Raw genomic sequence first — 96,842 nt, 5'->3', positions numbered from 1 at the left:
TGGCCGCCGGAGAACTCGTGCGGGAACCGGTTGTAGTGCTCCGGGTTCAGGCCGACGATCTCCAGGAGTTCCCGGACCCGCTTCTCCCGGCCGCCCTCGGGGTTGATGCCGTTGATCTCCATCGGCCCGGAGATGATCTTCCCGACCGTCTGCCGCGGGTTCAGCGACGAATACGGGTCCTGGAAGATCATCTGGATCTCGGAACGGACGGGGGCGAGCTGCTTGCGCGTGGCGTGGCTGATGTCCCGGCCGCGGTAGGTGATCGTGCCGCGGGTGGGCTCCAGCAGCCGGGTGATCAGCCGGCCGGTGGTCGACTTGCCGCAGCCGGACTCGCCGACCAGTCCGAAGCTCTCCCCCGCGTGCACGGTCAGGTCCAGCCCGTCGACGGCCTGGACGGCGCCGACGGTCCGCTTGATAGGGAAGCCGCCCCTGACCGGGAAGTGCTTGACCAGCCCCGAGACCTCCAGCAGGGGCTCCGGCGGCGCGTCGGCGCCGGCCTCGCGGGCGGCGGGGAGGACCAGGTCCTCTTTCATGTCGGTTGTCCTCCTAGCCCAGTCGGGGCCTGATTTCTTCCGCGAAGATGGTGTGTTTCTGCTCGGCGCTCAGGTGGCACGCCGACGAACGGCCCGGAGCCAGTGCGGGGCGCTCGGTGACGCAGCGGTCCCCGCCGACCCGGTCCAGGAAGGCGCAGCGGGGGTGGAAACGGCAGCCGGACGGCGGGGTGAGCAGGCTCGGCGGCGTCCCGGGAATGGGCGACAGCTCGGCGGCCAGGTCGGAGTCCAGCCGGGGCATGGAGTTCAGCAGGCCCCAGGTGTACGGGTGCCGGGGCGAGCGGAGCACCTCGTCGACGGTGCCGCGCTCCACCGCCCGGCCCGCGTACATGACCATGATGTCGTCGGCGATGTCGGCGATGACCCCGAGGTCGTGGGTGATGAAGACGATCGCGGTGCCGAACTCCCGCTGGAGGTCCTTGAGCAGGTCCAGGATCTGGGCCTGCACGGTCACGTCGAGGGCCGTGGTCGGCTCGTCCGCGATCAGGAGGTCCGGGTCGCACACCAGCGCCATGGCGATCATCGCGCGCTGGCGCATACCGCCGGAGAACTGGTGCGGATAGTCCCGGGCGCGCTCCTTCGGGTTCGGGATGCCGACCTTGCCGAGCATCTCCACGGCGCGCGCCCAGGCGGCCTTCTTCGAGGCGCCGGTGTGCTTCATGAAGGGCTCGGCGATCTGCCGGCCGATGGTGTAGAAGGGCGACAGCGCGGTGAGCGGGTCCTGGAAGATCATCGCCACCCGGTTGCCGCGCAGCTTCTCCAGTTCCTTCTCGGTGGCGGTGATCAGCTCCTTGCCGTCCAGGAGGATCTCCCCGTCGACCGTCGTGAACAGGGGGTCGTGCAGCCCGAGGACGGTCAGGTTGGTGACCGACTTACCCGAGCCGGACTCGCCCACGATGCCGAGGGTCCTGCCGCGGTCGACGTCGAAGGAGAGCCCGTCGACGGCCTTCACCGGGCCGTCCTCGGTGGAGAACGTCACCTGGAGATCGCGCACCGAGAGGAATCCGCCCGGCCCGGCCGGGGCCGGGGCTCCCTCGGCCTTGGTCACTGTGGTCACGATGGCTGGTCTTCCTAGGAGAGCCGGATGCGGGGGTCGATCCACGCGTACGTGATGTCGGTGAGGATGTTGATGAGCAGGATGAAGAAGGCGCCGAACAGCATCACTCCCATCGTCAGCGGCAGGTCCTTGTTGACCGCGCCGTCCACGGCGAGCCGGCCGATGCCCTGGAGGGAGAAGGTCAGTTCGGTGACGACGGCACCGCCCAGCATGGTGCTGACGTCGATGGCGAGGATGGTGACGATGGGGATGAGCGAGCCGCGCCAGGCGTAGCGCAGGAAGACGTACCCGCGGGGCATGCCCTTGGCGCGGGCGGTGCGCACATGGTCCTCGGCGAGCTGCTCGATCATCGACGAGCGCGCCATACGGGTGTACTGCGCGGTGAAGATCGTGGCCAGCACACAGACCGGGATCACCATGCCGGCGAACCAGCCGACCGGGTCCCGGGTGAGGGGCACGTACTTGGGGTCCTCCAGCCAGCCGGTGCTGTAGACGAGGACGGTCAGCACGACCGGGCCGAGGAAGTAGATCTGGAAGGAACTGAGCACCATGGAGGTGCCGGTGGCGACCTTGTCGACCAGGGTGCCGCGCCGGTACGCGGCGATCATGCCGGCGCCGATCCCGACGAGGAGGAAGACCACGGAGGCGCCGGCGGCCAGGGTGAGGGTCAGCGGGAACCGGTCCATGATGGTGCTCCAGACCATGTCCCCGGAGTAGAACGACACCCCGAGGCAGGGGGCCGGGCAGTGACCGGTCGGGAAGTCCCGGCCCGTCACGATGCCGGACATGAACTCCCAGAACTGCCGGGCCAGGGGCAGATCGAGGCCGAGGGCCTCCCTGATGTCCGCCAGCCGCTGGGGCGAGCAGTCCTTGCCGCAGGCCAGGGAGGCGTAGTCGGAGGGGGCGGCCACGAAGAGGAAGAACGTCGCCGCCCCGATGAGGACGAGCGTGACGAAGGCGCCGACCGTGCGCCGGATGATGAACTGGACCATGGCGGGCTGGCTGCTCCTGCGGAGACGGTGGATGGGCCGGGGCGGCCGGGGACGCGGGGGCGCCCGTTTCGCCGCGCGCCCCCGTCACCGGCCGTGGATCACGACTTCAGGTACAGCCGGGTGATGTCGATGAGGCTGGACTCCGTGCTGTAGCGGACGCCGCCCACGTTCGAACCGGCGAGCTGGAACTGCTTCGTGTACCACAGCGGGGCCGCCGGGAGGACGTTCTCCAGCAGGTAGTGGTGGGCTTCCTTCCAGGTCTTGGCCGCCTCGGCGGGCGCCTGGGTGAGCGCCTTCTCGATGAGGGCGTCGACCTTCGGGTCCTTCACGTGCGAGTAGTTCGCGGAGCCGTCGAAGACCTGCGAGCCGTCGTAGATCGGGGTGACGACCGTGCCCGGGGACGGCCAGTCCTGGCCCCACCCGGAGATGTACATGTCGTAGGGGTTGTCGAGCTTGCCGATCTGCTCGTAGTAGCTGGCCGAGTCGATCTCCTTGGCGACGACGTCGAAGCCGGCCTTGGTCAGCGCGTCCTCGATGGCGACCTTGCGCCGCTGGCCCTGCTCGCTGTTGGCGTAGGCGAAGACGAGCTTCTTCTCGGCGGCCGGGACGTCCTTGAGGATCTCCTTGGCCTTGGCGACGTTGCCCTGCGGGGTCTTCAGCCGGCCGTAGGGGTCGTAGGCGGGCTCGTAGCCGGGCAGCGTCGGCGCGAACAGGTTGGGCGCGACGTCACCCCCGTAGGCGCCGCCCTCGCCGGCGATGAGGGACTTGGAGTTGACCGCGTAGGCGGCGGCCTCGCGGACCTTCTTGTTCTTGACCCGGTCGAGGTTGAAGGTCAGCGACATGACGTACGGCTGGTAGCCCTTGACCGTGCGCTTGTTGGCGTCCGGGTTCTTGATGACGTCCTGGATCTGGGTGGCGTCGACGCCGCCGGTGAGCTGGATGGCGTTCTTGTTGTCGCCCTCGTCGGCGATCAGCCGCTTGGTCTGGGTGGACTCGGTGACGCCGAACTGGAAGGTGAAACCGTCGGCGTACTGGTGGCGCACGGAGTCGGTCTTCGGGTCCCAGTGGGTGTTGCGCACCAGCTTCAGGGTCTTGCCGACCTTGTTCTCGGCGATCTTGTACGGTCCGGTGGCCACCGGCTTCTTCTCGTACCGCTCCTTGGTGTCGCCCTTGGCGGGGACGACGGCGTAGCCGGCCATGGCGAGCGTCTGCGGCAGATCCGGGCGCGGCTGGTCGAAGTGGAAGACCACCGTCTTGTCGTCGGGGGTGTCCAGCACCGAGGCCGGCAGGTGCTTGCCGTCGAAGCCGCCGCCGGGCAGCGCCTTGCGGTAGTCGGCGCCGCTCAGCCAGGTCTGCACGTAGGTCGGGCCGTCGAAGATGAACTTCGCGTACTGCCGCTCGATGGTGTGCCGGATGTCGGCCGAGGTGAGCCGGTTGCCGCACTCGTCCTTGAGGCCGTCCTTCAGGGTGAAGGTCCAGGTCCTGCCGCCGTCGGAGGACTTGCCGGAGTCGGTGGCGAGGTCGCCGACCACCGAGACGTTGCCCCGGTCGTCCTCCTGGAACTGGGTCAGGCGGCGGAAGAGCAGATAGGCGACCTGGCGGGAGTCGGAGACGTAGATCTGGCCGGGGTCCAGGTGGGACAGGCCGGACTCCTGGTAGACGGTGATCGTGCCGCCGGACCTGGCGCCGGGCAGGTCCTTGGCGGGGCCGGTGGAGGCCGCGGCGTCGGCGTACACGACCGGCTGGGACTGGACCGCCGCCTCCTTCTGGTCCTTCTCGGAGTCCGTGCCGGATTTACCGCCCTCGTTCTTCGAGCAGGCCGTGAGGGCTAACGAGCCGGCCGCGAGGGCGATCACGACGGCACGCGCTGCGCGGGCACGCTGGGACATCATGGGGCCATCCACCTACCTGTCGGGTCTGTTGTCCGTGAGATCTGCCGGGCGCCGACCCTTCGGGCCGGCCGGGGCGGCAGCCACCCCCCACCCAACGGACGTGCTAACGCCCGGACTTGGGGTCGAACGCGTCCCGTACGGAGTCCCCGAGGAGGTTGAAGCACAGGACGAAGATCACCAGCGCCACCCCGGGGAAGAACATGAACGCCGGGTCCTGCTCGGCGTACCGGGCGCCGGCGGCGAAGAGGCGTCCCCAGTCGGGCGTCGGCTCCACGAACCCGACCCCGGCGAAGGACAGGAAGGCGATGCTGAGGATGGTGCTGGGCAGCTGGTACGTGAACTGCACCAGGATCGGGGTGACGACGTTGGGCAGGATCTCCTTGCGCACGATCCGCCAGGGCGAGGCGCCCGAGACCCGGGCCGCCTCCACGAACTCCCGCTCGCGCAGGGAGAGTACGGTGGAGCGCACCAGCCGGGCCATGCCCATCCAGCCCAGCAGCCACAGCACGATCAGCATGGCCACGGCGCGGAAGTAGGTCGGCGTCTCCTCGCGCGGGTCCACGAAGAACGACGTCACGACGGGCATGAACGCGATGAAGAACAACTGCTGGGGAAAAGAGAGGAAGAAATCGGTGCCGCGGCCGATCCAGTAGTCCGTACGGCCGCCGAAGTACCCGCCGATCAGGCCGATCACGACCCCGGTGAACATGATGAGCACGGTGATGCCGAGCGCCATGTACAGGGAGGTGCGCATGCCGTACAGCAGCATGGCGAACAGATCACGGCCGTACTGCGGCTCGACGCCGAACCAGTGCTCGCCCGACACTCCGCCCAAGTAGCCGAGCGGAAGCCCGAATTCGTCGAGCACGGGCCGGTCGGCGTAGGTGGGATCCTGGCCGTAGAGGGTGTACGGATCGGTGCCGGGCAGCTTCGCCAGCAGCGGCGCGAGCAGCGCGACGGCGAAGTACCCGAGCACCACCACGGCACAGACCACGCCCGTGCGGTCGCGCCGGAAGCGCAGCCACATCAGCCGGCCGGGCGACCGGCCCGCGAGTTCGACGGCCTGGACCCTTGGCTCCGGCGCTGACACGCCGGAGACGACGGCCGACGCCCCGCCGCCCTCTGTATCGGTAGGACTTGTCACGGTTCGTCCGTTTCACAGGTATAAGGAAGAGAGATACCCGGATACTCCGAGGACGCGCGCGACCGCGGTCAAACGCGCGTGACGGGATTCCCTCCTCATGACTTCACGTGTCCACCAACAGGAGGGGGTTTCCGTCTTCCTTCCGACACCCCTGACGAAAGGAAGGACACCCCCCGGTGCTCGTGAGTCGGGCGCTGTCCCCACAGCGCGAGACCCATTGACCCGAGCGTTACGCCGCTAACTATCTGCCATGGGTCGACTACCGACCACCGCCCGTAGATCTCAATTCAGTCACAGCTCGCGCGTAGACCTTCCAAAATCTGGACAAACTGTTCGCCGGAAGAAGGCGCGAAACGGACGTGTTACATGGCTATCGGGCGCGGTGCACCGCATGCCGGACATCCGGATCCCGAAAAAGGGTTGCGAAAAGCCCGGGTGCCCCCATGACGGGGACACCCGGGCTCAGGTGCGGGAGGCTCAGCCGTGCTTGGCGCGGCTGGCGGCGCGGGCCCGCTCACGCTGGTCGAGCACGACCTTGCGGATGCGAACGGCCTCCGGGGTCACCTCGACGCACTCGTCGTCGCGGCAGAACTCGAGCGACTGCTCCAGCGACAGCTTGCGCGGCGGCACGATCGACTCGGTCACATCGGCCGTCGAGGACCGCATGTTGGTGAGCTTCTTCTCCTTGGTGATGTTGACGTCCATGTCGTCGGAGCGGGAGTTCTCACCGACGATCATGCCCTCGTACACCTCGGTGCCCGGCTCCACGAAGAGCACGCCGCGCTCCTGGAGATTCGTCATCGCGAACGCGGTGACGGCACCGGAGCGGTCGGCGACCAGGGAGCCGTTGTTCCGGGTCTGCAGCGTGCCGAACCAGGGCTCGTGGCCCTCGTGGATGGAGTGGGCGATGCCGGTGCCGCGGGTCTGGGTCAGGAACTCGGTGCGGAAGCCGATCAGGCCACGGGACGGCACGACGAACTCCATGCGGACCCAGCCGGAGCCGTGGTTGGACATGTTGTCCATGCGGCCCTTGCGGACACCCATGAGCTGCGTGACCGCGCCCATGTGCTCCTCGGGCACGTCGATCGTCATGCGCTCGACCGGCTCGTAGACCTTGCCGTCGACCTCCTTGGTGACGACCTGCGGCTTGCCGACGGTCAGCTCGTAACCCTCCCGGCGCATGGTCTCGACCAGGATGGCGAGGGCCAGCTCACCACGGCCCTGCACCTCCCAGGCGTCCGGGCGCTCGGTGTCCAGGACCCGGAGGCTGACGTTGCCGATCAGCTCGCGGTCCAGGCGGTCCTTGACCTGGCGGGCGGTGACCTTGCGGTCCTTGACGGCCGCCTTGTTGTCGGCGCCCTTGCCGGTGGCACCGCGGCCGACCAGCGGCGAGGTGTTCGTACCGATCACCATGGAGATGGCCGGCTCGTCCACCGTGATCAGCGGCAGCGGAACCGGGTTCTCCGGGTCGGCCAGCGTCTCGCCGATCATGATGTCCGGGATGCCCGCGACCGCGCAGATGTCACCCGGGCCGGCCTTCTCGGCGGGCTTGCGGGTGAGCGCCTCGGTCATCATCAGCTCGGAGATCCGCACGTTCTGCACGGAGCCGTCGCGCTTGATCCAGGCCACGGTCTGGCCCTTGCGCAGCTCGCCCTGCTCGACCCGGAGCAGCGCGATGCGGCCGAGGAAGTTGTCGGCGTCGAGGTTGGTGACGTGGGCCTGGAGCGGCGCGCCCTCCTCGTAGGTGGGGGCCGGGATGTGCTCCAGGATCGTGGAGAAGAACGGCTCCAGGCTGGTGGAGTCGCCCGGGACCGTGCCGTTGTCCGGCTTGGTCAGCGAGGCGATGCCGTCACGGCCGCAGGCGTAGACGATCGGGAACTCGATCTGCTCCTCGTCCGCGTCCAGGTCGAGGAAGAGGTCGTAGGTCTCGTTGACGACCTCGTCGATCCGGGCGTCCGGACGGTCCGTCTTGTTGATGCACAGGATGACGGGCAGCCGCGCCTGGAGCGCCTTGCGCAGCACGAAGCGGGTCTGCGGCAGCGGGCCCTCGGAGGCGTCGACGAGCAGGACGACGCCGTCGACCATCGACAGACCGCGCTCGACCTCGCCGCCGAAGTCGGCGTGGCCGGGGGTGTCGATGATGTTGATCGTGATCGGGTCCCCGCCATCCTTCGGGTGGTACTTGACCGCCGTGTTCTTGGCGAGGATCGTGATGCCCTTCTCACGCTCCAGGTCGTTCGAGTCCATCACCCGGTCGTCGACCTGGTCGAGCTGGTGGGCGGCGAAGGCGCCGGCCTGCTTCAGCATGCCGTCGACGATGGTGGTCTTGCCGTGGTCGACGTGGGCGACGATGGCGACGTTGCGGATGTCGTGACGCGTAGAAAACGCAGTCATATTGTGGCGTACTCCCGGAGTGTGCGGACTGCCCTGCGCGTACGTCCGTGCCGCGCGGGCCCTGCCGGGCTGGACACGCCACGGCCTCACCCCATGGTACGTGGCCCCCGCCGAAGCGGCTTCCCCGGGCCGTCCTACCCCTTGCTCGGACCGGGCGAGACCTTCGCTCCCTTCTTGAGGAAGCCCATGTCCTCGTAGACCGGCGTCCGGAACCCGAAGGCCCCCGCGTTGACGAGGTTCTTGCGCACGCCGACCAGTTCCGGGCGCTGGTAGAGCGGGATGGAGCCCGCCGCCGCCCAGATCCGGGAGTCGGCCTTCTTGATCAGGTCGCGCGCCTCGTCCTCGTCCAGCGTGGCGGCGGCCTGGTCGAAAAGCTGGTCGACCTGGTCGGTGCCCACCCGGGTGTAGTTCTGCTCGACGTTCACCGAGCCGTCCGCCGCCGGCAGCGGCTTGGCGTAGACGGGCCGGGCGTCGGTCGCCGGGAAGGCGGAGGCGGGCCAGGAGTACAGGGCCAGGTCGTAGTCGCCGGCGGCGATGTGGTCCTTGAAGTAGCTCTCGTCGGAGACCTTGGTGATCGTCGCGCGGATGCCGATCTGCTCCAGCATCGTGGTGATCCGCTCGGCGACGGCGTTCAGGGTGTCCGAGCCCGGGCCGGAGGGCAGCACGAAGCGCAGTGCGAGCGGCTTGCCGTCCTTGGCGAGCGGCCCGGCCGGCGCGGCGGCCGGGGCGGCCGTGCCCTTGGGGGCGTAGGCGCCGGGCGCGCCGCCGCGCCGGCCCTCCTGGGCGAGGTGCGGGTCGCCGTGTCCGCGCTGTCCGCCGACGGTCTCGTGGTGGTTGCCCTTGTCGTCCTCGCCGACGACGTACGCGCCGTCCTCGCCGCCCTCCGACACGTCCTCGCCGTGGCGCCCGGGGCCCGCCGCCTTCGGGGCCTTGTACTGCTCCTTGAGCGGGCCGCCGCGCACCCAGCCGGCGTCGGCGAGCAGCGCCTGGGCCTCCTTGGCGTCCTGGGCGCCGAGCGCGCCGCTGCTGTCGGCGTAGGCGGCCTGCCCGGACAGGGCGAGGTGGCTGCCGACGGGTACGGCGGGCAGCCCCAGCGGGGTGAGCACCAGCCGGGCCAGCTCCCGGCGGTCCAGGGCGCGGGCGACGGCCCGGCGGACCCGTTCGTCGGCGAGGGGGCCGTCGGCGCCGTTGAGCGCGAGCTGGGTGTACACGGGCTCCAGCGACTTGCGGACCTCCACGTCCCCCAGCGCCTGCTGCTGCTCCAGGTAGCGGCCGATGGCCTTGCCGAGCTGCTTGCGCCCGGTGTCCTCGCCGGTGTCGAGACCGTGGGCGAGGGCCCAGTCGCGCAGCTTCTTCACGGAGGTCCGGCCGCCGCCCTGGAGCGGGGTGCCGGTGCCCTTCGCCCGGTGCGCGAGCCCGATCCGCCGGGCGTCGGCGGAGTCGATCTCGGCCAGGTCCACGCTGCCGTCGGCGAGCGCGGCGGCCCGCTGGTCGCGGGGGACGGCGTGCAGCACGATCTGGTTCAGCTTGGCCGGTCTGCCCCACCAGCGGGGGTTGCGGGTGAGCACCACGTCCTTGTTCGCGGTGTCGACCTTCTCCACCCTGAAGGGGCCCGCGGTGATCTTCAGCTTGCGCCGGGCGCCGTCGTTGAAGGCGTCCGGGGTGCCCATGACGTCCTTCGGGTACAGCGGGGAGAACAGGGACTTCCAGTCGGCGTAGGGGCGGGCGAAGGTGACCCGGACCTGGAGGTCGCTGTCGCCGCGCTCGATCTTGGCGATGCGCTCGTAGCCGGCGTTGCGGGCGGTCCAGTACGCGCTGTCGCGGCCGGACAGCGCGCGCCACTGGGCGACGAAGTCGGCGGCGCCGATCTCCCGGCCGTCGCTCCACACGGCCTGCTGGTTCAGCTTGTACAGCACCACCTGGCGCGGTTCGGTCTCGATGACCTCGGCCGACTCCAGATAGGCCGGGTTGGCCACCGGGCGGCCGTTCTCGTCGAGCCGGAACATCGAGGGCAGCACGGCCTGGGCGACCCGGGTGGTACCGGCGTCGGCGTCGGCCTGGAAGGTGTTCAGCGTCTCCGGCAGGGCGTCCACGGCCCACTTCAGGGTGGAACCGTCGGCGACCAGGTCCCGGCCGGCCGGGGCGATGTCCTGCCCGGCCAGCGGGGCGGGGGGCTTCTCGTCCTCACCGCAGCCGGCGAGCAGCGGCACGGCGAGGGCGCCGGCGGCGAGGAGGACGGCCGACCGCAGGGCGCTGTGCCGCGCGGGCCGGGGCGCGGTGCGGTGCGGGCGGGTCGTGGCCGGCCGCGCGCCTGTGGGGCGCTGCCCCGCCGCGACCGCGTGGGGGGCGTCGCCGTCGTAGGACATCTCTGCTACCTCCGGGGAGCCACGGGCCTTATGCTCGCATTTGGCGGTATATGGAGCTGATCAGATCTACGCCGCCACTGAAGAGGAAAGGATCCGGCAACGGCGGGCGACACGGCGGCGACAGCCGGTAAGCCCACCCATGCGGCGCACACCGCCCGGACGATGCACCCGTACGCCCCGGCCAATCGCCGCACATCCCTTCACACCGGCAGGCCGAGGCGCGACACTCCAAGGCGCATGAACGTTGCCGCCCATGGCCCGCAGGTCCCGTGGAAGCGAGGGCAAGTCATGTCCGTGCACGACGACATCACCGCCGTCCAGCGCTGTCTGGACGACCTCAACCGGTCGCTGAGCCGCCTGGAGCACCAGCTGGGCCGCGGCGGACTGGAGATACGGCGGGTCCGGCTGGACGCCGAGCACCTGCGCGAGAGCGTGGCCCTGCTGCGGGAGACCGCCACCGCCCCGGCCGCGTCCCACCGGCCCGACCTCGTCACCATCTCCGACACGCCCTACGACATCAGCCTGTGGACGGACTCGGACGACGAGGGCCTGGGCGCCCGCGACCGCCGCGCCCCCTGAACCCGCTACCGACCGGAGTCCCGACTTGGCCACTGGTACGGAATCCCCCCAGCAGCGCGGTGGCGTGCGCACCGGTACGCGCGCCGCGATCCTTGCCCCGCACCTGCGGACCGACCGCTGGTGGCTGGCGCCCGCCTGCACCGCGGCCGGTCTGCTCGCCTTCGTCGTCTACTCGACGTGGCGGGCCTTCGCGAACGCCCACTACTACGCGGCGCCGTACGTCTCGCCGTTCTACTCGCCGTGCCTGGCGGAGAACTGCCGGACCATGCGCGCCGGGCCCAACGCCGAGCTGTTCGGCGGCTGGTGGGGCATCTCGCCCGCGATCATCATCCTGATCTTCCCGCTCGGCTTCCGCCTGACCTGCTACTACTACCGCAAGGCGTACTACCGCGCCTTCTGGGCGTCGCCGCCGGCCTGCGCGGTGGCCGAGCCGCACCGCTCCTACACCGGCGAGAGCCGCTTCCCGCTGATCCTGCAGAACGTCCACCGGTACTTCTTCTACGCCGCCCTGCTGGTGGCCGGGGTGCTCAGCTACGACACCGTGCTGGCCTTCCGGGACGCGCACTACCGGTGGGGGCACATGGGCCTGGGCACCCTGGTGTTCCTGGCCAACATCGTGCTGATCTGGGCGTACACCCTCTCCTGCCACTCCTGCCGGCACATCGTCGGCGGCAAGCTCAAGCACTTCTCGAAACACCCGGTGCGCTACCGGGCCTGGCAGTTCGTCGGCCGGCTCAACGCCCGTCACATGCAGCTGGCCTGGGCCTCGCTGCTGAGCGTGGCGTTCGCCGACTTCTACGTGTACCTGGTCGCGTCCGGCGTCTTCGACGATCCGAGGTTCTTCTGATGACAGCGGTGGAACGGCAGCAGTGGGACGTCGTGGTCGTCGGGGCCGGCGGCGCCGGGCTGCGGGCCGCGATCGAGGCCCGCGAGCGGGGCGCCCGTACGGCCGTGATCTGCAAGTCGCTGTTCGGCAAGGCGCACACGGTGATGGCCGAGGGCGGCATCGCGGCGGCGATGGCCAACGCCAACGAGAACGATTCCTGGCAGGTCCACTTCCGCGACACCCTGCGCGGCGGCAAGTTCCTGAACCAGTGGCGGATGGCCGAGCTGCACGCCCGGGAGGCCCCGGACCGGGTGTGGGAGCTGGAGACCTGGGGGGCGCTGTTCGACCGGACGAAGGACGGCCGGATCTCCCAGCGCAACTTCGGCGGCCACGAGTACCCGCGGCTCGCGCACGTCGGCGACCGCACCGGGCTGGAGCTGATCCGCACTCTCCAGCAGAAGATCGTCGCGCTCCAGCAGGAGGACCACCGGGAGACCGGCGACTACGAGTCCCGGCTGAAGGTCTTCCAGGAGTGCACGGTCACGAGGGTGCTCAAGGACGGCGAACGCGTCTCGGGGGTCTTCGGCTACGAGCGCGAGTCGGGCCGCTTCCTGGTGCTTCAGGCCCCGGCCGTGGTCCTCGCGACCGGCGGCATCGGCAAGTCCTTCAAGGTCACGTCGAACTCCTGGGAGTACACCGGCGACGGCCACGCGCTGGCGCTGCTGGCGGGCGCCCCCCTGGTCAACATGGAGTTCGTGCAGTTTCACCCGACGGGCATGGTCTGGCCGCCGTCGGTGAAGGGCATCCTGGTCACCGAGTCGGTGCGCGGGGACGGCGGGGTGCTGCGCAACTCCGACGGCGAGCGGTTCATGTTCGACTACGTCCCGGACGTCTTCAAGGACAAGTACGCCGAGTCGGAGGAGGAGGCCGACCGGTGGTACGAGGACCCGGACCACCACCGCCGCCCGCCGGAACTGCTCCCCCGCGACGAGGTGGCCCGCGCGATCAACGCCGAGGTCAAGGCGGGCCGGGGCTCCCCGCACGGCGGGGTGTTCCTCGACGTGTCCACCCGGATGCCCGCCGAGGTGGTGCGGCGCCGGCTGCCGTCGATGTACCACCAGTTCAAGGAGCTGGCGGACGTCGACATCACCGCGGAGCCGATGGAGGTCGGGCCGACCTGCCACTATGTGATGGGCGGGGTCGCGGTCGACTCCGACACGGCGGCGGCGCGCGGGGTGCCGGGGCTGTACGCCGCCGGTGAGGTGGCGGGCGGCATGCACGGCTCCAACCGGCTCGGCGGCAACTCGCTGTCCGACCTGCTGGTGTTCGGCCGCCGCGCGGGGTGGCACGCGGCCGAGTACGCGCGCGGGCTGCCGGACGGGCGCCCGCCGCTGGACGAGGCCCAGGTGAACGCGGCGGCGGCGGAGGCCCTGCGGCCGTTCTCCGCCGAGGCCGCGGGCGCCTCCGCCGCCGGGGCCGGGGAGTCCGCCGGGGCCCAGGGGGAGGCGGGGCCGCCGGAGAATCCGTACACCCTGCACCAGGAGCTCCAGCAGACCATGAACGACCTGGTCGGCATCATCCGCCGGGCGGGCGAGATGGAGCAGGCCCTGCGCAAGCTGGCCGAGCTGCGGGTACGGGCCCGGCGGGCCGGGGTGGAGGGCCACCGCCAGTTCAACCCCGGCTGGCACCTCGCGCTCGACCTCAGGAACATGCTGCTGGTCAGCGAGTGCGTGGCCCGGGCCGCGCTGGAGCGGACCGAGTCGCGCGGCGGCCACACCCGCGAGGACCACCCGGCGATGGACCGCGCCTGGCGCAATGTGAACCTGCTGTGCGCCCTCGCCGACCCCGCCGGCAACCTCGCGGCGGCCGACCCGTCCCAGGACCGGATCCGGCTCACCCGCGAGAGAACCGACCCCATCCGCCCGGACCTGCTCGCCCTCTTCGAGAAGGAGGAGCTGGTCAAGTACCTCGCCGAAGAGGAGCTGTACGAGTGAGCAGCTACGAGGCCCGCTTCAAGGTGTGGCGGGGCGACCAGGGGGGCGGCGGTCTGGAGGACTTCACCGTCGAGGTGAACGACGGCGAGGTGGTGCTGGACATCGTCCACCGCCTCCAGGCCACCCAGGCGCCCGACCTGGCCGTGCGCTGGAACTGCAAGGCGGGCAAGTGCGGTTCCTGCTCGGCCGAGATCAACGGCCGCCCGCGGCTGATGTGCATGACCCGGATGTCGGTCTTCGACCGGGCCGAGACGATCACGGTCACCCCGCTGCGCGCCTTCCCGGTGATCCGCGACCTGGTGACGGATGTCGGCTTCAACTACGCCAAGGCGCGGGAGGTCCCGGCCTTCGTGCCGCCGGCCGGACTGGGGCCGGGCGAGTACCGCATGTTCCAGGAGGACGTGGACCGCTCGCAGGAGTTCCGCAAGTGCATCGAGTGCTTCCTCTGCCAGGACACCTGCCACGTGGTGCGCGACCACGAGGAGAACAAGCGGGCGTTCGCCGGTCCGCGGTTCCTGATGCGCGTCGCCGAACTCGACATGCACCCGCTGGACTCGGCCGCCGCGACCGGCCTGGACCGCTCGCGCGCCGCGCAGGACGACCACGGTCTGGGCTACTGCAACATCACCAAGTGCTGCACGGAGGTGTGCCCCGAGGGCATCAAGATCACGGACAACGCCCTGATCCCGCTGAAGGAACGGGCCGTGGACCGCAAGTACGACCCGCTGGTGTGGCTGGGTTCGAAGATCAGGAGGCGTCCGGGGGCGTAGCGGCCCAGCCGTCCCGGTACGCCCGCCAGTCCGCCTCGGTGGCCGCGAAGTCGACGTACAGGGCGACGCCGAAGCGGGCGCGGCCGGCGTCGGTGCGGCTCAGGCCGAGCCGGACCCCGCGCACGGCGGCCGGGACGGTCTCGGCGTGCGCCCAGTGGCCGAACCGGTTCTCGTGGTAGAAGGGCAGGCCCATCAGCAGGTCGGTGCCCGGCGGGGTGACCTCCAGGGCGAGGCTGGTCTGCTGGGCGACGTAGCCGCCGTACAGGCCCTGCGACGGCTGCATGGTGTCGTACGACATGACGGCGATCTGGTCCACCCGGCGCGCCACCTGCCCGAAGTACGCCTGCGACCACCACTTGGGGTGGCCGGTCGTCGTGCCCCAGAAGGAGTGGAAGCCGGGCAGCGGGTCGATCTGGTGGGCGGCGACGGACAGCACCGCGCCCCGGGCGTGGGTGAGCTCGCGCAGGCCGTCGAGGAGGGCGAGGTAGTGCTCGTCGCCGGAGTGCAGGGGTTCCAGGTCGAAGTGCGCGCCCTGGAAGCCGGCGGCGAGGACCGCGCGGGTGGAGCCGAGGATCGCGGTCCGGGTGGCCGCCCGTTCCAGGCGCAGCCCGTCGGGGGTCTCGGTGGCCAGCACGTCACCGAGCCAGGCCTGTACCCGGACGCCGGGGAGTTCCCGGTGCACGGCCCCGATGAACCAGCGGGCCTTCGCGTACGCCGGCGCGGGCAGGGTGCCGTCGTGCTCCAGGGGGCCCGCGTGGACGTACAGATCCCGGATGCCGGTGTCGCGCAGCCGCCCGGCGAGGGCCTTCACGTCCCGGTCGGTCTTCCGCCCGTCCACCCAGGCATGCCCCAGCCAGAGGGCGTCCCGGTGCCGGGTGCGGGTGCCGGGGGCCGGGTCGCCGGTGTAGTTGATCCGCAGCGCGGTCTCGGCGGTGAGCAGCGGGAGCAGGAGAAGGGCGAGCAGGGCGGCGGCGATCCGGAGCACCCGTCGCCTGCGGGGGCGGGAGGGGGTGGCGGGCCTGGGGCCGGGGACTGGGTCCGGGGCGGATGCGGGGTCCGGGTCCTTGGCGGGCTCGGGGGTCCGGTCCGGTATGTCCGCGCCGCCGTGGTCCGCGTGGCCGTCGTCGTTCCGTGTCCCGTCCATCCGGTCACCGCCCATTCCGCCCCCTCGTGTGGCTGGTCCCCCAGCCGTATCCGCCCCGCTCGCGGAGCCGTCCACCCGCCCCTACGCTCCGAAACGTGACGTCCTTCCTGATCCGGGGCCGGCCCCGGCGTGCCACGGCGCACATACGGGCCCGGGTGGCGCATGCCCTGCTGGGCGTCCTGACGGGAACCGTGTGGCTGCTGTTGCCGCTGATGACGTCCGAAGCCCGTGAGGCGGTTCCCACGGTGCCCACGGCCCGCGGCGGTGCGGCGGCACGCTCCGCCGCACCACGGGCGGAGGGAACGCCGACCGCCGACCTCGTGCCGCCGCTCGTCACCGGGGTCGCGGCCGTGGCCCTGGCCGGGTACGGCCGGCTGCGACGCGCCCGGCGGCTGCGCACCCGGACGACCCCGGGAACCGTCCGGACGCGTCCGTCCGACCCCGACCCGGCCGACGCCGGCGGCGTGTCGCTGTCCCCGCCCTCGGCGGCCCGCCCGCCGTCCGGCCGGCTGAGCGGCCGGGCGGAGGAACCGTCAGAAGAGGCTCAGCAGGGCCTCCGCCGGGTCCGTCAGGCCGCCCTCCTCGCCGGGCAGCGGCAGCTCGAACCACACCGTCTTGCCGCGGGGCGTCCGCCGCGACCCCCACGCCGCGCTGAGCAGCCCGACCAGTTGCAAGCCCCGTCCGCCCTCGTCGGTGTCCCGGGCGCGCCGCCGGCGGGGCTGGACCAGTCCGGAGTCCCAGACCTCGCAGACCAGCGTGCGGTCCAGCAGCAGCCGCAGCCGGATCTCCCCCTCGCCGTACCGCAGCGCGTTCGTCACCAGCTCGCTGACCAGCAGCTCCGTGGTGTCGATCAACGGCTCGAGGCCCCAGGACTGCAACCGGTTCCGGGCGTACTCGCGGGCCCGGCCCACGCTGCGCGGCTCCCGGGGCAGCGTCCAGTCCCCGACGGAGTCCGCGGACAGGCCCTGCACCCGGGCCATCAGCAGGGCGATGTCGTCCTCGCCGTGGTGGGTGTCGAGGGTGCTGAGGACGTGGTCGCAGACGTCCTCCAGCGGCCGGCAGGGATCCGTCAGCGCCCCGATGAACGCCTGGAGGCCCTCGTCCAGCGGATGGTCACGGGACTCGACCAAGCCGTCGGTGTACAGCGCGAGCAGCGCGCCCTCCGGCAGCTCGACCTCGACCTCCTCGAACGGCTCGCCGCCCACCCCGAGCGGCATGCCCGGCGGCACGTCCAGCATCAGCGCGGGCTCTCCCGGCTCGACCAGTACCGGCGGCAGGTGGCCCGCGTTGGCGAACGTACATCGTCTGGTGACGGAGTCGTAGACGGCGTAGACGCAGGTCGCGAGATACACCTCGGACAGGTCGGCGTCCCTGGGCTGACGGGCCGTACGGGTGGCCTGCTGGACCCCGCCGGGCGTGCCGAGGCCGCGCGCGATCTCGTCCAGCGCGGACAGCACTTCCGCCGGTTCCAGGTCCAGCAGCGCCAGGGTCCGTACGGCGGTGCGCAGTTCGCCCATCGCGACGGCCGCGCGCAGGCCCCGGCCCATCACGTCGCCGACGACGAGTGCCGTGCGGTGGCCGGGCAGTTCGATGACGTCGAACCAGTCGCCGCCCACCTCGGTCGCCGCGTTGCCGGGCAGATAGCGGCAGGCGATGTCCAGGCCGGACGCCTCGGGGTCGCCGGGCGGGAGCAGGGATCGTTGCAGTATCAGCGCCCGTTCGTGTTCCCGGCGGTACAGGCGCGCGTTGTCGATGCAGACGGCGGCGCGCGCGGCCAGTTCGACGGCGAGGTCCCGGTCCCGTTCGCCGAAGGGCTCGCTGCCCTTGGTGCGGGCGAACTGGGCGAGTCCCACCACCGTGTCGTGGGCGACCATCGGCACGGCCAGCGTGGACTGCACGAGGCCGCCCTCCTCGGCGGGCACGCGCTGCGGGCGGGCGGTGCGCAGGGCCTCCGCACAGGGTGAGTGGAACGGGAAGTGATGGACCGCGCCGACGTCGACGGGCCGTCCCGCGCTGCTGAAGGGGGCGCCGGAGACCGCGCTGGCGAAGGCGACGCGGCGCAGTTCGGCGCTGCCATCGGCGTGGCCGGGCGGGGTCTCGTCGCCGGCCAGCAGGCCCTGGTAGAGGTCGACGGTGGCCAGGTCGCAGAAGCCGGGGACGACCACGTCGAGGAGTTCGCGGGCGGTGGTCTCCAGGTCGAGGGAGTTGCCGATGCGGGCGCCCGCCTCGTTGAGCAGCGCGAGGTTGCGGCGGGCGGCGGCGGCCTCCCGGGCGGCGGCCCGGCGGGCGGTGATGTCCGTGCCGAGCCAGGCGACCCCGATGGGCCGGCCGCTGCCGCTGTGCACGCGGTAGAGGTTGATGGACCAGTGCCGGCGTTCCTCGGAGCCGGGGAGGTACCCGGTGACGTGCATGTCGGTGATGGACTCGCCGGTCTCCAGCACCCGCCGCAGGGTGGCCGAGACCCGCTCGGCCTCGGGGCGCGGCAGGTAGTCGTGCACGCCCTTGCCGCGGTGGTCGTCGGGGGTGCCGCCGAAGATGGAGGCGAAGCGCTCGTTGGCGCGGCGGACCCGCAGGTCGGTGTCGATCAGCAGGAAGCCGAAGGGCGACTGGCCGAAAATCGCCTGCGAGGCGGCGAGGTCGGTCTCGATGCTGCGCAGGGTGCGTACGTCCACGACGATGCAGACGGCGGCCTTCTCGCCCTCGGCGGTGCGCGTCGGCATGACGTACACCTCGGCCAGGCCCTCCTCGCCGCGGGTGCCGTCGGGCCGGTCCGGCATCCGGAACGGCACCACTCCGGTCCACTCGCGTCCGTCGAGGATTTCGGCCATCTTGCGCTGGCCGTGCTCGCGCAGGTCGGGATCGACGAAGGCCTCTATGGGATCCGTGCCGACGGCACGGCCGGCGGGGATGCCGAACAGCTGCTCGGCGCGCAGACTCCACTGGTCGATGAGGCCGCCGGGGCTGATGGAGAAGGACGCGACCCGGATGTAGTCGTAGATGGAACCGGGCGGACTGCTCTGCCACATGGCGTCGTTGGGTGCCGCCTCTGCCTGTGCGGCCTGACTCCTCGCGCCGTCCGACGGGTCCTCGGACTCCGTGGCCTTCGCTGGTATCTCGCTCACGCGAACCGTCCCCTCCAGCTCACCGCGTCCGGCACCGGTCACCGGGGGCGGCTGCCCGCAGTATCCAGCACTACGGCGCCACAGGACACGGTGTTCACGATCACAGGTCGGTCCAGATGTTTTTCGGACCGGTCCGTGACAACACTCCCACTCTTCTAACCAGGGAACACACCGCCGAACCACCCGCCGTAGAACCGTGTGCGCCCCCGGCGCGCACGCCGGACGGCACGTCGACGGCCGTACACCCCCGTGCCCCGTGGGTGCCCCCGGCTCAGCCGGGCACCGCCAGCTCGAACCAGACGGTCTTGCCGTTCGCCCCGGGCCGGGTGCCCCAGCGGCGGGAGGAGCCGGCGACCAGCTGGAGGCCGCGTCCGCTCTCGTCCTCGGGGTGCGCGGCGCGTTCCCGCGGGGGGTCGGGGAGCGGGTCGGAGACCTCCACCCGCAGGGTGTCGCCGAGTCCGGCGGGGCGCAGCAGCCGTACGCCGATGGGGCCAGTGGCGTGCCGCAGCGAGTTGGTGACCAGCTCGCTGACGAGCAGCGCGGCGAGGTCGGCCAGGCAGTCCAGGTCCCAGCCGTGCAACTGCCCCCGGACCACCGCGCGGGCGGAGCGCACGGCGCCCGGCTCCGCGGGAAAGGTCCACTCGGCGCAGCCGCCATCGGTGTCGATCACGCCGATCACTTCCCAGGCCAGCGGAGCCCACCATGTCCGGTTTCGTGGGGTTAATGGGGACATACCCGATATTCGGCGGGCGGTACCGCGCAGGACGGCGCACTGTGGCACGAACGGCGTACGGGCTGCTCCACGGGGGGTCGCCGACCCCAGTGGAGCAGGCCGCGGCGGGTCCGCGGACACCCGAGACCCAGGCCGCCGAGGACCTCGGACGCCCGAGAGCCAGAGTCCGCAGGGCGCCGGCGCCCGGGGGCCCAGGGCGCGCAGGGCCGCCGGCACCCGGGGAACCAGGCCACGCGGACCTGCCGACCCGCAGGGAACCAGGCCACGCGGACCTGCCGACCCGCGGGGGAACAGGCCCCGGGCCCGCCGACGGCCGGGAGCCCGGATCGGCGTGCGGCCGGGGGGCTGCGTCAGGTCCGGGCGCGGCCCGCGCTCCAGCGGGCGGTCACCTCACGCACCGCCGGGACGTCCTGGTCGAGCCAGTCAACCTCCCAGACGCGGTCCGGGGTGAGCCAGCGCAGCTCGTCGTGGTCCTGGAGCGGCCGGGGAGCGGGCGAGCCGGGGCGCAGGCGGACGGTCCACACCATCAGGACGTACGGCGTGCGCAGCGGCCACTGCCCCGGCACCCGTTCGACCGCTTCGGCGTCGACGCCCAGTTCCTCGCGCAGTTCGCGCAGCAGGGCGTCCTCGGGCCGCTCTCCGGGCTCGACCTTGCCACCGGGCAGCTCCCAGCGCCCGGCCAGCTCGGCGGGCGCGCTCCGGCGCGCGGCGAGCAGCCGGCCGCCGTCGAGCAGGGCGGCTCCCACCACCACGATCGGTTCCGCCTCGGCAGTCGTGCGCGTCATGGAGGGGAGCCTACGGGAGCGCGCGCCCGGTCAGTTGCGCGCGCCGTCCCCGTTCTGGCCGATGCGCTCGACCCAGTACAGCTGTTCGCGGCCCTGGCCGCCGAGGCTGTCGGCGATCTTCTGCGCCTCCGCCCGGGTCGCGTACTGACCGACCCGGTAGCGACTGCCGTTGTCGTCCCGCCGTATCACGATCCAGGGCAGGGAGACCGTGCCCTCACTCGTCGCCCCCACCGCCCGTGCCCCTTCTCGCACCGTCCCACCCGCCTTCCGCGGACAAGGAAACCGCAATCCGCATATGCCCGAGCGTACGCCCTACCTTCACGCTGCGCATACGACTTTTCACAAAGAGGTACGCAACCAGCCAGAACGTCGGGGGCGCACCCGGCCGAACGCGCCCTCACAGACGTTATCGCCCCGGATGGCGGACATGCCGGGACCATCGACAGCCCACCTGGGAAGACGGCCGAATACCGAGGGGCCGGGGGCGGTCCCCGACGGCCGCTGAGCACCATCGGCCGGGCGGAGGGGGCGCGGGGGTGTGCGCTAGCTCACGCGAAGCGGACCGTCGAATTCCGTCCGGCCGGCCCCGCGGCCGGCCCCGCGGCCCAACCGGCCGGGGTCATTTGACGGGCAGGTGGTAGGCGACCCGGTAGCGGTCGGCCGGGATGACCACGTCGGCGGTCTCGACCGGGCGCCCGGAGGCGAAGTAGGTGCGCTGGACGACCAGCACCACATGGCCGGGGACCCCGCCGAGCAGGTGCAGTTCCTCGGCGAGGCCGGGGCGGGCGCCGACCTCCTCGGTGACGTTGTCCACGATGACGTCGATGGCCCGCATCCGCTCGACCACGCCCATTCCGCCGAGCGGGCCCTCCTCGGGCAGCATCACGGGCGTGCGGCCGGTGACCGCGAGGGGCTCCCAGGAGGTGGAGAGCATCATCGGCTCGCCGGCCTCCCGGAAGACGTACCGGGTGCGCATGACCCGGTCGCCGGCCTGGATCGCGAGCCGCTCGGCGACGGCCGCGCCGGCCTCGGTCTGCTCGGTGCTGGACTCCCAGGTGCCGCGCACGGAGGGGTCGGCCTGCTCCTGCCGGAACGGCGTGGCGCCGCCGGCCGGGCGGTATCCGGAGCGGGCCACCCGCCGGGGGACGGGCCGTTCACGCACGTACGTGCCCGAACCGGACCGGCCCTCCACCAGCCCCTCGGCCATCAGCACCTTGCGGGCCTCCAGCGCGACCGTGTCCGAGACGCCGTACTCCTCGCGGATGCGGGCTTGCGAGGGCAGCCGGGTGTGGGGCGGCAGCAAGCCGTCGACGATCTTCTTGCGGAGATCACCCGCGACACGCAGATACGCCGGCTGCTCACCGAAAGCCACTGGCCACTCCCCTCAGGTTGTACAGACAGCAACAGCCTGGCAACCGTGGGTTGAGCGGTGCAAGCAAAGGCCAGAGAATCACTCGATGTGATGACTTGGCGGTGGGCAGGCCTTTACGCAGGCACTTTTCCTCCCGTATAGGTGCCCCCGGCTCCCACCGGCTCACACCTGCATGCCGGTGCCGCTTCCCCCGTCGCGCTCGTCGTCCCGCGCCATGGGCGGGGTGGTGGCCAGCTCCAGGACCGCCCGCAGGGGGACCGCGCGAACCGGATCGATCAGGTCGAGGCCGTTCTCGTAGTGGGCGGAGAAGGCGTCCGCGTCCCCGGCCACGGCCGCCTTCGCCCACTCGGCGCGCGCCTTGTCCAGGTCGGCGCCGAGCGCGCTGACCAGCCCGGCGGTCCCGGCCGGCCAGGAGTGCGCGCGCAGCATCCGGGCCTGCTCGCCGAGCGCGGCCGACACCCGGCCCGCCCACGCCTTGTGCCCCGGCAGGTCGTCCTCCGGGTACGGCTCGTCCGGGGCGGTCTCCAGCGCCGCGTTGAGCACGTGCGCGGCCTTCAGATAGGCGACCTGGTCGGCGTCCAGGACGGTCTCGTCCTCGCGCAGCGACCCGGTCAGCCGGCCGTCCTCGTCGGAGTTGCCGAACACGCAGGTGACCTCGTGGTCCCCGGCGGCCCAGCTCTCCTCGGTCGGCGTCAGGAAGTACACCTCGACGTACTCCGGGAGGGCCCAGCCGTCCATCGCGTAGCCGTCCCGCAGGCGCCGGCAGCGCTCGTCGGCGGTGTCGGTGACCGCGTCGTCCCCCGGGTACGGACCGCCGCCGGGCAGCCGGAAGGACGCGAAGGCCTCCCCGTCGTGCGCGCCGCTGCACGGCACGGTGTCCACGTCGTACGTCACACCGGACAGCGCACCGCCCGGCGCGTTGAAGCACTCGCCCTCCGTCAGCGAGACGGTGGCGCCGTCGCGTGCGCCCTCTTTGATCCCGTGCCACACGGCCGAGGCGCCGCCCGTGGCGAACAGCAGTGCCCAGATCAGGAGTCCCACCCCGGACAGCACCGCGCCGCCCATCGCCAGCCCGGTGCCGCGCTCGCCCCGCCGGCGGATCTGCCGCAGCCCGGTCAGCCCGAGCACCAGCCCCGCACCGGGCAGGAAGCAGAGCACACCGAGCACCAGGGAGGCGATGGCGAGGCCGTTGACCGGCGCCGGGACGTTGTAGGGGCGGTAGCCCTGGGTCCACGGCTGATAACCCGGCAGCCCCTGGGCGGCGCCCGGCGGTTGGGGGTACGGGGGCGGACCGCAGGGCTCCCGGGGCGGCGGAACGGGCCCTTCTGGCTGGTGGGGGCCGGAGGGCGGGGATATGGACACCGGTACCGTGCTCCTGGGTCGGGCGGCGGCAGCACAGGGCCGGCGGCCGGCGACTGGACTGACGTACGACTGGCCGCATGGTAAGCGGGCCCGGACGGGGGCGGAACACGGCACCGTCCGGGGGCGGGACGAACGGGGCCGGACGGGAAACGAGCGGGACAGGCCGGGAGGGGCACGGGTGAGCGGGGTGACCGAGGAGACGGTCCGGCGGGTCAACGGGATGACGGCCCGCTGGGCGCAGGCCCTGACCGAGGGCACGGTGTTCTCGGCGCCGGGTGTCTGGCCCCTGCTGGCCTTCCTGGCCGACGGCGCGGCGGGTCCGGCGCGCGCGGAGCTGTCCGGTGCCCTCGGGGTGCCGGCCGGTCAGGCGGCCGGGGCGGCACGGGAGTTGTTGTCGGCGCTGGCGTCGGTGTCCGGTCTGGACGCGGCACTCGGCCTGTGGACGCACCAGGAGCTGGACCTGCGTGAGGAATGGCGCGCCGGGTTGCCCGCCGGCACGCACGGCCGGTTCGGGGACGACCTGGTCACCGCACGGGAACGGCTGGACGCGTGGGCGGCCGAGCGGACCGGCGGACTGGTCGAACGGATGCCGGTGAGGCTGACCCGCCGGACGCGCATGGTGCTGGCCAGTGCGCTGGCGCTGCGGACCCGGTGGCGCCAGCCCTTCACCGAGCTGCCGTTGCGGCCGGAGTCCGGCCCCTGGCGGGACCGTGCCCTGCGCGGTCTGCACCGGCGCAGTGTGCGGCCGGACCGGGTGGGGGTGACGGACACCTCGGGCGGCTTCGTCACCGCGCTGACGGTCCCCGGGGACAACGGCGTCGACGTCCACCTCGTCCTCGGCGAGGAGCGGATGACACCGGGCCAGGTGCTGGCGGCCGGGGTGGGCATCGTGGAGCGCGGCCTGCCGCTGACCGCGGGCGGCGCCCTGCCGCACGGCCATGTCGGCCCCGGCCTGCACGTGGAGCAGCAGCCGGCCGTCACCCCGGAGCCGAGGACGCTGGACGTGCGGACGGTGGCGTACGAGGTCCGGGCCGACCACGACCTGCTCGCCCTGGCCGGCCTGTTCGGGCTCACCACGGCGATGGACACCCGGGTCGGGCACTTCCCGGGGATGAGCGCGCTTCCGCTGGCCGTCGGCGAGGCCCGGCAGTCGGCGGTGGCCCAGTTCGGCGCGCTGGGCTTCCGGGCGGCGGCGGTGACGGCGATCCCGATGGCGGCGGCCGGGCTGCCGGACTTCCGCTACGAGACGACGGTCGTCCGGGTCGTCTTCGACCGCCCCTTCGGCTTCCTCGCCGCCGACCGTGCCTCCCGCCTGGTCCTGGCCGCGGGCTGGGTCACGGACCCGGCACCGTACCCGGCCGCGGGGTGGGGAGCGGGTGTGGCGCCGACGTTCTGAGCGTCGGCGCGGGTGCCGGGGGCCGGCGGCCTGAAACCGGTTCGCTGCGGCTCGGCGGCGGGCCGGTGCGCTGACGTCTGACTGACGGCACCCGGTGCTTCGGGGTTCGGGGGACCACGGCCGGCCGCCCCGGCGGAGTGGCTGCGAGCTGCCCCGTTCCGCTCCCTGGGACAGACGGAAGGGGACGCTCCGCCTGCCCGGCCCCTGGGAAACCGGCGGCCGGGCCACGCCAACCCCTAAGGGCTCTGCCCGGGGCCGCTGGGGGATGGTCCCGATAGTCCGGCCGCCCCCCGAACCGCGACCGTATGAACATGACTTCGACGCCCTCCGTCCCCCGGCTCCTCTGCTTCCTCATCCCCCTCCTCATGCTGGCGTACGGCGTGTTCCGCCTGATCGACGGCATGGACGGCGACCACGGCCCGGGGCTGGCCTGGAACCTGGGCCACGCCTGCTTCCTCGCCGCGTTCCTCCTCCTGGGCGCCTTGCTCAGAAAGCTGCACAGCCTGGTCCCCGCGACCACCGCCCGGATGAGAACCGCGGCAGGCGCCGCCACGGTCGCGGGGCTGGCAGGCGCGGCCTGCTTCGTGTGGGTCATCCTGGGCGACCTCTTCCCCGCCCTGTCCGACAGCGCCCCTCTCCCCGCCCCGCTCGAAATGGCCGGACCCCTGGCTTTCGAACTCGGTCTGCTCACGCTGCTGGTCATGCTGGTGACCACCCGGCCCAGGCAGCTCCCGGTGTGGAGCCCGGTACTGGCGCTGGTGTTCTTCCTGCTGATCACGCTCAACCTCGACCTGATCCCCGTGGCGGCCGTGGTCCTCATGGCCTCCCTCATCCCCCTGACCCGCAACCGCGCACTCCTCCCGGCCTCGTGAAGTCCGTCCCCACACAGGCGGAAAGGGCCGGGTCCCGAGCCCCGGCCCTTTCCGCCTGCCCGAACCACGCACTCGGCGGCGTGCCGTACTGCGGGCGCGGAGGGAAGTACGCCCCGGCCATCCCGGCCGCTGAGCCAAGAGCGTCAGCTCCAGGGTCGACGTCGCCCGCGCGGCCGCACGTTCCGCCGGGGGCGACGGGACCACGCGGCCGGGGAAGGTGTGCGAGGCCGAAGACGAAGGGCACTCGACGGCGTAGACAGCGCCCGGCTCTCCGTCCGGAGCAGGGGATCGCCACTCGGCTCACAGGCGCGGGCTCCGGACGGCCACCGGCGGCCGAGAGGATCAGCGGCCGTGGAGAGGGCTCAGGGTCGGCAGTGACCGTGTCCCGCCCGCCGTCCTCGGCGACACGGGAGCACCACTTGCATTACCCCGCGTCTGCAACTATCGTCGTCAACAACAAACCGCGTCTGCAATTACCTGGGGCGTGCGTCCGGCGTCGCAGCGCGCGGCCGTGCGCCGAGTGCCGCGGCCCCGCCGGCAGCGCCGGCAGTCCGGGAGGCGCCTGCCCCAGGGCGACGCCTCACCCGGCCCGCGCCACGGAAACCCCCCGGCGCGGAGAAATTGATCGACAACTGACCAGACTGATCGCGAAGGCACCACCATGGCACTGAAGCACCTCCTTCCCGGCCGCCTCGGCTTCGGCACCGCCCCGCTGGGCAACATGTTCCGCGCGATCCCCGACGACGAGGCCCGCGCCACCGTCGAGGCCGCCTGGGACCAGGGCATCCGCTACTACGACACCGCCCCCTTCTACGGCGCCGGCCTCGCCGAGGAACGCCTCAGCCAGGTCCTCGCCGCCCAGCCCCGCGACTCCTACGTGCTGTCGACCAAGGTCGGCCGCGTCATCCTCGACGAGATCGAGACCGACGTCCCCGACTTCGGCGAGAAGGGCGGGCTCTTCGAGCACGGCAACCCCAACAAGGTGCTCCACGAGTGGACGGCCGAGGCCACCGAGCGCTCCATCGAAGGCAGCCTCAAGCGCCTCGGTGTCGACCGGCTCGACATCGTCTGGGTGCACGACATCGCCCAGGACTTCCACGGCGACGCCTGGATCCAGAAGTTCGAAGAGGCCCGCACCGGCGCCTTCCGCGTCCTGTCCCGCCTGCGCGACGAGGGCGTCATCAAGGCGTGGGGCCTGGGCGTCAACAAGACCGAGCCCATCGAGCTGACCCTCGCCCTGGACGAGCCGCAGCCCGACGGCTTCCTCCTCGCCGGCCGCTACACCCTCCTCGACCACGAGCACGCCCTGCAGCGGCTGCTGCCCATGGCCCAGGAGCAGGGCGTCGACATGGTCGTCGGCGGCCCCTACAGCTCCGGCATCCTCGCCGGCGGCAGCCACTTCGAGTACCAGCAGGCCCCGCCGGAGATCATCGAGAAGGTCTCCCGCCTGAAGACCCTCGCCGAGAAGCACGGCATCAGCATCAAGGCCGCCGCCCTGCAGTTCTCCCTCGCCCACCCCGTGACCGCCGCGGTCATCCCGGGCGCCACCCGCCCGAGCCGGATCGCCGAGGACCTCTCCGCCCTGGACGAGCGGATCCCGGCCGCGTTCTGGCACGACGTGCGCGCCGCCGGCCTGGTCAGCCCCGCCGCCCCGCTGCCCGACGCCGCCTGACCCACCCGGCACCCCCCAGCATCCCCCACCCCCCACACAGCAAGACCCAGGAGCAAGACCATGGCCTCGACTTCCGTCAGCCGCACAGTCCCCGCCTCCCCCGAGAAGGTCTGGAGCCTCATAGGCGGCTTCGACGCCCTGCCCGACTGGCTCCCCTACATCACCGAGAGCACCGCGCTCGAAGGCGGCCGGGTGCGCCGGCTGAAGAACCCCGAGGGCGAGGTCATCATCGAACGCCTCGTGGACTTCAACGAGACCGAGCGCCACTACAGCTACGCCATCCTCCAGGCACCGTTCCCGGTCGGCGGTTACCTCTCCACCCTCCGGGTCCACACCGTCCCCGGCCGGGAGAACGCCGCCGAGGTCCAGTGGTCCGGCCGCTTCGACCCGGACGGCGCCACCGAGGAGGAGGCCGTCGACCTCTTCACCCAGATCTACCGCGACGGCCTCGACGCCCTCCACAAGACCCTCGCCGCCTGACCGCAGGGCCGTCATGGAGCCCGTCACGCAGCCCGGACACGCCCCCGTGCCCGGGCTGCGGCCCGTCGGCACACCGCGCCGAGTTGACGGACGGCAGAGGCACTTGAGCCGCGCCGGGAAAAGCCAGGGGCCCGACTCTCCGAAGAGTCGGGCCCCTTCTGACCTGCATGTTTTGTCAGATCAGTGAAGCAGTGGCAGGTCAGCCGCTACACGTTGAAGCGGAACTCCACCACGTCCCCGTCCTGCATCACATAGTCCTTGCCCTCCATGCGGGCCTTGCCCTTGGCTCGGGCCTCGGTGACGGAGCCGGTTTCCACCAGGTCGTCGAAGGAGATGACCTCGGCCTTGATGAAGCCCTTCTGGAAGTCGGTGTGGATGACACCGGCCGCCTCGGGGGCCGTGGCGCCCTTCTTGATGGTCCAGGCGCGGGACTCCTTGGGGCCGGCCGTCAGGTACGTCTGCAGGCCGAGGGTGTCGAAGCCGACGCGGGCCAGGGTGGCGAGGCCCGGCTCGTCCTGGCCGACGGACTGGAGGAGTTCCAGGGCCTCCTCCTCGTCCAGCTCGGCGAGGTCCGCCTCCAGCTTGGCGTTGAGGAAGATCGCCTCGGCGGGGGCCACCAGGGCGCGCTGCTCGTTCTTGAAATCCTCGTCCACCAGCTCGTCCTCGTCGACGTTGAAGACGTAGAGGAAGGGCTTGGTGGTCAGCAGGTGCAGGTCGTGGAGCAGCTCCGCGCGCTCGGTGCCCTGGACGATGCCCTGGGAGAACAGCGTGTCGCCCTTCTCCAGGATCTCCTTGGCCTCCTCGACGGCCTTGACCTTGGGCGCGATGTCCTTCTTGATCCGCGATTCCTTCTGGAGGCGGGGCAGGACCTTCTCGATGGTCTGGAGGTCGGCGAGGATCAGCTCGGTGTTGATCGTCTCGATGTCGTCCTTCGGCGAGACCTTGCCGTCGACGTGGACGACGTTCTCGTCCTTGAAGGCACGGATGACCTGGCAGATCGCGTCGGACTCGCGGATGTTCGCGAGGAACTTGTTGCCCAGGCCCTCGCCCTCGGACGCACCGCGCACGATGCCGGCGATGTCGACGAAGTCGACCGTGGCCGGAAGGATGCGCTCCGACTTGAAGATCGAGGCCAGCTTCGCCAGGCGGCCGTCGGGCACGCCGACCACGCCCACGTTCGGCTCGATCGTGGCGAACGGGTAGTTGGCCGCCAGCACGTCGTTCTTGGTCAGGGCGTTGAACAGGGTCGACTTGCCGACATTGGGCAGGCCGACGATTCCGATCGTGAGCGACACGTTGCGACTTCCCGTAGTTGAGTGGGCCAGGGGCTGCCAGGGGCCAGAGACCGACACTGGCCGATCCACCAGTTTACGGCGTCCGGCGCGTCCCCCTCACGAGAGCGTCGGACGCCCGGCCAAGCTCCCCCGCCCGGCGTGTCTGGGGGCTGATTCAGCACATAAACAGACCTAGGTTGGTCCCTGTGGAGCAACACAGGCAGCGACCCCCGAACGACGGACCGCGACGCGGCATGCCGTCCCGGCGCCATGAGGGACCGCGGCAGCCCCCGCCGTCGCAGAGCCCTACGGCGGCGCCGCGACCCAAGGCCTCGCAGGGGCCTGGGGTGTCGCGGAGACCTGTCCCGTCGTCGGACCCCAGGTCCTCCGAGGCTCCCCTGGCCTCGCCCGCCCCGATGCCCTCCCGGGGGCTACGGCGCCCGGGTGGCGCCCGTGAGCGCGGTGGTGGCAGCGGGGAGCGGGCGGGGGCCGGCCGCTCCGCCCGGCGGGCTCCGGCGGCGTCCGCGGCCCCGGGCTTCCGGCTGCCGAACCCCCGGCTGACGGGGCTCGGCAGCGGTCTGTTCTGTGCCGTGGCGATGTTTCTGCTCGGCTGCCTGGACCAGTTGCTGTTCGGGGCGTCCCCGACGGTCTACGGCGTGCTGTTCCTCCCCGTGTGCCTGCTGACCGCGCTGTGGGTGCGCGGCGGCGACGTACTGAGCGCTCCCGTGGTCCTGCCGATCGCGTTCGCGGTGGGGCTGCTGCCGGTCGCGGAGGGCGGCGGGGGGATGCCCGGCCGGCTGATGGGGCTGGTCACCGGGCTCGCCACCCAGGCCGGATGGCTGTACCTCGGCACGCTCCTGGCCGGGCTGGTCGTGCTCGTCCGCCGGGTGCGGTGGATACGGGGGCGACGGCGTCGGCACGGCGGCTGACGGCCCCCATGAACCCCCATCAGCCGCCATCGGCCCAGGGCGCCCAGGGCACCCGCCGGAACCGGGAAATGCCAGGGTCCGGCCGGAGCTGGACGCCCCCCGCCCCCGGCCGCCCTGGCCCCGGCACGCGCGCGGAAGCGGAGACGCGGTCAGGCCGGCTGGGCCGCTCTCATCGCCGCTCCCACGATTCCCGCGTTGTTCTGGAGCCGCGCCGGGACGATCTCCGCCCTGACGTCCTCGATGAGGTGCAGGAACTTGTCGGACTTACGGCTGACCCCGCCGCCGATGATGAACAGCTCCGGTGAGAACAGCATCTCCACGTGCTGGAGGTACCGCTGGACGCGGCGTGCCCAGCGCTCCCAGGTGAGGTCGTGGTCCTCCTTGGCCTTGCTGGAGGCGCGCTTCTCGGCCTCGTGGCCGTTCAGCTCCAGGTGGCCCAGCTCGGTGTTGGGGAGCAGGACGCCGTCCACGAAGACCGCGCTGCCGATGCCGGTGCCGAAGGTGAGCAGGATGACCGTGCCCCGGCGGCCCCGGCCGGCGCCGAACTCCATCTCGGCGACGCCCGCCGCGTCCGCGTCGTTCACCACGGTCACCGGCAGGCCGCCGAGGCGGCCGCTGAGCAACGCGCGCGCGTCCGTGTCGATCCAGGCCGGGTCCACGTTCGCGGCCGTACGCACCGTGGCGCCGCCGGTGACCACTCCGGGGAAGGTCAGGCCGACCGGCCCGGTCCACCCGAAGTGGTCCACCACCTGCTTGACCCCGTCGGCGACGGCGTCGGGTGTCGCCGGGTGCGGGGTGAGCACCTTGTGGCGCTCCTGCGCCAGATCGCCCCGCTCAAGATCTACCGGGGCGCCCTTGATGCCGGATCCGCCGATGTCCACGCCGAAGATCTGCATGGCACCACGTTACGACGGACCACTGACCGTCACGCCACGGGCGTACCGCTTCCGCCGCGCTCGGCCACCAGCGCCGCCGCCTCCTCGCGCAGATCGCGGCGCAGCTCCTTGGGCAGCGAGAAGGTGATGGACTCCTCGGCCGCCCTGACCAGCTCCACGTCGCCGTAGCCGCGCTCGGCGAGCCACTGGAGGACTTCCTCCACCAGGACGTCGGGCACGGAGGCCCCGGAGGTGACGCCGACGGTCGTCACGCCCCCCAGCCAGGACTCGTCGATCTCGCTCGCGAAGTCGACCAGGTGGGCGTCGCGGGCGCCGGCCAGCTTGGCGACCTCGACCAGGCGCTTGGAGTTGGAGGAGTTGCGCGAGCCGACGACGATGACCAGCTCGGCCTCGGCACCCATCTGCTTCACCGCGAGCTGGCGGTTCTGGGTGGCGTAGCAGATGTCGTCGCTGGGCGGCGAGACGAGGCCCGGGAACTTGGTCTTCAGGGCGTCGACGGTCTCCATGGTCTCGTCGACGGAGAGGGTGGTCTGGGAGAGCCAGACGACCTTGGACGGGTCGCGGACCTCGACCTTGTCGACATCCTCGGGGCCGTCGACCAGCTGGATGTGGTCGGGTGCCTCGCCGGAGGTGCCGATGACCTCCTCGTGGCCCTCGTGTCCGATCAGGAGGATGTCGTAGTCCTCGTTCGCGTACCGGACGGCCTCCTTGTGGACCTTGGTGACCAGGGGGCAGGTGGCGTCGATGGTGGCGAGCCGGCCCTGGCGGGCCTCCTCGTGCACCACGGGCGCGACGCCGTGCGCCGAGAACATGACGATGTTGCCGGGCGGCACTTCCTCCGTGCGCTCCACGAAGATGGCGCCCTTCTTCTCCAGGGTCTGCACCACGTACTTGTTGTGGACGATCTCGTGCCGGACGTAGATCGGGGCCCCGTACTGCTCCAGGGCTTTCTCGACGGCGATCACGGCGCGGTCCACGCCGGCGCAGTAGCCCCGGGGGGCGGCGAGCAGGACACGGCGGCCAGACGAAGCGGTCATGCGTCCCATCGTAAGGCCGCGTTCGGAAGCGCAGAGATCGCTTCCCCCCACTCGGCGGGGAAGACTTGTGTGTATGTCCCACACCGGAACGACGGCCTCCGGGGCCGCCGCGGACCATCGCCTCCGACGCAGTCTGGGCCTGCGGGACCTCGTGGTCTACGGGCTGCTGTTCATCGCCCCGATGGCGCCGGTCGGCGTGTTCGGGGCGCTGGACGCCAGGTCGCACGGCGCGGTGGCGCTGGTGTACGCGGTGGCGACGGTCGCCATGGGCTTCACGGCGTTCAGCTACGCGCAGATGGTGCGGGTCGTCCCGCAGGCGGGGTCGGTGTACGCCTACGCGCGCGTGGGGCTCGGCGAGGGGGCCGGGTTCGTCGCCGGCTGGATGGCGGCGCTGGACTACGTGCTGATCCCCGCGGTGGCCTATCTCTTCTCCGGGATCGCGATGAACGCGCTGGTCCCGGAGGTGTCCCGGTGGGTGTGGACGGCGCTGGCCGTGGTGCTCACGACCCTGCTGAACCTGTGGGGCGTACGGGCCGCCGCGCGGGTGGGCTTCGCCGTGCTGGCCCTGGAGATCGCGGTGCTGCTGGTGTTCGTGGTCTCGGCGGCCGTGGTGCTGGCGCGGGAGGGGGCGGCGCGGGGGCTGCTGTCGCCGCTGACGGGGGACGGTACGCAGGGCTCCTTCGCGCCGGCCGCGGTGCTCGGCGCGGTGTCCGTGGCGGTCCTGTCCTATCTGGGCTTCGACGCGATCGCGACCTTCGCCGAGGAGGTCACCGGGGGCTCGGAGCGGGTGGTGCGGGCGCTGCTGTTCTGTCTGGCACTGGCCGGGGTGCTGTTCGTGGCGCAGACGTATCTGGTGGCGCTGCTGGAGCCGGTGTCGTCGGCGGGGCTCGCGCGCGATCCGGGGCGGCAGGGGCCGGCCTTCTACGACGCGGTGGACGCCTCGGTCGGCACGTGGCTGCACGATCTGGTGGCCGCGAGCAAGGCGGTCGGGGCGGCGTTCGCGGCGCTGGCGGGGCAGGCGGCGGCCGGGCGGCTGCTGTTCGCGATGGGCCGCGACCGGCGGCTGCCGCGCGCGCTGGCCCGGACGGACGGGGGCGTGCCGCGGGTCGCGCTGCTGTGCGCGGCGGTGGTCACGCTGGTCGCGGCGGGGTGGGCGGCGCGCCGGGACGACGGGCTGGACAAGCTGGTCTCGGTGGTCGACATCGGCGCGCTGTCCGCGTTCACGCTGCTGCACGCGAGCGTGGTGGGGTATTTCGTACGGCGCCGGGGGGAGCCGGTCCGGTGGTGGCGGGTGCTGGTGCCGGTGGTCGGGGCCGGGATCACGGTGGCGGTCGTCGTGGCGGCGTCCGGGGCGGCCCAGGCGGTGGGGGCGGTGTGGCTGGTGATCGGTTTGCTGGTGCTGGCGGGGCAGCGGGGACGGGTTCCCGCATAGCCGGCCCTGTGCGACCCCGCCTCCAGGGCGCACAGTCGCACGGCCACCCCGCTGTCAGTACCGGCCGTTACTCTCGACCGCATGGCTGTGAACACGTCCCCGGAGTCCCCCCTGCCCGTAGGCGAGGTGTCGCGGCTGATCGGGGGGTGGATCGACCGGCTCGGCGCGGTGTGGGTGGAAGGGCAGATCACGCAGTTGTCGCGCCGCCCCGGCGCGGGGGTCGTGTTCCTCACCCTGCGCGATCCGTCGCACGACATCTCCGTCAGCGTGACCTGTTACCGCCAGGTTTTCGACGCGGTCGCGGACGTCGTCGGCGAGGGCGCCCGGGTCGTCGTACTGGCGAAGCCGGAGTGGTACGCGCCGCGGGGCCAGTTGTCCCTGCGCGCGGCCGAGATAAGGCCGGTCGGGGTCGGTGAGCTGCTGGCCCGGCTGGAGCAGCTGAAGAAGTCGCTCGCGGCGGAGGGACTCTTCGCGCCCGAGCGGAAGACGGCGTTGCCGTTCCTGCCGCAGCTGATCGGGCTGGTGTGCGGGCGGGCCTCCGCCGCGGAGCGGGACGTGCTGGAGAACGCCCGGCACCGCTGGCCCGCCGTCCGTTTCGAGGTGCGCAACGTCCCCGTGCAGGGGGTGCACGCGGTGCCGCAGGTCGTGCAGGCGGTCAAGGAGCTCGACGCGATGGACGAGGTCGATGTGATCATCGTCGCGCGCGGCGGCGGCAGCGTGGAGGATCTGCTGCCCTTCTCCGACGAGCGGCTGGTGCGGGCGGTGGCCGGGTGCCGTACGCCCGTGGTGTCGGCGATCGGGCACGAGCCGGACAACCCGCTGCTGGACCACGTCGCGGACCTGCGCGCCTCCACGCCGACGGACGCGGCCAAGAAGGTCGTGCCCGACGTGGGCGAGGAGCTGGAGCGGGTGCGGATGCTGCGGGACCGGGCGCGGCGCTGCGCGGCGGCGTTCGTGGAGCGGGAGGAGCGCGGGCTGGCGCACGCCCTGGCCCGGCCGGCGATACAGGATCCGCACCGGATGCTCGACGAGCGCGCCGACCATGTGCTGTCCCTGCTGGAGCGCGGCCGGCGGACCCTGGGGCATCTGCTGGACCGCGCGGACTCGGAGCTGACGCACACGCACGCGCGCGTGGTGGCGCTCTCCCCCGCGGCGACGCTGCGGCGGGGCTACGCGGTGCTGCAGCGGGCGGACGGGCACGTGGTGCGCGATCCGGCCGAGGTGACGGCGGGCGAGGCGCTGCGGGCCCGCGTCGCCGACGGTGAACTCACAGTGAAGGTGGACGGATGACGAGCAAGGTGGACGAGGCGCTCTCCTACGAGCAGGCCCGGGACGAGCTGATCGAGGTCGTACGGCGGCTGGAGGCGGGCGGTACGTCGCTGGAGGAGTCCCTGGCGCTGTGGGAGCGCGGCGAGGAGCTGGCCAAGGTGTGCCGGCGCTGGCTGGAGGGGGCCCGGGCCCGGCTGGACGCGGCCCTGGCCGAGGAGGAGGGCGCAGGGGAGGACGACGCGTAGGCACCACGGGCCGGCAGGGCTGTGAGGCGGATCACCCCGCCCTCCGTCTTAGTTGAACGTTAAACCTCACTGGCGTAGGGTCGGGTGCGTCAGCCGGTCCGGCGTTCCGTCGGACCGGACGCGCACCCCAGGAAGTACACGCATGTCTCTCGTTCTTGACCCCGCCGCCCAGGACCTGCTGTTCCGCGAGGCCCGTACCGCCAACACCTTCACCGACGAGCCGGTGACCGAGGAGCAGGTGCAGGCGATCTACGACCTGGTCAAGTACGGCCCCACGGCCTTCAACCAGAGCCCGCTGCGCATCACCCTGGTCCGCTCCCCCGAGGCCCGCGAGCGCCTGGTCGGGCTCATGGCCGAGGGCAACCAGGCCAAGACCGCCGCCGCCCCGCTGGTCGCGATCCTCTCCGCGGACAACGAGTTCCACGAGGAGCTGCCGGCCCTCTTCCCGCACTTCCCGCAGGCCAAGGAAGTGTTCTTCGGCGAGCGCCAGGCCCGGGAGAGCGCCGCCGCGATGAACGCCACCCTCCAGGCCGCGTACTTCATCATCGGCGTCCGCGCCGCGGGCCTGGCCGCCGGTCCGATGACCGGCCTCGACTTCGAGGGCGTCCGCAAGGAGTTCCTGGACGACGACCACACCCCGCTGATGGTCGTCAACATCGGCAAGCCGGGCCCGGACGCCTGGTTCCCGCGCTCCCCGCGCCTGGCCTTCGAGGACGTCGTCACCACCGTCTGACGGCCGCACGCACACGGAGAGGCCCCCGGCAGTGCCGGGGGCCTCTCCGCGTGTACGCGGGTCACTCCATCTTCAGCGCCGCCGCCAGGGTCGTCAGGTCCTTGAAGGAGGCGGTGCCGGCCACCACCGTCGTGGAGCCGGGGGTGTCCTCCAGCACCAGGGCGTCGTACCGGCCGCCGGTGTAGCGGGTCCAGGTGCGGCCGTCGATGCGTTCGGTCCGCCGGGTGGCCGCGGCGCCCTGGGTCGCGCCGTCGATGACGTCGGCACGCTTGGCCGTGGACTGCTCGACCTGCGCGTACTGGCCGTCCGGCGTCCGGAAGCCGAGGTGCCAGCGGCCCGCGTCCTTGCCCTGGGAGCGTACGGAGGTCGGTTTCCAGGTACTCGGCAGGCCCTCCGGCGCGGCCACCGGATAGCTCGCCGCCCGGCGGGCCGTGATCAGCTCGACCCGGTAGTCGACCCGCTGGATCTCGGGAGCGTGGTCATCGTGCGGGATGGCGAAGAAGTACACGACGAGCGACGCGACGACGATCAGGGCCAGGGAGAGGACCATGTCCCGGGCCGTCTTCTGCTTGCGGTTCGTACCTGCCACGCCCCCTATCGTCGCAGGTGTCCCGAGCGCTCATCCGTGGGGTCCCCTGCTCATTTTGTATGCCTAACGATAGAGTCGGGTCCAAGACCCTCATCCGGCCGTCGTCGTATCAGAAAGGTGCGCTCCGATGACCGAACACCATCACCTGCCGTCCGAGCTCGATGTTCCCTCGGAGGCTCCCGACCGCAACCTCGCCCTGGAGCTGGTCCGGGTGACCGAGGCCGCCGCGATGGCCGCGGGCCGTTGGGTGGGGCGCGGCGACAAGAACGGCGCCGACGGTGCCGCGGTGCGTGCCATGCGGACCCTCGTCTCCACCGTGTCGATGAACGGCGTGGTCGTCATCGGCGAGGGTGAGAAGGACGAGGCCCCGATGCTCTTCAACGGGGAGCACGTGGGCGACGGCACCGGCCCCGAGGTGGACATCGCCGTCGACCCGATCGACGGCACCACGCTGACCGCCAAGGGCATGCCGAACGCGATCGCCGTCCTCGCCGCCGCCGAGCGCGGCGCGATGTTCGACCCGTCCGCCGTGTTCTACATGGACAAGCTGGTCACCGGCCCCGAGGCGGCGGACTTCGTCGACATCAACGCGCCCGTCGAGGTGAACATCCGCCGGATCGCCAAGGCGAAGCGGTCCACGCCGGAGGACGTCACCGTCGTCATCCTCGACCGGCCCCGGCACGAGGGTCTGATCCGGGAGGTCCGGGAGGCCGGCGCGCGCATCAAGCTGATCTCCGACGGCGATGTGGCCGGCTCGGTGTACGCGCTGCGCGAGGGCACCGGCGTCGACCTGCTGCTCGGCATCGGCGGCACCCCCGAGGGCATCATCTCGGCCTGTGCCGTCAAGTGCCTGGGCGGGACCATCCAGGGCAAGCTGTGGCCGAAGGACGACGAGGAGCGGCAGCGGGCGATCGACGCCGGGCACGATCTGGACCGGGTGCTCACCACGGACGACCTGGTCTCCGGGGAGAACGTCTTCTTCGTCGCGACCGGCATCACCGACGGGGAGCTGCTGCGCGGGGTGCGGTACCGCTCGGAGACGGCGCTGACCGAGTCCATCGTGATGCGGTCGAAGTCGGGGACGGTCCGCCGGATCGACTCGGAGCACCGGCTGAGGAAGCTGCGGGCCTACAGCGCGATCGACTTCGACCGGGCCAAGTAGGGCCCGGCAGCCCGGCAGAAGGGGCACCCCCTCCGCAGGGAGGTGGTGCCCCTTCTGCCGCTGCCTCAGCCCGCCATGCGGTTCGCCCCCGCCCGGGCCGTCTTCTTCAGTTCCACTTCCCGGCGGCGGCGGCGCGCCAGGACCACCCGGCGTTCGGCCGCCGTCAGGCCGCCCCAGACGCCGTAGGGCTCGGGCTGGAGCAGGGCGTGCTCGCGGCACTCGACCATGACCGGACAGCGGGCGCAGACCCGCTTGGCCGCCTCCTCGCGGGACAGCCGGGCGGCGGTCGGCTCCTTCGACGGGGCGAAGAACAGCCCGGCCTCGTCGCGCCGGCACACCGCCTCGGTGTGCCAGGGGGCGTCCTGGTCCCTGTCTCGCGCCGGCACCCGCTGGACCGGAACGCCAGCTACCTGCACGGACGACTGCGGCGGTTGCAGCACGGTCTACTCCTGACGACGGCTTCGCGAGCGAGAGACGATGCAGCAAGGCCTACCCGCTGTGCGTACGCCTATGCACAGCGTTGGCACCGGTGAGCGCGCGGCGGCTCGTTCGCGCCCCTGCACCGGCGCCGGCGGCGGACCGGATCGTTCCGGTCACCGGCGGGAACGCGCGGCCGTCACCGGCCCAGATGCCTGCGCAGCTTCCGGTCGACCTTGTCCTGGACCCGCTCCAGGATGTCCGAGACCGTCCGGCCGCGCCGGGGCCGTGCCTCCACGTTGCCGAGGACCGCCCAGCCGTCGACGTAGACGACCGGGGCCGCGGAGTCGACGGAGTCCAGCGGGCTCACCTCGAACTTGCCGAGCACCCCGCCCCCGGTGCCGCGCAGCGAGATGTTCTCCGGCACCCGGATCTGGATGTCGCCGAAGACGGAGATGGCCTTGATGACCACCTGCTGATACTCGAAGATCGCCTCGCTGAGGTCGATCTCCACGCTGCCGAAGACCGCGTACGCGTGCAGCCGGCGCCCGGCGCGCCAGCGGCCCCGGCGCATGGCGCTGCTGAACACCGCCACCAGGCTGGCGTCGGCCGCCGCCGGGATCGCGCCCGGCTCGGGGCGCGGCGGCACGGGGGTGTAGGCAGGGGCGGCGGTGCGCTCGTAGGCTGCGGGCAGGTCGCGGATGAAGGCCTCCAGCTCGCCCGCCGTCTTGGCGTGCAGCACCCCTTCCACGCGCTCGGCGTGCTCGTCGGCGGTGAGCCGGCCCTCGGCCAGCGCCTCGCGGAGGATGTCGGCGATCCGGTCGCGGTCGGCGTCCGAGGCGCGCAGCTCGGTCGCGGGTGTGGGTGCGGTCTGCTTGTGAAGGTCCACGACGGCAGCGTACCGAAACACGATAGATCGCGACAGTCCCTCGTGGGCGTGCCGCCCGCCGCTCCGGCCGTCCGGGGCGCCGCCGACTGAGCCTTACCTCACAGGTTCGCCGCCGACGGCAGGTTCTACGCTGGACAGGCTCGCCAGCGTCGGCGGGCGGCCGTCCGTCAGAGTGAGGAATGGGCTGAGATGCCTGAGTTCGCGTACACCGATCTGCTCCCGCAGGGCGAGGACACCACCCCGTACCGGCTGGTGACCTCCGAAGGCGTGTCCACCGTCGAGGGACCGGACGGGCGGACGTTCCTGAAGGTGGAGCCGGAGGCGCTGCGCAAGCTGGCCGAGGAGGCCATCCACGACATCCAGCACTATCTGCGCCCGGCCCACCTGGCGCAGCTGCGCCGGATCATCGACGACCCCGAGGCGTCGGCGAACGACAAGTTCGTGGCGCTCGACCTGCTGAAGAACGCGAACATCGCGGCGGCCGGCGTGCTGCCCATGTGCCAGGACACCGGCACGGCGATCGTCATGGGCAAGCGCGGGCAGAACGTGCTGACGGCGGGCGAGGACGAGAAGCACCTCTCGCACGGGATCTTCGACGCCTACACCAGGCTGAACCTGCGCTACTCGCAGATGGCTCCGCTCACCATGTGGGAGGAGAAGAACACCGGCTCCAACCTGCCGGCCCAGATCGAGCTGTACGCGACCGACGGCGGTGCCTACAAGTTCCTGTTCATGGCCAAGGGCGGCGGCTCGGCCAACAAGTCCTTCCTGTACCAGGAGACCAAGGCCGTCCTGAACGAGTCCTCCATGATGAAGTTCCTGGAGGAGAAGATCCGTTCGCTCGGCACGGCCGCCTGCCCGCCGTACCACCTGGCGATCGTCGTCGGCGGCACCAGTGCCGAGTTCGCGCTGAAGACCGCGAAGTACGCCTCCGCGCACTACCTGGACAACATGCCGGCCGAGGGCTCGCCGCTCGGCCACGGCTTCCGGGACAAGGAGCTGGAGGAGAAGGTCTTCGAGCTGACGCAGAAGATCGGCATCGGCGCGCAGTTCGGCGGCAAGTACTTCTGCCATGACGTGCGCGTGGTCCGGCTGCCCCGGCACGGCGCGTCCTGCCCGGTCGCCATCGCCGTCTCCTGCTCCGCCGACCGCCAGGCGCTGGCGAAGATCACGCCCGAGGGCGTCTTCCTGGAGCAGCTGGAGACCGACCCGGCGCGCTTCCTGCCGGACACCACGGACGAGCACCTGGACGAGTCGTCCGACGTGGTGGAGATCGACCTGAACCAGCCGATGGACACGATCCTCGCCGAGCTGACCAAGTACCCGGTCAAGACCCGGCTGTCGCTGACCGGCCCGCTGGTCGTGGCCCGGGACATCGCGCACGCCAAGATCAAGGAGCGGCTGGACGCGGGCGAGGAGATGCCGCAGTACCTGAAGGACCACCCGGTGTACTACGCCGGCCCGGCCAAGACCCCCGAGGGGTACGCCTCCGGTTCCTTCGGCCCGACCACGGCCGGCCGCATGGACTCCTACGTGGAGCAGTTCCAGGCGGCGGGCGGCTCGAAGGTGATGCTCGCCAAGGGCAACCGCAGCAAGCAGGTCACCGACGCGTGCGCGGCGCACGGCGGCTTCTACCTCGGCTCCATCGGCGGCCCGGCCGCCCGCCTGGCCCAGGACTGCATCAAGAAGGTGGAGGTCCTGGAGTACGAGGAGCTGGGCATGGAGGCCGTCTGGAAGATCGAGGTCGAGGACTTCCCGGCGTTCATCGTGGTGGACGACAAGGGCAACGACTTCTTCCAGGACCCGGCCCCCCAGCCGACGTTCACCACCATTCCGGTACGGGGCCCCGGGCTGGCCTAGGCGGAGCGAGGGGATCCCGGGGGCGGGCCTGCGCCGCTCCGCCGGCCTGCCCTCCGGCTCGCCCGCCCCGCCACGCGCCGTCGTGCCGGCGCTCGCCGCCCTGCTCGGCGGGGCGGCCGCCGGGACCGCGTGGCGGGCGGGGCCTGGTACGACCCGTTCTCCCCGCCGGCGCTCGCGGGGGCCGCGTTGGTCCCGTTCTCCGTGGCGTGGCCCGGCGCGGGAGTCACCCGCTCCCGGCCGCGGCGGCCGCCCCGGTGCGGGCGCGGCGCACCGCGACCGGGCCGCCCGGCTGCGGGGCCCGGCGGGGCGTCAGCTGAAGCGCTGGGCCGGCGAGCCGTCGCAGGGCTGGAGCCGCACCCGGTCCTTCGCCGCCGTCAGCGTCAGGCACAGGCCCGGTGCCGCCGCCGGGCGGAGCGTGCCGGACTGGCGGACGAACCGCTGGTTGGCGCCGCCGTGGCAGTTCCACAGGACCAGGCCCGTACCTGCGGTGTAGGAGCCGTCCGGTACGTCCAGGCACCGGTCGTGGGTCAGCTCCAGGTGCAGTGCGCCCAGCCGGGTGTCGTGCCACCAGCCCTGGTTGCGGCCTCCGTGGCAGTCCCAGCCGATGACCTCGGTGCCGTTGGCGCTCGTTCCGCCCGAGGCGTCGAGGCAGGCGCCGGCGGCCTGGCCGGTCAGCGGGCGGAACGCGTCGTCCCAGGCACCGGGGTACAGCTCGGGCGTGCCGGTGCTCGCCGGGTCGGCGCAGCCCGCCTCGCGCAGCCCGGAGTCGTAGAACCGGGTCAGACAGGCGGCGAAGGCGGCGTGGCCGCGGGCGTTGGGGTGGAAGGACTGCCGTACCGAGTTGGAGTCCGGCGGGAAGGGCTTGGCGAGGTCGACGTACAGGCCGCGCGCCCAGGTGTCCTCCATGCAGACCTCGTGGCCGTGGAAGAGGCGGGAGCCGTCCAGGTAGGAGGCGCCGCCGCGCCGGGCCGCCTCGCGCATGCCGCGTTCGAAGAGCGGGACGGCGCTGTCGCGGCCCCAGGCGCTGTCGGAGTCGTAGCCGGCGCAGCCACCCGGGAGCTTGCCCGGGAAGTCCGGGTTGTCGCGGATGTCGGGGCCGATGGGGCTGGGATAGCCCATGAGGACCAGTTTGTAGTCGCCGTCGGCGTAGCCCGCGTCGCGCATCACCGTCTTCAGGTCGGCGACGGTGGCCTCCACCTTGGGGACGAGGGCGTCCACCCGGGCCTGCCAGCCGGGCGCGTACTTCGGTTCGCAGGTGCCCTGGAGGGTGAGGTAGCGGGTGACGCAGTCGGTCATCACCGGACCGAACTCGAGGTCGTCGTTGGCGCCGGCGACGAGCACGATCATCTTGACGCGGGTGGTGCGCGCCTTGACGGCGAGGCTGTCGCTCTGGACCGGTTCGTCGGCGTACTGCTTGCCGCCTCCGATGCGGATGTTGCCGGTGGTGGCGCCCGAGCAGGCGACGTTGTAGGTGACGTCGGCCGGGATGCCGGTGCGGTGGATGGCGGCCTGGGGCGAGCGGTGGCACCAGTTGTCCGGGCCGTTGGTGCCGGGTTCGTAGGTGCCGACGCCCTCACCGGATATCTCGCTGTCACCCAGGGAGATGAGCGAGGTCTTGCGGTCGGCGAGGGGCCTCTCGGCCGGGTCGCCGTAGAGGGCGGTGGCCTCGGCGGCCCGGACGCGTTCCAGGTCGGGCGGGAGCGGGGCGGCCGCCGTGGCGGCGGGGGCCGCGTGGGCGGAGGGGGCCGCGAGGCCCGCGAACACGGTGGCGGCCGTCGCGACAGCGGCGGCCGTACCTCTGATCCTGGATCCGACGGATCCGACGCGTTTCATGACGCCTCCCCGAAGCAGGTGTTACCCCCGGTATTTACTGGCGGGTAGTCAGTTTGGGAATACGCGTGACGCGACACGTGCTCATGTTTTCGGAGGTACGACGATGACGACCCAAGAGCCGCAGTACCGGATCGAGCACGACTCGATGGGCGAGGTCCGGGTCCCGGCCCATGCCAAGTGGCGCGCGCAGACCCAGCGCGCCGTCGAGAACTTCCCCGTCTCCGGGCAGCGCCTCGAGCGCGCCCACATCGAGGCCCTGGCCCGCGTCAAGGCCGCGGCGGCCAAGGTGAACGCCGAGCTGGGAGTGCTGGACCAGGACATCGCGCGGGCGATCCAGGAGGCGGCCGAGGAGGTCGCCGCCGGCCGGTGGGACGAGCACTTCCCGGTGGACGTGTTCCAGACCGGCTCCGGCACCTCGTCCAACATGAACACCAACGAGGTCCTCGCGACGCTGGCCACCGAGCGGCTCGGCCGTGACGTGCACCCCAACGACCACGTCAACGCCTCGCAGTCGTCCAACGACGTCTTCCCCTCCTCGATCCACATCGCGGCCACCGCGGCCGTCACCCACGACCTGATCCCGGCCCTGGAGCACCTGGCCGCGGCCCTGGAGCGCAAGTCCGCCGAGTTCGCCGACGTGGTGAAGTCGGGGCGGACCCACCTGATGGACGCCACCCCGGTGACCCTCGGCCAGGAGTTCGGCGGGTACGCGGCCCAGGTCCGGCACGGGGTCGAGCGGCTGACGGCCTCCCTGCCCCGCCTGGCCGAACTGCCCCTGGGCGGTACGGCGGTGGGCACCGGCATCAACACCCCGCCCGGGTTCTCCGCCGCCGTCATCGCGGAGGTCGCCCGGGTCACCGGGCTGCCGCTCACCGAGGCCCGCGACCACTTCGAGGCCCAGGGCGCCCGCGACGGCATCGTGGAGGCCAGCGGGCAGCTGCGGACCATCGCGGTCGGTCTGACGAAGATCGCCAACGATCTGCGCTGGATGTCCTCCGGCCCGCGCACCGGTCTGGCCGAAATCCGGCTGCCCGACCTCCAGCCCGGCTCCTCGATCATGCCGGGCAAGGTCAACCCGGTCGTCCCCGAGGCCGTGCTGATGGTCGCCGCGCAGGTCATCGGCAACGACACCACCATCACCACCGCCGGAGCGGCGGGCAACTTCGAGCTGAACGTGATGCTCCCGGTCCTCGCCAAGAACGTCCTGGAGTCGATCCGGCTGCTCGCCAACGTCTCCCGGCTGCTGGCCGACCGGACGATCGACGGCATCACCGCCGACCGCGAACGCGCCCGCGAGTACGCCGAGTCGTCGCCGTCCGTGGTCACCCCGCTGAACAAGTACATCGGTTACGAGGAGGCCGCGAAGGTCGCCAAGAAGTCCCTCGCCGAGCGCCGGACGATCCGCGAAGTCGTCCTGGACGGCGGGTACGTGGAGCGCGGCGACCTGACGCTCGAGCAGCTCGACGAGGCGCTGGACGTCCTGCGGATGACGCGCCCGTAACCCGCGGGCGAACGTTTCCGGCCACCGGGGGCGGCCGTGACGCGCGCCGCAGCGTCGTATGCCGGCGGCACCTAAAATCTGTCCATGACGGACCATGGAGCGATGGCACGAGTGACGGCGGGAGCGGCGGCGCGCTGGACCCCGGGAACGCACATCCTGTGGCGTTACCGGGAGAACGGGGGCGAGCAGTTCCACATCGCCCGGCCCGTCACCGTCGTGCGCGACGACGCCGACCTGCTCGCGGTGTGGCTGGCCCCCGGCACCGAGTGCGTGAAACCGGTCCTGGCCGACGGCACGCCCGTGCACCTGGAGCCGCTGGAGTCCCGCTACACCAAGCCGCGCACGGTCCAGCGGGGCCGCTGGTTCGGCACCGGCGTGCTGAAACTGGCCCAGCCCGGCCGGCCCTGGTCGGTGTGGCTGTTCTGGGAGCCGGGCTGGCGGTTCAAGAACTGGTACGTCAACCTGGAGCAGCCGCTCGCGCGTTGGGCGGGCGGGGTGGACTCCGAGGACCACTTCCTGGACATCACCGTGGACCCGGACCGCAGCTGGCGCTGGCGGGACGAGGACGAGTTCGCGCAGGCCCAGCGGGACGGGCTGATGGACCCGAGGACCGCCGCACGGGTGCGGGCGGCGGGCCGGGAGGCGGTGGAGGTGATCCGCGCCTGGGGACCGCCGTTCCCGGACGGCTGGCAGAACTGGCGCCCGGATCCGTCCTGGGCGGTACCTTCTCTACCCGAGGACTGGGACCGCACGCCCGCGCATGTGTCCTCATGAGACCCTTGATGCGCCCCCGGACGGGAAACGTAGGATCGTCCTCCGCAAGGGCGCGTGAACGCAACTACCGGAGCATGCGCCGGGACTGACCGATCGTCACCGAGGGACGGCAGGACGTGAGCGAGGGGTACCAGGGCACCACCACGAAAGCCGGCCCCGCGGGAATTCCGTTCCCTGGGCACGTATTGCGGGTATCGGGACTTCGGCGGGACCAACTGCGCGCCCGGCGCATCCGGCGCGCAGCCCCGGACGGACGGATGCGACACGCGTGACGGAGCAGCCCACCTCCATCGAGCGCCCCCAGCCGGGCGCCGACCCCGCGGAGACCCGCGGGGCGTTCCCGCGCACCCCGGAGCGGTCCGCGCGGCACCTCGGCGACCCGGCCTTACCCGCGCAGGCCCGTGCCGAGACCACGCCCGCCGGCCCGGGCACGGCCATGCCCCGTGGCAAGGGAAAGGACGGCATGGGGAAGGAGCACCCGGTGGGCGGCCCCGAACACTCCCAGCCCGCCATCACCGAACCCGACGCGCTGCGCCCGCGGCCCGCGCCGGACGGCATCCCGGCGCAGCCCGGCGCCGAGCCGGAGCGCGCGCCGGGCGGTGCCGAGCGCCGTACCGGGCGTACGGTGCCGCCGGGGCGGCCGATGCCGATGCGGCGGGACGGGGACCGGCTCAGGTTCGTGGGCGCGGCCACCCGGCGCATCGCCCGCGGGCTCGACCTGGACGAGATCGTGATGGGTCTGTGCCGGGCCACCGTGCCGACGTTCTCGGACGCGATCCTGGTCTATCTCCGCGACCCGCTGCCGGTCGGCGACGAGCGGCCCACCGGCCCGGTGGTGCTGCGGCTGCGGCGCACCGACCGGATACCGGACGAGCGGGACACCGACGGGGTGCTGCTGCCGTCGGCGTTCGAGCCGGAGCCGGAGCCGTCGGTGCTGGCGGACCTGTCGGCGCTGACCACCGAGCTGTGCGAGGTGCGGCCGGGCGGCGCGCTGAACGAGGTGCTGCGCGGGGTGCGCCCGGTGTTCGCCGACGCGCCCGCCGCCCGGGCCGCGCTGCCCGAGCTGCTCGGCGCGAGCGGCGAGGCGGTCGTACCGGGCGGACAGCACGCGATCCTCGCGCCGCTGCGCGGGCGGCGCCGGGTGATCGGCGCGGCGCTGTTCCTGCGCCGTCCGGACCAGCCGCCGTTCGAGGCGGACGACCTGCTGGTGGCCGCGCAGCTGGCCACGCACAGCGCGCTGGGCATCGACAAGGCGGTGCTGTACGGCCGGGAGGCGTACATCGCCGACGAGTTGCAGCGCACCATGCTGCCCGAGACCCTGCCCCGGCCCACCGGTGTCCGACTGGCCTCGCGGTACCTGCCGGCGGCGGAGACCGCGCGGGTCGGCGGCGACTGGTACGACGCGATCCCGCTGCCGGGCAGCCGGGTCGCCCTGGTCGTCGGCGATGTGATGGGCCACTCGATGACCTCGGCGGCGATCATGGGCCAGTTGCGCACCACCGCGCAGACGCTGGCCGGGCTCGACCTGCCGCCGCAGGAGGTGCTGCACCACCTGGACGAGCAGGCCCAGCGCCTGGGCACCGACCGCATGGCGACCTGCCTGTACGCGGTGTACGACCCGGTGACGCACCGCATCACGATCGCCAACGCCGGCCATCCGCCGCCCGTGCTGCTGCACCTGGGCGGCCGGGCGGAGGTGCTGCGGGTGCCGCCGGGCGCGCCGATCGGCGTCGGCGGGGTGGACTTCGAGGCGGTGGAGCTGGACGCGCCCGCCGGGGCGACCCTGCTGCTGTACACCGACGGGCTGGTGGAGTCCCGGCTGCGGGACGTGTGGACCGGCATAGAGCAGCTGCGCGAGCGGCTGGCCGCGACGGCGCAGCTGACCGGGCCGGACCATCCGCCGCCGCTGGAAGCGCTGTGCGACGAGGTGCTGGACATGCTCGGCCCGGGCGACCGGGACGACGACATCGCGCTGCTCGCGGCCCGCTTCGACGGGATCGCGCCGAGCGATGTCGCGTACTGGACGCTGGAGCCGGAGCGCACGGCCCCCGGGCAGGCCCGCCGGCTGGCCCGCCGGGCGCTCGCCCGCTGGGACCTGGAGGACCTGTCGGACTCGGTGGAGCTGCTGGTCAGCGAGGTGGTGACGAACGCGGTGCGGTACGCGTCGCGGCCGGTGACGCTGCGGCTGCTGCGCACGGACGTGCTGCGCTGCGAGGTCGGCGACGATGTGCCGCAGCTGCCGCGCCTGAGGCAGGCGCGGGCCACCGACGAGGGCGGGCGCGGCCTGTACCTGGTCAACAAGCTGGCCCGGCGCTGGGGCGCGACCCGGCTGAGCACGGGCAAGGTGGTCTGGTTCGAGCTGAACCGCTGAGCCGCCCGGCGCTGTGCGCGAAGGGGCGCCCGGAGATGTCTCCGGGCGCCCCTTCAGCGCGTGCGGGCCCTATTGGGCGAAGTCCTCCTCGTCGGGCGGGTCGAGCGGGTCCTCGGTGGCGGTTTCCGTCGGCAGCCCGGTGGTGGGCGTCTGGGACGGCGTCTGCGAGGGGGTGTGCGACGGCGGCGTCTGGCTCGGCGTCTCGGACGGGGTGTGCGAGGGGGTGTGCGACGGCGTCCGGCTCGGCGTCCCGGACGGCGTGTGCGACGGCGTCCGGGTCGGGGTGGTCGGGGTCGGCGGCGCGCTACTGGTGGGCGGCTCGGTCGGCTCGACGGCTGCGCCCTGGGTGGTGTCCAGTTCGAACGTGGACCGGTCGGTGACGCCGAAGGTGTAGGCGGCCCAGATCTCCGCCGGGTAGCCGCCGCCGTTGATCCGGCCGCGCCCCGGAAGCAGTCCGGTCGCGCCCTCCATGGACACATGGCCGTGGGTCTTCGGGTCCTCGCCGAACAGGCCGACGGAGGTGACCAGGTCGGGCGTGTAGCCGGTGAACCAGGCGGACTTGTTCTCGTCGGAGGTCCCGGTCTTGCCCGCCACCTGCTGGCCGTCGCGCAGCGGGTTGGCGGCCACGGACGTCTTGGCCGTACCGTCGTCCACCACGCCGGTGAGCACCGAGGTGACCGTGTCGGCGGCCGTGCGGCTGAGCACCGTACCGCCGACGGGGTCCGGCATGTCGACCGTACGGCCCTTGTTCTCGGCCGACTTGACGATGGTGGGGGTCACCTTGTGGCCGTGGTTGGCGAAGGTGGCGTAGATCCCGGCCATCTCCAGGGGGCTCGCGCCCATCGAGCCGAGCGTCTGGGCGGGCACCGCCGGCATGCCCTTGGTGTCCATGCCGAGGCTGCTCGCGGTGCTCATGACGTCGTCCATGCCGACGTCGACGCCCATCTGCGCGAAGACGGAGTTGACGGACTTGTTCATCGCCTCCTGGACGGTGATCTTGCCGTAGTCCTGCTCGTCCTCGTTGGGCGGGGCGAAGCCGACCGGGCGGCCGTGGTCCAGCACCGGGCGCCGGCTGTCGCCGTCGTAGACGGTGCCGGCGGTGATGGGCTTGCCGTCCTGCGTGGTGGCCTGGCGCTCCAGGGCGGCGGCGAGGATGACCGGCTTGAAGGTGGAGGCCGGCTGGTAGTCCCTGCGGGTGGCGTTGCTGTAGTAGTGCTCGTAGTAGTTCTGGCCGCCGTACAGCGCGACGATCTTGCCGGTCCCGGGGTCCACGGAGACGGCGCCCGGCTGGATGTCGCCGTCGACCTTGCGCTTGGACTTGTTGAGCTTGCCGGTCAGCTCGCTGCGGACGGCCCGCTCCAGCGCTGCCTGCTTCTTGCGGTCGATGTTGAGGGTGATGGTCCAGCCCTTGCCCACGACCGCGTTCTCCGCCTGCGACTGGGTCAGGCCCTCCTGCGCCATGAGCTGCTGTTCGAGCTGCTGGTTGGCCAGCTCGACCAGGTAGCCCTTCTGCCCGTCGAGACCGGGGGCGCCCTTGGGCTCCTTGATCTTGGGGAAGCGCATGGCGGCGCGCCGGTCCTTGGTGAGCCAGCCCTCCTCGACCATGTTGTCCAGGACGTAGTTCCAGCGCTGGGTGACCAGCCGCTTGCCGGTGTCGGTCGCCACCGCCCAGTCGTACTGGCTCGGCGCCTGGAGCAGCGCGGCGAGGTAGGCGCCCTGCTCGACCGACAGGTCCTCGGCGTCGACGCCGAAGTAGGCCTGGGCGGCGGCCTGGATGCCGTAGGCGTTGCGGCCGTAGTAGCTGGTGTTGATGTAGCCGGCGAGGATGTCGTCCTTGGACTTCTCGCGGTCCACCTTCAGCGAGATGACCAGTTCCTTCAGCTTGCGCGTGACGGTCTGGTCCTGGTTGAGGTAGTAGTTCTTGACGTACTGCTGGGTGATCGTGGAGCCGCCCTGCTTGCCCCGGCCGCGCAGGGTGTTGAGCAGGCCGCGGGCGGTGCCCTTGAAGTCGACGCCGGAGTCGCTGTAGAAGCTCTTGTTCTCGGCGGCGACGAAGGTCAGCTGGACCTTGCGGGGCACCTTGGACAGGTCGACGATCTCGCGGTTGACCTTGCCGTTGCGGGCCAGCAGCGTGCCGTCGCTGAACTTGTAGACGTTGCTCTGCTGCTGGGCGGCGGCGTTGCCCTCGGGGATGTCGACGTACAGGTACAGGCCGACGAAGCCGAGGATGCCGAGCAGGCACACTCCGAAGACGGTGCCGAGGATCTTCTTCCAGGTGAACATCCGGCGCAGGAGGCTCTTGGCGGGGGTGCCGGCCGCCGCGGGGGTGCCGGCCGCCGCGGGTTCGGAGCGGCGGCGCTTGGACGCCGCGCGGTGACCGCCACGCTGTCGCGCTCGTCTCTCTTCCGCTCGTCCCATGAGTCCCTACGCTCGCTTCCGTCTCGGGGTCAGCTCCGAAAGCTAACACCCGCCTATATGACAAAGTGCGCCCGATCCGGTCTTTTCCGGACGTGACAATCAGCACCCGCCCCTAGGGAACCGACGTTCGAGGGTGGTACAGGGTTGCCTGCGACCGAGAAAGTGATATCACTTAGCTAGACCTACGCTAGACACTCCAACGAACGGGGAACCCCGATGTCCGACATACCCGAGATGCCCGCCCCGCGTGTCCGCGAGTTCCAGGCCCACAGCATCGGCGGCGGGCTAGCGCTGCTGCTCGGCCTGCTCGGGCTCGGCGCCGCCGCCGCGCTGTTCGCGACCGCCGGGGCCGTCTCCTCGCCCGGCGGGCGGGGCGGGCTCATCGCCGCCGGTGTCGTCGTGCTCCTCGCCGCCCTCATCGCGATGCGCGGCCTGAACACGGTCGCGCCGGGCGAGGCCCGGGTCGTCCAGCTGTTCGGGCGCTACCGGGGCACGATCCGGCAGGACGGCCTGCGCTGGGTGAACCCCTTCACCTCCCGGACCCGGATCTCCACCCGGGTGCGCAACCACGAGACCGCAGTGCTGAAGGTCAACGACGCCTACGGCAACCCGATCGAGCTGGCCGCGGTCGTGGTGTGGAAGGTCCGGGACACCGCCCAGGCCACCTTCGAGGTGGACGACTTCGCCGAGTTCGTCGCCACGCAGACCGAGACGGCCGTGCGGCACATCGCCATCGAGTACCCCTACGACGCCCACGAGGAGGACGGCCTCTCGCTGCGCGGCAACGCCGAGGAGATCACCGAGAAGCTGGCCGGCGAACTCCAGGCACGGGTGGAGACGGCCGGTGTGGAGATCGTCGAGTCACGGTTCACGCATCTCGCGTACGCTCCCGAGATCGCCTCGGCGATGCTCCAGCGACAGCAGGCGGGCGCGGTCGTCGCGGCCCGGCGGCAGATCGTGGACGGCGCCGTGGGCATGGTGGAGGCGGCGCTGGCCCGGATAGCGGAGGCGGACATCGTGGAGCTGGACGAGGAGCGGAAGGCGGCGATGGTGTCGAACCTGATGGTGGTGCTGTGCGGTGACCGGGCTCCGCAGCCGGTCCTGAACACCGGGACCCTCTACCAGTGACCGACCCGTCGCAGCCGCCGAAGGGCCGGCCGCGGCAGCGCAAGCAGGTGCTGCTGCGGCTGGACCCGTCGGTGTACGAGGCGCTGGCCCGCTGGGCCGGGGACGAACTGCGGTCGGCGAACGCGCAGATCGAGTTCCTGCTGCGGCGCGCCCTCGCGGAGGCCGGGCGGCTGCCCGGGGACGCGGGCCCGCTGCCCCGCCGGGGCCGGCCGCCCGGCGACTCCGCACCCGGTACCCCGGAGGACTGAGCCGGGCTCCCGCCGAGGGGGCCCGGCCCTTGCCGCGGCAGCGGATCCGGCTGTTACGGAACCCTGACAAACGCTCCCGGCCTGCGCGGACGCCCTCCCAGGGGTCAGGTCTGCACTGCGTGTATACATCGAGCGTATACACGCTGTGTAGAGTGCTCCCATGTCCATCGGTCACACCCTCCTCGGGCTCCTGGAGTCCGGCCCGCGCCACGGCTACGACCTCAAGCGGGCCTTCGACGAGAAGTTCGGTCACGACCGGCCGCTGCACTACGGCCAGGTCTACTCCACGATGTCCCGGCTGCTGAAGAACGGTCTCGTGGAAGTCGACGGGATCGAGGCCGGCGGCGGCCCCGAGCGCAAGCGGTACGCCATCACCGACGCCGGTGTCACCGACGTCGAACGCTGGCTCGCCACCCCGGAGAAGCCGGAGGAGTACCTCCAGTCGACCCTCTACACCAAGGTCGTCCTCGCCCTCCTGACCCACCGCGACGCCGCCGACATCCTCGACACCCAGCGGTCCGAGCACCTGCGCAGCATGCGCATCCTCACCGACCGCAAGCGCAAGGGCGACCTCGCCGACCAGCTGATCTGCGACCACGCCCTGTTCCACCTGGAGGCCGACCTGCGCTGGCTGGAACTGACCGCCGCCCGCCTCGACAAGCTCCGCGCGGCGGTGACCCGGTGACCCCTCCCCCCGGCTCCCTGCTCGCCGCCGAGAACCTGCGCAAGACCTACGGCCCCACGGTCGCGCTCGACGGCGCCGACTTCTCCATCCACCCCGGCGAGGTCGTCGCCGTGATGGGCCCCTCCGGCTCCGGCAAGTCGACCCTGCTGCACTGCCTGGCCGGCATCGTGCCGCCCGACTCCGGCTCCATCACCTACGACGGCCGCGAACTCGCCGGCCTCGGCGACACCCAGCGCAGCGCGCTGCGGCGCAGCGACTTCGGGTTCGTCTTCCAGTTCGGCCAGCTGGTGCCGGAGCTGACCTGCGTGGAGAACGTGGCCCTGCCGCTGCGGCTGAACGGCCGTCGCCGCAAGGAGGCCGAGCGGGCCGCGCTCACCTGGATGGAGCGCCTGGAGGTGGACGACCTGCGCGACAAGCGGCCCGGCGAGGTCTCCGGCGGCCAGGGCCAGCGGGTCGCGGTGGCGCGGGCCCTGGTCACCGGGCCCCGGGTGGTGTTCGCCGACGAGCCGACGGGCGCGCTCGACTCCCTCAACGGCGAGCGGGTGATGGAGCTGCTGACCGACGCGGCCCGCTCCGCCAACGCGGCCGTGGTGCTGGTCACCCACGAGGCCCGGGTGGCCGCCTACTCCGACCGGGAGATCGTCGTACGCGACGGCAGGTCCCGGAACATGGAGCGCGCCATATGAGCCTCCGGCAGTGGTCCAGGGACCTGGGCATGGGCTTCCGGTTCGCCGTCACCGGCGGGCGCGAGGGCTGGGTCCGGATGGTGCTGACCGCGGTCGGTGTGGGCCTCGGCGTGGCGTTGCTGCTGCTGACGACCGCGCTGCCGAGCGTGCTGACGGCACGGCATCAGCGCGAACAGGCCCGCACCGACCTCACCTACAGCGCGGACGTGCCGCCCAAGGGCGAGAACACCGTGCTGGTCGGGATGGCCGACACCAAGTGGCACGACAAGGACGTCCGGGGCCGGTTCCTGAAGCCCGAGGGCGCGCGGGCGCCGCTGCCGCCGGGCGTGGACCGCTTCCCCGCGCCGGGCGAGATGGTCGTCTCGCCCGCGCTGAAGGAGCTGCTCTCCTCCGACGAGGGCAGGCTGCTGCGGGAGCGGCTGCCGGACCGGATCACCGGCACCATCGGCGAGCCGGGCCTGATCGGCTCGCACGAACTGGCCTTCTACGCGGGCTCCGACCACCTGGTGGCCGAGGAGGACAGCTCGCGGGTGGCGCGGCTGACCGCGTTCGGGGACCGGCACCCGACGCCCGAGCGGACCGACCCGGTGCTCATCATGATGACGCTGGTGGTGTTCGTCGCCCTGCTCACCCCGGTCGCCGTGTTCATCGCCGCGGCCGTGCGGTTCGGCGGCGAACGGCGCGACCGCCGGCTGGCCGCGCTGCGGCTGGTCGGCTCGGACCGCCGGATGACCCGCCGGATCGCGGCGGGCGAGGCGCTGGCCGGAGCGCTGCTCGGCCTGCTCGTCGGTGCGGTGTTCTTCCTGATCGGCCGGCAGGCGGCGGGCTCGGTGGAGGTGCTGGGCGAGAGCTTCTTCCCCAGCTATCTGAACCCCTCCCCCGCGCTGGTCGCCCTGGTCGCGGTGGCGGTTCCGGCCGCCGCGGTGGGGGTGACGCTGTTCGCGATGCGCGGGGTCGCCGTCGAACCGCTCGGTGTGGTGCGCACGGCCAAGCAGTCCCGGCGGCGCCTGTGGTGGCGGCTGCTGCTGCCCCTGGGCGGTGTCGCGCTGCTGTACCCGATGATCGGCAACGGCCGGGCCAACGGCGACTTCAACCAGTACCTGGTCATCGGCGGCGTCCTGCTGCTCCTGATCGGTGTCAGCGCCCTGCTGCCCTGGCTGGTCGAGGCGGTCGTGGCCCGGCTCGGCTCGGGCCCGGTCTCCTGGCAACTGGCCGTCCGCAGGCTCCAGTTGAGCAGCGGCACGGCGGCCCGCATGGTCAACGGCATCGCCGTGGCGGTGGCCGGGGCGATCGCGCTGCAGATGCTGTTCGCGGGGGTGGAGGGGCAGTACACCCGGGACACCGGCCAGGACGTGGACCGGGCGTCGGTGGAGATCGACCTCTCGAACGGGTCCGCGCTGCCGGCGGCGGCCCGCGAGTTCCCCCGCACCAAGGGCGTACGGGCGTCGGTGGCGCTCTCCTCCGGCTCGGTGGGCGACCGGCGCCGCGACCCCGGCACCACGGCGGGCATCACCGTCGGCACCTGCGCCGCGCTGCGCGAACTGGCCCAGCTGCCGTCCTGCCGGGACGGGGACGCGTTCGTCGTCCCCGACCCGCGCGACGGGCCCGAGGTCCGGGCCTTCACCCGGCCGGGCCGGCACGGCTTCATCGACGCCACCTACTCGGACGGCGTCCGCGGACGTGAGATCCCTTGGACGGTACCGGCCGGACTGCGCCGGGTCACCGCGCGCGAGGACGCCCTCCAGTCGTACGTCAACGGCCTGCTGCTCACCCCGTCCGCGCTGCCCGCCGCGGCCGCGCCGACGCTGAACCACCGCGTCTACCTCCGCCTGGACCTGTCGGTGCCGGAAGCGGACCAGTACGTGCGGAACACGGCGGCCCGGGTGGACCGGCTCTCGGCCGTCTGGCACTGGACGGCGACCACCCAGTCCCGGAAGTACACCTCCCTGCGCACCGGCCTGTTCCTCGGCGCGCTCTGTGTACTGCTGCTGATCGGGGCGAGTCTGCTGGTCTCCCAGCTGGAGCAGTTGCGCGACCGGCGCAAGCTGCTGTCGTCGCTGGTCGCCTTCGGCACCCGGCGCCGCACGCTGGGGCTGTCGGTGCTGTGGCAGACGGCGGTGCCGATCGCACTCGGCCTGCTGCTGGCCTCGGCGGTGGGCCTCACCCTCGGCTCGGTGCTGCTGAAGATGACGGCCACGGCGGTGACCGTCGACTGGGCGAGCGTGCTGTCGATGGCGGGCGCGGGGGCGGGCGTGGTCCTGGTGGTCACCTTGCTGAGCCTGCCGCCGCTGCTCCGCATGATGCGGCCGGAGGGACTGCGGACGGAGTGAGTCCGCCGCCGTCCGGGTGCGGCCCCGTGGCGGGCCGTGCCCGCACGGCCGGGCCGCCCTCCGGAGCGCCAGGTCCTGTCGTCGGATTCCCGCCGTCCGCCCGAAGGCCGGGCCGCCCTCCGGAGCGCTAGTCGGCGCCGTCCAGCACCCGTACCGGCAGAGCCCGCAGCGCGTCCCGCAGTGCCGCGGCCAGTTCCTCGTACTCCGCGGCGCGGGCCGCGCCCGCGCGCATGGCGAAGGCGACCCGGCGGCTCGGGGCGGGGTCGGCGAAGGAGCCGGTGAGCAGCTGGCTGCTGCGGGAGGTCTCCAGCTTCAGGGCGGTGCGCGGCAGCAGCGTGCAGCCGAGGCCGCCCGCCACGAGCTGGACCAGCGTGGACAGTCCGGCGGCCGTGGTGGTGACCGGCGCGTCCTCCCGGCCCGCCTCCCGGCAGATGTCGAGGGCCTGGTCGCGCAGGCAGTGGCCCTCGTCCAGGAGCAGCAGATGCAGTTCCTTCAGCGCCTCGCGGGGTATGCCCTCCCGGCCGCCGAGCCAGTGGTCGAGCGGAGTGACGAGCACGAAGTCTTCGTCGAAGAGGGGGAGTTCGACCACGCCGGGGACGCCGAGCGGCACCGCGAGCAGCAGCAGGTCGAGCCGGCCGGAGAGCAGGCCGTCGAGCAGGCTGGCGGTCTGCTCCTCGTGCACCTGGAGGTCGAGCTGCGGGTAGCGTTCGTGGACCAGCCGGAGCACGGCCGGCAGCAGATACGGCGCGACGGTCGGGATCACGCCGAGGCGCAGGGCGCCCGTGAACGGCGCCCGGACCGCCTCGGCCTCCTCCAGCAGCGCGCCGATCTCGTCCAGCACCGCCCTGGCCCGCACGGCCAGCCGCTCCCCCGCGGACGAGAGCAGCACCTTGCGCGTCGTACGCTCGAGGAGGGTCACCCCGAGGGTCTCCTCCAGCGCGGAGACGGCGCCGGACAGCGCGGGCTGGCTCATCCCGATGGCCGCCGCCGCGTCCCGGAAGTGCAGATGCTCGGCGACGGCGACGAACGCCCGCAGTTGCGACAGGGTCGGCTGCCGTCGTTTCCCATTGCCCATCGTCGTCACTGATAAGCACCTCCAATCAACACGACCGAGTGTAGCTATTTCCCTAATCAATGCACCCTGTGCCACCATCAGCAGAGTCCAACCCCATGGGAAACGCCCCAAAAGGGAAGTTTCTTCGCTGCAAGGAGAGCCTGTGCTCACTGTCGGTGACAAGTTCCCCGAGTTCGATCTGACCGCCTGCGTCTCGCTCGAGAAGGGCAAGGAGTTCGAGCAGATCAACCACAAGTCCTACGAGGGCAAGTGGCTCGTGGTCTTCGCCTGGCCCAAGGACTTCACGTTCGTGTGCCCGACCGAGATCGCCGCGTTCGGGAAGCTGAACGACGAGTTCGCCGACCGCGACGCCCAGATCCTCGGCTTCTCCGGTGACTCCGAGTTCGTGCACCACGCCTGGCGCAAGGACCACCCGGACCTGACCGACCTGCCGTTCCCGATGATGGCGGACCCCAAGCACGAGCTGATGCGCGACCTCGGCATCGAGGGTGAGGACGGCTACGCCCAGCGCGCCGTCTTCGTCGTCGACCCGAACCACGAGATCCAGTTCACGATGGTCACCGCCGGTTCCGTGGGCCGTAACCCCAAGGAGGTCCTGCGGGTGCTGGACGCCCTGCAGACCGACGAGCTGTGCCCCTGCAACTGGTCCAAGGGCGAGGAGACCCTCGACCCGGTCGCGCTGCTGGCTGGTGAGTGACCCATGTCGCTCGACTCCCTGAAGTCCCGGATCCCGGACTACGCCAAGGACCTGAAGCTCAACCTGGGCTCGGTCATCGGCAACTCGGAGCTGCCGGCGCAGCAGCTGTGGGGCACGGTGCTGGCGACCGCGATCGCCTCCCGCTCCCCGATCGTGCTGCGTGAGCTGGAGCCGGAGGCGAAGGCGAACCTGTCGCCGGAGGCGTACCAGGCCGCCAAGTCGGCCGCCGCCATCATGGCGATGAACAACGTCTTCTACCGCACCCGGCACCTGCTGTCCGACCACGAGTACGGCACCCTGCGCGCGGGCCTGCGGATGAACGTCATCGGCAACCCGGGCGTGGAGAAGGTCGACTTCGAGCTGTGGTCGTTCGCGGTCTCCGCGATCAACGGCTGCGGCATGTGCCTGGACTCGCACGAGCAGGTGCTGCGCAAGGCCGGCGTGGAGCGCGAGACCGTCCAGGAGGCGTTCAAGATCGCCTCCGTGGTGCAGGCGATCGCCGTCACCGTGGACGCCGAGGCCGTCCTGGCCGAGTAGGACCCCTCCCGAAGACCCCGCTCACTCCTTGTGGGCGGGGTCTTCGTCGTCCTGGGCGCCCTTGCCCGGAACGCCCTCGGCCGTCCCGGCGTCCCCGCCCGGGGACGCGGTGCCCCCGCCCGGGGGCGCGGTGCCCTCCGTCTCCTCGGCGTCCCCGTCCGCCGGCCCCGTGTCCGCCTGCTGCTGCGCGTACGTCCGCAGGTACCCCACCACCGTGTTCGTCACCGCTACCAGCGGTACGGCCACCACGGCGCCGCCGATGCCGGCCACCATGCCGCCGGCGGCCACGGTCAGCACCACGGCCAGCGGGTGCACCCGGACCGCACGGCCGAGGATGAACGGCTGGAGCACATGCCCCTCGATCTGCTGGACGGCGAGCACCACCACCAGCGTCATCACGGCCGTGAAAACGCCCTGGGTGACCAGTGCGACGATCACCGCGAGCGCGCCGGAGGCGACCGCGCCGACCAGCGGGATGAAGGAGAACAGGAAGATGAACACGGCCAGCGGGACGGCCATCGGCACGTCCAGGAAGTAGATGCCGATGCCGATGAAGATCGCGTCGATGAGGGCGACCAGCACCGTGCCGCGCACATAGGCGGTCAGGGTGCGCCAGGCTCGCGGGCCGGCCCCGGCCACGCCCGGGCGGGCGGCGGCGGGCACCAGCTTCAGGAACCACTCCCAGATGCGCTTGCCGTCGTAGAGCAGGAACAGCGTCGAGAAGAACACCAGCAGTATGCCGGTGAGGGCCTCCACGATGACCTGGACGCCCTCAAGGCCCGCGGACGTTATCTGGTCGGCGTTGGCGCCGATCGCCTCGCGGAGGTTCTTGGCGATCTGGTTGATCTGCTTGTCGGTGACGTGGAAGGGACTCTTCAGCAGCCAGTTGCGCAGGTCGTCGATGCCGGACTGGATCTGGTTGGAGAGCGTGTCGATGTTCTCCATGACCTGCCAGGTCACGAACCAGCCCATGAGGCCGATGACGACGAAGCCGCTGATGGCGGTGAGCGCGGTGGCCGGTCCGCGCGGCACCCCGCGGCGGGTGAGCCGGGCGACCGTCGGCTGGAGCAGGGCGGTGACCAGCAGGGCGATGACGAAGGCGAACACCACCAGCTGGACCGCGCTGATCACCCGCATCAGCACCCACAGGGTGCCGGCCAGCACCAGCAGCCGCCAGCCCGCCTCGGCGGCGACCCGGACACCCCAGGGCACGGCCTCGGCCGGGTCCGGCCGGCGACCGGACCCGGGCCCGGTCCGGCGGTCCGGCGGGCCGGCCCGGCGGGCGGACGGGGCCGCCGCACCGGCGGCGGGCACCTCGGCCGCCGTCTCGGGCCCGGGCTCGTCCCGCTCCTTCTCCACCTCCGCGCGGCGCTCGTCCAGCCGCTCGCTCATCTCGGCCAGACCACGTCCGATCCGGCCCAGCCACCGTGGCACTCGCGCCATGCTCCGTCCTCTTCCCCCGCGTCCCCGGGTGCTCGCCGCCACTCCCCCGTGGAGTCGTCCGCATATGACCGTACAGTGCGAAAGCCCCTCCCCTGAGGACGGGGAAGGGCTGCGCGGGGTCGGTCCGGGGCCGGGCGGGCCGGCCGGCGGCCTAGTACCAGTGGTTGGCCTGCCAGAACGTCCAGGCCTGGCAGGGGCTGCCGTACCGCTCGTTCATGTAGTTGAGGCCCCACTTGATCTGGGTCGCCGGGTTGGTCCGCCAGTCGGCGCCGGCCGAGGCGTACTTGCCGGCGGGCAGGGCCTGGAAGAGACCGTAGGCACCGGAGGAGGCGTTGACCGCCTGGTAGTTCCAGCTGGACTCGTGGTTCACGATGTTGCTGAAGCACTGGAACTGGCCGCCGGCCACCATCTGGCGTGCCATCGCCTGGATCTGCGCCACGCTGTAGCTGCCCTGGACCGGGAAGCTGGAGGAGTCGCGGACGTCGGTCCCGCCGCGGCTGGCCTCGGCCTTGGCCTCGAGCCGCTCCTTGGCCTCCTTGGCGGCCTTGGCTGCCTTCTCGGCCTCGGCCGCCTTCTTCTCGGCGGCCTCCTTCTTCGCGATCGCGGTCTCGGCCGCTGCCTTGCGGGCCGCCTCCTCGGCGTCCTTCTTGGCGCTCGTGTCCGCGGCGATGGCCTGCGCGTCGGCCTGCTGCGTCAGGGACGCGGTCTGCACCTGCGCCTGCTGACCCGCGGGTATGTCCGCCAGGAGCGTGGTGTCGGCTGCCGTCGCCTCGGCGGCGTCGTTGGTCTGCGCGGTGCTGCCCGAGGCAACGCCGACGACGCTTCCGACAGCGGTGACCGCGGTGGCCGAGGCCACTGCGAGTCCCCGGACCGAAATCCGGCTCACACGGTTTCCTTCCAGCATCGCCCGCTTCGGTGACCCTGGCGGACGCGATCGTGCCCCTGGCGCTGGCCTCCCAACTGCGGGGTCACGGGAGGCACGGGCCCGGTGGGCAACTCCCCGACAGGGAGCGCCGCGTGGTGCGCGGGCGGCATACGACGAACTGTATGGAGTTGGTGATGCCTGCGGGGTGCCGTACCGCTGGGGGTACGGCTGTGTCGTATGCGGGGGCCTGACAGGAACGAGACTCTGCCGTAACCGGACGCCGCGTGGCAATTCTGTGTTGCGTGTGAAAGCTCACATCCCGTTTGGCCCAGGGGATTTCAGGAAAGTCCCACACATGACGGCGCCGCCCGGCTAGGCTCGTGAGCCTTTGCCGGACGGCGCCCAAGTGGTGGCCGGGCCGGGTCAGATGTGGCCGTCCTCCAGCATCTCGGTCACCAGTGCGGCGATCTGGGACCTTTCGGACCGGGTCAGCGTGACATGGGCGAAGAGCGGGTGCCCCTTCAGCTTCTCGACCACGGCGACCACCCCGTCGTAGCGGCCCACGCGCAGGTTGTCCCGCTGGGCCACGTCATGGGTGAGGACCACCCGTGAGCCCGCGCCGATCCGGGAGAGCACGGTCAGCAGGACGTTCTTCTCCAGCGACTGCGCCTCGTCCACGATCACGAACGCGTCGTGCAGCGAGCGGCCGCGGATATGGGTCAGCGGGAGCACCTCCAGCATCCCGCGCGCGGTGACCTCCTCGATGACCTCGCGACTGGTGACCGCCGAGAGGGTGTCGAAGACGGCCTGCGCCCACGGGCTCATCTTCTCCGCCTCGGTGCCCGGCAGATAGCCCAGGTCCTGCCCGCCGACGGCGTACAGCGGCCGGAAGACCATCACCTTCTGGTGCTGGCGGCGCTCGAGGACCGCCTCCAGGCCCGCGCACAGCGCCAGGGCCGACTTGCCGGTGCCGGCCCGGCCGCCCATCGAGACGATCCCGATGTCCGGGTCGAGCAACAGGTCGAGCGCGATGCGCTGTTCGGCGCTGCGGCCCTTGATGCCGAACGCCTCCCGGTCGCCGCGCACCAGGCGGACGTTGCCCTCGGCGGTGACCCGGCCGAGCGCCTTGCCGCGCTCGGACTGGATGGTCAGGCCCGTGTGCACGGGGAGGTCCGCCGCCTGGGGGACGTACACGTGTCCTTCCTCGAAGAGGATGTCCACCTGTTCGCCGGGCAGGGTGAGTTCCGACATCCCGGTCCAGCCGGCGTGCTCCGTGATGGCGAGTTCGGCCCGGTACTCCTCGGCGAGGAGACCCACGGAGGACGCCTTGATCCGCAGCGGCAGGTCCTTGGACACGACGGTGACGTCGTATCCCTCCGCCTGGAGGTTGCGGGCCACCGCGAGGATGCGGGAGTCGTTGTCGCCCAGTCGGTAGCCCGTGGGCAGCACGCTGGGGTCCGAGTGGTTGAGCTCGACCCGGAGCGTTCCGCCGAGGTCCCCGGTCGGGATGGGGGCGTCGAGGCGGCCGTGCCGGACTCGGTAGTCGTCCAGCAGGCGCAGCGCCTGCCGGGCGAAGTAGCCGAGTTCGGGATGGTGCCGCTTGGCCTCCAACTCCGTGACCACCACGACGGGGAGCACGACCTCGTGCTCGTCGAAGCGGGTCAGGGCGTTCGGGTCGGCCAGCAGGACGCTGGTGTCGAGAACATACGTGCGCCGGTCGGGCTTGTGGCGCTTTGTGCTGGTCACCACGGAAGGACGTACCCCCTCGGATGTGGTCGGGGAGCGACGAGGAGTTGCTGGACCGGTGTCCGGCCCCCGCGCACGGCGGGCCGTGAACCGGCCCTCCGCGGCTGATGCCGTGCCGTGTCCGCACGGTCGGGCTGGTGCAAAGGGCCTCCCGGGCGGACGGCCCCGAGCCGTCCGCTGAGATACGACGCCCGTGGTTCGGGTGTCGACCTGTTGGGTTTATGCCCTCGAACACGCGCCGCCATGCAAATGCGGCCATCGGCGCGCCGGTGAACTCCTTGTGACGTCCGTGCCAATCGGGGCGCACGACGACGCCCCGCCGCCGGGCGGCGACGGGGCGGAGCGCGGGGGGTCAGCCGCCGTAGCGGCGGTGACGTGCGGCGTAGTCGCGCAGGGCGCGCAGGAAGTCGACCTTCCGGAAGGCCGGCCAGAAGACCTCGCAGAAGTAGTACTCGGAGTGTGCGGTCTGCCAGAGCATGAATCCGGACAGCCGCTGTTCGCCGCTGGTGCGGATGACCAGGTCCGGGTCGGGCTGGTCGCCGGTGTAGAGGTGACGGCCGATCATGTCGACGTCCACGGACTCGGCGAGGTCCTCCAGCGGCACGCCCCGGTCGTGCGCCTCGTGCAGCATGGAGCGCACGGCGTCGGCGATCTCCTGCCGGCCGCCGTAGCCGATGGCCACGTTGACGAGTATGCCGTCGGTGTGGGCGGTGGTCTCCTCGGCCTCTTTCAGGGTGCGCTGCATGCCGGCGGGCAGCAGGTCCATCGTGCCGACGTGGTGCACCCGCCAGCGGCCGTCGGCGGCGAGGGTGCGTACGACGTCCTCGATGATGCCGAGCAGGGGGACCAGTTCCTCCTGCGGGCGGTCGAAATTGTCGGTGGACAGCAGCCACAGCGTGACCACTTCGACGTCGGTCTCGGAGCACCAGCCGAGGAATTCCTCGATCTTCTCGGCACCGGCCCGGTGCCCGTGGACGGTGCTGGAGCCGGACGCCTTCGCCCAGCGGCGGTTGCCGTCCATGATGACGCCGATGTGCTTGGGCACCTGAGCGTGATCCAGGTGACCTTCCACCCGGCGTGCGTAGAGCCTGACGAGCAGACCGCGCAGCTTGTCGCGCAGGTTCACGTGACCCTCCGGGGGTTGGGCGCGGGGTAGGGGGTGCCGGAGCCTTGGGGGTGCCGGAGCCGTTGAGCCTACCGCTGCCGCGGGCTCGGTCCGGCCCGGGGTTTGGCCGCGCGGCGGCCGTGTGCGCCCGCCAAGGGCCGCGTCCCTTCAGGGGGGGACGCCGGGCCGGGGCCGGACGGTTCCGGGACCCCGTCGTGCTCCGCCCAAAAAAACGGGCCGGTCCGTGGGGGGGAGACGGACCGGCCCGAGGGGGGGTTTCCACCATAACCCTTCGTAAGGGATGGTGGGTGCATCGGCGCCCCACAACTACTCTCCGGAATCGAGCGGCGACGCCTGGGCAACCGTGGCATGCCGCATTCAGGGGTGTTTCCGGGGCGATTCACAGTGGAATCCCAGGAAGATCCGGTCACGCGCGAAGGAAAGCGTAAGGATTAGGCCATTGTGAGGGAAACGCCGGGACGCCGCCCCACGTCCCCCCGACGGGCGACCCCACCGCTGAACGGCGGACTTGACCGTTCCGCTACGGCACCGCGCGGCCCCCTCCACCGCGCGCCGCCGACCGCGCGGCTTTGCCGACGCGAATAACGTTGGTCTGAACTTACGTGACCGGTGGGGCTCATGTGAACCCAGGGGTACAACAAGATGGAAACCCGGCTCACCGTTCCGGCTTGTACACGTCGAACAGGTGCCGGGCGCTGTGCGCGACGAACGGCCCCTCCTTCCGGATCCGCTCGTGCAGCGCGCGCAGCCGTGGTTCATGGGCCTCGACCGTGAAGCCCGGGACCATCCAGACGACCTTGCGCAGGAAGTGGACGACGGCGGCGATGTCGTGGAACTCCATCCGCAGCCGCTCGGCCCGCAGGCCGGCCACCTCCAGCCCCGCCGCCTCGGCGTCGGCCCGCTCCCGCTCGGGGTCGCGGGCGCGGCGCACCCGCTCCGGCTGGGGCCCGAGGAAGTACTCGACGAGTTCGAAGACGCTCGCGGGCCCCACGTGCTGGGCGAAGTACGTCCCGCCGGGCCGCAGCACCCGGGCGATCTCCGCCCAGTGGGGGCGCACCGGGTGCCGGCTGAGCACCAGGTCGAACGCCGCGTCGGCGAAGGGCAGCGGCGCGTCGTCCGGGGCGGCGACCACGACGACCCCGCGGGACCGCAGCAGCGCGGTGGCCCCGGCCACGTTCGGCGGCCAGCCCTCGGTCGCGGCCACCAGTGCCGGCCGGGCCGGTTCCGCCTGCCCCAGCGCGAAGTCCAGCACCTCCCCGCCGCCGGTCTGGATGTCGAGCGCGGCCTCGGCCCGGGCCAGCCGCTCCCCCGCCGCGCGGGCGTACCCCCACGACGGCCGCGCCTCGCTGGCCCGCCCCTCGAACCACGAGAAGTCCCACCCCTCGGTGGGCACGGCGACGCCCTCGGCCACGAGGTCTTCGAAAGAACGGTCGGCACTCATGCGGCCATGATCCCAGCGGGGCGGCGCGGGAGCCCGCGGTTTTCCGCGCCGGGCGGCCCGGTGATCAGGAAGGGGCGAGGAACAGGTTGCAGGCCGCCTCGGCGTCCGGGGCGTCGAGGAGGCCGGCGGCCAGGCGGCGCCGGGCCTCGCGGGCGGCGGGCCCGTCCGGGACCCGGTCGGGCGTGTGCCGCACCGCCCACACGTCCAGCAGGAACCGGCTGAACCGGGCGAGGGGCCGCAGCGGGCCGGTCAGCGGGCCCTCGCGGCGGGCCCAGCGGGCGGCGATCGCGCCCCCGGCCTCCGGGACGCGTTCCACACCGCGCCACCGGTCGTCGGCGGCGGCGTACACCACGTGCGGGACATGGGCGTGGATCAGCGCGCCGCTGCACAGCAGGCAGGGTTCGAGGGTGGTGTACAGGCGGTGGCCCGGGTGGCGGCGGCCGGCCGGGAGCCGGGCGAGGGCGTTGATCTCGGCGTGCGCGAGATCCGTGCCGGCCAGTTGCCCGGCCGGCGCGGTGGCCTCCCGGCTCCGGTTGCGCCCCGCGGCGACGACGGTCCCCTCCGGGTCGAGCAGCGCCGCCCCCACGGGCCGGCTGTCCGCACGCAGGGACTGCCAGGCCAGCTCGAAGGGCAGCCGCCAGGGCTCGGGGAGCACGGCGCCCGCTCCACCGGCGGCCGCCGTCATCGGCGCGGGACCATGCCCCGGGACGCCCCCGCTCGTGTCATCGGTCATACGGCCCACGGTGGCACGCGCCGACGGGCGGCGGCCAGACCCGCGCCGACGGCTCCGGCCCGCTCACCACCTGCCCACACCGGCACAAGACCGCCAGCCGGGAAACACCCGCTCACGTCATCAGGGACGCGGATCACAGCGGCACACCCCGACGACAACGGCCCCAGCCCGCGGCGACGGCTCCGGCCCGGTCATCGGACGAGGGGTCCGACCTGCTGCGCCGCGAAGCGTACGAAGCCCTCCGGATCGGGTTCGTCGGCCGTCGGCTGGAGGACGACGGTGTCCGCGCCGGCCTCGGCCAGGCGCCGTACCGCCCCGGCCACCGCGTCCGCGTCCCCGGCGACTCCCAGGCCCGGCACCGACGCCAGGCCCTCGGCCGCGAGTTCGGCGCGCAGCCGGGACTCGGCGCCCGGGCCCGTCGCGGTGAGGAGGTAGACGACGATCCGGTGCGGGCCGGTGCGTCCGGCCGCCCGCCGCCCCTCCTCGATCAGTTCCCGGGCCCGCCGTACGCCGTCCGGGGACGTGGCGATGGTGAGGAGGGTGCCGTCGGCCTTCTCGCCGGTGAGCCGGAGCGTGCGGGGCCCGGTGGCACCCGCGAGGACGGCGACCGGGCCCGTCGGCGGCCAGTCGAGGGCGACGTCGTCCAGCCGGACGTACCGCCCGCGCACGCTGAGCCGCTCCCCGCGCAGCAGGGCGCGCAGGGCATCGAGGTGTTCGCCGAGGAGGCCGAGCGGCGAGGCGGCCCGGGCGCCGACCTGGCCCATCCAGTCCTGTACGCCGTGCCCCACGGTCAGGACGGCCCGGCCGGGGAACATGCGCTCCAGCGAGGCGGCCTCCATCGCGGTGACGGCCACGTTCCGCAGCGGCACGGGCAGCAGCCCGATGCCGACCCGTACCCGTTCCGTCCACGCGAGCGCGGCGGCGGCCGTCGACACGCCGCCCTCCAGGAAGCAGTCCTCCCACAGCCACAGCTCGTCGAGCCCCGTCTCGTCCGCGACGCGGGCGACGGCCCGGAGTCGCTCGGGAGGGAGCTGGGGGCGGAACACTGCACCGAGTCCTGTCATAGCGTCCTTCCTAGTGGGGAGGACGGGGAAGGACAACGCATTTACGGGCGTGGGCGGTCGCCGGCCACGGAAGGGGAGGGCGGGGCATGGGGCGCTGGCGGGACGGACGGGGTCGGCTGTCCGTGCGGACGGATGCCGGGGAGGGACCGGCCCTCTCCGTCCCCCTGGAGATCGCGGCCTCCTACCGGGCCCGGACGAAGGGCCTGCTGGGCCGGGACGCGGTGGACGGGGCACTGCTGCTGTCACCGGCGAGCGGGGTGCACACGTTCGGGATGCGGATCCCGATCGACGTGGCCTATCTGGACCGCCGTCTGACCGTCATCGCCGTGCGCACGATGCCCCCGGGCCGCCTGGGCCTGCCGCGCCCCCGCGCCCGGCACGTGCTGGAGGCGGCGGCCGGGGCGATGGCGGGCTGGGGGGTGCGGGCGGGCGTACGGGTGGAGGTGGAGGAGTATGCGGAGTCTCCCTCTCCGTAACCGATCCAGGGAGCGCTGGCCCGGGGCGATGATGGTCGTCCCGCGGTGGAGGGGGACGGTTTCCGGCCCTGGCCCTCTCCCGCAGGTGCGGTGCCGGGCAGGTCACTTCGCGGTGGCGGTCAGCTCGCCCGTCTCGTCGACGGCCTCCCCGCCTTCCCGCAGCAACCACGTGAGGAGGGCCGCGCAGGCCGCGAAGCCCGCCGCGACGGGCAGCACCAGAGCCGCGGAGCGGGTGAGGATGATCGCTCCGAGGGCACTGGAGAGGAAGTTCCCGAGGTACGCGGCGGATGTGTTCAGCGAGGTCACGACCGAGGCGCCGCCGGGTGGGGCGTAGGTGATGATCCGGTGCTGCTGCGGCCCGATGACCGAGTACGACACCACACCGCTGAGCGCCGTGGCGATCGCCACGAGCACGAAGGTCTCCCGGATCGGAAGCATGATCAGGAACACCGCGGTGACACCCACCGTGGCCCCGAGGACGACCCGCCGCGGGTCGTACCGGTCGGCCAGCGTGCCGGCCGCCAGGTTCCCGCCGGTCGCGGCGACGCCGAACACCAGCAGCAGCAGCGCGAGCCGGGCCTGCTCACCGCCGACGGCCGGCGCGAAGACCGCGCTCATGTAGGTGAAGGGCAGGAAGATGCCGGTGAAGGCCAGCAGGGTGACCACCAGAATCCGCAGGATCCGCCGGTTGGTCAGCGGCGCGATGCGCTGCCGCAGCGTCGCGCCCTGGTCGAGCCGGACGGGCGGCAGCAGGACGGCGACGACGGTCGCCACCGCGGCGGCGACCGCGGCCACGAACCAGATCGCGGCCTGCCAGCCCCATGCCCCGCCGATGAGGGTGCCCAGCGGGGCGCCCAGCACCAGGGCCAGCGTGGCCCCGGCGGTCACCATGGCGATGGCCCTGCCCCGCCGTTCCTCACCGGCGAGGTACGCGGCCGTGGCCACGGCGCTCGCCATGAACAGTGCCGCGCCGGCCCCCGCCAGCACGCGTGACACCAGGACCAGCCCGTACTGGTGCGCCGACGCGGTCACCGCGTTGCCCACCGCGAGCAGGGCGACTCCGGTCACGAGGACCCGGCGCCGTGACCACGTGCCCGTGAACGCGGCGAGGACGGGTCCCAGGATCGCGTACGCGAGGGAGAACAGACTCACCAACTGACCGGCAGCACCGGTGCTGACGTGCAATGTCGAACGGATTTCGGGCAAGAGGCCGACGATGATGAATCCGTCGGTTCCGACCACGAACGCGCCGAGGGCCAGAACCGCGGTCGGCACACGCCAGTGAGGGGTGCCTGCGGACGTGTCGTTTACCGCCACCGTGATGTGATCTCCCAACCGGTTGCCATGATTGCCGATGTTCCGGATGTCGCGATGAACGTGCCTCAGGCTCCGTCGGCCTGACGCGGCACACAGCGCGGCGGCGGGCGTCCCGTCGGTGTGCGTGCCGGGTTCCCGGTCGTCCACCGGCGGCGCGTTCATCGTCGCCTGTCCTCTTCACCTCGTCATACCGGCCGTAACCATCGTTCCAGCAACGGGACTTGCGGCTATGTTCCCGTGACGACGCCGATCAAGCGGCTCCGGGACACCCCGCGCCCGTCGCGGGGAGGGACGCCGTACGGCCGATGCCTCGCCGGCCGGCCGGGTGGGTGGGTGGAGGGGATGTCGTCGCCGATCGGTGCCCGCTCCCACGACCGTGGCATTTCCGCCGTCCGTCCGCCATCGGCAGTGAGATTCCGCCCATGGCTGCGAGGCCCTGCAGAGGAGCCGGCGGCCGCCGCCGCGGTCACCCGTCGGTGCGGGGGAACGACACCTCGACGCGGCGGTTCTTCTTCCGGCCGGCCTCGGTGGCGTTGTCGGCGATCGGGTACTGCTCGCCGTAGCCGCGGACGTCGAAGGTGACGGACGGGGTGTTCAGGTGCTGGTCCAGCACGGCCTGTACGGCGTTGGCGCGCCGCTTGGAGAGGGCGACGCCGTGGGTGGTGGTGCCGAGGCTGTCGGTGAAGCCGAAGACGCGGACCCGGGTGGCGTGCTGGGCGCGGATCTCCTCGGCGATGGTGGCGAGGCGGGTCTTCGCCTCCTCGCCGACCCTGGCGCTGTCCTTGTCGAACAGCACCTCGGACTGGAGGGCGAAGGTCACGTCGGCGTTGGTGTCCTCGCGCCGCTCGTCCCCGCTCTGCTCCTCCACGACCAGCTTGATGTCCAGCACCTTGGCCTCGGCGAGCGTGGCGCCCTCGGGGAGCTTGAGGTCGGGGTCGGTGGGGTCGACGTCGACGGGGGCGGTGGCGGTGGGTGCGGTGCCGGGGGGCTCACCGGGGCCGGGGCCGTCGGCGGCGGCCGGGGCGGCGGGCAGGTTCAGGACGCACAGCAGCAGGGCGCCGGCGAGGGCGAGGCGGGGTGTGGTGGTCACGTGTGCCTCACCCGGAGACCTTGATGCCGGCGGAGGTGAACGTCGGCAGCTGGAAGTCGACTTCGGTCACGCCGGCCGGGGGCGCCGGGAACTGCATGAAGACGGCCAGGGTGGCGCCGGACTTCAGGGTGGTGAAGCCGGTGGTGGTCAGCGGCCTGCCCTCGGTGTCCCGCAGGACGTAGTACCGCTTCTTGCCCTTCGGGTCGACCAGGGTGGCCCCGCCGAGCGATCTGCCGTTCTTGATGATCTCGGTCTCGTTGCCGCTCAGCGCGGAGGGGATGACGGCGGTCCGGGCCCCGTCGTTCTTCAGGGTGCCGTTGACCGTCACGAAGCCGCCCGCGTCGCGCTGGACGGAGGTGATCTGGAGGAGCAGTCCGTCCGATCCGCGCAGTTCGGCCAGCGGCCGGCCGGGGTCCTCCTCCTGGGTGCTCGGACCGGAGTCGCCGGCCGTGGAGGCGGACGCCGGTCCGCTCGGCTTGTCGTCTCCGCCGCCGCTTCCCCCGCAACCGGTCACCCCGACGGCCAGTCCGGCCGCAACGGACAAGGCGACCAGCCCTCTGCGGGCCTTCGCGGTGAACCGCATGCTCATCACTGTCGCTTCCTTCGTCATCGGTCGTTCGCCGGGGAGTCGGCCAGGTGGACGTCGAAGAGGTCCTCGGGCCCCGGCAGCTCCGTGGTGTCGTCCGGCCTGGGGTGCCAGACCTTGTCCTCGCAGGTGAGCGGGGGCAGCGGGTCGTCCTCGGGGTCCGGGGGCGGCGATCCCCGCCCGGGCGGTCCCGTCTCCTCCTCGGACGGCCCGGACGGCTCGGACGGCTCGGGCGGTCCGGGCGGCCCGGGTTCCTCCTCGGGCGGCTCGCAGAGCGGTTCTATGACGGCCCGGGCGTGTGCCGTCGCGTGCACGTTCTCGGTGCCGGGCACGACGGAGTCGCCCACGGACCTGTTCGTCCGGGCGTCGACCACATAGCTGAGCGGCGCGTCGAACACGCAGGTGGCCGTCGCGTCGTTCCGGGCGGCGAGCTGGTCGGCGCGCCAGCAGGAGTCACCGGCGCCCGCCCCCTCGAAGATGGCCGCCCAGCGGGCCGGGTCGTCCAGGTTCTCCCGCCACAGGTCCGCGAGCTGGTGGCGGGTCTCCTGCGCCGCCGCCAGGGCCGCCGCGTCCGCCGCCGTCTGGGCGCCGCCGCGGTTCACGGACGCCTGGCCGACCGCGAGGTAGGCCAACGCAAGAAAGAGCAGGCCCGCCACCACCGTGAGATAGATGGGGAAGGCCTGCCCCGCGTCGTGCCGGGCGGGAGTCAGCCGCCGGTGACCTCGGCGATCTTGTTGGTGATCGCGTCGTAGATCGACTGGCCGATGCTCGTGCCGGTGATCGCCAGGACGATCGCGACGACCACCGCGATGATGCCGAGGTACTCCACCGCGGTCTGTCCCCGGTCGCCGCGCGCGGCACGGGAGTGCAGGTACGCGACGGTGGTGCGGAACCATTTGCTCACGGTCTTCCCCTCCAGCTTCGCCTCCGGTCCGGGCACCGTACGGCCGCGGGCTCCCGCCCCCGAAGGGCCCCAGGGCCCAACCGCGGGCCCATCGGCTCCGCCACGCGGTCATCTCAGGCCACCCCCAGCCACTTGGCGGTCGCCTGGGACCGGGTGGTGCTGTGGAGCTTGGCGAAGATGCGGTTGATGTGGTTCTTGACCGTCTTCTCGCTGATGAAGCAGGCGGCGGCGATCTGCTGGTTGGTCATGCCGGACGCGATCAGGTCCATGATCTCCGCCTCCCTCGTACTCAGCCGGAACCGGGAGCGGAACGACTGTCCCACAGGAGATTGCACTTGCGAAAGACCCGAGGGAGTGAAATCTACGGCGCCATCAAGGGAGTTGGAGTCAGCGTGTGCAGAAGCATCCGACCGGAGCGCCGTCAGCAACGCCCTCGTCGCCCCGGGCGTCAGCTGCGGACGCCCCTCCCGTACGTCCCGCACCGCCCGCACCAGCTCCTCCGCGGTGAACTCGCCGTGGACCAGGTAGCCCCCCGCCCCCAGCCGCAGCGCCTCCCGTACGGTCTCCGTCTCGTGGCTGTAGGTGAGCATCATGACGGGGGCCAGCCGCGCCAGGTGGGGCAACGCCGAGATTCCGTCCACACCGGGCATGCGGACGTCGAGCAGGATGACGTCCGGGCGGTGCCGCAGCGCCGCCTCGTACGCCTCCCTGCCGTCCCCCGCCTGGGCCACCACCGTGGTCCGGACGCCGTCCGACAGCAGGGCCGTGAGGCCGGCCCGGACCACGGGGTTGTCGTCGGCGATCAGCAGCCGCAGCGGCGGGGCGGCCGGGGCAGGCGGCGGGAAGCCGGATCGGGGGGTGCTGGGCAGGGGCCGCATGGTGCCTCCTCTCAGGGGGTGCCGGATGTACGGGGCGCGGGCAGGGGGATGTCCAGGCGTACCTCGGTGCCCCGGTCGTGCGTGCCCCGGCCGATGCGGATGCGGGCGCCCGCCTGCGCGGCCCGCTCCACCATGCCGAGCAGCCCGAAGTGGCCGTGGTCGCGCAGCCGTTGCAGGGTGGTGCCGGGCGGCAGGCCGGTGCCGTCGTCGTGGATCGCGAGGCCGAGCAGGGGTCCGTCGACCGTGGCCCGTACGTCCACCCGGCCGGCACCGGCGTGGCGGTGGGCGTTCTCCAGGGCCTCGGTGGCGATGGCGAGGACGTGCCGGGCCACGGGCGCGGGCAGCGGCGGGAAGGGGGCGGGGTCGTCGGCCGGCCAGTGGCAGACGACCTTCAGGCCGGTGCGCCGGGTGAACTCCTCGGCCCGGTGGGCCAGGCACGGCCAGAACGGGACCTCCTCCGGTTCCCGCGCCGGGTCCCGGCGCAGGTCCGCCAGCAGTTCCCGGGACTCCGCCGCCGCCCGGCGCGCCGAGCGGGACACCAGGTCCGCCTGCTGCCGGACGCGGGCGGGGTCGGGGGCGTCGGCCGCCGCGGTCGCCGCCAGTCCGTCCGCGGCGAGGGCCACGCCGTACAGGGTCTTGGCCACGGAGTCGTGCATCTCCCGGGCCAGCCGGGCGCGTTCGGCGCTCACCGCCTCCGCCGCCGCGAGCCGGGCCCGCGCCTCGGTCAGGGCCTGGGTGGCGGCGCCGAAGCGGAGCATCAGGTTGCGCAGGGTCGAGCCCATGGCACCGGCGACGACGCACAGGCCGGGCAGCAGCAGGGCCTGGGCGACGGGCTCGGGGCGGCCGGCCTTCAGGGTGGTGTGGACCAGGAGCAGGATCAGGGCCTGCAACGAGGCGAAGCAGGCCGCGCCGCGCCAGCTGTAGACCAGTCCGGCCAGCAGCGGGGTGCAGACGCTGACGTAGGCGAGGGTGGTGTCCGGGCCGGCCGAGGCCAGGAGGAAGGAACCGAAGAGGGTGTCGGCGGCCAGCAGGCTGGGGTGGCGCAGCAGCAGGGGGCCGAAGCGCTCCCAGTCGCGGAAGAGGACGTAGGACACCATGACGGTGACGACCACGGCGGCACCGGCCAGCCGGACACCGAGGCCGGGGGCCGCGTTGAGCAGGGCGGCGGGCGCCGATACGACGATCATGGCGAGCCGGAACCCGAAGACCTGCCGGCACATCGCCTGGAGCGCGCTGACCTGAAGCTTCTCGGAGGGTTCCCCCGACGTGACGGCCTCACCCCCGCCCCGCTCCCACCGCGCCAGGAGGGCACGGCCCCCGAGACGCCCCGGCCGCGGCGCGGCGCCCGGAACACCGGGCTGCCCCGACCACGAGGCGGGGCCCGGAACACCAGGCCGCCCCGACCGCGCCAACGGGTCGTGGGCACCGGCACCCCCCGGCCGCAGGAAGGCACCCGGCACACCGGGACGCGCCGGCCGCACCCGGCGCAGTGCGCCGCCCGCGCCGCGCACCCACGCCCGGGGACCTCGAGATTCCGCACGCCCCGGCCGCGCCGAAGAATCGGGGACGCCCGGTCGCCCCGCCCGCATCCGGCGCAGCGCCCTGCCCGCGCCACACTCCCACGCCCGGATGCCTCCAGGGCCCGCCCGCCCCGGCCGCGCCGAGGAGTCTTGGGCATGGGGACGTTCCGGCCGCACCGAAGGATCACGGGCACCGGGGTGCCCCCGCCGCAGGAAGGCACCCGGCGCACCCAGACGCCCCCGCCACACCCGCCACAGCACCCCGCCCCCACCACGCCCCCACGCCCCGAGGCCTCCAGGCTCCACCCGCCCCGGCCACGCCGAAGAATCCCGCGCACCCAAACGCCCCCGCCACACCCGCCACAGCACCCCGCCCCCACCACGCCCCCACGCCCGGGAGCCTCCGGGGCCCGGTCGCCCCGGCCGCGCCGAGGAGTCGCGGGCATGGGGACGTTCCGGCCGTGCCGAGGGGACTGTGGGGTCGGGGCGTTCCGGCCGCTCCGAGGGGTGCGGAGCGTCGGCGCGCTCCCGGGGCGCCGCCGGGTCGGGGACACCGGGTCGTCCCGGCCGCGGAGCCGGATCCCCGGTGCCGAGGCGTTCCGGTCGTCGCCAGGGGCGGCCGCCGCCCGTCCTCCGTAACCGGGTCAGGAAACGCGCCCCCTTCCCCGTCGTCCCCGTCGTCCCCGTCGCCGTCACGGCCGTCCTCACTTCCCCGTGAGCGAGCCGAAGTCCACGCCGGAGCCGAGCAGCAGGCCCGCGCCCAGCAGGAGCATCGTCGCCGGGACCATGAACGTGGTGATCATCAGCGTGGCCTTGGGCACCGCGCGCGCGGCCTTGCGGCGGGCGTTCTGGGCGTCGGTGCGGCGCATGTCCTTGGCCAGGGAGACGAGGGTGTCCACGATGGGCGCCCCCAGTTCCTCCCCCTGCTGCAACGCCGTCACGAACATCGCCACCTGCTCGGAGTCGTTGCGCCGGCGCAGTTCCGCGAAGGCCTGGCGGCGGCTCATGCCGAGGTCCATCTGGCGCAGGGTGATGTGCAGTTCGTCGGCCCAGGGACCCTCGTAGCGGGCGGCGACCCGGTCCAGGGCCTGGCGGAAGCCGAGTCCCGCGCTGACCACCACGGCCAGGACGTCCAGGAAGTCGGGCAGGGTGCGTTCGATGACCTGTCGGCGGACCCGGATCGCCGACCAGAGGCCGACCTCGGTCCACAGCGCCCCGAAGGCCAGCAGGAGCAGCGCCACGAACCACTGGCCGCGCAGCAGGAAGACCAGGAAGCCGACGCCGCCCAGCGCGCCGTAGACCGCCCGGCGGGCCGCGTAGCGGTCGATGGTCAGTCCGCCGGGGTTGCCGGCGAGGTCGATCTTGCGGCGGTAGCGGGCGACGAGCCGCGGGCCCATCAGGCGCAGCACCAGGGGTGCCCAGCGCATGCCGAGGCGGTCGACGACCGAGCCGACCGCGCCGGTGCGGGTGGCGCCGACCTCCAGGGCGACGGCGAGGTCGGCGGGGAGGCGGGCGTCCGCGCGGTACATGCGCAGGCCGGCGAAGACGCCCCAGACGCCGGCGCCCGTCAGCAGGGCGAGCAGGATCTCCACGGGTCGCCTCCCTCAGACGTCGATCCGGCTCAGCCGCCGGATCAGGACGAAGCCGACGGCGTACATGACGAACGCGACGAGCACGCAGGCCTGGCCGGCGGGGGAGCCGGTCATGCGGTCGAGCGCGCCGTCCTTGACGCCGTTCATCAGGAACAACGCGCCGACCCCGAGGACGGGTACGGCGTACGAGGTCATGACCACCTGGGAGAGCTGGGTGCGGATCTCGCGCCGGGTCTCCTTGCGCTCCTCCAGTGTCTCGGTCAGGTTGCGCAGCGCCGAGACCACCTGCCCGCCCGCCCGGTTGGACAGCACCAGGGTGGTGACGAGGACGACGAGTTCGCGGGAGGGCAGCCGGTCGGCCAGCTCGCCGAGCGCGTCGTCCAGGGAGTGGCCGACGGCCAGCTGGTCGGCGACCTTGGCCAGTTCCTCGCCGGCCGGGGCCTCCAGCTCCTCCGCGGCCATGCCGATCGCGGTGCGCAGGGCGAGGCCGGCATGGGTGGCGTTGGCCAGGATGCGGGCGAGTTCGGGGAGTTGGCCGATGAACCGTTCGATGCGTTTCTGGCGTTGCCAGGCGAGGAACTGGAGGGCCGCCGCGACACCGAGGAGTCCGGCGATCGGGCCGAAGAAGGGCGCCAGGGTGGCCTGGCCGATCAGCCAGAGCGCGGCGACGGCGGCCAGCATGGCGGCGAAGAACTCGCCCGGGGTGACGCTCAGGCCGGTCGCCGTCAGGCGGTGCTCCAGCCAGCGGCCGGGCCGGGTGCGGCGCAGCCGTCGGTCCAGGGCGACGAAGCGGTGTCTGCGCCCGGTCGCGGGGGGCGGCCCGGTGTGCGCGAGGCGGTCGACGAGGGCGGCGCGCCGGGCCCGGCCGGAGGCGTAGGCGTGCGCGCCGGTCACGGCCAGGACGCAGGCCAGCAGGGTCACGCCGGTGACGAGCTGGGCGAGGGTGCTCGGTTCCATGGTGGGGGTGTCCTACCTGGCTTCTCGGGTGGCGAGCTGGTCGGCGGAGCGGGCCACGCCGAACGCCTGCGGGACGGGCTGGCTCGCCATGTAGAGGCGGTCGGCGGTGCGGCGCGGGAGCGGGAAGTGGCGGAAGGCGCCGTGGACCCGGCCGTCCGGGGTCATGGGCCGCGCCTCGAAGCGGGCGACGGTGGCCAGCCGGTACGGCTCTGAGCCGTGGCTGTCGAGCAGCGCGATCTCGGTGATGCGGCGGGCGCCGTCGGCGAACCGGGTGAGCTGGACGAGGACGTCGACGGCGCTGTTGATCTGGTCGTGCAGGGCGACGAAGGGCACCTCGACGTCGGACATCGAGGCGAGGGTCTGGAGCCGGGTGAGGGCGTCCTCGGCGCTGTTGGCGTGCACGGTGGCCAGGGAGCCGTCGTGGCCGGTGGACATGGCCTGGAGCATGTCCAGGGACTCGCCGCCGCGGACCTCGCCGACCACGATCCGGTCGGGCCGCATGCGCAGCGAGTTGCGGACCAGGTCGCGGATGGTGACCTGACCCTTGCCCTCCACGTTCGGCGGGCGGGACTCCAGGCGGACCACATGGGTCTGCTGGAGCTGGAGTTCGGCGGAGTCCTCGATGGTGATGATGCGCTCGTGCGGCGGGATCAGCCCGGACAGCGCGTTCAGCAGGGTGGTCTTGCCGGTGCCGGTGGCGCCCGAGACGATGATGTTGAACTTGGCCTGCACGAGGGCGGCCAGCAGGTACACCATGTGCTCGTCCAGGGAGCCGAAGCCGATCAGTTCCTGGAGGGTGAAGGAGCGCGGGAAGCGGCGGATGGTGAGCACCGGGCCGGTCAGGGACAGCGGCGGGATGATGACGTTGACGCGCTCCCCGGAGGGCAGCCGGGCGTCCACCATCGGGTTGGACTCGTCCACCCGGCGGTTGACCGTCGAGACGATCCGCTCGATGGTCTGCATCAGCTGGTCGGCGGAGACGAACCGCAGGGGCAGCTGTTCGACCCGGCCGCCGCGCTCCACGAAGATGGCGTCGGGGCCGTTGACCATGATCTCGGTGACGGAGGCGTCCTCCAGGAGGGGTTCGAGGATGCCGAGGCCCAGGGCCTCGTCCACCACCCGGCGGATCAGCTGGGCCCGTTCGACGGTGGACAGGACGGGTCCCTCGCGGCTGATGATGTGGCCGAGCACCCGTTCCAGGCGGGCCCGGCGTTCGGCGGCGGCCAGCGCGCTCATCTCCGCGAGGTCGATCTCCTCCAGCAGCTTGGCCCGGTAGGAGGCGACCAGGTGTCCGTCCTCGCCCCGGCTGCCGTGCTCCTCCGGAGCGCTGATGCGTGCCCGCAGGCTCATGGGTCTGCCCTCCTCGGTCAGTGGTCGAGCGGCATGGTCGCGGACTTGGTGGCGTCGCCCAGGTCCCACACGAGGGCGGGGATGCGGACGGTGGCGGTGACGGTCACCGTGCCGTCGCCCTCGGCGGCCGAGCAGGAAACGTCCAGGACGCCGCTCACCGCGTCGGCGCAGGCCTGGGCGTAGGACTGGTCCAGGGACGCGGCCCGCGCCCCGGCCCGGGCCGCCGTACCGGCCTGTACGGCGGCGTAGGCGACGGCGCCGAGCTGGAGTCCGGCCAGGGCGACGATCAGCAGGACGGGGAGGAACCCGAGGTATTCGAGGGCGACTTGGCCACGGTCGCGCGGTCGCCTCCCGGCGCGTGCCCGGCGGTACGGCATCTCAGCGGGTCACCTCCTCCACGGCCCCGGCGTGGCCGTGCACGGTGGCGGGGAAGGCGATCACGCCCGGGAAGAGGACCGGGACCTTGAGGGAGACGTCGGCCGTGACGTAGCCGGAAGTGCTGCACCGCACCGACGCGTCCCCGCGCCACGCCGCCGACAGGTGCTTCAGCCCGGCCTCGGCGCACGCGGCCTGGCGCGCTCCGCCGCGGGGTGCCGCCGTGGCGGCCCGTACCGCCTCGTCGGCGGCGTTCCCGGCGAGGGTGAAGGTGTAGCCCACCAGTACGGCCTGCCACATCAGCACCAGCGTCAGGAGGATCACCGGGGTCATCCCGAGCAGCTCGACGCTGACCTGTCCCCGGTCCCCGTCCGGCCTTCTCATGGCGCCGCTCATTCCTTCCGCCGCCGGAAGCCCGCCGCCGCCCGGCCGCTCCCCCGGTGGGAGGGCTGCTCCCCCGTCCTGGCCAGCCCCAGCTCCGCCGCGAGCGCCCACAGTGCCTGCTTCACCGTGCTCCGGCCGTCCAGTTCGTGCAGCCGCCCGGCGTCGACCACGCCCTGCAGTTCCTTGAAGGCGGCGGGTACGGCGGTCCGGGCCAGCGCGGTGCCGGTGATGCGCTGCACCAGCGCGGGCTGGATCTCGGTGGCGCGCGTGTGCCGGTTGACGACGACCGTGGTCTCCTCGGCCTTGCGGATCTGGAGCCGGTCCCACATCCGCACGGTGCGTTTGGCGGCGCGTACGGCGATCACGTCCGGGGTGGTGACCAGCAGCGCGGTGTCGGCCGTCTCGACGGCCGCCGCGCCGGCCGCGCCGAGCTGGGCGCCGCAGTCCACGACGACGGCCTCGTACCGCGAGCGCAGCGCGCCGACGAGCTGGCGGGCGGTCCGGTCGGTGACCTCCTCGCCGCGTTCGCCCTCGGCGGGCGCGAGCAGCAGGGCGAGCCCGGTGTCGTGGCGGAAGACGGCGTCGGCCAGCACGCGCGGCGAGATGTCGGTGATGGCGGCGAGGTCTGCCACCGACCGGCGGAACTGGACGTCCAGGTAGGAGGCGATGTCGCCGCTCTGGAGGTCCAGGTCGACCAGCGCGGTGGTGCGGCCGGAGGCCTGGGCGGCGAGGGCCAGCTGGACGGCGGTCAGCGTGGCGCCGACGCCTCCCTTGGCGCCGCTGACCGTGACGACGGTGCCCCCGGCCCCGGCGGGCGCCTCGGATGACCCGTGCCCGAGGTGCCGTCGTACCCCTGCCGACCACTGGGCGACGGCCTGCACCCGGCCGGCCAGTTCCTCGTACGACAGCGGGAGTCCGACCAGGCCGCGGGCGCCGGCGTCCATGGCGGCGGCGAACAGGCCGGGGCTCGCGTCGCTGGTGACGAGGACGACGCCGGCGGCCGGGAAGCGTAAGGAGACCTCGCGGATCAGCTCCAGTGCCGGGACGGGACCGATGCGTTCGTGGACGACGACGACCTCGGGCAGTTCCCCGACCGACTCGGCGGCCAGCCGGGCGAGGGTGTCCACGAGCTGGGTGGAGTCGGTGACCGGGGGCTGCGGCTCGGCGTCGGGGAGCTGGCTGAGCAGGGTGGTGAGGGAGCGGACGGCGTCCGGGTCCGCGCCGGCCGCAAGGATCCTGGTGGGCATGGCCGCCTCTCACTTGTCCGTCGCGAGTTCGTAGGTGCGGTCCCGGTCGGGGACGCCGGTCTCGCTGCCCGGGGCCACGAGCGCGAGCCGGACGCGCCGGGCGAAGGACTCGGCGTAGGTGACGCGCTGGGCGTCGAGGGTGGACAGTGCGAAGGTGATGGGGACGGCTTCGGTGGGCCCGCGGCGGTCGTCGCCGTCGGGGTCGAGGGCGGTGATCCGGCCGACGTCGAGGACCCGGGCGTTGGTGACGATGATCTTCGACTGGTCGGGGTCGCCCTCCTTGGGCCCCTCGAAGGTGGCGTACACGTTGACGCGCGAACCGGGGGTGATCTTCCCGGCCACGCCGGTCGCCGCGTCGATCATGATGGCGACCTCCTGCTGGCCGGGCTGGAGGGCGGGCCGGTCGACGATCATGTCGGTCTGGAGCAGCGAGCCCGCGCGCAGGGTGGTCACGGCGATCTTGCCGCGGATCTGCCGGAGGTCGGTGACGGCGTTGCCGGACAGCCACCGCTTCGGCATCTCGATCTTCTCGAACTGATCGGTGTCCAGGGTGGTGTACGGCTTGACCTCGGACCTGACCCGGTAGGCGGTGGTCTCGGGCCCGACCTTGGTGTTCACGTCGTGCACGAAGGAGAGCACGCCGGCGAACGCGCCCAGAGCGCACAGGGCCGAGAGGATCAGGAGTATCACGCCGCGGCGCTGACGGGAGTTCATGGACCGTGCAACCTCGTTGGGGGAATCGGTCGAGCGGGACGGGTCAGGTGCGCGCGGGTCAGGCGGGCGTGCGCGCTTCCAGGGCGCGGGGTGCCACGGGGGCCCGGGAGGTGGCGCCGCAGAAGACGCAGCGGTCGCCGATGACGTCGAGGCCGCACCAGTGACAGCCGGTCTGCCGTACGGAGGTGACCAGTTGGTAGAGGACGGACAGGTCGGCGAGGTAGCCGCAGAACTCGACCAGGCGGCCGGTCCCCCACCACACCGGGGACTCGGCGGGCAGCGGGGCCTCGCGCACCCCGTGCACGCCCCACCTGGTGCCCAGTCCGGCGACCCAGTCGCTGTGCGCCTGCCCCTTGGCGACCAGCAGCCAGGTGCCGAACTCGGGTCCCCTCAGGGAGGTTTCGGGGCCGGCCCGGACCAGCTGCGGTTCGGGGTGGGCGAGCACGGCGAACTGGCTGCCGGGCACCCATGACCTGGCGTGCGCCTTGAGCCCGACCGGGACCCGGTCCAGCCGGGCGACCGAGCCGAGGACGGCGCCGGCGTGGATGTAGTGGGTGAGCAGGCGGCCGGCGGAGGCGAGCACGCCCGGGCTCAGGTCGCAGGAGGCGAGCTGGCGCAGCTGCCGGGCCAGGACGGCGACACCGAGCGGGGGCAGGGCGGGCCGGAACAGCGCGATGCGGTCGCTCTCCAGCAGCGCGCGCAGGGTGTGCAGCCGCCGGACGACCGGCTCCGGGGTGGCCTCGGAACAGACGACGACCACATACCCGTACTGCTCGATGAGACGGTGGAGTCCGGCGAGGCCCTCGTCCAGCGGCCCGCGGTCGAGTCCGGTCAGTACGACGGCGGGCACGGTCCGCTCGTCCTGCGCCGGCAGCGCCATGTCGGCGCTGGTCACGGCAATGGCTGTTGGCACGCGCAGTTCTCCGCTCTCCCCATCCGTCGGCCCACCGGGCGTCACTCCGGTGCGCCGGGACGACTTCATTGCGTGACTACCCGAGCACTGTATCCACGGCCGCACGACCGGGAGAACAGCGTGAGGGAAGCCGCTGGGGAACTCTCCCGGCGCAAGCCCCGCCAAACCAGGACAGGTTGAGGCGCCGGCCCGAAACGTTTCCGGTCTGGACCTCTTGACACCCCCGATTGGTCTGGACCAACTTGTAGGGCATCGGTTGGCCACCGTCTTCCCTCTCCCTCTCCCTTCCTCCCTCCCTCCCTCTCTCCCCGCCCCATTCCCCACCGGAGGCTTCAGTGGACCGCGCACCAGGCATACCCAGACCCACCGGACGACGGTTCGCGGCATGGTCCGCCGCCACCGCCCTGGCCCTTTCGGTCGCGGGTCTCGCCGCGGCCTCGCCCGCCTCGGCGGCCGACGTGAACAACGTGCGCAACGCGGGCTTCGAGTCGGGCCTCGCCGACTGGACGTGTACGGCCGGCAGCGGCACGACGGTCACCTCCCCCGTGCACGGCGGCAGCGGCGCCCTGAAGGCGGCCCCGGCCGGCCAGGACACCGCCAAGTGCTCCCAGACGGTCGCGGTCAAGCCCAACTCGACGTACACGCTGAGCGCGTGGGTCCAGGGCGGCTACACCTACCTGGGCGTGACGGGCACGGGCACCACGGACGTCTCCACCTGGACCCCCGACTCGCCGTCCTGGAAGCAGCTCCAGACGACGTTCACCACCGGCTCCTCCACCACCTCGGTCACGGTGTACACCCACGGCTGGTACGGCCAGGCGGCCTACTACGCCGACGACCTCTCCGTCTACGGACCCGACGGCGGCGGAGGCGGCAACCCGAGCCCGACGGTCCCGGCGGCCCCGTCCGGACTCGCCGTGTCCGGCACCACGTCCTCCTCGGTCTCCCTGTCCTGGTCGGCGGTGTCCGGTGCGACGGGCTACAACGTCTACCGCGACGGGACGAAGGTGACGGCGGTGTCGGGCACGTCGGCGACGGTGACCGGTCTCGCCGCCTCGACGGCGTACTCCTTCCAGGTCACGGCCACCAACGCGGCGGGCGAGTCGGCGAAGTCGGCGTCGGTGACCGGCACGACGACCACGGGCTCGGGCAACGGGGGCGGCGGCTCCCTGCCCAAGCACGCGGTGACGGGCTACTGGCAGAACTTCAACAACGGCGCCACGGTCCAGAAGCTGTCGGACGTCCCCTCCGCGTACGACATCATCGCGGTCTCCTTCGCGGACGCCACGTCCACGCCGGGCGCGGTCACCTTCAACCTGGACTCGGCCGGCCTCGGCGGCTACACGGTCGACCAGTTCAAGGCCGACATCAAGGCCAAGCAGGCGGCCGGCAAGAAGGTCATCATCTCGGTCGGCGGCGAGAAGGGCTCGGTGTCGGTCAGCGACGCCAACTCGGCCGCCAACTTCGCGAACTCGGTGTACGGCCTGATGCAGACGTACGGCTTCGACGGCGTCGACATCGACCTGGAGAACGGGCTGAACGCGACGTACATGACGCAGGCCCTGCGTTCCCTGTCGGCGAAGGCGGGCCCCTCGCTGATCATCACGATGGCCCCGCAGACGATCGACATGCAGTCGACGTCGAACTCGTACTTCCAGACGGCCCTGAACGTCAAGGACATCCTGACGGTCGTCAACATGCAGTACTACAACAGCGGTTCCATGCTCGGCTGTGACGGCAAGGTGTACAGCCAGGGCACGGTCGACTTCCTCACCGCGCTGGCCTGCATCCAGCTGGAGGGCGGCCTGTCCCCGTCCCAGGTCGGCCTCGGCCTGCCGGCCTCCACCCGCGCGGCGGGCGGCGGCTACGTCTCCCCGACGGTCGTCAACAACGCCCTGGACTGCCTGACGAAGGCCGTCAACTGCGGCACCTTCAAGCCGTCCAGGACCTACCCCGACCTGCGCGGCGCGATGACCTGGTCCACCAACTGGGACGCGGCGTCGGGCAACGCGTGGTCCAACGCGGTGGGAGCCCACGTCCACGCCCTCCCGTAACCACCCGGCCCCGTCCCCACCCCGGCGCCCGGACCACCCCACGGTCCGGGCGCCGTCGCGTACGCGCCCCGGGGTGGCCGGACTCGATCCCCCGGCCGGCTATCACGTTGAACCCGCCGACAGGGGGGTGTGATGATCCCCGCCATGGCCGAACACGGGGGGACGACCGGCTCGGCGGGGCAGGCGCGCAGGTCACGGTTGTACGACTACGTGGACGCGTCCGAGCCCGGCCGGCAGGAGGAAGCCGAGGGGACCGCACGCGGGAGGCGCGAGTTCGCGGCGCTGCTGGGTGAGTTCCGGCGTACGGCGGTGCTGGTGCCGGTGGGCGAGGACGAAGCGCCTTTGACGGCGGACTTCGGTGGTGTCCGCTGGATCTACGCCTTCTCGGACGAGGGTGCGCTGGCGCGTTTCGCGGTGGCGCGGGGCGCGGGCGCGCGGGAGTGGGTCTATCAGCGGTGGCTGGGGGCTCGGTTGCTGGACGCGGCGGTGCCGGCGGTGGGGGTGCCGTGCGGGGTGGCGCTGGACTGCGCGGACGGGGAGGACGGGGTGCTCTTTGCTCCGGTGCGCGGGATCGTGCCGGACGGGGTGGCGGTGGACGTCGACGGCGGGACGGGGGGCTTGCGGTGAGCGGTGACGGCGGTGGCGGGGGCAAGGACCTGACGACGCAGGGTCTGGATCTGATCGCGAAGGGCCTGACCGAGGCGTTGGGGGAGTTGAAGGAGCTGGGAATGGACAGCCGGGCGGGGGCCGGCCGTGGTTTCTCCGAGCTGGCGTTGTCGGGTCTGGAACTGGGTCATCAGGGTCTGACGGATGAGTTCCAGTCGTTCTGCGAGCGCTGGGAGTGGGGGGTTCGGGCGCTGGTGAACGAGGGGAACGGTTTCGCGGCCGGGACGGGGCTGGCCGCGGGCACGTACTACGAGACGGACCAGTACGTGAAGGGTGCCTTCAAGGTCGCCGGGAACGCTGTGGTGGGCAATCCGTACGCCTCGGAGGAGGAGGTGCAGAAGAGGAGCTGGGGTCAGATCGTGGACTCCGGTTCGGGTGTGGATTACAGCGAGGAGTCGTTCCGGCAGGCGTGGGCGAACAGCAGGCAGGGCTGGAAGGACGCCTCGTACGAGATGCTGACCTCGGACCAAACCGCCCTGCCGGGCCTGGACCGGGGCGAGGTCCAGGAGAGGTTCGGCATCTCGGCCGAGCGGTACGAGGAGATGCTGGCCGAGACCTTCGACCCGTCCCCCGAGGCCCGCGCCCGGGCTGCCGGCCGGCCGGGGGGTGAGGGCTGATGGGGCTTGGGAACATCACCAACAAGCTCCTCAGCGGCGGTGAACACCTGGTCGACGGCGGCAAGAAGCTCGTCGGCAAGGGTGTCGACTACACCACGGACAAGATCGGTGACGGCCTGGACCGGCTCGGGGTGCACGACTGGGCTGATGTGGTGGAGGACTGGGGCGACGGGGTCGCCTCGGATCTGGGGGCGACCCCGGGTGAGCAGCAGCTCGGTGAAAGTGAGGAGGCGGACGAGCTCGTCCACGGCAATGCGGCGAAGATCCGGGAGGCGGCGAAGCACCTGCGGGATTTCCACCGTGCGTTCGACAAGGTCGGCCAGGGGCTGAAGAGGGTCGACTCCTCCGGTTGGAGGGGCGAGGGCGGGGACGCGTTCCGCAAGAAGTTCGGCGTGCACCCGGTCAAGTGGGCGCAGGCCGCCGAGGCGTGTGAGACGGCGGCGGGGGCGCTGGAGTCGTACGCCGACACGGTCACGTGGGCCCAGGGGCAGGCCGAGGAGGCCGTCCGCCTGTACAAGAAGGGCGTGAAGGCGTCCAAGGACGCGTTCGAGGCGCACAAGGAGAAGGTGGCCGCCTACAACGCGAAGGCCGAGGCGGGCGAGGACCCCGGTCCCCGGCCCGCCGAGTTCCAGGACCCCGGCAAGGCCGACGTGCAGGCCGCTCAGCACAAGCTGGCCCAGGCCCGTGAGCAGCGCAACACCGCCGCCACCGAGGCCCAGGCCAAGGTCAGGTCAGCCCTGGCGCACGCACCGGCCGAGCCCCCGCCGCTGGACCGCCTCAAGACCGAGGTGGTGGACGGTTCGCTGGCCGCGAGCATCGAGCTGACACACTTCGGCGGGGGTGTGATCAAGGGCACGGCCGGTCTGGTCACCTTCGTCCGCGGGGTGAACCCCGTCGACCCCTACAACCTCACCCATCCCGCCGCGTACCTGCAGAACGTCAGCATGACCCTCTCCGGCCTGGTCACCACCGCCGCCCACCCGGACCAGGCGGCGAAGGCCATGTGGGACGACTTCCGCAAGGACCCCTCCGAATTCTTCGGCCGCGTCACACCCGAACTCCTGGGAAGCAAGGGCCTCGGCATGGAAGCGGGGCTCGCCAGGAAGGCGGCGGAGGCGGCCCTGACCCGGAGAGCGGCGCAGACCGCGGCCCGGGAGAGCCGGGCGGGGGCGGAGGGCGCGGCCGGGAAGTCGGCCAGGGAAACAGTCGAGAACGACCCGCCGAAGCACTCTCACGACCAGGAGAGCACCAAGGGCTGCGGCGACCCGGTCAACGTGGCCACCGGCAAGATGTACCTGCCGCAGACGGACGTCACGCTCCCCGGCACACTCCCCCTGCTGCTGACCCGCCGGGTGGAGTCCGGTTACCGCCTGGGCCGCTGGTTCGGCCCCTCGTGGTCCTCCACCCTGGACGAGCGCCTGGAGATCGACGCGGAGGGCGTCGTCTACGTCACGGAGGACGGTCTCCTCCTCTCGTACCCCCACCCGGCACCCGGCCTGCCCACCCTGGCGAGCCACGGCCCCCGCCTGCCCCTGGACCGGGTGGACGACGGCTACACGATCACGGACCCGGGCACCGGCCGGGTGCGGCACTTCGCCGACCGTGGCCCCGGTCTGGCGGTCCTGGAACAGATCGATGACCGCAACGGCAACTGGATCACCTTCGAGTACGACACCGAGGGCACCCCGCTCGGCGTGTACACGAGCGCCGGCCAGGGCGTCCGCATCACGACGGAATCGGGCCGCGTCACGGCGTACCACTTGGCGGAGACCGGCGAGGAACTGAAGCGTTTCGGCTACGCGGACGGCAACCTCACGGCGGTCGTGAACTCGTCCGGCCTGCCCCTGCGTTTCGGCTACGACGACCGCGGCCGGGTGACGTCCTGGACGGACACGAACGACCGCGGCTACACCTACGAGTACGACGACCAGGACCGCTGCGTCGCGGAGGCCGGCGAGGCGGGTCACATGGCCCTGCGCCTGAGTTACGGCGACCCGGACCCGGAGACGGGCCTGCGGACGACGACGGTGACGACGGCCGAGGGCCACGCCCGCCGCTACCTCGTCAACGACACCTGGCAGGTGGTGGCGGAGACCGACCCGCTGGGCGCGACCACCCACTACCGCCGGGACCGCCACCACCGCCTGCTGTCCGCGACAGATCCGCTGGGCCACACGACGACGTTCGAGTACGACGGGGCGGGCAACCTCGTCTCGGTCGCCCGCCCGGACGGCCGCGAGACGAGGGCCGAGTACAACACCCTCGGCCTGCCGGTGAAGGTGGTGAACCCGGACGGCACGGTGATCCACCAGACCTACGACGATCGGGGCAATCGCACGTCGGTGACGGACCCGGCCGGCCAGACGACCCGCTTCACCTACACGGAGGCGGGCCACCTGACCTCGGTGACGGACCCGTTAGGCAACACCACCACGGTCGTCTGCGACCGCACGGCCCTCCCCGTGCAGGTGACGGACCCCCTGGGCGCGACCACCCGCTACGAACGCAACGCCCTCGGCCTCCCGACAGCGATCACGGACCCACTCGGCGGTGTCTCCCGTCTGGAGTGGTCGGTCGAAGGACAGCTGACCCGCCGCACGGCCCCCGACGGCACCACGGAGACGTGGACCTACGACGGCGAGGGCAACTGCACCACCCACACCGACCCCCTCGGCGGCGTCACCCGCTTCGAGTACACCCACTTCGACCTACTGTCGGCCCGCACGGGCCCGGACGGCGTCCGCTACGAATTCACCCACGACACCGAGCTGCGCCTGACCAAGGTCACCAACCCGCAGGGTCTGACCTGGACGTACGAGTACGACCCTGCAGGCCACCTGGCCCGGGAAACGGACTTCGACAACCGCACGCTGACGTACGAGTACGACGCGGCAGGCCGTTTGGCGGCACGGCGGAACGCCCTCGGTGAGGAGACGTCGTTCGCCCGCAACGTCCTCGGCCAGGTACTCCGCAAGACCACACCAAACGGCACCACGACCTACGCCTACGACCTGACCGACCAACTCGCCCAGGCGGTCGGCCCGGACGGCACGACTGTGTCCCTCCTGCGCGACCGCCACGGCCGCCTGCGCTCGGAGACGGTCGACGGCCGCACGGTGACGTACACCTACGACGCCCTGGGCCGCCGCACGAGCCGGGTGACCCCGACCGGGGCGAAGACGACGTGGACGTACGACGCGGCGGGCCGCCGCACAGCCATGGTGGCATCGGGCCGCCCGATCGACTTCACGTACGACGAGGCCGGGCACGAACTGAGGCGCCTGGTCGGCGGCACGGTCGGCCTGGAGCACACCTTCGACCCGATGGGCCGCCTGACAACCCAGACGGTGACCGGCGCACAGGGCCAAAGGGTCCAGCACCGGGCATACACCTACCGAGCTGACGGCAACCTGACCGCCATCGAGGACGACCTGTCGGGTCCCCGCCGCTTCGACCTGGACGCGACGGGCAGAGTGACGGCGGTCCACGCGACAGGCTGGACGGAACGCTACGCCTACGACGAAGCAGGCAACCAGACCGAAGCCGCCTGGCCGACAACCCACCCCGGAGCGGAGTCGACGGGCCCCCGCTCCTACACGGGCACCCGCATCACCCGGGCCGGCAACGTCCGCTACGAACACGATGCCCTGGGCCGCATCACCCTGCGCCGGAAGACCCGCCTGTCCCGCAAGCCGGACACCTGGCACTACGAGTGGGACGCCGAGGACCGCCTGACCTCGGTGGTGACACCGGACGGCACCCGCTGGCGCTACACCTACGACCCCCTGGGCCGCCGCACCGCCAAACTCCGCCTGGCCGCAGACGGCGAAACGGTCGTGGAACGGGTGGCCTTCACCTGGGACGGCACCACCCTCTGCGAACAAACCACAACATCCGAAGCCCTCCCCCACCCGATCACCCTCACCTGGGACCACCAGGGCCTACGCCCCCTAGCCCAAACAGAACGCATCACAGCGGCGGAAGCCCCACAGCAGGAGATCGACTCCCGCTTCTTCGCCATCATCACCGACCTCGTAGGCACGCCAACAGAGTTGCTGGACGAACAGGGCGAAATCGCCTGGCACACCCGCAGCACCCTCTGGGGCACAACGGCGTGGTCGACAAACAGCACGACCTACACCCCCCTACGCTTCCCAGGCCAGTACTACGACCCCGAAACGGGCCTCCACTACAACTACTTCCGCCACTACGACCCCGAAACCGCCCGGTACCTGACGGCCGATCCCCTAGGACTCTCACCTGCCCCCAACCCGGTCACTTACGTTCACAACCCGCATACGTGGAGCGACTCGCTCGGCCTGGCGCCGAAGGAAGGATGCGACGAGGGTCCAACACATAAGCGTTCAAGCAGCCGCAATGCTGCTTTCAGGGAAGCAAAACGCGACCTAGACATTCCCATGTCTCAACAGCCGGAGCAGATTCGTATCGTTCCAATGACAGACAGAACGGGGCAGCAGGTAATGGACGCCTCGCATAATCCGGTGATGACGCGAGAATATGTCTACAAGCGAGACGACGGGAGCAGAGTGATCATTCAAGACCATGCGTATGGACATTATTACGGTGAAGGCGGAGTAGGAGATCAGGGGCCACACTTCAACGTCCGCCCGTGGGAAAATCCTCGAACTGGTAAAGTTCCAGGAACCGCACAGCATTATGAGTACTAGTTCTCCAGGAAGGAAGGTCGATTCGGCGTGTCGTGGACCTCTGCACTGAACAACCCACATGGCATTGATGCCGTTTACCAAGGAAGTCCGCCAGAGCTCAACGGAGTTCATGTTCACGAAATTTCTCTGCATGAGGATGGCCCGACACTTAGACTGCGCATCGACCTCCCACTTTACCCCGTTCACCCCCCGCGGAAATGGGCGGCACAAGGCTTCAATACCGTGCAGATTGAAATTTCATTCAGCGGCATCCAAGACATCACCCTGAAGGGCTTCGGAACCAATATCGTTGCAGATATCTCATTGAGTAAGAAACATGGCATCAACGTCGCCGTAACGTCACCTGAAACTCAACTCAAGGCCAGCTCCGAATTCGCCTTCATCTCAAATTTGACGGCTTACACCAACGATCCGACCTGACCGCAAGGCACACAAGCAGAAGACAACGGTATGTGCGTCCGGCTCCTGACGGAGACAGGGCATCCCCCCGGTCAGGACTCGCCAGTACCCTAAGCTCGCCACAGCTGGAACGAGGAGCGGAAGGGTTTCATGTCGTTCGGGCCGCCACCTGCCGGTTTCCCTCCTGTCGCCGCTCCCGCCTGGACTCCGCCCTCGGAGATCGAGCAGGCCCTGTTCGAGGCCAAGGGGCGGGGGGACTGGGCCGCGTACTTCGGCACACTCGCTCAGACGCGGTTGTTCTTCGAGATAGAGAAGGCCGGGGCGGATGCCACGCCCAGGGCCACGTACGCCGTGTTCGGGTACGACCCGCGCGTCGCCGGTGGACGGATCTGGGCCGTGTACACCGAGGGCATGCTGCCTGCCCCGGAGCCGCACCGGGTGTTCGACTGGAACAACCTGGAGTGGTTCGCCAAGGTCTGGCAGCCGACCGACCCGCCGATGATCGTCGTCAATCCGGGGAGCCCCTGCGAGGCGTTCCTGCCGTCCGCCCCGCCGCATTCCGCTGCCTGGGCGCAGTACGGAGAACAGGCCCCGCCGCGGGAACGGTCGATGCGGCTGCGGACCCTCCGCGTCGGCGCGCCCCTGCACGGCCCGGTCGCCCACGGGCTCGCCTGCGGCGCCCTCCTCTGCGTCAACAACGGCTCCTTCTGGAACGGCATGGCCTGGCACGGCACCGGCTATCCGGACGAGCGGAAGCGGCTGAACGAGTGGTGGGGCATCACCACCCGGGAGCAGTGGCAGTACTACCTCCGCGATCTCCTCGCCTGCGAACAGCACAGCTCCGTCTGGGACTTCGCCCTGGGCTTGCGTCGCACCATCGCCCGCGACTTCGGCGGCCACGTCGACGTCGGCTACTGGCGCCAGGCCGCCGCCAACGTCATCCGCGCCAGGTCCGAGGGGTCGGTCGTGGTCGGGGAGGACGGGGTCACCAAGACCGAACCCCGGCCCGCGTCCGAGGTCGAGGCGCACATCGAGGGCGTACAGCGGCTCATCGGGCGCATCACCCGTTACGAGGCCCGGATGCGCGCCGACGGTGTGCTCGACGGCAGCCAGTACGTGTCGTCCGTCGACGCCTGGGATCTCGGCCGCGCCTCGAAGATGGCCCGGTGGGGGCTCGGGGCCCGCCTCGGCACGCTCAAGGAGGCCGAGGCCGCCGTCCTCCAGGCCGGCCGGGCCGCCGCGCTGTCCTACAAGTCCTGGCAGGACTTCTCCGCCGGCTACATCCTCGGCCGCTGCCTCCACTTCGACGACGAGGAGTTCGGTGACTGGTACCAGGACATGGTCTCGGCGCATCGCATTCTGATGTCCGACCCCGGCAGCCCCTGGCTCACGATTCCGTTCCGGTGACGGTCACCTGCTCAGCAGGCGGGCAGCTCGCACCACACGTACTTCCCCCGGTCACCGAACCTGGCCGACGGCTGCCACCCCCAGTACTCCGCGCACGCCATGACCAGCCCCAGCCCCCGCCCCTCCTCCGCCTCCAGCGCCCGCCCCAACGGCACCGGCGGCTCGGGCGGCGCCGGGTCCGTGTCCCACGCCCCGATCCACACCAGCCCCTCCGGCGAACGCCGCACCCGCAATGCCGCCGGGCCCTTCGTGTGCCGCACCGCGTTCGACACCAACTCCGTCGCCAGCAGCTCCGCCGTGTCCGCGAGCGCCGTCAACTCGTGCATCGCCAGGATCACCCGCAGGGTGCGGCGGCACACGGTCACGGCTCTGAGGTCGTTGGGGATGTAGAGCGTGTAGTCCCAGGTCTCGAATCCGGGCATGCGTCATCAACTCCAGCAGGAAGAAGGGGAGATCGCGTCCGGTGGCTTTGCCGCAGGCGTCATGGCAGGACGGTGCGGTGCACTTCCGCAGCGTGTTCTTTACGTCACTGACGGTAGAGCAAAAATTTTTCCTCGCGCAAGCCATCACGTAATCTGACGCTCTAACGGGGCACCGCAACAGGGTGGTTGAGGGTCTGGAGGGCACGTGGCGCCGAGAAGCCAACCCACGGCACGGCAGGTGCGCTTGGGTACCGAGCTGCGCAGGTTGCGGGAGTCGGCCGGCCTGAAGGCCCGGGAAGTGGCCGCGCTGCTCAGTTCGACCTCGGCCCAGATGAGTCAGATCGAAGCAGGTCTGGCAGGCGTCAGTGAGCAGCGGGTACGGCGCCTCGCCGCTCACTACGCCTGCGCGGACGGCGCGTTGATCGAGGCGTTGGTCGCGATGGCCGCCGACCGGACGCGCGGCTGGTGGGAGGAGTACCGAGGCGTGCTGCCTCCGGTGTTCCTGGACGTCGCCGAGACCGAGCATCACGGCACGTTCCTGCGTGAGGTCGTCACCAGCCACATCCCAGGTCTGCTCCAGACCCCGGACTACGCTCGTGCCGTCTTCGGCTACATGGTCCCGGAGCTTCCGGCGAGCGAACTCATGCCTCGGGTGGAGCACCGGATAGGTCGCAGGGCCGTACTGGAACGTGAGGCGCCGGTCCCCTACGAGACGGTCATCCACGAGGCAGCACTGCGCATCCTGGTATCAACCCGGCGAGTCGCCCGGACCCAGCTTCAGAAAGTGCTGGAGGAGATCGAGCACGGGCGGGTCACTGTGCGCGTCATCCCGTTCTCGAGAGAGGGGTTCGCCGGGGCCGGAATCGAGATGATGTACGTGGGCGGTCCACTCCCCCGGCTGGACACGGTGCTGCGCGACGCCCCTCACGGCACCGCCTTCATCGATGCCGAATCCCAGCTGGCACGCTTCCGGGACCTGCTCAATAAGGTGGGCAAGGCAGCACTGCAACCCGTGGAGTCACGGGATTTCATCCACCGCTTGACCAAGGAGCTGTGAGGCGACCGATGACCCAGGACGTCCGCTGGCGCAAGTCGTCCTACTCCGGCGGAGGCGACGGCAATACCTGCGTCGAAGTCGCCCACACCCACCCCCACATATCCATCCGCGACTCCAAAGCCCCCACCCGGGCCACCCTCACCTTCCCCGCCACCGCCTTCGCGCCGTTCATCGAGGCGCTGAAGGCCGGCTCCCCGGCCGGGCCGGACGGATGCCTCCCGGGCTGAGGGAGGCGCTGGATGCCACAGGGGGCCGATGCCAGGTTGTCGATCCACTCGGTGGAGGAGAGGGAGGCGACGGCCGCCGTCTGCGTCGTCCGGTGCGTAGGGGGCGTGGCGCGGACCGGGCAGCGGTTCGCGGTCGAACCGTACGACGCGCCGACGGTGACTCTTGAGGAGATCCTCCGGTACGCACGGCCGGTGGAGTTCGTGGATCCCCCGCACAACGCCAAGGTCCGGCTGACGGGCGAGGCGGTCGGCCTGCTGGTGCGCGGAGCCGTCGTCACCGCCGTCCTCGGCGAGCAGGCCACTGGAACGGCCGGTTTCGGTCGGGCCCTCGCCGATGCCCTTGACCTGTACATGCCCTGCCCTCACCATGAGCGCCGACCCGCACAGCAAGCCCACAGCGGACCCACAGGGCCCCACGAACGGCCCCCAGAGGTTCGTATCCGCACGTCGCACGGGAACACCCCCTCCAACCCCCACAAGGAGCGTTCATGCGACTACGCAAACGGGCCGCCGGGCTCGGTGCGCTGCTGGCCCTCGCGCTCGCTGCGCCGGTATCCGCCGGGCTCGACCAGGCCGGCGCCGACAGTGTGCGCAAGGTCCGGGCGGCCGATGACGACATCCGGCAGTACGAGATCCATCAGCGCACCAACCCCGTGACCCGTACGGCCATCCAGTCGGCCGGGGTCACCGTGGACGAGGCCGACGAGGAGAGTGTCGTCGTCTCCGGGCGGGAGGAGCAGATCCGAAAGCTCCGCCGGATGGGGTACGACGTCCAGCCCCTGGGGGCCGCTCCCCAGCGCGGGCAGGTCCGGCTCTACGACTTCCCCAGCGCCGACGCGAAGTACCACAACTACGCCGAGGCCAACGCCGAGATCGACCAGCGTCTCGCCGCCTACCCGGGCATCATGAGCAAGCGGGTGATCGGGAAGTCGTACCAGGGGCGGGACATCGTCGCCATCAAGGTCAGCGACAACGTCGGCACCGACGAGAACGAGCCCGAGGTGCTGTTCACCGCGCACCAGCACGCCCGGGAGCACCTGACCGTGGAGATGGCCCTCTACCTGCTGCGCGAACTCGGCGCGGGGTACGGGACCGACTCACGGATCACCGGCCTCGTCGACAGCCGTGAGATCTGGATCGTGCCCGATCTGAACCCGGACGGCGGCGAGTACGACATCGCCAGCGGGTCGTACCGGTCGTGGCGGAAGAACCGGCAGCCCAACTCCGGCTCCACGAACGTGGGGACGGACCTGAACAGGAACTGGAACTACAAGTGGGGCTGCTGCGGCGGGTCGTCCGGGTCCACGTCGTCCGAGACGTACCGCGGGTCCGCCGCCGAGTCCGCGCCCGAGGTGAAGGTCGTCGCCGACTTCGTGCGCGGCCGGGTCGTCGGCGGCAAGCAGCAGATCACGGCCGGGATCGACTTCCACACCTACAGCGAGCTGGTGTTGTGGCCGTTCGGCTGGACCTACTCGGACACCGCCACCGGGATGACCGCCGACGACGCCGCCGCGTTCCAGGCCGTCGGGCGGAAGATGGCCGCGAGCAACGGGTACACCGCCGAGCAGTCCAGCGATCTGTACATCACGGACGGCACGATCGACGACTATCTGTGGGGGACGCAGAAGATCTTCAGCTACACCTTCGAGATGTACCCGACGTCGTCCTCCGGGGGCGGGTTCTACCCGCCCGACGAAGTCATCGAGCGGGAGACCTCCCGGAACAGGGACGCCGTGTTGCAGCTGCTGGAGAACGCCGACTGCATGTACCGGTCGATCGGCAAGGCCGCCCAGTACTGCTCCTGACGGCTACGCCTCCTCGAAGTAGGCGTCGAGCACCGCGTCCAGCCGCTCGTCCCACTCCTTGAAGCGCGCCCTGGCCGGCGCCTCGATCTCGATCGGGAACCAGCGTCGGTCAGGAGTGTGCACGGTGACCGTGAAACGCTTGCCGAAGCGGGCCGTCTCCGTCTCCACCGCCGCGATCTCGTCCCAGCGGAACTCGCAGGCCTCCTCGTCCAGGCTGAGGCGGACGCCCCTGCGGTCCGCGACGATCCGCGCCCGGCGGTCCGCCGCCTCGAAGACCGGTCCGTCGCCGTCCCCGGATTCCGGTGATTCCCCGACGGAATCGCCGGGCGTCTCCGCTGACGCCTCCGCGACGGTTTCCCCAGCCTCCTCGATGACCTCCTCGGCGGCCTCCGGGCCCGACGGCTCCTTGGACACCGGACCCGCCTCGGCCGGCGCCGGCGCCGTGATCCCCGGGACGAAGGCCGGGTCGAAACCGGCACCCAACACCGGCTCGACCTTCAACGGCTCGGCCTTGGGCGGCTCTCCGGCCCCGGACGGCTTGCTGCTCGATCCTATGCGCTGCTCCACGGCGGCAGTATGGACGACTTCCCTGTGCCGTAACCAGTCAGCCCACGAACACGCCGGGGAACCGGTCAGCTCACGAACACCCCGGCCACCGCCGCCACCGCGAACCCCGCCAGCGACAACACCGACTCCAGCACCGTCCAGCTGCGCAGCGTGTCCCGTTCGCTGATGCCGAAGTACTTGGCCACCATCCAGAAGCCGCCGTCGTTGACGTGCGAGGCGAAGATGGAGCCCGCCGAGATGGCCATGATGACGAGCGCGGCGAACGCCTGCGAGTGCCGGCCCTCCGCCAGCAGCGGGGCCACGATGCCCGCCGTCGTCACAATCGCCACCGTCGCCGAGCCCTGCGCCACCCGCAGTACGAGCGCGATCAGGTAGGCCAGGACGATCACCGGCAGGCCGACGCCGTGGAAGGTGTCCGACAGGGCCTGGGCGACCCCGCCGGCCTTCAGTACGGCGCCGAAGATCCCGCCCGCGCCGACCACCAGCAGGATGTTGCCGACCGGCTTCAGGGAGGCGGTCGACACCGTCTCCAGCGACTTGCGCGACCAGCCGCGGCGGATGCCCAGGAGGTAGTAGGCGAGGAGCAGGGCGAGAGTGAGGGCGACGAAGGGGTTGCCGAAGAACTCCAGGACCGAGCGCGTCGGGGAGGGGTCCAGGGCGATCGAGGAGAACGTGGCCGCCAGGATGAGGAGCAGCGGGGTGCCGATGATGGTCAGGACCGTGGCCAGGGGGACCGGGGTCTCCCTCGGTGTCACGCCCTGCGCGCGCTGCTCGGCCGCCACCGCCCGCTTCGCCTCCTCGGCCGCCTCCGCCATGTCCTGCGGCACGGGCACGAAGATCCGCTTTCCGGCCCAGGCGGCGTACGCCCAGGCGGCCAGTACGGCGGGCAGGCCGCAGAGGATGCCCATGAGGACGACCCAGCCGAGCTGGACGTGCAGCAGTCCGGCGGCGGCGACCGGGCCGGGGTGCGGCGGCAGGAAGGCGTGGGTCATGGACAGGCCGGCGAGCAGCGGGAGGCAGTAGAGGAGCACCGACTTGCCGGAACGTTTCGCTGCCGCGTAGACGATCGGGGCCAGGACGAAGATGCCCACGTCGAAGAAGACCGGGATGCCGAACAGCAGGCCGGTCAGGCCCATGGCGAGGGGGGCCCGCTTCTCGCCGAACAGGGCCAGCAGGCGGGAGGCCAGCACCTCGGCGCCGCCGCTGACTTCCAGGATCGCGCCGAGCATCGTGCCGAGGCCGATGATGATGGCGACGTGGCCGAGGATGCCGCCCATGCCGGACTCGATGGTGGAGACGGCGTCGGAGCGCTGGACGGTGCCGAAGAGTTCGGTGACCGAGAGGCCGGCCAGCAGGCCGACGGCTATGGAGACGGCGAGCAGGGCCACGAAGGGCTGGAGCCGGACCTTGATGATCAGGAAGAGCAGCAGGGCCATGCCGAGGGCGGCGACCGTGAGCAGGCCGGGTGTGCCGTCGATCAGGAGGAGCAGGCCCCCGGTGTGGGGTGGCGCGGTGGGCGTGGGGGCGGCGAGCGGGAAGGACATACGGGGGTCCTCTTCGTAAATGCATGGTGCTTTCGGGCAGGGAGGAGCGCGGCACGGCACCCCGGGGGGTGCCGTGCCGTGCGGACGTACGGACGGGAAGGGGAGGTCGGTGCGCGTCAGCCCAGGACGGCGAGCGCGTCGATCTCGATGAGGAGGCCGGCCGGCAGACCGACGTAGACCGTCGTGCGGGCGGCGGGCGGCTGGGTGAGGCCCTGCTCCTCGAAGTAGGCGTTGTAGAGGTCGTTCATCTCGGCGAAGTGGTCCACGTCCGTGAGGTAGACGCGGATCATCATCACGTCGTCCCAGGTGGCGCCGCCCTCCTCCAGGATCGCCTTGACGTTGGCGAGGGTCTGGAGGGTCTGCTCGCGCAGGGTGGGGCCGGCCGGCGTCGGGGGCTTGCCCTCCTCGGCGGGCAGGAAGCCGACCTGGCCGGCGACCTGGAGGATGTTGCCCTTCCGCACGCCGTGCGAGAACTTCGCGGGCGGGGTGGTGTGGGTCTTGGGGGTGAGCGCGGTCTTCTCGGTCATGCGGGGGTGCCCTTCACTGGCGTTCTTCCGGAGTACTCGCCGCTGATGGCGTCCGCCGTGCGGCGGACCAGCGGGAGCAGGCTGAGGAGTTCCTCGGCGGTGACGACCACGTTCGGCGCGGAGACCGACATGGCGGCGACCACCCGGCCGTCGGCGCCGCGCACGGGGGCGGCGACGCAGTTGATGGACTCCTCGTGGCCACCGAGGTCGGTGGCCCAGCCCTGTTCGCGCACCGTGGCCAGTTCCTTGAGGAAGGCCTCGGCGTGGGGGGTCGAACGGGGCGTGTAGAGGGGGTAGTCGAGCTGCTCGGCGAGGACACGGCGCTCGGGTTCGGGCAGGTCGGCGAGGAGCAGCTTGGCGACGGCGGCGACGGTGATGGCCACCGGCTTGCCGATCCGGGAGTACATGCGGACCGGGTAGCGGCTCTCCACCTTGTCGATGTACAGCACCTCGTTCTCCTCGTACACGGCGAGGTGGACGGTGTGGCCGCACTGTTCGTTGAGCCGTACGAGGTGGGGGTGCGCGATCTCGCGGATGTCGAGGTTCTCCATCGCCTCCTGGGCGAGCGCGAAGAGACGGGCGCCGAGGCGGTAGCGCTGGTCGGACTGACGGTATACCAGGCCGTGTTCGTGCAGGGTGCGCAGCAGGCGCAGGGCGGTGGACTTGTGCACGCCGAGGCGGTCGGCGACCTGCCCGAGGTCGGCGGGGCCCTCGGCGAGCAGCGGCAGGATGCTCAGGGCGCGGTCGACGGTCTGACTCATGGGGTGTTCGCCTCCTCTTCGGCCTGCTCGGCCTGTGTCCAGCCGGGGCCGAGTCGAAGTCTCCCCCATGCGTCGTCGTCCAGGGCGGCGAGCCGGTCGGCGTGGTCGCGGGCGGGGGGTGCGGCCAGGTCGCCCGGGGTGGTGAGAGTGGCGGCGGCGAAGAGGTGGCCGTACCTCAGGCGGGTCTTGACGGGAAGTCCGCGCAGGGTGGCGGAGAGGAAGCCGGCGGCGAAGGCGTCCCCGGCGCCGGTGGTGGCCACGACGGCGGTGTGCAGGGCGGGCCGGAAGGTGGCGTCGGGCCGGTCCCGGGTGAAGGCCGTGGCGCCGCGCGCTCCCTCCTTCACGACCAGCACGTGCGGCTCGGGCAGCAGCCTGCGGACGGCGGCCGGTCCGCCGGTGATCCCCCAGGCGGGGGCCGCCTCGTCGGCGCCCACGAACACGATGTCCGCGCGCCGGGCCAGTTCCAGCAGGACGTCGGCGCCCTCGCCGTCCCGCCACAGCCCGGGCCGGTGGTTGACGTCGAAGGACACCAGCGGGCGTCCGGGGCCGGGGGCCGTCAGCTCGTACAGCAGTTCCCGGCACTCGGCCGACAGCGCGGCCGTGATCCCGGACAGGTGCAGCACCCGGGCCGCGCGGGCCGCCGTCAGGTCCACGTTCCGTACGGACATCGCGGAGGCGGCCGATCCGGCCCGGTAGTACGCCACCTCGTGCGCGCCGGTCCCCCGGTCCCCGGCGGTGCGGAAGTACACGCCGGTGGGCCGGCCGGGGTCCCGGCGGACGGCGGTGACGTCGACGCCGTACCCGGCGATCCGTTCCACCAGGTGGTCGCCGAAGCCGTCCGCGCCGACCCGGCTGATCCAGC

Annotated in this window: 86 protein-coding genes (1 of these 86 running past the window's edge); 35 read left to right on the top strand and 51 right to left on the bottom strand. The window is 71.9% G+C overall.

Annotated elements, in window-relative coordinates; genetic code table 11:
• The 7 genes from AB0E62_RS24395 to AB0E62_RS24365 form a co-directional block, all read right to left on the bottom strand.
• A partial coding sequence (locus tag AB0E62_RS24395; protein WP_362197523.1) for an ATP-binding cassette domain-containing protein occupies positions 1-533 on the bottom strand: 533 nt, incomplete at its 3' end.
• Positions 534-546: 13 nt separating this feature from the next.
• A complete protein-coding gene (locus AB0E62_RS24390) occupies positions 547-1,608 on the bottom strand; it encodes an ABC transporter ATP-binding protein (RefSeq protein WP_362197520.1) in 1,062 nt (353 codons plus the stop codon).
• A 14-nt stretch (positions 1,609-1,622) separates the two neighbouring features.
• Complete coding sequence (locus AB0E62_RS24385) at positions 1,623-2,600, bottom strand: ABC transporter permease (protein WP_362197517.1); 978 nt, start codon at positions 2,598-2,600, stop codon at positions 1,623-1,625.
• 98 nt (positions 2,601-2,698) lie between these two features.
• A complete protein-coding gene (locus tag AB0E62_RS24380) occupies positions 2,699-4,492 on the bottom strand; it encodes an ABC transporter substrate-binding protein (protein ID WP_362197514.1) in 1,794 nt (597 codons plus the stop codon).
• A 103-nt stretch (positions 4,493-4,595) separates the two neighbouring features.
• Positions 4,596-5,582: an ABC transporter permease gene (locus AB0E62_RS24375; RefSeq protein WP_362197511.1), complete on the bottom strand. Its 987-nt coding sequence runs from the start codon at positions 5,580-5,582 to the stop codon at positions 4,596-4,598.
• Between the two features lie 531 nt (positions 5,583-6,113).
• Positions 6,114-8,030, bottom strand: coding sequence for a translational GTPase TypA (typA, locus tag AB0E62_RS24370; protein ID WP_362197508.1), 1,917 nt, complete (start codon positions 8,028-8,030; stop codon positions 6,114-6,116).
• Between the two features lie 134 nt (positions 8,031-8,164).
• Positions 8,165-10,396 carry an ABC transporter family substrate-binding protein gene (locus AB0E62_RS24365; protein ID WP_362197505.1) on the bottom strand — a complete coding sequence of 744 codons (2,232 nt, stop codon included), beginning with the start codon at positions 10,394-10,396 and terminating at the stop codon, positions 8,165-8,167.
• Positions 10,397-10,684: 288 nt separating this feature from the next.
• On the opposite strand from AB0E62_RS24365, the gene AB0E62_RS24360 reads away from it, so the two are divergent.
• The 4 genes from AB0E62_RS24360 to AB0E62_RS24345 are packed head-to-tail and all read left to right on the top strand — an operon-like array spanning position 10,685 to position 14,565.
• Entirely contained in the window at positions 10,685-10,975 is a 291-nt protein-coding gene (locus AB0E62_RS24360) for a hypothetical protein (RefSeq protein WP_362197502.1), read from the top strand.
• A 25-nt stretch (positions 10,976-11,000) separates the two neighbouring features.
• On the top strand, positions 11,001-11,822 hold the full coding sequence (locus AB0E62_RS24355; protein ID WP_362197500.1) for a hypothetical protein: 822 nt from the start codon (positions 11,001-11,003) through the stop codon (positions 11,820-11,822).
• On the top strand, positions 11,822-13,795 hold the full coding sequence (locus tag AB0E62_RS24350; RefSeq protein ID WP_362197497.1) for a fumarate reductase/succinate dehydrogenase flavoprotein subunit: 1,974 nt from the start codon (positions 11,822-11,824) through the stop codon (positions 13,793-13,795). Before AB0E62_RS24355 ends, AB0E62_RS24350 begins: the two co-directional genes overlap by 1 nt.
• Positions 13,792-14,565, top strand: a complete 774-nt coding sequence (locus tag AB0E62_RS24345) for a succinate dehydrogenase/fumarate reductase iron-sulfur subunit (protein ID WP_362197494.1) — start codon at positions 13,792-13,794, stop codon at positions 14,563-14,565. The genes AB0E62_RS24350 and AB0E62_RS24345 overlap by 4 nt, the downstream gene beginning before the upstream one ends.
• On the opposite strand, the gene AB0E62_RS24340 is transcribed toward AB0E62_RS24345, so the two are convergent.
• From AB0E62_RS24340 to AB0E62_RS24310, 7 genes are all read right to left on the bottom strand, one after another.
• Positions 14,543-15,709: a hypothetical protein gene (locus AB0E62_RS24340; RefSeq protein WP_362197491.1), complete on the bottom strand. Its 1,167-nt coding sequence runs from the start codon at positions 15,707-15,709 to the stop codon at positions 14,543-14,545. The two genes, AB0E62_RS24345 and AB0E62_RS24340, sit on opposite strands and share 23 nt — an antisense overlap.
• A gap of 533 nt (positions 15,710-16,242) precedes the next feature.
• Positions 16,243-18,831 carry a SpoIIE family protein phosphatase gene (locus AB0E62_RS24335; RefSeq protein ID WP_362197488.1) on the bottom strand — a complete coding sequence of 863 codons (2,589 nt, stop codon included), beginning with the start codon at positions 18,829-18,831 and terminating at the stop codon, positions 16,243-16,245.
• Positions 18,832-19,102: 271 nt separating this feature from the next.
• The gene (locus tag AB0E62_RS24330; protein WP_362197485.1) at positions 19,103-19,564 is read right to left on the bottom strand and encodes an ATP-binding protein; all 462 of its coding nucleotides are present in this window, start codon (positions 19,562-19,564) and stop codon (positions 19,103-19,105) included.
• 350 nt (positions 19,565-19,914) lie between these two features.
• On the bottom strand, positions 19,915-20,349 hold the full coding sequence (locus AB0E62_RS24325) for a (deoxy)nucleoside triphosphate pyrophosphohydrolase (RefSeq protein WP_362197482.1): 435 nt from the start codon (positions 20,347-20,349) through the stop codon (positions 19,915-19,917).
• 30 nt (positions 20,350-20,379) lie between these two features.
• Positions 20,380-20,580 (bottom strand): SPOR domain-containing protein, encoded by a 201-nt coding sequence (locus AB0E62_RS24320; protein ID WP_362197479.1) that lies wholly within the window; start codon positions 20,578-20,580, stop codon positions 20,380-20,382.
• A 388-nt stretch (positions 20,581-20,968) separates the two neighbouring features.
• Complete coding sequence (locus AB0E62_RS24315) at positions 20,969-21,721, bottom strand: GntR family transcriptional regulator (RefSeq protein WP_362197476.1); 753 nt, start codon at positions 21,719-21,721, stop codon at positions 20,969-20,971.
• Between the two features lie 162 nt (positions 21,722-21,883).
• Positions 21,884-23,083, bottom strand: coding sequence for a DUF4190 domain-containing protein (locus tag AB0E62_RS24310; RefSeq protein WP_362197473.1), 1,200 nt, complete (start codon positions 23,081-23,083; stop codon positions 21,884-21,886).
• Between the two features lie 220 nt (positions 23,084-23,303).
• Between AB0E62_RS24310 and AB0E62_RS24305 the strand changes: the two genes are divergently transcribed.
• From AB0E62_RS24305 to AB0E62_RS24290, 4 genes are all read left to right on the top strand, one after another.
• Positions 23,304-24,479 (top strand): serpin family protein, encoded by a 1,176-nt coding sequence (locus tag AB0E62_RS24305; protein ID WP_362197553.1) that lies wholly within the window; start codon positions 23,304-23,306, stop codon positions 24,477-24,479.
• Positions 24,480-24,790: 311 nt separating this feature from the next.
• On the top strand, positions 24,791-25,351 hold the full coding sequence (locus tag AB0E62_RS24300) for a hypothetical protein (protein ID WP_362197470.1): 561 nt from the start codon (positions 24,791-24,793) through the stop codon (positions 25,349-25,351).
• A gap of 661 nt (positions 25,352-26,012) precedes the next feature.
• A complete protein-coding gene (locus AB0E62_RS24295; protein ID WP_362197467.1) occupies positions 26,013-27,023 on the top strand; it encodes an aldo/keto reductase in 1,011 nt (336 codons plus the stop codon).
• Positions 27,024-27,083: 60 nt separating this feature from the next.
• Entirely contained in the window at positions 27,084-27,503 is a 420-nt protein-coding gene (locus tag AB0E62_RS24290; protein WP_362197464.1) for an SRPBCC family protein, read from the top strand.
• Positions 27,504-27,709: 206 nt separating this feature from the next.
• Here AB0E62_RS24290 and ychF read toward each other — a convergent pair whose 3' ends face one another.
• The gene (gene ychF, locus AB0E62_RS24285) at positions 27,710-28,798 is read right to left on the bottom strand and encodes a redox-regulated ATPase YchF (protein ID WP_362197461.1); all 1,089 of its coding nucleotides are present in this window, start codon (positions 28,796-28,798) and stop codon (positions 27,710-27,712) included.
• A 233-nt stretch (positions 28,799-29,031) separates the two neighbouring features.
• Here ychF and AB0E62_RS24280 point away from each other — a divergent pair, with 233 nt between their 5' ends.
• The gene (locus tag AB0E62_RS24280) at positions 29,032-29,706 is read left to right on the top strand and encodes a DUF6542 domain-containing protein (RefSeq protein ID WP_362197458.1); all 675 of its coding nucleotides are present in this window, start codon (positions 29,032-29,034) and stop codon (positions 29,704-29,706) included.
• Between the two features lie 149 nt (positions 29,707-29,855).
• Here AB0E62_RS24280 and ppgK read toward each other — a convergent pair whose 3' ends face one another.
• Complete coding sequence (gene ppgK / locus AB0E62_RS24275; RefSeq protein ID WP_362197455.1) at positions 29,856-30,602, bottom strand: polyphosphate--glucose phosphotransferase; 747 nt, start codon at positions 30,600-30,602, stop codon at positions 29,856-29,858.
• Between the two features lie 29 nt (positions 30,603-30,631).
• The gene (locus AB0E62_RS24270; RefSeq protein WP_362197452.1) at positions 30,632-31,648 is read right to left on the bottom strand and encodes a 4-hydroxy-3-methylbut-2-enyl diphosphate reductase; all 1,017 of its coding nucleotides are present in this window, start codon (positions 31,646-31,648) and stop codon (positions 30,632-30,634) included.
• Positions 31,649-31,712: 64 nt separating this feature from the next.
• Here AB0E62_RS24270 and AB0E62_RS24265 point away from each other — a divergent pair, with 64 nt between their 5' ends.
• The 4 genes from AB0E62_RS24265 to AB0E62_RS24250 all read left to right on the top strand — a co-directional run bounded on the left by AB0E62_RS24265 (position 31,713) and on the right by AB0E62_RS24250 (position 35,318).
• Entirely contained in the window at positions 31,713-33,071 is a 1,359-nt protein-coding gene (locus tag AB0E62_RS24265) for an APC family permease (protein WP_362197449.1), read from the top strand.
• 81 nt (positions 33,072-33,152) lie between these two features.
• On the top strand, positions 33,153-34,361 hold the full coding sequence (xseA, locus tag AB0E62_RS24260) for an exodeoxyribonuclease VII large subunit (protein ID WP_362197446.1): 1,209 nt from the start codon (positions 33,153-33,155) through the stop codon (positions 34,359-34,361).
• The gene (locus AB0E62_RS24255) at positions 34,358-34,585 is read left to right on the top strand and encodes an exodeoxyribonuclease VII small subunit (RefSeq protein WP_362197443.1); all 228 of its coding nucleotides are present in this window, start codon (positions 34,358-34,360) and stop codon (positions 34,583-34,585) included. The genes xseA and AB0E62_RS24255 overlap by 4 nt, the downstream gene beginning before the upstream one ends.
• Positions 34,586-34,727: 142 nt before the next feature.
• A complete protein-coding gene (locus tag AB0E62_RS24250; protein WP_362197440.1) occupies positions 34,728-35,318 on the top strand; it encodes a malonic semialdehyde reductase in 591 nt (196 codons plus the stop codon).
• A 61-nt stretch (positions 35,319-35,379) separates the two neighbouring features.
• Here AB0E62_RS24250 and AB0E62_RS24245 read toward each other — a convergent pair whose 3' ends face one another.
• The gene (locus AB0E62_RS24245) at positions 35,380-35,907 is read right to left on the bottom strand and encodes a DUF4245 domain-containing protein (RefSeq protein WP_362197437.1); all 528 of its coding nucleotides are present in this window, start codon (positions 35,905-35,907) and stop codon (positions 35,380-35,382) included.
• Positions 35,908-36,034: 127 nt separating this feature from the next.
• Between AB0E62_RS24245 and glpX the strand changes: the two genes are divergently transcribed.
• Positions 36,035-37,069, top strand: coding sequence for a class II fructose-bisphosphatase (glpX, locus tag AB0E62_RS24240; RefSeq protein ID WP_362197434.1), 1,035 nt, complete (start codon positions 36,035-36,037; stop codon positions 37,067-37,069).
• A gap of 65 nt (positions 37,070-37,134) precedes the next feature.
• Here glpX and AB0E62_RS24235 read toward each other — a convergent pair whose 3' ends face one another.
• The gene (locus AB0E62_RS24235; protein ID WP_362197431.1) at positions 37,135-37,509 is read right to left on the bottom strand and encodes a WhiB family transcriptional regulator; all 375 of its coding nucleotides are present in this window, start codon (positions 37,507-37,509) and stop codon (positions 37,135-37,137) included.
• Positions 37,510-37,685: 176 nt separating this feature from the next.
• Positions 37,686-38,375, bottom strand: coding sequence for a DUF1707 domain-containing protein (locus AB0E62_RS24230; protein WP_362197428.1), 690 nt, complete (start codon positions 38,373-38,375; stop codon positions 37,686-37,688).
• A gap of 189 nt (positions 38,376-38,564) precedes the next feature.
• Here AB0E62_RS24230 and AB0E62_RS24225 point away from each other — a divergent pair, with 189 nt between their 5' ends.
• Positions 38,565-40,235 carry a fumarate hydratase gene (locus tag AB0E62_RS24225; protein ID WP_362197425.1) on the top strand — a complete coding sequence of 557 codons (1,671 nt, stop codon included), beginning with the start codon at positions 38,565-38,567 and terminating at the stop codon, positions 40,233-40,235.
• 309 nt (positions 40,236-40,544) lie between these two features.
• Here AB0E62_RS24225 and AB0E62_RS24220 read toward each other — a convergent pair whose 3' ends face one another.
• Entirely contained in the window at positions 40,545-42,068 is a 1,524-nt protein-coding gene (locus tag AB0E62_RS24220; RefSeq protein WP_362197422.1) for a ricin-type beta-trefoil lectin domain protein, read from the bottom strand.
• 103 nt (positions 42,069-42,171) lie between these two features.
• Here AB0E62_RS24220 and AB0E62_RS24215 point away from each other — a divergent pair, with 103 nt between their 5' ends.
• The 3 genes from AB0E62_RS24215 (at position 42,172) to AB0E62_RS24205 (ending at position 46,714) form a co-directional block, all read left to right on the top strand.
• Positions 42,172-43,569 (top strand): class II fumarate hydratase, encoded by a 1,398-nt coding sequence (locus tag AB0E62_RS24215; RefSeq protein WP_362197419.1) that lies wholly within the window; start codon positions 42,172-42,174, stop codon positions 43,567-43,569.
• An 84-nt stretch (positions 43,570-43,653) separates the two neighbouring features.
• Positions 43,654-44,343, top strand: coding sequence for a DUF402 domain-containing protein (locus tag AB0E62_RS24210; protein WP_362197416.1), 690 nt, complete (start codon positions 43,654-43,656; stop codon positions 44,341-44,343).
• Between the two features lie 268 nt (positions 44,344-44,611).
• A complete protein-coding gene (locus tag AB0E62_RS24205) occupies positions 44,612-46,714 on the top strand; it encodes a SpoIIE family protein phosphatase (RefSeq protein ID WP_362197413.1) in 2,103 nt (700 codons plus the stop codon).
• Positions 46,715-46,783: 69 nt separating this feature from the next.
• Here AB0E62_RS24205 and AB0E62_RS24200 read toward each other — a convergent pair whose 3' ends face one another.
• Positions 46,784-49,132 (bottom strand): transglycosylase domain-containing protein, encoded by a 2,349-nt coding sequence (locus AB0E62_RS24200; protein ID WP_362197410.1) that lies wholly within the window; start codon positions 49,130-49,132, stop codon positions 46,784-46,786.
• Between the two features lie 216 nt (positions 49,133-49,348).
• On the opposite strand from AB0E62_RS24200, the gene AB0E62_RS24195 reads away from it, so the two are divergent.
• The 5 genes from AB0E62_RS24195 (at position 49,349) to AB0E62_RS24175 (ending at position 54,209) form a co-directional block, all read left to right on the top strand.
• Positions 49,349-50,260: an SPFH domain-containing protein gene (locus AB0E62_RS24195; protein WP_362197407.1), complete on the top strand. Its 912-nt coding sequence runs from the start codon at positions 49,349-49,351 to the stop codon at positions 50,258-50,260.
• Positions 50,257-50,508: a hypothetical protein gene (locus tag AB0E62_RS24190; RefSeq protein WP_362197404.1), complete on the top strand. Its 252-nt coding sequence runs from the start codon at positions 50,257-50,259 to the stop codon at positions 50,506-50,508. Before AB0E62_RS24195 ends, AB0E62_RS24190 begins: the two co-directional genes overlap by 4 nt.
• A 160-nt stretch (positions 50,509-50,668) precedes the next feature.
• Positions 50,669-51,193, top strand: a complete 525-nt coding sequence (locus AB0E62_RS24185) for a PadR family transcriptional regulator (RefSeq protein ID WP_362197401.1) — start codon at positions 50,669-50,671, stop codon at positions 51,191-51,193.
• Positions 51,190-51,879, top strand: a complete 690-nt coding sequence (locus AB0E62_RS24180) for an ABC transporter ATP-binding protein (protein WP_362197398.1) — start codon at positions 51,190-51,192, stop codon at positions 51,877-51,879. The genes AB0E62_RS24185 and AB0E62_RS24180 overlap by 4 nt, the downstream gene beginning before the upstream one ends.
• A complete protein-coding gene (locus AB0E62_RS24175; RefSeq protein ID WP_362197395.1) occupies positions 51,876-54,209 on the top strand; it encodes an FtsX-like permease family protein in 2,334 nt (777 codons plus the stop codon). Before AB0E62_RS24180 ends, AB0E62_RS24175 begins: the two co-directional genes overlap by 4 nt.
• A gap of 127 nt (positions 54,210-54,336) precedes the next feature.
• On the opposite strand, the gene AB0E62_RS24170 is transcribed toward AB0E62_RS24175, so the two are convergent.
• Entirely contained in the window at positions 54,337-55,284 is a 948-nt protein-coding gene (locus AB0E62_RS24170; protein WP_362197392.1) for a LysR substrate-binding domain-containing protein, read from the bottom strand.
• Positions 55,285-55,426: 142 nt separating this feature from the next.
• Between AB0E62_RS24170 and AB0E62_RS24165 the strand changes: the two genes are divergently transcribed.
• Both AB0E62_RS24165 and AB0E62_RS24160 read left to right on the top strand, forming a co-directional pair.
• Complete coding sequence (locus AB0E62_RS24165) at positions 55,427-55,981, top strand: peroxiredoxin (protein ID WP_362197389.1); 555 nt, start codon at positions 55,427-55,429, stop codon at positions 55,979-55,981.
• 3 nt (positions 55,982-55,984) lie between these two features.
• Positions 55,985-56,518, top strand: coding sequence for an alkyl hydroperoxide reductase (locus AB0E62_RS24160; RefSeq protein WP_030616493.1), 534 nt, complete (start codon positions 55,985-55,987; stop codon positions 56,516-56,518).
• A gap of 21 nt (positions 56,519-56,539) precedes the next feature.
• Here AB0E62_RS24160 and AB0E62_RS24155 read toward each other — a convergent pair whose 3' ends face one another.
• The 7 genes from AB0E62_RS24155 to AB0E62_RS24125 all read right to left on the bottom strand — a co-directional run bounded on the left by AB0E62_RS24155 (position 56,540) and on the right by AB0E62_RS24125 (position 64,972).
• A complete protein-coding gene (locus tag AB0E62_RS24155) occupies positions 56,540-57,961 on the bottom strand; it encodes an AI-2E family transporter (RefSeq protein WP_362197386.1) in 1,422 nt (473 codons plus the stop codon).
• Positions 57,962-58,112: 151 nt separating this feature from the next.
• Positions 58,113-58,847 carry a transglycosylase SLT domain-containing protein gene (locus AB0E62_RS24150; protein ID WP_362197383.1) on the bottom strand — a complete coding sequence of 245 codons (735 nt, stop codon included), beginning with the start codon at positions 58,845-58,847 and terminating at the stop codon, positions 58,113-58,115.
• A 402-nt stretch (positions 58,848-59,249) separates the two neighbouring features.
• On the bottom strand, positions 59,250-60,575 hold the full coding sequence (locus AB0E62_RS24145) for a PhoH family protein (protein WP_362197380.1): 1,326 nt from the start codon (positions 60,573-60,575) through the stop codon (positions 59,250-59,252).
• Positions 60,576-60,924: 349 nt separating this feature from the next.
• A complete protein-coding gene (locus tag AB0E62_RS24140; RefSeq protein ID WP_362197377.1) occupies positions 60,925-61,698 on the bottom strand; it encodes an isoprenyl transferase in 774 nt (257 codons plus the stop codon).
• Positions 61,699-62,353: 655 nt separating this feature from the next.
• Positions 62,354-63,139, bottom strand: a complete 786-nt coding sequence (locus AB0E62_RS24135; RefSeq protein ID WP_362197374.1) for a class I SAM-dependent methyltransferase — start codon at positions 63,137-63,139, stop codon at positions 62,354-62,356.
• Positions 63,140-63,203: 64 nt separating this feature from the next.
• The gene (locus tag AB0E62_RS24130) at positions 63,204-63,872 is read right to left on the bottom strand and encodes a nucleoside deaminase (protein WP_362197371.1); all 669 of its coding nucleotides are present in this window, start codon (positions 63,870-63,872) and stop codon (positions 63,204-63,206) included.
• A gap of 191 nt (positions 63,873-64,063) precedes the next feature.
• Complete coding sequence (locus AB0E62_RS24125; RefSeq protein WP_362197368.1) at positions 64,064-64,972, bottom strand: LLM class flavin-dependent oxidoreductase; 909 nt, start codon at positions 64,970-64,972, stop codon at positions 64,064-64,066.
• 50 nt (positions 64,973-65,022) lie between these two features.
• Between AB0E62_RS24125 and AB0E62_RS24120 the strand changes: the two genes are divergently transcribed.
• Positions 65,023-65,412, top strand: a complete 390-nt coding sequence (locus AB0E62_RS24120; RefSeq protein ID WP_362197365.1) for a DUF192 domain-containing protein — start codon at positions 65,023-65,025, stop codon at positions 65,410-65,412.
• Positions 65,413-65,514: 102 nt separating this feature from the next.
• Here the strand turns inward: AB0E62_RS24120 and AB0E62_RS24115 are convergent, their stop codons facing one another.
• From AB0E62_RS24115 to AB0E62_RS24045, 15 genes are all read right to left on the bottom strand, one after another.
• The gene (locus AB0E62_RS24115; RefSeq protein ID WP_362197550.1) at positions 65,515-66,654 is read right to left on the bottom strand and encodes an MFS transporter; all 1,140 of its coding nucleotides are present in this window, start codon (positions 66,652-66,654) and stop codon (positions 65,515-65,517) included.
• Between the two features lie 541 nt (positions 66,655-67,195).
• On the bottom strand, positions 67,196-67,819 hold the full coding sequence (locus tag AB0E62_RS24110) for an OmpA family protein (protein WP_362197362.1): 624 nt from the start codon (positions 67,817-67,819) through the stop codon (positions 67,196-67,198).
• Between the two features lie 7 nt (positions 67,820-67,826).
• A complete protein-coding gene (locus AB0E62_RS24105; protein ID WP_362197359.1) occupies positions 67,827-68,408 on the bottom strand; it encodes a hypothetical protein in 582 nt (193 codons plus the stop codon).
• Positions 68,409-68,425: 17 nt separating this feature from the next.
• A complete protein-coding gene (locus AB0E62_RS24100) occupies positions 68,426-69,115 on the bottom strand; it encodes a pilus assembly protein TadG-related protein (protein ID WP_362197547.1) in 690 nt (229 codons plus the stop codon).
• The gene (locus AB0E62_RS24095) at positions 69,112-69,309 is read right to left on the bottom strand and encodes a hypothetical protein (protein WP_362197356.1); all 198 of its coding nucleotides are present in this window, start codon (positions 69,307-69,309) and stop codon (positions 69,112-69,114) included. The genes AB0E62_RS24100 and AB0E62_RS24095 overlap by 4 nt, the downstream gene beginning before the upstream one ends.
• Positions 69,310-69,422: 113 nt before the next feature.
• Entirely contained in the window at positions 69,423-70,187 is a 765-nt protein-coding gene (locus AB0E62_RS24090; RefSeq protein WP_362197353.1) for a response regulator transcription factor, read from the bottom strand.
• A gap of 11 nt (positions 70,188-70,198) precedes the next feature.
• Positions 70,199-71,407 (bottom strand): histidine kinase, encoded by a 1,209-nt coding sequence (locus AB0E62_RS24085; RefSeq protein ID WP_362197350.1) that lies wholly within the window; start codon positions 71,405-71,407, stop codon positions 70,199-70,201.
• A gap of 1,004 nt (positions 71,408-72,411) precedes the next feature.
• A complete protein-coding gene (locus tag AB0E62_RS24080; RefSeq protein WP_362197347.1) occupies positions 72,412-73,299 on the bottom strand; it encodes a DUF5936 domain-containing protein in 888 nt (295 codons plus the stop codon).
• Between the two features lie 12 nt (positions 73,300-73,311).
• A complete protein-coding gene (locus AB0E62_RS24075; RefSeq protein WP_362197344.1) occupies positions 73,312-74,256 on the bottom strand; it encodes a type II secretion system F family protein in 945 nt (314 codons plus the stop codon).
• 12 nt (positions 74,257-74,268) lie between these two features.
• On the bottom strand, positions 74,269-75,606 hold the full coding sequence (locus AB0E62_RS24070) for a CpaF family protein (RefSeq protein WP_362197341.1): 1,338 nt from the start codon (positions 75,604-75,606) through the stop codon (positions 74,269-74,271).
• 17 nt (positions 75,607-75,623) lie between these two features.
• Complete coding sequence (locus AB0E62_RS24065; protein WP_362197338.1) at positions 75,624-75,983, bottom strand: TadE/TadG family type IV pilus assembly protein; 360 nt, start codon at positions 75,981-75,983, stop codon at positions 75,624-75,626.
• 1 nt (position 75,984) lies between these two features.
• Positions 75,985-76,365: a TadE/TadG family type IV pilus assembly protein gene (locus AB0E62_RS24060; protein ID WP_362197335.1), complete on the bottom strand. Its 381-nt coding sequence runs from the start codon at positions 76,363-76,365 to the stop codon at positions 75,985-75,987.
• An 8-nt stretch (positions 76,366-76,373) separates the two neighbouring features.
• Positions 76,374-77,612: a P-loop NTPase gene (locus AB0E62_RS24055; protein WP_362197332.1), complete on the bottom strand. Its 1,239-nt coding sequence runs from the start codon at positions 77,610-77,612 to the stop codon at positions 76,374-76,376.
• 9 nt (positions 77,613-77,621) lie between these two features.
• Positions 77,622-78,326, bottom strand: coding sequence for a Flp pilus assembly protein CpaB (gene cpaB / locus AB0E62_RS24050; RefSeq protein ID WP_362197329.1), 705 nt, complete (start codon positions 78,324-78,326; stop codon positions 77,622-77,624).
• Between the two features lie 58 nt (positions 78,327-78,384).
• Positions 78,385-79,206 (bottom strand): hypothetical protein, encoded by an 822-nt coding sequence (locus tag AB0E62_RS24045; RefSeq protein WP_362197544.1) that lies wholly within the window; start codon positions 79,204-79,206, stop codon positions 78,385-78,387.
• Between the two features lie 386 nt (positions 79,207-79,592).
• Between AB0E62_RS24045 and AB0E62_RS24040 the strand changes: the two genes are divergently transcribed.
• From AB0E62_RS24040 to AB0E62_RS24015, 6 genes are all read left to right on the top strand, one after another.
• The gene (locus tag AB0E62_RS24040) at positions 79,593-81,293 is read left to right on the top strand and encodes a glycoside hydrolase family 18 protein (RefSeq protein ID WP_362197541.1); all 1,701 of its coding nucleotides are present in this window, start codon (positions 79,593-79,595) and stop codon (positions 81,291-81,293) included.
• A gap of 144 nt (positions 81,294-81,437) precedes the next feature.
• The gene (locus tag AB0E62_RS24035) at positions 81,438-81,920 is read left to right on the top strand and encodes a hypothetical protein (protein WP_362197326.1); all 483 of its coding nucleotides are present in this window, start codon (positions 81,438-81,440) and stop codon (positions 81,918-81,920) included.
• The gene (locus AB0E62_RS24030; RefSeq protein ID WP_362197324.1) at positions 81,917-82,576 is read left to right on the top strand and encodes a hypothetical protein; all 660 of its coding nucleotides are present in this window, start codon (positions 81,917-81,919) and stop codon (positions 82,574-82,576) included. Before AB0E62_RS24035 ends, AB0E62_RS24030 begins: the two co-directional genes overlap by 4 nt.
• On the top strand, positions 82,576-87,264 hold the full coding sequence (locus AB0E62_RS24025; protein WP_362197321.1) for a putative T7SS-secreted protein: 4,689 nt from the start codon (positions 82,576-82,578) through the stop codon (positions 87,262-87,264). The genes AB0E62_RS24030 and AB0E62_RS24025 overlap by 1 nt, the downstream gene beginning before the upstream one ends.
• Before the next feature lie 27 nt (positions 87,265-87,291).
• The gene (locus tag AB0E62_RS24020; protein ID WP_362197319.1) at positions 87,292-87,684 is read left to right on the top strand and encodes an Imm50 family immunity protein; all 393 of its coding nucleotides are present in this window, start codon (positions 87,292-87,294) and stop codon (positions 87,682-87,684) included.
• A 129-nt stretch (positions 87,685-87,813) separates the two neighbouring features.
• Positions 87,814-89,070 (top strand): DUF1266 domain-containing protein, encoded by a 1,257-nt coding sequence (locus AB0E62_RS24015; protein WP_362197316.1) that lies wholly within the window; start codon positions 87,814-87,816, stop codon positions 89,068-89,070.
• A gap of 11 nt (positions 89,071-89,081) precedes the next feature.
• Here the strand turns inward: AB0E62_RS24015 and AB0E62_RS24010 are convergent, their stop codons facing one another.
• Entirely contained in the window at positions 89,082-89,492 is a 411-nt protein-coding gene (locus AB0E62_RS24010) for an ATP-binding protein (protein WP_362197313.1), read from the bottom strand.
• 238 nt (positions 89,493-89,730) lie between these two features.
• Here AB0E62_RS24010 and AB0E62_RS24005 point away from each other — a divergent pair, with 238 nt between their 5' ends.
• The 3 genes from AB0E62_RS24005 (at position 89,731) to AB0E62_RS23995 (ending at position 92,581) form a co-directional block, all read left to right on the top strand.
• Entirely contained in the window at positions 89,731-90,549 is an 819-nt protein-coding gene (locus AB0E62_RS24005; protein WP_362197538.1) for a helix-turn-helix transcriptional regulator, read from the top strand.
• An 8-nt stretch (positions 90,550-90,557) separates the two neighbouring features.
• Positions 90,558-90,776: a DUF397 domain-containing protein gene (locus AB0E62_RS24000; RefSeq protein WP_362197310.1), complete on the top strand. Its 219-nt coding sequence runs from the start codon at positions 90,558-90,560 to the stop codon at positions 90,774-90,776.
• Between the two features lie 488 nt (positions 90,777-91,264).
• Positions 91,265-92,581, top strand: a complete 1,317-nt coding sequence (locus AB0E62_RS23995) for a M14 family metallopeptidase (protein ID WP_362197307.1) — start codon at positions 91,265-91,267, stop codon at positions 92,579-92,581.
• Positions 92,582-92,584: 3 nt separating this feature from the next.
• On the opposite strand, the gene AB0E62_RS23990 is transcribed toward AB0E62_RS23995, so the two are convergent.
• From AB0E62_RS23990 to AB0E62_RS23970, 5 genes are all read right to left on the bottom strand, one after another.
• Positions 92,585-93,148 (bottom strand): hypothetical protein, encoded by a 564-nt coding sequence (locus tag AB0E62_RS23990; RefSeq protein ID WP_362197304.1) that lies wholly within the window; start codon positions 93,146-93,148, stop codon positions 92,585-92,587.
• 65 nt (positions 93,149-93,213) lie between these two features.
• Positions 93,214-94,692, bottom strand: coding sequence for a gluconate:H+ symporter (locus AB0E62_RS23985; RefSeq protein WP_362197301.1), 1,479 nt, complete (start codon positions 94,690-94,692; stop codon positions 93,214-93,216).
• A gap of 116 nt (positions 94,693-94,808) precedes the next feature.
• A complete protein-coding gene (locus AB0E62_RS23980) occupies positions 94,809-95,219 on the bottom strand; it encodes a RidA family protein (RefSeq protein WP_362197298.1) in 411 nt (136 codons plus the stop codon).
• The gene (locus AB0E62_RS23975) at positions 95,216-95,980 is read right to left on the bottom strand and encodes an IclR family transcriptional regulator (RefSeq protein WP_362197295.1); all 765 of its coding nucleotides are present in this window, start codon (positions 95,978-95,980) and stop codon (positions 95,216-95,218) included. The genes AB0E62_RS23980 and AB0E62_RS23975 overlap by 4 nt, the downstream gene beginning before the upstream one ends.
• Positions 95,977-96,842, bottom strand: the 3' portion of a protein-coding gene (locus AB0E62_RS23970) for a sugar kinase (RefSeq protein ID WP_362197535.1). It continues 202 nt past the right edge of the window; 866 of the gene's 1,068 nt are visible here — the last part of the coding sequence; the start codon falls outside the window, past its right edge; its stop codon occupies positions 95,977-95,979. The genes AB0E62_RS23975 and AB0E62_RS23970 overlap by 4 nt, the downstream gene beginning before the upstream one ends.

The organism is Streptomyces sp. NPDC038707, from assembly GCF_040636485.1.
Classification (GTDB): domain Bacteria; phylum Actinomycetota; class Actinomycetes; order Streptomycetales; family Streptomycetaceae; genus Streptomyces.
Note: the sequence above shows the minus strand (reverse complement) of the source record. Positions and strands in the feature narration are given on the sequence as shown.

Excerpts from the sequence above, each read along its gene's own strand:
- AB0E62_RS24330 (WP_362197485.1), bottom strand. The coding sequence starts at position 19,564 with ATGTCCCCATTAACCCCACGAAACCGGACATGGTGGGCTCCGCTGGCC.
- AB0E62_RS24305 (WP_362197553.1), top strand. The coding sequence starts at position 23,304 with ATGACGGCCCGCTGGGCGCAGGCCCTGACCGAGGGCACGGTGTTCTCG.
- AB0E62_RS24210 (WP_362197416.1), top strand. The coding sequence starts at position 43,654 with ATGACGGACCATGGAGCGATGGCACGAGTGACGGCGGGAGCGGCGGCG.
- AB0E62_RS24225 (WP_362197425.1), top strand. The coding sequence starts at position 38,565 with ATGCCTGAGTTCGCGTACACCGATCTGCTCCCGCAGGGCGAGGACACC.
- AB0E62_RS24070 (WP_362197341.1), bottom strand. The coding sequence starts at position 75,606 with ATGAGCCTGCGGGCACGCATCAGCGCTCCGGAGGAGCACGGCAGCCGG.
- AB0E62_RS23985 (WP_362197301.1), bottom strand. The coding sequence starts at position 94,692 with ATGTCCTTCCCGCTCGCCGCCCCCACGCCCACCGCGCCACCCCACACC.
- AB0E62_RS24325 (WP_362197482.1), bottom strand. The coding sequence starts at position 20,349 with ATGACGCGCACGACTGCCGAGGCGGAACCGATCGTGGTGGTGGGAGCC.
- glpX (WP_362197434.1), top strand. The coding sequence starts at position 36,035 with ATGACCGAACACCATCACCTGCCGTCCGAGCTCGATGTTCCCTCGGAG.
- AB0E62_RS24265 (WP_362197449.1), top strand. The coding sequence starts at position 31,713 with ATGTCCCACACCGGAACGACGGCCTCCGGGGCCGCCGCGGACCATCGC.
- AB0E62_RS24105 (WP_362197359.1), bottom strand. The coding sequence starts at position 68,408 with ATGAGCATGCGGTTCACCGCGAAGGCCCGCAGAGGGCTGGTCGCCTTG.
- AB0E62_RS24060 (WP_362197335.1), bottom strand. The coding sequence starts at position 76,365 with ATGAGAAGGCCGGACGGGGACCGGGGACAGGTCAGCGTCGAGCTGCTC.
- AB0E62_RS24250 (WP_362197440.1), top strand. The coding sequence starts at position 34,728 with ATGTCTCTCGTTCTTGACCCCGCCGCCCAGGACCTGCTGTTCCGCGAG.
- AB0E62_RS24215 (WP_362197419.1), top strand. The coding sequence starts at position 42,172 with ATGACGACCCAAGAGCCGCAGTACCGGATCGAGCACGACTCGATGGGC.
- AB0E62_RS24270 (WP_362197452.1), bottom strand. The coding sequence starts at position 31,648 with ATGGGACGCATGACCGCTTCGTCTGGCCGCCGTGTCCTGCTCGCCGCC.
- AB0E62_RS23980 (WP_362197298.1), bottom strand. The coding sequence starts at position 95,219 with ATGACCGAGAAGACCGCGCTCACCCCCAAGACCCACACCACCCCGCCC.
- AB0E62_RS24280 (WP_362197458.1), top strand. The coding sequence starts at position 29,032 with ATGCCGTCCCGGCGCCATGAGGGACCGCGGCAGCCCCCGCCGTCGCAG.
- AB0E62_RS24185 (WP_362197401.1), top strand. The coding sequence starts at position 50,669 with ATGTCCATCGGTCACACCCTCCTCGGGCTCCTGGAGTCCGGCCCGCGC.
- AB0E62_RS24035 (WP_362197326.1), top strand. The coding sequence starts at position 81,438 with ATGGCCGAACACGGGGGGACGACCGGCTCGGCGGGGCAGGCGCGCAGG.
- AB0E62_RS24160 (WP_030616493.1), top strand. The coding sequence starts at position 55,985 with ATGTCGCTCGACTCCCTGAAGTCCCGGATCCCGGACTACGCCAAGGAC.
- AB0E62_RS24200 (WP_362197410.1), bottom strand. The coding sequence starts at position 49,132 with ATGGGACGAGCGGAAGAGAGACGAGCGCGACAGCGTGGCGGTCACCGC.
- AB0E62_RS24130 (WP_362197371.1), bottom strand. The coding sequence starts at position 63,872 with ATGACCGATGACACGAGCGGGGGCGTCCCGGGGCATGGTCCCGCGCCG.
- AB0E62_RS24025 (WP_362197321.1), top strand. The coding sequence starts at position 82,576 with ATGGGGCTTGGGAACATCACCAACAAGCTCCTCAGCGGCGGTGAACAC.
- AB0E62_RS24290 (WP_362197464.1), top strand. The coding sequence starts at position 27,084 with ATGGCCTCGACTTCCGTCAGCCGCACAGTCCCCGCCTCCCCCGAGAAG.
- AB0E62_RS24295 (WP_362197467.1), top strand. The coding sequence starts at position 26,013 with ATGGCACTGAAGCACCTCCTTCCCGGCCGCCTCGGCTTCGGCACCGCC.
- AB0E62_RS24065 (WP_362197338.1), bottom strand. The coding sequence starts at position 75,983 with ATGCCGTACCGCCGGGCACGCGCCGGGAGGCGACCGCGCGACCGTGGC.
- AB0E62_RS24365 (WP_362197505.1), bottom strand. The coding sequence starts at position 10,396 with ATGTCCTACGACGGCGACGCCCCCCACGCGGTCGCGGCGGGGCAGCGC.
- AB0E62_RS24170 (WP_362197392.1), bottom strand. The coding sequence starts at position 55,284 with ATGGGCAATGGGAAACGACGGCAGCCGACCCTGTCGCAACTGCGGGCG.
- AB0E62_RS23975 (WP_362197295.1), bottom strand. The coding sequence starts at position 95,980 with ATGAGTCAGACCGTCGACCGCGCCCTGAGCATCCTGCCGCTGCTCGCC.
- typA (WP_362197508.1), bottom strand. The coding sequence starts at position 8,030 with ATGACTGCGTTTTCTACGCGTCACGACATCCGCAACGTCGCCATCGTC.
- AB0E62_RS24300 (WP_362197470.1), top strand. The coding sequence starts at position 24,791 with ATGACTTCGACGCCCTCCGTCCCCCGGCTCCTCTGCTTCCTCATCCCC.
- AB0E62_RS24085 (WP_362197350.1), bottom strand. The coding sequence starts at position 71,407 with ATGTGCCGGCAGGTCTTCGGGTTCCGGCTCGCCATGATCGTCGTATCG.
- AB0E62_RS24015 (WP_362197316.1), top strand. The coding sequence starts at position 87,814 with ATGTCGTTCGGGCCGCCACCTGCCGGTTTCCCTCCTGTCGCCGCTCCC.
- AB0E62_RS24385 (WP_362197517.1), bottom strand. The coding sequence starts at position 2,600 with ATGGTCCAGTTCATCATCCGGCGCACGGTCGGCGCCTTCGTCACGCTC.
- AB0E62_RS24340 (WP_362197491.1), bottom strand. The coding sequence starts at position 15,709 with ATGGACGGGACACGGAACGACGACGGCCACGCGGACCACGGCGGCGCG.
- AB0E62_RS24135 (WP_362197374.1), bottom strand. The coding sequence starts at position 63,139 with ATGAGTGCCGACCGTTCTTTCGAAGACCTCGTGGCCGAGGGCGTCGCC.
- AB0E62_RS24120 (WP_362197365.1), top strand. The coding sequence starts at position 65,023 with ATGGGGCGCTGGCGGGACGGACGGGGTCGGCTGTCCGTGCGGACGGAT.
- AB0E62_RS24195 (WP_362197407.1), top strand. The coding sequence starts at position 49,349 with ATGTCCGACATACCCGAGATGCCCGCCCCGCGTGTCCGCGAGTTCCAG.
- AB0E62_RS24000 (WP_362197310.1), top strand. The coding sequence starts at position 90,558 with ATGACCCAGGACGTCCGCTGGCGCAAGTCGTCCTACTCCGGCGGAGGC.
- ppgK (WP_362197455.1), bottom strand. The coding sequence starts at position 30,602 with ATGCAGATCTTCGGCGTGGACATCGGCGGATCCGGCATCAAGGGCGCC.
- AB0E62_RS24075 (WP_362197344.1), bottom strand. The coding sequence starts at position 74,256 with ATGGAACCGAGCACCCTCGCCCAGCTCGTCACCGGCGTGACCCTGCTG.
- cpaB (WP_362197329.1), bottom strand. The coding sequence starts at position 78,326 with ATGAACTCCCGTCAGCGCCGCGGCGTGATACTCCTGATCCTCTCGGCC.
- AB0E62_RS24010 (WP_362197313.1), bottom strand. The coding sequence starts at position 89,492 with ATGCCCGGATTCGAGACCTGGGACTACACGCTCTACATCCCCAACGAC.
- AB0E62_RS23995 (WP_362197307.1), top strand. The coding sequence starts at position 91,265 with ATGCGACTACGCAAACGGGCCGCCGGGCTCGGTGCGCTGCTGGCCCTC.
- AB0E62_RS24350 (WP_362197497.1), top strand. The coding sequence starts at position 11,822 with ATGACAGCGGTGGAACGGCAGCAGTGGGACGTCGTGGTCGTCGGGGCC.
- xseA (WP_362197446.1), top strand. The coding sequence starts at position 33,153 with ATGGCTGTGAACACGTCCCCGGAGTCCCCCCTGCCCGTAGGCGAGGTG.
- AB0E62_RS24360 (WP_362197502.1), top strand. The coding sequence starts at position 10,685 with ATGTCCGTGCACGACGACATCACCGCCGTCCAGCGCTGTCTGGACGAC.
- AB0E62_RS24055 (WP_362197332.1), bottom strand. The coding sequence starts at position 77,612 with ATGCCCACCAGGATCCTTGCGGCCGGCGCGGACCCGGACGCCGTCCGC.
- AB0E62_RS24175 (WP_362197395.1), top strand. The coding sequence starts at position 51,876 with ATGAGCCTCCGGCAGTGGTCCAGGGACCTGGGCATGGGCTTCCGGTTC.
- AB0E62_RS24045 (WP_362197544.1), bottom strand. The coding sequence starts at position 79,206 with ATGGCGCTGCCGGCGCAGGACGAGCGGACCGTGCCCGCCGTCGTACTG.
- AB0E62_RS24155 (WP_362197386.1), bottom strand. The coding sequence starts at position 57,961 with ATGGCGCGAGTGCCACGGTGGCTGGGCCGGATCGGACGTGGTCTGGCC.
- AB0E62_RS24090 (WP_362197353.1), bottom strand. The coding sequence starts at position 70,187 with ATGCGGCCCCTGCCCAGCACCCCCCGATCCGGCTTCCCGCCGCCTGCC.
- AB0E62_RS24220 (WP_362197422.1), bottom strand. The coding sequence starts at position 42,068 with ATGAAACGCGTCGGATCCGTCGGATCCAGGATCAGAGGTACGGCCGCC.
- AB0E62_RS24380 (WP_362197514.1), bottom strand. The coding sequence starts at position 4,492 with ATGATGTCCCAGCGTGCCCGCGCAGCGCGTGCCGTCGTGATCGCCCTC.
- AB0E62_RS24255 (WP_362197443.1), top strand. The coding sequence starts at position 34,358 with ATGACGAGCAAGGTGGACGAGGCGCTCTCCTACGAGCAGGCCCGGGAC.